87 protein-coding genes and 1 pseudogene (1 of these 88 running past the window's edge) are annotated in these 115,343 nt (G+C 40.2%); 31 read left to right on the forward strand and 57 right to left on the reverse strand.

What is annotated here, in order from left to right; all coding sequences use genetic code 11:
- Positions 1–329: 329 nt before the first annotated feature.
- The 13 genes and pseudogenes from BM107_RS14815 to sucD form a co-directional block, all read right to left on the reverse strand.
- Positions 330–1,406: an agmatine deiminase family protein gene (locus BM107_RS14815; RefSeq protein ID WP_090984671.1), complete on the reverse strand. Its 1,077-nt coding sequence runs from the start codon at positions 1,404–1,406 to the stop codon at positions 330–332.
- Between the two features lie 227 nt (positions 1,407–1,633).
- Positions 1,634–2,509, reverse strand: coding sequence for a carbon-nitrogen hydrolase (locus BM107_RS14820; protein ID WP_090984675.1), 876 nt, complete (start codon positions 2,507–2,509; stop codon positions 1,634–1,636).
- Positions 2,510–2,815: 306 nt separating this feature from the next.
- Positions 2,816–3,958 carry an efflux RND transporter periplasmic adaptor subunit gene (locus BM107_RS14825; RefSeq protein WP_090984677.1) on the reverse strand — a complete coding sequence of 381 codons (1,143 nt, stop codon included), beginning with the start codon at positions 3,956–3,958 and terminating at the stop codon, positions 2,816–2,818.
- A gap of 6 nt (positions 3,959–3,964) precedes the next feature.
- Complete coding sequence (locus BM107_RS14830; protein ID WP_244278818.1) at positions 3,965–8,332, reverse strand: CusA/CzcA family heavy metal efflux RND transporter; 4,368 nt, start codon at positions 8,330–8,332, stop codon at positions 3,965–3,967.
- Positions 8,333–8,404: 72 nt separating this feature from the next.
- Entirely contained in the window at positions 8,405–8,785 is a 381-nt protein-coding gene (locus BM107_RS14835; protein WP_134204803.1) for a hypothetical protein, read from the reverse strand.
- A gap of 214 nt (positions 8,786–8,999) precedes the next feature.
- A complete protein-coding gene (locus tag BM107_RS14840; protein ID WP_090984682.1) occupies positions 9,000–10,964 on the reverse strand; it encodes an SPFH domain-containing protein in 1,965 nt (654 codons plus the stop codon).
- Between the two features lie 473 nt (positions 10,965–11,437).
- The gene (locus tag BM107_RS14845; RefSeq protein ID WP_090984684.1) at positions 11,438–11,659 is read right to left on the reverse strand and encodes a cysteine-rich CWC family protein; all 222 of its coding nucleotides are present in this window, start codon (positions 11,657–11,659) and stop codon (positions 11,438–11,440) included.
- Positions 11,660–11,854: 195 nt separating this feature from the next.
- On the reverse strand, positions 11,855–14,239 hold the full coding sequence (locus tag BM107_RS14850) for a ribonucleoside-diphosphate reductase subunit alpha (protein ID WP_090984686.1): 2,385 nt from the start codon (positions 14,237–14,239) through the stop codon (positions 11,855–11,857).
- Positions 14,240–14,399: 160 nt separating this feature from the next.
- Entirely contained in the window at positions 14,400–15,371 is a 972-nt protein-coding gene (locus BM107_RS14855; protein ID WP_090771670.1) for a ribonucleoside-diphosphate reductase small subunit, read from the reverse strand.
- 455 nt (positions 15,372–15,826) lie between these two features.
- Positions 15,827–16,207 carry a septal ring lytic transglycosylase RlpA family protein gene (locus BM107_RS14860; protein WP_090984688.1) on the reverse strand — a complete coding sequence of 127 codons (381 nt, stop codon included), beginning with the start codon at positions 16,205–16,207 and terminating at the stop codon, positions 15,827–15,829.
- Positions 16,208–16,351: 144 nt separating this feature from the next.
- Entirely contained in the window at positions 16,352–16,855 is a 504-nt protein-coding gene (locus BM107_RS14865) for a methionine-R-sulfoxide reductase (protein ID WP_090984690.1), read from the reverse strand.
- Between the two features lie 176 nt (positions 16,856–17,031).
- Positions 17,032–17,256 (reverse strand): annotated as a pseudogene (locus BM107_RS25320) (GxxExxY protein); the annotation flags it as partial.
- Positions 17,257–17,369: 113 nt separating this feature from the next.
- Positions 17,370–18,242, reverse strand: coding sequence for a succinate--CoA ligase subunit alpha (gene sucD / locus BM107_RS14875; RefSeq protein WP_090984694.1), 873 nt, complete (start codon positions 18,240–18,242; stop codon positions 17,370–17,372).
- Positions 18,243–19,356: 1,114 nt separating this feature from the next.
- Between sucD and BM107_RS14885 the strand changes: the two genes are divergently transcribed.
- Positions 19,357–19,788, forward strand: a complete 432-nt coding sequence (locus BM107_RS14885) for a cupin domain-containing protein (RefSeq protein WP_090984698.1) — start codon at positions 19,357–19,359, stop codon at positions 19,786–19,788.
- A 171-nt stretch (positions 19,789–19,959) separates the two neighbouring features.
- On the opposite strand, the gene rlmF is transcribed toward BM107_RS14885, so the two are convergent.
- From rlmF to truA, 12 genes are all read right to left on the reverse strand, one after another.
- The gene (gene rlmF / locus BM107_RS14890) at positions 19,960–20,928 is read right to left on the reverse strand and encodes a 23S rRNA (adenine(1618)-N(6))-methyltransferase RlmF (protein ID WP_090984700.1); all 969 of its coding nucleotides are present in this window, start codon (positions 20,926–20,928) and stop codon (positions 19,960–19,962) included.
- 947 nt (positions 20,929–21,875) lie between these two features.
- Entirely contained in the window at positions 21,876–23,144 is a 1,269-nt protein-coding gene (gene dctA, locus BM107_RS14900; RefSeq protein WP_090984704.1) for a C4-dicarboxylate transporter DctA, read from the reverse strand.
- A 170-nt stretch (positions 23,145–23,314) separates the two neighbouring features.
- Entirely contained in the window at positions 23,315–24,154 is an 840-nt protein-coding gene (locus BM107_RS14905) for a cyanophycinase (protein WP_090984706.1), read from the reverse strand.
- A complete protein-coding gene (locus BM107_RS14910; RefSeq protein WP_090984708.1) occupies positions 24,154–25,179 on the reverse strand; it encodes an isoaspartyl peptidase/L-asparaginase family protein in 1,026 nt (341 codons plus the stop codon). The genes BM107_RS14905 and BM107_RS14910 overlap by 1 nt, the downstream gene beginning before the upstream one ends.
- A 5-nt stretch (positions 25,180–25,184) precedes the next feature.
- Positions 25,185–26,276 carry a cyanophycinase gene (locus tag BM107_RS14915; RefSeq protein WP_159435249.1) on the reverse strand — a complete coding sequence of 364 codons (1,092 nt, stop codon included), beginning with the start codon at positions 26,274–26,276 and terminating at the stop codon, positions 25,185–25,187.
- A gap of 55 nt (positions 26,277–26,331) precedes the next feature.
- Positions 26,332–27,723 carry a RagB/SusD family nutrient uptake outer membrane protein gene (locus tag BM107_RS14920; protein WP_090984712.1) on the reverse strand — a complete coding sequence of 464 codons (1,392 nt, stop codon included), beginning with the start codon at positions 27,721–27,723 and terminating at the stop codon, positions 26,332–26,334.
- 11 nt (positions 27,724–27,734) lie between these two features.
- The gene (locus BM107_RS14925; RefSeq protein WP_090985021.1) at positions 27,735–31,058 is read right to left on the reverse strand and encodes a TonB-dependent receptor; all 3,324 of its coding nucleotides are present in this window, start codon (positions 31,056–31,058) and stop codon (positions 27,735–27,737) included.
- A gap of 157 nt (positions 31,059–31,215) precedes the next feature.
- On the reverse strand, positions 31,216–32,391 hold the full coding sequence (locus BM107_RS14930; protein ID WP_090984714.1) for a FecR family protein: 1,176 nt from the start codon (positions 32,389–32,391) through the stop codon (positions 31,216–31,218).
- Positions 32,392–32,487: 96 nt separating this feature from the next.
- Positions 32,488–33,072, reverse strand: a complete 585-nt coding sequence (locus BM107_RS14935; RefSeq protein WP_090984716.1) for an RNA polymerase sigma factor — start codon at positions 33,070–33,072, stop codon at positions 32,488–32,490.
- A 94-nt stretch (positions 33,073–33,166) separates the two neighbouring features.
- On the reverse strand, positions 33,167–35,011 hold the full coding sequence (locus tag BM107_RS14940) for a glycoside hydrolase family 2 protein (RefSeq protein WP_090984718.1): 1,845 nt from the start codon (positions 35,009–35,011) through the stop codon (positions 33,167–33,169).
- A gap of 110 nt (positions 35,012–35,121) precedes the next feature.
- The gene (locus BM107_RS14945; RefSeq protein ID WP_090984720.1) at positions 35,122–36,891 is read right to left on the reverse strand and encodes an ABC transporter ATP-binding protein; all 1,770 of its coding nucleotides are present in this window, start codon (positions 36,889–36,891) and stop codon (positions 35,122–35,124) included.
- A 128-nt stretch (positions 36,892–37,019) separates the two neighbouring features.
- Positions 37,020–37,772, reverse strand: a complete 753-nt coding sequence (gene truA, locus BM107_RS14950) for a tRNA pseudouridine(38-40) synthase TruA (protein ID WP_090985023.1) — start codon at positions 37,770–37,772, stop codon at positions 37,020–37,022.
- A gap of 202 nt (positions 37,773–37,974) precedes the next feature.
- Between truA and BM107_RS14955 the strand changes: the two genes are divergently transcribed.
- From BM107_RS14955 to BM107_RS14975, 5 genes are all read left to right on the forward strand, one after another.
- Complete coding sequence (locus BM107_RS14955) at positions 37,975–38,442, forward strand: DUF4293 domain-containing protein (protein WP_090984722.1); 468 nt, start codon at positions 37,975–37,977, stop codon at positions 38,440–38,442.
- 16 nt (positions 38,443–38,458) lie between these two features.
- Positions 38,459–39,019, forward strand: a complete 561-nt coding sequence (locus BM107_RS14960; protein WP_397239754.1) for a DUF4256 domain-containing protein — start codon at positions 38,459–38,461, stop codon at positions 39,017–39,019.
- Positions 39,020–39,026: 7 nt separating this feature from the next.
- Positions 39,027–39,488, forward strand: coding sequence for a glycosyl-4,4'-diaponeurosporenoate acyltransferase CrtO family protein (locus BM107_RS14965; RefSeq protein ID WP_090984726.1), 462 nt, complete (start codon positions 39,027–39,029; stop codon positions 39,486–39,488).
- 51 nt (positions 39,489–39,539) lie between these two features.
- The gene (locus BM107_RS14970) at positions 39,540–39,908 is read left to right on the forward strand and encodes a DUF2200 domain-containing protein (protein WP_090984728.1); all 369 of its coding nucleotides are present in this window, start codon (positions 39,540–39,542) and stop codon (positions 39,906–39,908) included.
- A 251-nt stretch (positions 39,909–40,159) separates the two neighbouring features.
- Positions 40,160–42,046 carry a DEAD/DEAH box helicase gene (locus BM107_RS14975; RefSeq protein ID WP_090984730.1) on the forward strand — a complete coding sequence of 629 codons (1,887 nt, stop codon included), beginning with the start codon at positions 40,160–40,162 and terminating at the stop codon, positions 42,044–42,046.
- A gap of 119 nt (positions 42,047–42,165) precedes the next feature.
- Here the strand turns inward: BM107_RS14975 and BM107_RS14980 are convergent, their stop codons facing one another.
- Positions 42,166–42,498, reverse strand: coding sequence for a hypothetical protein (locus BM107_RS14980; protein ID WP_134204800.1), 333 nt, complete (start codon positions 42,496–42,498; stop codon positions 42,166–42,168).
- A 211-nt stretch (positions 42,499–42,709) separates the two neighbouring features.
- Between BM107_RS14980 and BM107_RS14985 the strand changes: the two genes are divergently transcribed.
- From BM107_RS14985 to BM107_RS14995, 3 genes are all read left to right on the forward strand, one after another.
- Positions 42,710–44,554, forward strand: a complete 1,845-nt coding sequence (locus BM107_RS14985) for an alpha-L-fucosidase (protein WP_090984734.1) — start codon at positions 42,710–42,712, stop codon at positions 44,552–44,554.
- 263 nt (positions 44,555–44,817) lie between these two features.
- The gene (gene bshC / locus BM107_RS14990; protein ID WP_090984736.1) at positions 44,818–46,404 is read left to right on the forward strand and encodes a bacillithiol biosynthesis cysteine-adding enzyme BshC; all 1,587 of its coding nucleotides are present in this window, start codon (positions 44,818–44,820) and stop codon (positions 46,402–46,404) included.
- Positions 46,405–46,491: 87 nt separating this feature from the next.
- On the forward strand, positions 46,492–47,577 hold the full coding sequence (locus BM107_RS14995; protein ID WP_090984738.1) for an Ldh family oxidoreductase: 1,086 nt from the start codon (positions 46,492–46,494) through the stop codon (positions 47,575–47,577).
- 626 nt (positions 47,578–48,203) lie between these two features.
- On the opposite strand, the gene BM107_RS15000 is transcribed toward BM107_RS14995, so the two are convergent.
- The 10 genes from BM107_RS15000 to BM107_RS15045 all read right to left on the reverse strand — a co-directional run bounded on the left by BM107_RS15000 (position 48,204) and on the right by BM107_RS15045 (position 63,386).
- On the reverse strand, positions 48,204–50,876 hold the full coding sequence (locus tag BM107_RS15000; protein ID WP_139222295.1) for a glycoside hydrolase family 3 C-terminal domain-containing protein: 2,673 nt from the start codon (positions 50,874–50,876) through the stop codon (positions 48,204–48,206).
- On the reverse strand, positions 50,876–52,303 hold the full coding sequence (locus BM107_RS15005) for an alpha-L-fucosidase (RefSeq protein ID WP_090984740.1): 1,428 nt from the start codon (positions 52,301–52,303) through the stop codon (positions 50,876–50,878). Before BM107_RS15005 ends, BM107_RS15000 begins: the two co-directional genes overlap by 1 nt.
- A gap of 72 nt (positions 52,304–52,375) precedes the next feature.
- Positions 52,376–53,959, reverse strand: a complete 1,584-nt coding sequence (locus BM107_RS15010; RefSeq protein ID WP_090984742.1) for a SusD/RagB family nutrient-binding outer membrane lipoprotein — start codon at positions 53,957–53,959, stop codon at positions 52,376–52,378.
- A gap of 25 nt (positions 53,960–53,984) precedes the next feature.
- Positions 53,985–57,311, reverse strand: a complete 3,327-nt coding sequence (locus BM107_RS15015; protein WP_090984744.1) for a SusC/RagA family TonB-linked outer membrane protein — start codon at positions 57,309–57,311, stop codon at positions 53,985–53,987.
- Positions 57,312–57,432: 121 nt separating this feature from the next.
- Positions 57,433–58,623, reverse strand: a complete 1,191-nt coding sequence (locus tag BM107_RS15020) for an ROK family protein (protein ID WP_090984746.1) — start codon at positions 58,621–58,623, stop codon at positions 57,433–57,435.
- Between the two features lie 148 nt (positions 58,624–58,771).
- Positions 58,772–59,965 (reverse strand): signal peptidase I, encoded by a 1,194-nt coding sequence (gene lepB, locus BM107_RS15025; protein ID WP_090984748.1) that lies wholly within the window; start codon positions 59,963–59,965, stop codon positions 58,772–58,774.
- 137 nt (positions 59,966–60,102) lie between these two features.
- Positions 60,103–60,837 carry a 4-hydroxy-tetrahydrodipicolinate reductase gene (gene dapB, locus BM107_RS15030; RefSeq protein WP_090984750.1) on the reverse strand — a complete coding sequence of 245 codons (735 nt, stop codon included), beginning with the start codon at positions 60,835–60,837 and terminating at the stop codon, positions 60,103–60,105.
- Between the two features lie 116 nt (positions 60,838–60,953).
- Positions 60,954–61,667: a DUF5683 domain-containing protein gene (locus BM107_RS15035; RefSeq protein WP_090984752.1), complete on the reverse strand. Its 714-nt coding sequence runs from the start codon at positions 61,665–61,667 to the stop codon at positions 60,954–60,956.
- Complete coding sequence (locus BM107_RS15040) at positions 61,667–62,575, reverse strand: ParB/RepB/Spo0J family partition protein (protein ID WP_090984754.1); 909 nt, start codon at positions 62,573–62,575, stop codon at positions 61,667–61,669. Before BM107_RS15040 ends, BM107_RS15035 begins: the two co-directional genes overlap by 1 nt.
- A gap of 7 nt (positions 62,576–62,582) precedes the next feature.
- Positions 62,583–63,386, reverse strand: coding sequence for a ParA family protein (locus tag BM107_RS15045; RefSeq protein WP_090984756.1), 804 nt, complete (start codon positions 63,384–63,386; stop codon positions 62,583–62,585).
- A 181-nt stretch (positions 63,387–63,567) separates the two neighbouring features.
- Between BM107_RS15045 and BM107_RS15050 the strand changes: the two genes are divergently transcribed.
- Both BM107_RS15050 and BM107_RS15065 read left to right on the forward strand, forming a co-directional pair.
- Entirely contained in the window at positions 63,568–64,089 is a 522-nt protein-coding gene (locus tag BM107_RS15050; RefSeq protein ID WP_090984758.1) for an NADPH-dependent FMN reductase, read from the forward strand.
- 1,397 nt (positions 64,090–65,486) lie between these two features.
- Positions 65,487–67,238 carry a HAMP domain-containing sensor histidine kinase gene (locus BM107_RS15065; RefSeq protein ID WP_090984764.1) on the forward strand — a complete coding sequence of 584 codons (1,752 nt, stop codon included), beginning with the start codon at positions 65,487–65,489 and terminating at the stop codon, positions 67,236–67,238.
- A gap of 627 nt (positions 67,239–67,865) precedes the next feature.
- On the opposite strand, the gene BM107_RS15075 is transcribed toward BM107_RS15065, so the two are convergent.
- From BM107_RS15075 to BM107_RS15090, 4 genes are all read right to left on the reverse strand, one after another.
- Entirely contained in the window at positions 67,866–68,342 is a 477-nt protein-coding gene (locus tag BM107_RS15075; RefSeq protein WP_208864389.1) for an acyl-CoA thioesterase, read from the reverse strand.
- Positions 68,343–68,993: 651 nt separating this feature from the next.
- The gene (locus BM107_RS15080; protein WP_244278820.1) at positions 68,994–71,138 is read right to left on the reverse strand and encodes a glycoside hydrolase family 97 protein; all 2,145 of its coding nucleotides are present in this window, start codon (positions 71,136–71,138) and stop codon (positions 68,994–68,996) included.
- Between the two features lie 138 nt (positions 71,139–71,276).
- Entirely contained in the window at positions 71,277–72,527 is a 1,251-nt protein-coding gene (locus BM107_RS15085) for a DUF2130 domain-containing protein (RefSeq protein ID WP_090984770.1), read from the reverse strand.
- A gap of 92 nt (positions 72,528–72,619) precedes the next feature.
- Entirely contained in the window at positions 72,620–73,000 is a 381-nt protein-coding gene (locus BM107_RS15090; RefSeq protein WP_090984772.1) for an OsmC family protein, read from the reverse strand.
- A 442-nt stretch (positions 73,001–73,442) separates the two neighbouring features.
- Between BM107_RS15090 and BM107_RS15095 the strand changes: the two genes are divergently transcribed.
- The 9 genes from BM107_RS15095 to BM107_RS15135 all read left to right on the forward strand — a co-directional run bounded on the left by BM107_RS15095 (position 73,443) and on the right by BM107_RS15135 (position 79,414).
- Positions 73,443–73,808 (forward strand): YtxH domain-containing protein, encoded by a 366-nt coding sequence (locus BM107_RS15095; RefSeq protein ID WP_090984776.1) that lies wholly within the window; start codon positions 73,443–73,445, stop codon positions 73,806–73,808.
- A 476-nt stretch (positions 73,809–74,284) separates the two neighbouring features.
- Positions 74,285–74,779, forward strand: coding sequence for a hypothetical protein (locus tag BM107_RS15100; RefSeq protein WP_090984777.1), 495 nt, complete (start codon positions 74,285–74,287; stop codon positions 74,777–74,779).
- Positions 74,780–74,790: 11 nt separating this feature from the next.
- Positions 74,791–75,456 carry a hypothetical protein gene (locus BM107_RS15105; protein ID WP_090984778.1) on the forward strand — a complete coding sequence of 222 codons (666 nt, stop codon included), beginning with the start codon at positions 74,791–74,793 and terminating at the stop codon, positions 75,454–75,456.
- Entirely contained in the window at positions 75,437–76,249 is an 813-nt protein-coding gene (locus BM107_RS15110) for a sensor histidine kinase (RefSeq protein ID WP_090984780.1), read from the forward strand. Before BM107_RS15105 ends, BM107_RS15110 begins: the two co-directional genes overlap by 20 nt.
- Before the next feature lie 109 nt (positions 76,250–76,358).
- Positions 76,359–77,012: a response regulator transcription factor gene (locus tag BM107_RS15115; RefSeq protein ID WP_090984782.1), complete on the forward strand. Its 654-nt coding sequence runs from the start codon at positions 76,359–76,361 to the stop codon at positions 77,010–77,012.
- A gap of 256 nt (positions 77,013–77,268) precedes the next feature.
- Positions 77,269–77,574 carry a hypothetical protein gene (locus tag BM107_RS15120; RefSeq protein ID WP_090984785.1) on the forward strand — a complete coding sequence of 102 codons (306 nt, stop codon included), beginning with the start codon at positions 77,269–77,271 and terminating at the stop codon, positions 77,572–77,574.
- 55 nt (positions 77,575–77,629) lie between these two features.
- Positions 77,630–78,181: a hypothetical protein gene (locus tag BM107_RS15125; protein WP_090984787.1), complete on the forward strand. Its 552-nt coding sequence runs from the start codon at positions 77,630–77,632 to the stop codon at positions 78,179–78,181.
- Between the two features lie 7 nt (positions 78,182–78,188).
- Positions 78,189–79,010: a hypothetical protein gene (locus BM107_RS15130; protein ID WP_090984789.1), complete on the forward strand. Its 822-nt coding sequence runs from the start codon at positions 78,189–78,191 to the stop codon at positions 79,008–79,010.
- On the forward strand, positions 78,995–79,414 hold the full coding sequence (locus BM107_RS15135; protein WP_090984791.1) for a thiol-disulfide oxidoreductase DCC family protein: 420 nt from the start codon (positions 78,995–78,997) through the stop codon (positions 79,412–79,414). Before BM107_RS15130 ends, BM107_RS15135 begins: the two co-directional genes overlap by 16 nt.
- Positions 79,415–79,487: 73 nt before the next feature.
- On the opposite strand, the gene obgE is transcribed toward BM107_RS15135, so the two are convergent.
- The 4 genes from obgE to treZ all read right to left on the reverse strand — a co-directional run bounded on the left by obgE (position 79,488) and on the right by treZ (position 87,542).
- Positions 79,488–80,483 carry a GTPase ObgE gene (obgE, locus tag BM107_RS15140; protein ID WP_090984793.1) on the reverse strand — a complete coding sequence of 332 codons (996 nt, stop codon included), beginning with the start codon at positions 80,481–80,483 and terminating at the stop codon, positions 79,488–79,490.
- A 188-nt stretch (positions 80,484–80,671) separates the two neighbouring features.
- A complete protein-coding gene (locus BM107_RS15145) occupies positions 80,672–81,247 on the reverse strand; it encodes an adenylate kinase (RefSeq protein ID WP_090984795.1) in 576 nt (191 codons plus the stop codon).
- Between the two features lie 390 nt (positions 81,248–81,637).
- The gene (gene treY / locus BM107_RS15150) at positions 81,638–85,690 is read right to left on the reverse strand and encodes a malto-oligosyltrehalose synthase (RefSeq protein WP_090984798.1); all 4,053 of its coding nucleotides are present in this window, start codon (positions 85,688–85,690) and stop codon (positions 81,638–81,640) included.
- Positions 85,683–87,542 (reverse strand): malto-oligosyltrehalose trehalohydrolase, encoded by a 1,860-nt coding sequence (gene treZ, locus BM107_RS15155; RefSeq protein WP_090984801.1) that lies wholly within the window; start codon positions 87,540–87,542, stop codon positions 85,683–85,685. Before treZ ends, treY begins: the two co-directional genes overlap by 8 nt.
- Positions 87,543–87,676: 134 nt before the next feature.
- Here treZ and BM107_RS15160 point away from each other — a divergent pair, with 134 nt between their 5' ends.
- Complete coding sequence (locus BM107_RS15160; RefSeq protein WP_090985028.1) at positions 87,677–88,684, forward strand: SDR family oxidoreductase; 1,008 nt, start codon at positions 87,677–87,679, stop codon at positions 88,682–88,684.
- A gap of 259 nt (positions 88,685–88,943) precedes the next feature.
- Here BM107_RS15160 and BM107_RS15165 read toward each other — a convergent pair whose 3' ends face one another.
- From BM107_RS15165 to BM107_RS15180, 4 genes are all read right to left on the reverse strand, one after another.
- A complete protein-coding gene (locus tag BM107_RS15165) occupies positions 88,944–89,738 on the reverse strand; it encodes an SDR family NAD(P)-dependent oxidoreductase (protein WP_090984802.1) in 795 nt (264 codons plus the stop codon).
- A gap of 47 nt (positions 89,739–89,785) precedes the next feature.
- Entirely contained in the window at positions 89,786–89,977 is a 192-nt protein-coding gene (locus BM107_RS24515) for a hypothetical protein (RefSeq protein ID WP_134204792.1), read from the reverse strand.
- Positions 89,978–90,284: 307 nt separating this feature from the next.
- Entirely contained in the window at positions 90,285–92,477 is a 2,193-nt protein-coding gene (locus BM107_RS15175) for a catalase (RefSeq protein ID WP_090984806.1), read from the reverse strand.
- A gap of 15 nt (positions 92,478–92,492) precedes the next feature.
- A complete protein-coding gene (locus BM107_RS15180) occupies positions 92,493–93,047 on the reverse strand; it encodes a YciE/YciF ferroxidase family protein (protein ID WP_090984808.1) in 555 nt (184 codons plus the stop codon).
- A 225-nt stretch (positions 93,048–93,272) separates the two neighbouring features.
- On the opposite strand from BM107_RS15180, the gene BM107_RS15185 reads away from it, so the two are divergent.
- The 4 genes from BM107_RS15185 (at position 93,273) to BM107_RS15200 (ending at position 95,840) form a co-directional block, all read left to right on the forward strand.
- Positions 93,273–93,761 (forward strand): CinA family protein, encoded by a 489-nt coding sequence (locus BM107_RS15185; RefSeq protein ID WP_090984809.1) that lies wholly within the window; start codon positions 93,273–93,275, stop codon positions 93,759–93,761.
- 10 nt (positions 93,762–93,771) lie between these two features.
- Complete coding sequence (locus BM107_RS15190) at positions 93,772–94,449, forward strand: DUF6766 family protein (protein ID WP_090984811.1); 678 nt, start codon at positions 93,772–93,774, stop codon at positions 94,447–94,449.
- Positions 94,450–94,563: 114 nt separating this feature from the next.
- Complete coding sequence (locus tag BM107_RS15195) at positions 94,564–95,121, forward strand: YciE/YciF ferroxidase family protein (protein WP_090984813.1); 558 nt, start codon at positions 94,564–94,566, stop codon at positions 95,119–95,121.
- 245 nt (positions 95,122–95,366) lie between these two features.
- The gene (locus tag BM107_RS15200) at positions 95,367–95,840 is read left to right on the forward strand and encodes an ankyrin repeat domain-containing protein (protein WP_090984815.1); all 474 of its coding nucleotides are present in this window, start codon (positions 95,367–95,369) and stop codon (positions 95,838–95,840) included.
- Here the strand turns inward: BM107_RS15200 and BM107_RS15205 are convergent.
- Entirely contained in the window at positions 95,837–96,445 is a 609-nt protein-coding gene (locus BM107_RS15205; RefSeq protein ID WP_090984817.1) for a hypothetical protein, read from the reverse strand. The two genes, BM107_RS15200 and BM107_RS15205, sit on opposite strands and share 4 nt — an antisense overlap.
- A gap of 178 nt (positions 96,446–96,623) precedes the next feature.
- On the opposite strand from BM107_RS15205, the gene BM107_RS15210 reads away from it, so the two are divergent.
- The 3 genes from BM107_RS15210 to BM107_RS15220 all read left to right on the forward strand — a co-directional run bounded on the left by BM107_RS15210 (position 96,624) and on the right by BM107_RS15220 (position 99,322).
- On the forward strand, positions 96,624–98,192 hold the full coding sequence (locus BM107_RS15210) for an FAD-dependent oxidoreductase (RefSeq protein WP_090984819.1): 1,569 nt from the start codon (positions 96,624–96,626) through the stop codon (positions 98,190–98,192).
- A 70-nt stretch (positions 98,193–98,262) separates the two neighbouring features.
- Positions 98,263–98,544, forward strand: a complete 282-nt coding sequence (locus tag BM107_RS15215; protein ID WP_139222296.1) for a hypothetical protein — start codon at positions 98,263–98,265, stop codon at positions 98,542–98,544.
- A 52-nt stretch (positions 98,545–98,596) separates the two neighbouring features.
- Positions 98,597–99,322 (forward strand): DUF72 domain-containing protein, encoded by a 726-nt coding sequence (locus BM107_RS15220; RefSeq protein WP_090984823.1) that lies wholly within the window; start codon positions 98,597–98,599, stop codon positions 99,320–99,322.
- Between the two features lie 204 nt (positions 99,323–99,526).
- Here BM107_RS15220 and BM107_RS15225 read toward each other — a convergent pair whose 3' ends face one another.
- The 3 genes from BM107_RS15225 to BM107_RS15235 all read right to left on the reverse strand — a co-directional run bounded on the left by BM107_RS15225 (position 99,527) and on the right by BM107_RS15235 (position 104,751).
- Positions 99,527–99,889, reverse strand: a complete 363-nt coding sequence (locus tag BM107_RS15225) for a response regulator (protein WP_090984825.1) — start codon at positions 99,887–99,889, stop codon at positions 99,527–99,529.
- Positions 99,882–101,435 carry a PAS domain-containing sensor histidine kinase gene (locus BM107_RS15230; protein WP_244278821.1) on the reverse strand — a complete coding sequence of 518 codons (1,554 nt, stop codon included), beginning with the start codon at positions 101,433–101,435 and terminating at the stop codon, positions 99,882–99,884. The genes BM107_RS15225 and BM107_RS15230 overlap by 8 nt, the downstream gene beginning before the upstream one ends.
- Positions 101,436–101,823: 388 nt before the next feature.
- The gene (locus tag BM107_RS15235; RefSeq protein ID WP_208864390.1) at positions 101,824–104,751 is read right to left on the reverse strand and encodes an ATP-binding protein; all 2,928 of its coding nucleotides are present in this window, start codon (positions 104,749–104,751) and stop codon (positions 101,824–101,826) included.
- Positions 104,752–104,979: 228 nt separating this feature from the next.
- Here BM107_RS15235 and BM107_RS15240 point away from each other — a divergent pair, with 228 nt between their 5' ends.
- From BM107_RS15240 to BM107_RS15250, 3 genes are all read left to right on the forward strand, one after another.
- Positions 104,980–106,302 carry a paraquat-inducible protein A gene (locus BM107_RS15240; RefSeq protein ID WP_244278822.1) on the forward strand — a complete coding sequence of 441 codons (1,323 nt, stop codon included), beginning with the start codon at positions 104,980–104,982 and terminating at the stop codon, positions 106,300–106,302.
- Between the two features lie 11 nt (positions 106,303–106,313).
- Complete coding sequence (locus tag BM107_RS15245; protein WP_244278823.1) at positions 106,314–107,663, forward strand: paraquat-inducible protein A; 1,350 nt, start codon at positions 106,314–106,316, stop codon at positions 107,661–107,663.
- A 157-nt stretch (positions 107,664–107,820) separates the two neighbouring features.
- Complete coding sequence (locus BM107_RS15250; protein ID WP_090984827.1) at positions 107,821–109,863, forward strand: PAS domain-containing sensor histidine kinase; 2,043 nt, start codon at positions 107,821–107,823, stop codon at positions 109,861–109,863.
- A gap of 134 nt (positions 109,864–109,997) precedes the next feature.
- Here the strand turns inward: BM107_RS15250 and BM107_RS15255 are convergent, their stop codons facing one another.
- From BM107_RS15255 to BM107_RS15275, 5 genes are all read right to left on the reverse strand, one after another.
- Positions 109,998–111,776: a glycoside hydrolase family 9 protein gene (locus BM107_RS15255; protein WP_208864391.1), complete on the reverse strand. Its 1,779-nt coding sequence runs from the start codon at positions 111,774–111,776 to the stop codon at positions 109,998–110,000.
- Positions 111,760–112,308 (reverse strand): carbohydrate binding domain-containing protein, encoded by a 549-nt coding sequence (locus BM107_RS15260; RefSeq protein ID WP_090984831.1) that lies wholly within the window; start codon positions 112,306–112,308, stop codon positions 111,760–111,762. Before BM107_RS15260 ends, BM107_RS15255 begins: the two co-directional genes overlap by 17 nt.
- A 199-nt stretch (positions 112,309–112,507) precedes the next feature.
- Complete coding sequence (locus BM107_RS15265; RefSeq protein ID WP_090984833.1) at positions 112,508–113,620, reverse strand: IPT/TIG domain-containing protein; 1,113 nt, start codon at positions 113,618–113,620, stop codon at positions 112,508–112,510.
- 6 nt (positions 113,621–113,626) lie between these two features.
- The gene (locus tag BM107_RS15270) at positions 113,627–115,204 is read right to left on the reverse strand and encodes a RagB/SusD family nutrient uptake outer membrane protein (RefSeq protein WP_090985037.1); all 1,578 of its coding nucleotides are present in this window, start codon (positions 115,202–115,204) and stop codon (positions 113,627–113,629) included.
- Positions 115,205–115,226: 22 nt separating this feature from the next.
- On the reverse strand, positions 115,227–115,343 hold the end of the coding sequence (locus BM107_RS15275; protein ID WP_208864392.1) for a TonB-dependent receptor. The gene runs 3,357 nt beyond the window's last position; 117 of the gene's 3,474 nt are visible here — the last part of the coding sequence; its start codon lies off the right edge, out of view; its stop codon occupies positions 115,227–115,229.

Consider the following 115,343-nt stretch of genomic DNA (forward strand, 5'->3'; position numbering starts at 1 on the left):
TCATGCATTTCCGTATAGCTAGGCCATAGCACCGTATCACCGTTCTACTTAAAACCGGCCTAATAAATTTTTCGGACTGCACTGTTCTAGCCATAACACTGGCTTTGAAAGAAAAATTTTCAGCCGGCATTTTTTGTTACTTTTTGATGCCAAAAAGTAAGAGCCCTTCGGCGGCGGTGAGCCGAGGCAAGAATTGTGCGAAGGAAAAAACGTCAATCATATTGATTTTTATATCATAAATTATCCCTCAGGATGACAATCGGATTGGATATAAATTGTTAACTGCTGAATTGCTAAAGACTGGAAACTTAAAACTGCAAACTCAAAACTTAAACCGCCGGTTCCTGCTGACTCAAACAGTGAAAACTTCCCAATCCCCAAATAATATCGACTGAGTTAATACCAATCACCTTGCGATCGGGGAAACAGCCCTGGATAATATCTAAAGCTTTTTGGTCGTTCACATCATCAAAAACAGGCACAATTACAGCCGCATTAGCAATGTAAAAATTAGCATAAGACGCTGGCAAACGGGTATCATCATAGATAACCGGCGAAGGCATAGGTAACTCCACAATATTCAATGAGCGGCCATCCTTTAATTTCATCGCCTTTAACGCGTCTAAATTTTCCTGTAATAAAATATAGTTTTCATCCAAGGGATTACTTTCTACAACAGTTAAAACGGTATCCTCGTTTACAAAACGGGTAATATCATCAATATGGCCATCAGTATCATCCCCCACAATGCCATCGCCGAGCCATAATACCTGATCCTGACCGTAATATTCAAGCAGGTACTTTTCAATCTGTTCTTTGGTTAAATGTGCGTTTCTGTTCTCGTTCAACAGACATGCAGTAGTGGTTAAAACTGTACCGGCGCCATTAAACTCTACCGAACCACCTTCCATTACAATATCAGGATTGAATAATGGTAAATTAAAATGTTTTGCAATTTTAGTAGGCACAACATCATCCAAATCAAACGGTGGATACTTACCGCCCCAGGCATTGTAACCCCAATCTACTACTGCTTTTTCATTTCCTTTAACCACAAATGCAGGCCCATGATCGCGACACCAGGCATCATTGGTTTCGTTGAAATAAAATTCAATCTGCGTTAAATCGGCATCTGCTTTTTGAAGTTCGGCAACGGCAAAAGCTTTCATTTCTTCATCTTTTACATTGATCCGTACCTTTTCACCTTCGGCAACAGTTTTAATAAACTGACAGTAAGGTTCATAAATAGTTTCAATCTTACCAGGCCAACTGGCCTCTTTGTGCGGCCAACTTAACCAGGTAGCCTCATGTCTAGCCCACTCAGCAGGGAAAGCATAACCTTGCTGCTTAGGTGAATAATCGAATTGATTGATATTTAAATCTTTTCTTGGCGGAAAGTTTGACATCTAATTTTAATTTATAAAATGAATGGTTCGTGAGGACACGAACCATGGATTTGGATGTTCGTCATCTCGATTGGAGCGCAGCGCAATGGAGAGATCTATTGATAAAAATTGAAGATTAGATTTCTCGTCTCCGTTTCACTCGCTCGAAATGACGATTTTGGACGTTTATTAAAATAAACAATCCTCCATAGTTGTTCGCTTTAAGCTTTGGTCTTTAACCTTTCCGCTTAGTCCCCATCAATATACCTTTTCGTAATCGGCTGGTAAGAATCAATTCTTCTGTCTCTTAAAAATGGCCAGTGCTTGCGCATAAAATCACTTTCATCGAGGTTCAGCTCCACAACTTCGGTTTCTTCCTGATCATGTGATGCTAAATAAAGCAACCGACCCTGTGCATTGGTTGCAAAACTGCCGCCCCAGAATTTCATGGCACCATCTTGTTCAAAGCCAACACGGTTTACACTCACCACCGGAACGCCATTGGCCACAGCATGGGAACGTTGAATGGTTTGCCAGGCATTGTATTGATCCTGGTTGGTTTCCTCATCCTGATCGGTAGCCCATCCAATTGCTGTTGGATAAAACATGATATCGGCCCCCATTAATGCGGTAATGCGTGATGCTTCAGGATACCATTGATCCCAACAGATTAGAATGCCGATCTTCGCAAATTTGGTTTGGAAAACCTTATACCCCAAATCACCTGGGGTAAAGTAAAATTTTTCGTAGTAAGCCGGATCATCAGGAATGTGCATTTTGCGATACTTACCTAAATATGATCCATCGGCATCTAAAACAGCAGTGGTATTGTGGTACAGACCTTCAGCGCGTTTTTCAAACAACGAAGCAATAATTACTACACCCAATTCTTTAGCAATTACCTGTAAAGCATCGGTTGACGGACCTGGAATAGCTTCTGCAAGATTGAAATTATCGTAATCTTCAACATCACAGAAGTATAAGGATGTAAAAAGTTCCTGCAAACATACAATCTGTGCTCCTTTTGCAGCGGCTTCCCTTACTTTCGTAATCGCTTTATCTAAATTTTCCTGCTTATCTTTAGTACAACTCATCTGCACTAAGCCAACTTTTACTTTCTTCATGTTTTCTGAAATGAGAGAATGAGAGAATGATTAATTGAGAGAATGTTATTGTAATTTTAAACTACATTCACTCCTTCAAAAATTCAATCATGCTAAATTAACATGCAAAGTTACTATTTGTTTAAGAGTAGAACGGCATAAAATTGTAAATATTGGGATAAATCGGCTTCAATCATTTATGTTAAGATGAGGCATTTTGTTTTTAAAATTCAATGCCCAAAAAGCAAAAAAATATGCTGCAAGTGCTTCATTTATTTTTTTGAGGCATTGTGCAGCATACTTAAATATTTGGTATTCAGACCGAAGTTATTCGCCCTCTTCTCCTCCGTTTTTCATTTTCATTAAAAGTGCATAAGCATTTTTTGTCACCACAGTGCCCAGCTGTTTATTGGTTTTAATTTCTATAAACCCATCCACTGTTGTTCCAATTTCTACAGGAACCATTTTGTACAGCCTAGTACCAACTTCCTCAAAAATGTAATATTTATTTTCCCATTTAACTATGGCATCTTCCGGCACGGCATCAACGGTTTCGTTGCCAACAGAAATGGCCGCATTTAGAAATGAGCCTGGTAATAGTTTATGATCTGAATTTTGAATATCACAGTGTACGGTTGTGGTCCGGTCGTCTTCAATATTAGGCGTAATCAGATGTATTTTAGCGATATATTTCTTTTCGGGGTTTGTTGTCGTATTGCAGATCACTTCTTGTCCTTTTTTTAAACTGGCCGCATCTTTTTCAAATACAGTAAGGTTTGCGTGTAATTCTCCCGGACCAATTAATTCAAATAAAATATCGGCTGCATTAACAAATTTGCCCGTGTTTACATTAACCTTAGTAACGTATCCACTAATGGGCGAATAAATTTTAATATTACGGGTGATCGAATTTTCATTTAAAATTTCAGGATTAATGCCAATTAGCCTCAGTTTTTGAGCAAGTGCTTTTACCAAAACTTTTTGGTTATTATAATCGCTTTCAGTTTGCTGAAAGATTTTATCACTCGTTGCCTTGGTTTGATTTAGTCCCTTTTGCCTGGTATAATCTGCCGCCAAAAACTTCAGTCTGTTTTGAGAAGTTAAGTAATCTTGCTGGAGTTGGATGTACTGCTGATCTTCGACGGTAGCCAACACTGCTCCTTTGGTAACAAACATTCCGGGCATCATAATCATTTTCTTAATATAGCCGCCCATAGGCACACTTACGGAATAGGTATTTTCTGGTGGCACATCTACAACACCATTAACATTAATGGTACTATGCATCGTTTTTTGTGTGATTTTGCCGGTTAAAATCCCCGCATTTTTAACTTGTGCGTCGGTAAGTTGTACCTCGTCTGTGTTTGCTGCTACAGGTTTTTCTGCCTGTACGGTTTCTTTTTTATCCGCACTGCTGCAAGCCATTAGAAGTGACATGCAAACCAATCCTGCTAATATTTGAGTTCTCATTTTATCTTATTTATCTGTGGCTGTAATACGTTCAATTTCAAACGCAGCTTCGTTAAATTGCTGCACTTTATCATAATATTCTGCTTTGACCTGTATAAACTGGTTAACCAGGATCACCCAATCCAGATAGGCAATCTCGCCGGCATTGAGTTTATCAGATGCCGTTCTAAAAATATCACCAGCATTCCTTAAAGCGATTTTATGGTAAGAGCCGATCAGTTTTTTAAGCCTGTTATACCGTTCAACCGAGTTTATTAAATTATTATCCAAAGTTTTTTTTGTTAAGGCCAATTCTTTTTCACGCTGTTGGATGAGGATGCCATTGGCTTTGATGCGGGAATTTTGCGCACCGAAAAAGATTGGAATTCCAATGCCAACACTAATTGAAGAAAACCTTTTACTTTTGTCGAAATATTGCTCTGCCCCAATACTGTTGGTTTGCCAACCAATAATACTCGAGTTATTATAACCAAAACTTAAAGAAGGCAGCAGTTTACTTTTTTCGAGGGCCTTCTGTTGCCTGGCCAACACCAACTGTTCCTCTCCCAATTTTAGTAAAGGATGGCTGATCTCTTCCTGTTTCAATAAAGGCCTTGTGGCGTAAAGCAAGCTATCAGCCTCCGGCTGCAGGTTTTCATTGCTGTTTAACAAAAACTTAAACCTGTTTTGCACCAGTGCATAATCTGTTTTAAGCAACTCAAGTTGATTGTTGATTTGCTGCTTTTGATTTTCTGCAGTACGAAGTTCAAGCAAATCCACATCGCCTGATTTAAAACGCTGGGTAGATTTATCCAGAAATGCACCATAAACGCTATCGGCCCAAAGCAATAATTTCTCTTTTTCACTTAATAACAAAAGGCTGTAGTAGGCGGATTTCACTTCGGTTTTCAAGTCGAGCTGGCGCGCATCAACTTCAATCTCACTGATGCGCAAATTTGTTTTATGGGTAGCAAATTGCCTTGCATAAACAGTCGGGAAATCGAGTGTTTGTACAACAGAAAATTTATTGTCATTCTCCAGACTGTTGAATTTGCCATAATCGAAACCAATTGCTGTTTTTGGTGCGTCAAAGCTACTTTTGGCAATTTGCTGATAATACTGAACGTTGGTTTTGGCAACCTGCAACGAAATGTTGTTTTTAACGGCCGTATCTAACGCCGCTTTTAAGCCGATGGACTTCTGCGCATTCGTATTTAAGGCTCCAAAAAGTATGATGAGTACAGTTAACGCAAGTTTATTTTTAGGTTTGAAATAAGAAAAGCCCTTTTCAAATAATATGTATAACATGGGCAAAACAAATAATGTTAATAACGTAGAAATTAATAAACCACCAATAACCACTGTAGCCAATGGTTTTTGAACTGCACCGCCTGCACCGGTACTGATGGCCATGGGAATAAAACCAAGTGATGGGACCAATGCCGTCATTAAAACGGCACGAAGTTTTGATTTTGTAGCATGGATGACAATTCTTTTTACATCTGTCCAACCCTCTCTTTTTAACCGGTTAAATTCTGAAACCAGGAGAATTCCGTTTAATACGGCTACACCGAAAAGGGCGATGAAACCTACACCGGCCGAAATACTAAAAGGCAAGTCCCTGATCCATAAAGCAAATATGCCACCTGTTGCGGAAAGTGGAATAGCGGTATAAATTAAAAGTCCTTGTTTAACAGAACTGAAAGCAAAATACAGGAGCAAGAAAATTAGCAATAAGGCGATCGGTACTACAATTGCCAATCGTGATTTCGCTGCCGTCATATTTTCAAAAGAGCCGCCATAAGAAATGGTATAACCTTTAGGTAAGTTAAGTTTTGCAGCTGCTTTCTGCTGTAGTTCCTCTACAATCGACTGCACATCCCTATCCTTCACATTAAACCCAACAATGATCCTGCGTTTGGTATCTTCTCTTTGAATCTGGTTAACTCCTTCCACTTCTTCAATATTAGCAACCATACTTAAAGGCACCTGATTACCGGATTTGGTTAAAACCATCAGGTTTTCTACATCTTTAATATTTTTCCGGGCTGCTTCGTCAAGGCGTACCACCATATCAAAACGTTTTTCCCCTTCATAAACCTGACCTGCTACCTGACCTGCAAAAGCAGTATTAACCACCCGGTTTACATCGCCTACGTTTATGCCATATTTAGCCATTCCGACGCGGTTGTATTTTATTACTACCTGAGGCATTCCCGTAACCTGCTCCTCGTAAACATTGATAACTCCTTTAACGGTACCGATTATGGTTCCTAAACGTTTGGCATAACCAGCCAGCGAATCCAGGTCTTCACCGAATATTTTACAAACTACATCCTGCCTTGCTCCGGTCATCAGTTCGTTAAACCGCATTTGTACCGGAAATTGGAAACCCACGGTAATACCAGGAATTACTTCAACCGCTTTGGTCATTTTGGCACTTAATTCCGGAAATGATTTAGCAGAAGTCCATTCTTTTTTGGGTTTTAAGATTACCATCATATCCCCTGCTTCAAAGGGCATGGGATCTGTTGGTACCTCGGCACTTCCTATTTTGGTTACGATCTTTTGCACCTCAGGAAACTTATCCAACAGAATTTTCGATGCTTTTTGTGTCGTTTCAATCGTATTATTCAGGTTACTACCGGTGAGCAAACGGGTTTCAACGGCAAAATCGCCTTCTTCCAGCTGTGGAATAAATTCCCCACCGAGGGTACCCATTATAAAAATAGAAATAGCGAACAAGGAAAGTGTAACGACGAGAATGGTTTTTGGAAAACGGAGTACCTTGCTCAAGATGGGTTGGTATTTTCTCTCTATCCAGGCCATCAGCTTATCGGTTAAATTTTTCTTGTGGCTGATGGTTTTATTCAGGCATAAAGCCGACATCATCGGTACATAAGTGATGGACAAGAGAAATGCGCCAAGAATAGCAAAAGCAATGGTCCAGGCCATGGGTTTAAACATTTTACCTTCAATGCCTTCCAGCGATAAAATAGGCAGATAAACAATCAGTATGATAATCTGGCTAAATACTGCCGATTTAATCATTGATCCGGTTGATTTTTCCACCTCATTATCCATCTGGTTTTGGTCTATTTTACCGATAGCCCTAAAGTGTTTACTGTGCGAAAAGCGGTGAAGAATGGCCTCTACCACAATTACAGAACCATCTACAATTAAACCGAAATCTATCGCTCCAAGCGACATCAGGTTTCCGCCAACTCCAAACTTATTCATCAATATGATCGCAAAAAGCATAGATAGCGGGATCACAGAGGATACGATCAGGCCTGCACGAAGATTCCCTAAGAAAAACACCAGTACAAAAATCACAATCAGCGCACCTTCCATTAAGTTGGTCTCTACGGTACTAATGGCATTGTCAACCATTTTTGTTCTATCCAGAAAAGGCTCGATCACCACGCCATCGGGAACCATTTTTTGAATTTTCGCAATTTTATCTTTAACCCGTTTTACTACCACAGAAGAATTTTCACCTTTTAACATCATCACCACAGCACCTGCAACTTCACCCTGGGCATTATAAGTCATCGCGCCATAACGTATGGCCGAGCCATACTGAACCTTGGCAACCTGGCCCATTAAAACAGGCATTCCGTTATCAAGCGTTTTTACCACAATCTTTTCAATATCGGCCAGATTGGTTGTTAATCCTTCGCTTCGGATATACAAAACAGTTGGTCCCTTTTCAATGTATGCCCCGCCTGTATTTTCATTGTTTTTTTCGAGGGCATCGAATATTTCGGCAATGGTTAATCGATAGGCTTTAAGTTGGTCTTGCCGCACCGCAACTTCGTATTGTTTCAGCCTGCCGCCAAAACTAGATACTTCCGCGACTCCGGGCGTACCTAAAAGTTGCCTTCTTACTATCCAATCCTGAATGGTACGCAATTCCTGTTCATTAAATTTGCCTTCGTAACCTTTTTTTGGCCGAACTACATATTGATATATTTCGCCTAGGCCTGTTGAAACAGGAGCCATTGCCGGCGAGCCTATGCCCTGTGGAATTTCTTGCTGCACCTGCTGTAAGCGTTCGGCAATTTGCTGCCTTGCCCAGTAAACATCGGTTTCTTCAGTGAAAACGATGGTAACCAAAGAAAGTCCGAAACGTGAAAAACTCCTGATCTGTTTAAGTCCTGAAATACTGCTACAGGCTTGCTCAATGGGAAATGTAATGAGGCGCTCAATATCCGGTGCGCCCAATGATGGAGAAACGGTAATAACCTGCACCTGGTTATCGGTAATATCAGGAAGTGCATCTATCGGTAATTTAGTAACCTCGTAAGTACCCCAACCAATCAGTGAGCATACGAACAAAGCAATAATCAGTTTATTCCGGATGGAAAAACCGATGATTTTATTTAACATCATAACTTAAATTAAAATAACAGACATATCCAGAAGCCATGGGAAATGGTTCTGAAAAAATTTGAACAATAAATTTTAAGCTATGGCAATGGGTGGGCGAAACAGGCTTCCGAAAGCAGGATTACTATAGGAATTGGTGTAACTGAAAGTTTTCCTGGTATGTATATTCAGGCATACTGCTTTTAGTAAAATAAATTTTTCTGCCGGAACACCGATTGAAATGATATGATGACCATCAATTTTTTTGAAAGGAAGTTTCATATCCTCTTCATCATCATGATCATCCAGGTCATGCCCGAAGTAATGCATTTCAAGAAAGTCCATAAAACTGATTTCAGCATTGAGCTGATGGTGTTGTAAAAAGTGAAGAACAAGTTGAGGTGCCTTTATTACTTCGCGAACGGAGGTATTAAAAACGAGTACCGGGAAAAGTAGCAGAAGGACAACTTTATTCACCTTGCAAAGGTAGCAAAGCTTTCAAAATAATTCAAACCTGCGCGTTTATAATATCTGTTACTTACCGGAAAAGAATGATAACTAAAGCTGGTATTCAAAAATGTGTCAAAAATCGAAAAATGTTAGCAGAATAGAGCCAGTACAGCTCAGAAACCGATATCAAAAAAAGCAGATGAACATTTTTAGTACTGTTCACCTGCTTTCTTAAAATTGTTTAGGGATTGATATTATCCTTTTTCGGTTTCGCGTTGGTTTCTACAATTTCGGCAACTGCAACCACTTCCTTACGTTTTTCAGGATCCATTAACTCCATTAGTTTTAACCCTAATAAACCATCCATTGCTGAACCGCCCGCACTGGCATTTCCACCAATCAATACATCCGGGATAAGTTTCACATTGCCTTTGGATAACTCTTCAGTAATTTTGTAACGGGTAAAGTTTTCGCCTCCCAAAGCTTTAACAGCAAGTTCGTAAGCTTCTGCTGTAGATTTACCTACCGCTAAAATTTTACCTGCTTCAGCGCTACCGGTTAACGAAATCTGTTCTGCTTCTGCTGATGCCCGTAACTTAATTGCTTCAGAATCGGCTTGTGCACGTGCTTTCGTAGCCTCAGCTTCAGCATGAGCACGCATTTTGGTAGCCTCAGCCTCTGCTCCTACCGCTAGTTTTACTCCCGCTGCATCACCTTCCGATTTTTTCACTGTTGCACTTGCGGTACGCTCAGCAATCTCCACACTTTGCTGTGCCTTCACAATATCTTTTTGCATATCGGCAATGGCAGTTTCTTTCTCCATTCCCTGGCGGGTTTCCTGTGCTTGTTTTTGAGTTTCGTATGTGACTTTTTGCTCCTCCGCAATTTTACGGTCGGTTAGAGTTTTCATTAGCGATTCTGGTGGAACAATATCACCAATCAACGTATCAACCGCATTTACGTTATATTCATCAAGTACCTTACGGATATGCTCTTTTGCCGATTCCTGACGTTCTTTACGGGTACTTAAGAAGGCAATTACATCGCTGCCCTGCGCCGAGTTACGGAAATAGTTACCGATGGTAGGCTCCAAAACCTGCGAAACCAGATTCACCATGTTTCCAAAACGGGCAATCACTTTTGGCGCTTCGGTAGTGGGTACATGGATAATCTGTGCCACATCCAGGTTAAACGGGAAACCATCTTTGGAGCGCACAGTTATAGTTGATAGATTTTTATCCAGGTTATGTGCTTCACTACGTGCCGATGCCCAGTTGAGTACCAGATTGGTTGTAGGAACCAGCTCTACCTTCATAATGTATTTGTTAATCGGATATTTTCCTGGTCCAAGCGGTTCCAGCCAAACGCCTTTGGATCCTTTAGCCACAATATTACCATGTTTAAAATCAGCACCGGTTAAATCATCACCTTCTTTACCAATAAACGAAATCACCACGCCTACATAACCTATGGCAATCTCAGTCATGGGAATTTCTTCTAACTGGATAGCCCAGGGGTTTAAGTTGTAAGAACCTGCCAGAATTACCTGCGGTTGCAAACCGCGATTACCACCATGCCTTATAAAGGCATCAAAATCCTGAAAATTATTGTGGCCTTCTACCAGTTTACCTGCAATCTGGTTAGCTTCGATCGGCAAACCATCCAGCGTAGTTACAATTCCCACCATACTTTCCTGAATGCGGACCATATCGGTAACCGAAACCTGAAACAACATGGTATTGATCCGGTACGAACCGGAAGTAATGTAAGCGGTTTGCCTCCCCCGCTGACCACCGTTTTCGAGGAACTTTACGGCATCCTGAAAATTATCAGATTCTACTTTTTGCCCCAGGATATTGCCTGTTGGGATTTCGGCCCCGTCTTTAGCCATAATAAGTCCGATTTTCCCTTCAGGGATGATGGTAAATTGCTCCATGCTTACACTGTACTGCCAAAACCACATCCCGAAATATAAGCCCGGCGCCAAAGTTTTTCCCTGGAAACCTGCCTCGCCTCTAATCGCGATAATACGTCCATCCGGTAATTCCCTTGCCGACCCAAAGAGTACAAATTTTTTGGTAATCAGCCCGATCCTGTCTTCAGGTACGATGACCATACCGAATAGGAAACGTAAAATATATTTGTATAAAACAATGCACAACAGTGCCACTAAAACCCACCAGTAATTAGAAATGAGCGCTTCCATAATCTTTTATATTTTTCTTTTTTTTAAGCCTGATAAACCATTTATCAGGCGCGATATGGATATCAAATGATGTGCTTTATTATCATTTTCAGCACTTAATTTGAAACTATTTTTTATTGATTTTAAGGCCTCAAAAACGACTCAGGATCAATTGAGTGCAAAATGTCATCTGCAGATGACATTTCCTGGAATAAGCTGACCGAACGCTTATAATGAGCAAAATTCAGGCATTTTGATTTGTACAAATAGCCTCAGAAATTTTAAATGTATAAATTACAATTAATGCGAAAAAGATGTCCTTTTTTTAGACCTAAGGAACCGACCTAATCGCAGGACAATGCTCATAAAGCTGGACAATGGAAACAATATGGATATTAGTTAACCGAACGCGTTTTTGGAACAACGTTATCAATGCGTTGGTGTTTAGCCAAAGACCAGGTATATAAACTGGAAAGCAACAATTAATTAAAAACTTATACCCCTATTGCTTCTCTGTATTCCTGTTGCAGTTCGAACAGGCATTTGGCACAAAGGCAGCCATCGTAGAGTTCGGAGATATACTGTACTTCGTTAATGCTGAGTTGCACCACACTGCACTGGCATTTAGTATAGGAATTTGCCTTGCATTCAATAGCGCTTCCGCATCTTTCGCAGGGAATGATTTCGTGTTTGCTATGAGTAGAGGTATAAGGCATGAGGTATAAGGTTTAAGTAAAACCTATTGTAATACAAAAATATAAACAAAAAATAAGGTTTTGAGCGTTTGCCCAAAACCTTATCTATTTTATTGCTTTATGATGAGAAGGGGTCGACTATTGCATTAAGATTGCTTCGTGCATCACAATGACGGCGCTAGCGACCTTAAACCTTCTGCCTTCTAACCCGCTACCTTAACCTGAGCAGCTAATACAACCTTCTTCCATGGTACAAACCGGGCCAGTGATGATTTCTTCTGCTACCTGATCTTGTGGAATTTCAGCAGGGATAACAGCTTCAATCGCTTTGCCGCCCTGGTTCTCTACGGTAAACTTAACCGCCTGAGAAGCTGCTTGTGTGCGCAAGTAGTACATACCGGTTTTCAAGCCTTTCTCCCATGCATAGAAGTGCATTGAAGTTAGTTTTGATGTGTTTGGTGCGTTTACGAACAGGTTTAATGATTGCGATTGGCAGATATAGGCACCACGGTCAGCAGCCATATCGATGATATTACGCATCTTGATTTCCCAAACGGTTTTATACAGTTCTTTAATGTAATCAGGAATTTCAGGAATAGCCTGGATTGATCCGTTGGCCAATATGATTTTGTTTTTCATATCATTGTTCCATAGACCTAAAGCGACTAAATCTTTCAATAAGTGTTTATTTACCACCACAAACTCTCCGCTTAATACACGGCGGGTGTAAATATTAGAAGTATAAGGCTCGAAACACTCATTGTTACCTAAAATCTGCGAGGTAGATGCAGTTGGCATCGGAGCAACCAATAATGAGTTGTACACACCATCTTTAACTACTTTTTCGCGCAATGTATCCCAATCCCAACGGCCGCTATCTGGCTTTACGTTCCACAGATCGAACTGGAATTTACCTTCAGATAATGGCGAACCTTTAAACGTTTGGTAAGGACCATGTTTTACTGCCAAATCGTGCGAAGCCGACATCGAAGCAAAATAAATGGTTTCGAAGATATCTTTGTTTAAACGTTTAGCCTCATCGCTTTCGAAAGGTAAACGCAACAGGATAAAGGCATCAGCCAGACCTTGCACACCTAAACCAACCGGACGATGGCGCATGTTGGAGTTTTCGGCTTCCTGAACAGGATAATAGTTGTGATCGATGATCTTATTCAGGTTTAAAGTAGCCTGATAAGTTACATCATATAATTTTTGGTGATCAAAAGCACCGTTGATTACAAAACGAGGCAATGCCAATGAAGCTAAGTTACAAACCGCAACCTCATCTTTAGAAGTATACTCGATAATTTCGGTACACAGGTTAGAACTTTTAATGGTACCTAAGTTCTGTTGGTTAGATTTGCTGTTCGCGGCATCTTTAAACAACATATAAGGTGTACCGGTTTCGATCTGCGAATCTAAGATAGCAAACCAAAGTTCCTGTGCTTTAATGGTTTTACGGCCACGCCCCTCGGTTTCATATTTAGTATACAATTCTTCAAATTCCTTACCGAAACAATCTGCCAAACCTGGTGCTTCGTGCGGACAGAATAAGGTCCAGTTGCCATTATCCTTAACACGTTGCATAAACAAGTCGTTGATCCACAAGGCATAGAACAAATCGCGTGCACGCATTTCTTCTTTACCGTGGTTTTTACGTAAATCTAAAAATTCGAAAACATCTGCATGCCAAGGCTCCAGATAAATAGCAAAAGCACCTTTACGTTTACCTCCACCCTGATCTACATAACGGGCGGTATCGTTAAATACACGTAACATTGGAATGATTCCGTTACTGGTACCATTTGTACCGCCAATGTATGAACCGGTAGCACGGATGTTGTGGATGCTTAAGCCGATACCACCTGCACTTTGCGAAATTTTAGCAGTTTGCTTTAAGGTATCGTAGATGCCTTCGATGCTGTCATCCTGCATGGTTAACAGGAAACATGAAGACATTTGAGGTTTTGGTGTAGCCGCATTGAACAACGTTGGTGTTGCATGTGTAAACCAACGCTCGCTCATTAAATTATAGGTTTTAATGGCGCTTTCGATATCTTCTTTGTGGATACCAACCGAAACACGCATAAACAAATGCTGAGGGCGCTCCACAATCTGACCGTTAACTTTTAACAGGTACGATTTTTCCAGAGTTTTAAAACCAAAATAATCGAAACCGAAATCGCGGTCGTAAATGATCGAACTATCTAAAATATCCTTGTTTTTTTCAATGATCTCATAAATATCGTCAGCGATAAGAGGAGCCTCTTTCTGCGCTTTCGGGTCGAAATATTCGTACAACATCTTCATCGTACCCGAGAATGACTTGGTGGTGTTTTTATGTAAGTTGGAAACCGCAATGCGCGAGGCCAGCAAAGCATAGTCAGGGTGTTTTGTGGTTAACGAGGCAGCAGTTTCTGCAGCAAGGTTGTCCAACTCCGACGTGGTTACCCCATCGTATAAACCTTCAATTACCTTTTTGGCAACGTCAATCGGATCAACAAGATCTGAATTTAAACCATAGCAAAGTTTTTGAATACGCGCTGTGATTTTGTCAAATTGCACCGGTTCTTTCCGGCCATCTCTTTTTAGTACGAACATATTTTATGAGATTTAAATTTTGTATTAGGTAGCGTGTATCAAGTATCAAGACTTGATGATCGCTTTATATTTTTGTAATTTAATTAATTGGTATTAAGTAATGAGCCTCAGGTATCGAGATTACAACAACCTTCCACCCTCAACCGTCTAACCTTTAACCTTAGAAGTCTTCATCTAAAGAAAACGCCTGTGCTTTGTTATCTGCAGCAGTTAATACACCGCTTTTCTGATAATCGCCAACACGTTTTTCGAAGAAGTTGGTTTTACCCTGCAACGAAATCATTTCCATAAAATCGAAAGGATTGGTTGCATTGTATATTTTTTTGTAACCTAATTCCTGTAACCATCTGTCGGCCACAAACTCGATATACTGGCTCATTAATTTTGCATTCATGCCAATCAGGGCAACCGGCAATGCATCGGTAATAAATTCTTTTTCAATCTCAACTGCATCGCTGATAATGCCATGCACTTGTTCTTCACTCAATTTATTGCTCAACATGCTGTACAACAAGCAGGCAAATTCGCAGTGAGAACCTTCATCTCTTGAAATCAACTCGTTACTGAATGTTAAGCCCGGCATTAAACCACGTTTCTTCAACCAGAAAATTGAACAGAAACTACCGCTGAAGAAAATACCTTCAACCGCAGCAAAAGCTACTAAACGCTCAGCAAAGGTTCCGTTATCAATCCAACGTAAAGCCCATTCGGCCTTTCTTTTTACTGCCGGAACAGTATCAATAGCATGGAACAAACGATCCTTTTCTTCCGGATCTTTAATGTAGGTATCGATTAATAAAGCGTAGGTTTCTGAATGGATATTTTCCATCATAATCTGGAAGCCATAAAAACAGCGCGCTTCCGGAATCTGAACTTCGCTCATGAAATTTACTGCAAGATTTTCGTTTACAATACCGTCACTGGCTGCAAAAAAGGCTAAAATATGAGATATGAAATGCCTTTCACCGTCGTTAAGGTTCTCCCAATGCTTCAGGTCATCAGAAAGGTCGATTTCTTCGGCAGTCCAGAAACTGGCTTCCGTTCTTTTATACATCTCCCAAACTTTCGGATACTTAATCGGCAAAAGCACAAACCTGTCTTTGTTTTCTTGTAGTAATAATTCCTGTTCCATACGCTGATGTTTTTAAATCTTATTTTTTTTCAGAGCCGACGAAGACATGCATCCATCAATTTTAATATGATGATTGTAATGTCTTGATCAAAACGCTGCTGTGAAAGTGTTAACCCTATTGCCTGGCAAACAACTGAGTTTTTAGTTGCGAAAATTTAGAATGGTAATCTGAGAGATCTACTTATAATTAACTAAAAACTAAGCTTTTATATTTGTTTCCAAACGCAAGAAGTTAAAGAACTTTGTTATAACAAATATATATACGGAGGCTATTTTTTGTGAACCAAAGTTGTTAACACACCACCCAATTGCTGGGGAAAAACGATCAGCCTAATATCATTTTCAAGCAAAAAAAAAGCTAATTGTTTCTTTTCAAGGCTTTAACAAACAAAAATGAGTGTTAATAACTTAAATTTTAGGAGTATTTTGAGCTGTAAATAGAGCTAAAACGAGTATTATTCAACCGTATAACTGAGTTCTACTTTACCTATGCCTTTACGATAAATACCGATCTGTTTTGCAGCACGTTCAGACAAATCTATAGCCAATCTTTTGGAGAAAGGGCCACGGTCATTTACCTTAACTACCACAGATTTTCCGTTATCCGGATTGGTTACTTTAACCATGGTGCCGAATGGCAGGGTACGATGTGCAGCTGTGAGTTTTTTCGACCGGTACTTGGCGCCGCTGGTGGTTCGGTGCCCTTCGAATTTTCTGTGGTAATAAGTCGCGAGAACTGTTTTTTTGATACGATCCGGTTCATTTGATGAACCAGAATTTTGTGCTTTACCTTGTAAAAACAGGAAACAAAAACTTAATAACAGCAGATACTTCATAGGCTAAATTTTCTTTATCGAGCCAGCAAATATAAGCATTTAGTTTATAATCAATAATTTGTGGAAAAACAGTCCATTTTTGTGCATTAAAAAAGGCGTAAAGCTTATCGCCTTACGCCTCTACCTAACCCATCTACATCCACCTTATTTTTGATCCGGCACAAAGTTCATGGAAATCGAATTTACGCAATGACGGGTGTCTTTATTGGTAAATCCCTCGCCCAAAAACACGTGACCCAGATGCGCACCACAATTGGCGCAAACAATTTCTGTACGTGAGCCGTCGGCATCCGGAATACGCTTAACAGCGCCTTTAATTTCATCATCAAAAGCAGGCCAGCCACAATGGGCATCGAACTTACTTTCTGAGCGGTATAGCGGGGCGTTACAACGTTTACACGTATAAGTTCCTTTATCTGTAGTATGTTCATATTTACCTGTACCAGGATATTCGGTACCCTTATGTACGATTACCCTTTCTTCTTCGGGCGTTAATGGATTCCAGTTCATCTTTTTCTTGGGTATAATTTGTGTCGCTTCTTTTGCCTGTTTTGTTTCTTTCTTATCCTGCTTTTGTGCACAGGCAGATAGCCCTGTAGTTAAAACAACAGCAGAAAGCAAAAATAGTTTATTTAACATCGTTTTCATACCTCAATATACGCTATAGATATTGTTTTGGTTTGCTGGTTTAAGGGTTTGTATTAGTGTTTACAAAGGAATGATAAATGTATCCTGGAGTTTTCTGTTATATGATTGCTTTCAAAAACCTAAAAAGAGCGTCTTCACTTTTTGCCACGGAAACACAGCTCACACGGAGGCATTTTTCATAAAACAACTCGTCGGATCTCCAAAGTTGGTTTACCGAAATTTAAAATCAAACCAACGGTACAGCCGGAGTACTTTAAATAATTAATAGTTTGGGCCAAATCTTCATTAGCAATTCCACTTTTAGATTTGACTTCTAATATAACAGAATCAAAAACAACGAAATCAGCGTAGAAATTATGTGGCAGCAAAATATCTTTATAATAAACAGGGTATTGCTTTTCACGTTCATAATGATAGCAACCCTGTGGCTACTTTGTTTCCGGGCAATCTAACCAAATAAAAAAGCGCTCCGAACCTAATCGAAACGCTTTTCTTTATGTAAATTTTAAAAATCTTACTTTGCCAATTCTTCTGCCATCGCAGCACCGATTTCAGCAGGACTTTCTACTACACGGATACCACACTCGCGCATGATTTTCATTTTTGCAGCTGCAGTATCATCGGCACCGCCAACAATAGCACCAGCGTGACCCATTCTACGTCCCGGAGGCGCAGTCTGACCAGCAATAAAACCAACAACAGGTTTAGTTCCGTTTTCTTTGATCCAACGTGCAGCTTCAGCTTCCATTCCACCGCCAATTTCACCAATCATGATGATACCGTGCGTTTCAGGATCGTTCATTAATAATTTTACGGCTTCTACGGTTGGGGTTCCGATAATCGGATCACCACCAATACCAATCGCCGTAGTAATACCTAAACCAGCTTTAACCACCTGATCTACTGCTTCATAAGTTAAAGTTCCTGATTTAGAAACCACACCTACATGACCTTTTTTGAAGATAAAACCTGGCATGATACCAATTTTAGCTTCATCAGCAGTAATTACACCAGGGCAGTTAGGACCGATAAGCGTCACATCACGATCTGCAATATATTCTTTAACCTGAATCATATCCTTTGTCGGGATACCTTCAGTAATACAAACAATAACTTTAATACCACCTTCGGCAGCCTCCATAATGGCATCAGCAGCAAAAGCCGGCGGTACAAAAATGATCGATACATTTGCACCTGTTTGATCAACGGCATCTTTAACAGTATTAAAAACAGGCTTTTCTAAATGTAATTGCCCACCTTTGCCAGGTGTTACACCACCAACTACGTTTGTACCATAGGCCAGCATCTGCTCAGCGTGGTAAGTTCCTTCGTTTCCGGTAAAACCCTGAACGATAACCTTAGAATCTTTATTTACTAAAACGCTCATGTATCAATATTTTTTTGTGCAAAGCTAATATTATTGAACTGGAATTCAAATCTAAAACCATATTATTTAGTCCGTTTTTTCAGTAAAATGTAAGGAAATGGTTTTAAGCTGAAAGGGGAAAGATTAAAGCTAAAAGCCTAAAGCAAATCAACGATTGTCTTACTGTCATAAAAAAGATGCTATCGGGTTATTAACATCAACCGTAGCTTCCTATTTCTTCTATCGGAGTTACGGTGTGGGGCAAGGTTAGAGACCGAAGAACCACAAATCGCTTATTTAGAAAAAATATTGGTTCTTTTGATGAGGAAATGAGCAGTCCCGTTCTTTTGGAGGGCTTCAGCTCCGCTCCCGTTCCTGCTCGGATGAAAATCCTACAGTGTGGACACAATTAATTATGATATTTTTCTTCCGCTCTATGCCACGGTGGCATGGTACTTTGGAGCGCCAAAGTACCCAAAGCGCTTCGTCAATCCAGCAATGAGCCTTTTGCACAATTCCATGCGCATCAAAAAAACAGCGGCACTTCGTTTTGTGTTCAATCTTTTTTTAAAAATTAAATCATCGTTATGAACACAAAACCACTGCGTTTAGGTTTGTTGGTGCAAGTTCATCTAGACTGCTACTGTTTTTTTGATTCCCCCGGCTCTTGGGATTGACAGCGTCCTTAGCTAAAATCAGTGCGTTATTAAAGTTGATTAGCAAAATGCCCATACCATTTCTAAAAAAGATGTGTCCACACGATAGAATGAAAAATCGGGAGCATCCACTAAGATCCCTTAGGTTTAATAACAAAGGCCAGGTGCTTTTTGGCAACAGATCCCTAAGCAGCCCCCTCGGCAATAAACCTGACAGCAGCGAACACGTAGTGCAACGGAGTAAAGCGGATGGCAGGGCTAAAGACCGCCAAGAATTACAGCGCGTCCGTTTCCAAATTAAAAAAATATGCTTAGGGTAAGGGACGATGAACAGCCCACAAAACCGGGGCCACTCCAATCACGTTTAGTAACAAGTTTAAGTGATATTGGCTACAATAGGACAAAACATTTAAATTTACCTTAAAGACCAAAAACTTAAAGCGGGGAAAGATAAGCTTAAGCCAATAACCTACATAAAAATGAGCCACAAGAGTTACCGGACATTAGCCGTACTATTTTTTATCCTCTTTGTTTCAATTGCCGCGAAGGCTCAAACAACTGATACCAGTAAATACATTTTACAAAATGATACTGAGGTAGCTAAGGAAGAAACAGGAACCCATAATGGCGGAGGTAAAACCATAGGCTTTAACTTTTTCTCCAATGCAAAAAACCTGAAAACAGCCTTTAGGAAAAGAATTTTGAAACCGGGCTCATCGATTGGTTACCACCTGCAAAAGGAGGATGAAATTTATTATGTGATCAGTGGAAAAGGAACCATGCAAATGAACGGAAAAACTTTTGCCGTTAAACCTGGCGATGCCATTTTAACCCGTCCGGGCAGTTCGCACGGGATTACGCCAGATCCAGGCAACAACCTAACCATTTTGATTGTTTATGAAAAAAAATGATTGGCAGTTTTCAGTTGGCAGTTTACAGTTGGCAGTTGGCAATTTTCAGTAAGCAGTTAATGAAAGTAATTGCAAAAAAAATGCCGAATGATGATATCCACTCGGCATTACTGTATCATCTGATTGGATTATGCAGCCAAAACTAACAACACCAAACTGCGGACTCCAGACTCAGACCTTCCATCCTTTTACCCATTCATCCTGTGCTCTTTCATCCTGAAAAGTCCAGGCTACAAAGCGGCTTATTTTCTGGCCCTGACTCATGATAACGGTACGCACTTCAAAAGCATTTGCTTTAACCAAAGCGTTATAAATACTTTTTAGGTTTGCGCTTTTTGAAACGAGTGAACTGAACCATAACACCTGGTTTTTAATCTGCGCACTCTGGATAATCATCTGCTCCACAAAGGCACGTTCGCCTCCAGGACACCAAAGCTCGGCCTTATTGCCTCCAAAGTTTAATACATGTTTTACTTCTTTTTCATTTCCGCCCAGGTTGCGCCATTTTTGGCGGGTACCCTGTTCAGCTTCTTTTAAGGAAGAATGGAAAGGTGGATTACAAACCACGGCATCAAAACGCTCAGTTCTACCTACAATCCCCCTGAAAATACCCATTTTAGATGATTGCTGGCGGATTTCTATTGCACCCTGCAATGGTTTGTTGGCTTCGATAACGCGTTTTGCCGATTCAACTGAAAGTGGATCAATCTCCGACCCTACAAAACTCCATCCATACTCCTGATGACCGATAATCGGGTAAATGCAGTTAGCGCCTACACCAATGTCCAACACGTTGATTTTAGGTCCTTTGGGATTTTTACCTTTATTGCTTGATCCCAGCAGGTCGGCAATGTAATGAATGTAGTCTGCCCTGCCGGGAATAGGCGGACAAAGAAAATCCTGTGGAATATCCCATTGCTGAATATCGTAGAAATATTTTAACAGTGCCCTATTTAGTGCTTTTACGGCATTTTGATCAGCAAAATCGATTGAATCGTCGTTATGTTCGTTTTTAAAAACAAAACGTCTTAATTCTTTTGAAGCGGCAGTAAGTTGTTTGAAATTGTAACGCGAACGGTGTTTGTTGCGTGGATGTAACTCGCTTTTTTCTTTGCGGTTACTTTGTTCTTCTTGAGCCAATGTATTATGGATTAACTAAACAAGCTGTGTTGCCTGTTTCTGCTGCAAAGATACGGAAAAAGGTTGAGGGCGGGAAGGTTAAAGGCTAGAAGGCTTGAAAAACAATCGAATTAGCCTGGAGTTGGGCGTTTTTGGTTGGACTTAGCAGGCAAATCAGACACATAAGAAGGTTGAAGGCGGGAAGGTGAAAGATTGGAAGACTTGAAAAATAATCGAAATGGTTTGGAGTTGGGCGTTTTTAGTTGGGAGTAACAACTGCAGAAATAAAGCGATTGCCACTTTGATCCGATAGCTGTTGAATTTGTTTCAATAAATAAAAAGGTTGAAGGCGAGAAGGTTTTACGGATTGTCGTATGCTGAATTTATTTCAGCACCTCTCTGTCTATTAAGACCCTGAAATGAATTCAGGGTGACGACCATTTCAAATTAGGACCTGGTTTAGGTTCCAAAAGGGTACACCTATCGAACTCAGCTTAAAAATCACTTTTTTTGGAGCGCAAGACCTGTAGCTACAATTAAAGTCGGTTCCCGTGTTTCGCTATATCCCTAGCTGCGCTTCGGGGATACCGCTGCGCCCGGGGCTATATCGAACTGTTAATGCAAGTCACAAAGTACAAAATGGCTAACAATTTGCAAATCGTTGCTTGGTTTCTTAAAAGCCCCACCTTCAATAAACCTTATTGAAGCGGCTATCCTTTTTGGTGCAGAAACAAAAAATGTGCCTGCAAACCCTCACAAAAAGATAATAGCGGAAAGAAGGACTGATCTAACCGAAAGGCAACAAACCCTCATTTACAGAAAACCTGATTCGTCAGTATTTCTCTAATAGTAAAGATCCTGAAATAAATCCAAACCATCGGATCAGGGGGACGCCTCGAGGGAGAACTCCAAACTAACCGTTTGCTTTCGACTTCCTGATCGCCTTACGCCAAACGCTCAACTCCAACCTAACCTTCCTCACCCTTTTCTATAGTTACAGGTTGAATGGCCTTCAGATATTTTTCTTCATCAAACTGGTTTTCACTTTTGGCAATCACAATAGTGGCCACGCCGTTTCCGATTACGTTGGTAATGGCCCTGGCCTCGCTCATAAAACGATCTACACCAATTAAAATAGAAATGTGCTCAATCGGCATTATTTTTAAGGCCGTAAGGGTTGATACCAATACAATAAAACCACTTCCGGTTACACCTGCTGCCCCTTTTGAAGTGACCATAAGAACCCCTAAAACAGTAATCTGCTGACCTAATGTTAAATCGACATGAAAAACCTGGCAGAGAAATATCACTGCCATGGCCAGGTAAATGGCTGTACCATCGAGATTAAAAGAATAACCCGTTGGAATAACCAAACCCACCACCGATTTATCACAGCCAATGCTTTCCATTTTCTGCATCATACTGGGCAAAGCTGATTCTGAAGAGGAGGTACCCAATACGATTAATATCTCCTGGCGGATGTATTTAAGGTATTGCCAAAGACTGAATTTATAATAGCGGCAAATGGCATTTAACACAATAAAAATAAATAAAATGCAGGTTAAATAAACTGAGCCCATCAACTTTGCCATTCCGAAGATACTTTCCAGACCATGCGTACCAATGCTAAAAGCCATCCCACCAAAAGCTCCGATTGGCGCTAACCGCATAATCAGCTTCATAATTTTGAAGAGTACTTTCGATATTTTATCGAAGGCGTTTAAAACACTTGTTCCTTCTCCGCCCAATTTATTCAGACCATAACCAAAAAGAATGGCAAACAGCAAAATCTGTAAAATATTTCCTTCTGCAAAAGCAGCCATTACATTATGTGGAATGATGTGAAGGAAAAATTCTCCCCAATTCATCTCTTTCGCCTGCTCGGCATATCCTGCGATTTTTGTAGCATCACCAGTTTTGGCTACCATTCCTGCACCCGGTTTTAAGATATTCGCCACCAGCAAACCAATGGCAATGGCAACAGTGCTTACAATTTCGAAATATAACAATGCCTTACCACCAACCCGGCCAACCTTTTTCATATCGCCCATGTGTGCGATACCCAACACAATAGTAAAAAATATAATCGGGGCAATTAACATGCTAATGAGGTTGATAAACCCCTCACTAATCATTTTGGCTGTTGGTGCGAAGCCAGGAAAGTAAGTACCCACGCAGATCCCTATGAAAATAGCGACCAAAACCTGAACTGTTAAATTGGAGAAAATCTTTTTCATTTCTGATTTAGGAAAAATGAAAGATAAGTTAATTTTCCTTTTGTTAAACAGTTTGTTAATATTTGAATTAAAAATAAAAGACTACCTTAATTTCTCAAGATAGGCTTTCCCTGAAAGCGATGGAATCGCCATGTTATTTGCGCACTCGTAAAAAAGCGAGCGCAAACGCATTAAGGCTTAATATCAATTACATCACCTGCGGTAAAAATACCAAAATCGGCCTGTTTAAATTTTAGCAAACCTTTACCCGTTTTTGTAAGTGATTTTGGATTGGCCAGACGAACGACCTGACTTTCGCCTGCAATTGTTGCCTTATTGCCGTGAACGACGATTGCAGTGCTTTCATCAATACCTATGCAAACCATATTGGGATGCGCTGCCAAAGCAGAAATTAACCGGTTATAACGGTTACGTTTTAAAAAATGCTGATCGATGATAGTATTTTGCAACAAACCCATTCCTTCAGCAAATTCGATATTTTTATCCCATAGTTTATTGAAGGTTTCTTTATAAACGGTATCTAAAAGTTGTTTGCCGGTAATCATATACTTACTCATTACCGCAGCGCCAGCACTTGTTCCGGCAATAGTAGCTCCGTTTTGATAAGCCTTATGAATAGCAGTGTAAACCGGGGTATTCAGCACCGATTTCATAAAACGGTTCTGGTCTCCGCCTAAAATGTAAATCAGTTTTGCCCCGGCTAGCGAATCAATCCAGTTTTTATCATTCACATCATGTTTGTTGAAGTTAAAATTCCTGATCGCCCTGTTGTCAAGCTTCTTTAGCTGAGTAGAAAGGGTTCCGAAGCCTACATCAGGCACCTCGCTAGCCATTGGCAACACAATAATATAATCGTTCGCTTTTAGTGAAGCAGTATTCAGCATTTCTTGCATCAACGCATCGGACCGATCGCCACCTCCGATGATAAATAGTTTACCTTCAGGCTTTCCCTGGGCAGGCGCCATTAATGAAAGGCTGACCAGACATGTCATCAAAAATAGTTTCTTCATTATTTGTAAATATTTACCTCAATTTTTCCATCTCCGGTGATGGTGCCTCTGTACATGCCTTCAGTATTAAAAGGCATGGCTACATTACCTTTTTTATCTAATGCGATCAAACCGCCGTCGCCGCCCATTTTACCTACTTTATCCAATACAATTTTCGAAGCTTCTGCTACCGAAATACCTTTGTATTCCATTAAATCGGAAATGGTTTTGGCTACCACATTGCGGATGTAAAATTCGCCCCAGCCGGTACACGAAATACCTGCTGTTTCATTGTTACAATAAGTTCCTGCACCAATAATCGGCGCATCACCTACCCTTCCGTATTTTTTGTTGGTCATACCACCTGTTGATGTTCCTGCCGCCAGGTTGCCTGCCTGATCTAAAGCCACACAGCCTACAGTGCCGAATTTATAATCGTGGTTTTTGATGCCAAGCAATCCTGATTTTTTACTGCCATGATCTAAAACTGCTTTAGTAGAATCCTCTTTAATGGCTTCCTGCAAACCGTTCCAACGTTCCTTTGTCCAGAAATACTTAGGATTTACAATTTCCAGTCCGGCATCTTTTGCAAACTGATCGGCCCCCGAACCCACCATCATCACATGTTCTGATTTTTCCATTACCGCCCTTGCTGCTGAAATGGGGTTTTTAACGGTTGTGACACCAGCAACGGCTCCTGCCATCAAGGTTTTTCCGTCCATAATGGCGGCGTCCAGTTCATTTCGGCCATCATGAGTAAAAACTGCACCCTTACCGGCATTAAAATGCGGATCGTTTTCCAAAACATGGATGGTTGCCTCAACTGCGTCGAGACTTGATTTACCTGCTTTAATTTCTGCATAACCGGCCTGCAAAGCCTTTGTTAAAGCGGCTACATAGGCAGCTTCTTTCTCTGGGGTCATGTTTTTCTTTAAAATGGTACCTGCACCACCGTGAATCACCATTACATATTTTTTCTGTTGTGCATTAACATTCAATGCCCATACAGTACATAACAATACTGTAAATAATTTCAATGCTTTCATTTTATCTATTGATCTTTTTTATTTAAAACTCCGTTATCTATCCACCAGGCGTACCATTTGCCACCGCTGGCTTCATTTACTTTAAAGGTAGCAACATTAAAACTTCCACCACCATTAACCGAGGCAGCAATTTCATAAACAGAAAAAGCTTTTCCGCCATTGTTCCAGTTTACACTTAGGTTTGCCTCAAACCGCTCCGGCTGTTTAGTCGCATCAGGAACAATAAAATATGCATAACTATAAGCCCTTGTGGCCGAATAATCACCAAAAACCTGTGCTTTTCCATTTTGATCAATACAAACAGCTGTGCGCTCATCAACAGCAATACATTTAGCCTGAACCGAAAAGTCCTTATTAATCCTTCCTAGAAATACCAGAGACCTTCCCTCACGATCGCGGGTTAAATAGTGCTGGTCGGTAATTACATTTTGTAAATAAGGTGCTTTCAGAAAATCGTTATTGTACAAGGTAACATTAGCATGGTACGGATTTGTCAATGCCTGCGCAGAAGTTAGCCCTCCGGTTTCGCCACTGTAATAAAAACCGCCCAAAATAGCACAACCTGCACTGGTACCACCAACTGGTGCTTTTTTATCGTTTAGCAGAAAATTTAAGGCCTGTTCGGTTTTGGTGCCTTTCCAATATTTCATATAGTCAGACTGGTCGCCACCGGCAATGAAAACCATCTCTGCATTGCGGATCATGTAAGCAACGGTATCGTTGTTCGCCAGTTCTCTCGTATTAATAAGCAGCGTCTCTACAGAATTGACACTTCCCAAACCATTGATGTACCGGTTGTAAGCGTCTGTTCCTGTAGCACGTAAAACCACCACATCGCCTCCACCGTTTCTTTCCATCATCCATTTAAAAGCGGCATCCACATCAGTTCCGCCACCCATTAAAACCATACCGCCATTTGTTGATCTGACCACATTGGCACTATCACCAACAATTCCGATTGATGCTGGCCTACGCTTTACAGCAGGTGTACCGCCACCACCTCCACCAGTTGGTGGTACAGGGCTATCGGTTGATTTGCTACAGCCCATTACGGAAATACATAAGGCCATAAACAGAATGAAAAATGAATGTTTCATATCTATAATAGATAATCCCGGCAAATTACCATGCATTTACCGGGATATGTTTTTATTAGTAACCAGGATTTTGAACGGCATTTTTATTTACCGAAATCTCTAAAGCCGGCAATGGCAAAGCATATTGTGCCTGTGTTACAGGTAGCATCACAGCACCTGAAGCATTTACGGCATCTGCCGCAAGCCTTTCTACAGATAAATTCCTTCTTTTCAAGTCGAAGAAACGGTGACCTTCAAAAGCCAGTTCTTTATATCTTTCATCAAGAATTGCTGTGATCAAAGTTGCTTTATCGGCAAAAGTAGCATTGGTATAGCCATTAATACGGGCTGCACGCAAAGCATTTAAATCGCCAGCGGCATCACCAGTTGATTCGGCTTCTGCTTCTGCTTTAATCAGGTACATTTCACCCGTGCGGAACAATTTGATATCGGTTAAGCCTGGTGCGGTAGAAGTTCCGCCAATGTATTTATTTACCAGGTACTGCGATTTTGTACCCGTACGCGTAGCATCAAACTTAATGTAAGCCGGGTAACGCAGGTCGTTAACCTTATCAAAAGTATTGATCAGTTTAAAAGCTGGCGCATATAGCACGATTCCACCGGTTTGGCGAAAAAAGAAATCGCCCATACGCGAATCGGTTGTACCAACACGTTTGGCTTTCCAGATTACTTCATTATCGTTTGCATCGGTCCAAATACCGGGAAACTGTGCCTTGGTGGCCAAAGGATAAGCCGCAATGGCCTCATTGGCATAGGTAATGGCTTCTCCCCAGTTTTTCTCATACAATGCCAACCTAGCCTGAATGGCCGAAACAGCAGCTTTTGTAATACGGGTTTTATCTGTAAAAGTTGTTGGGATTAACGGTTTAGCGGCTACTAAATCGGCTTTTGCATTGGCCACTACTGTTTCAAAATTATCTCTGGCAGGATATATAATGGCAGAAACTTTCATATACTTAACACCCAAAGCGCCTGGCTGGTACGAAGAGGCATAATTACGCAAAAGTTCGAAATGGAAGTAAGCGCGTAAGGCCAATAATTCTCCACGGTAGCGTGCACCGGTTGCGGCGTCAGCACCTGTAAGTTTTAAAGCATCTAAACCTGCCAGGGTTCTGTTTACACGGTCGATGGCAGTATAGTAGCTTGCATAATTAGACGTTACCGAGCCATTTGCAGCAGTATAAATCCACCTAAAGGCATCGCTATTGCCTACTGTATTTTCGGTTGGATAGGTAGCTTCATCCGAAACGGTAGCAACCACGTTCATTGTAGATCCATCTACCAGGGCGTAACCACCCAACAAACCTAAATTAATGTCGCTGATATTCCTGAATGCCTTATCGGGCGAAATGGTATCGGTTGGCACCAGATCCAGTTTGGTACAGGAAGCAGTAAGGATGAGTAGTGAAAATATAAGCGTGTATTTCTGATATATCTTATTGATCATTGCTGTAAATATTAAAAGTTAACATTAAGACCTGCAGTATAAGTTCTGGTATTCGGATACTGGAAACGGCCATAAACAGCATTGTTTTCCGGATCTAAACCTCTCCATTTTGTCCAGGTAAATAAGTTTTGTCCTTGAACGAAGATTTTAACACCTCTGATGATTTTGGTTTTTTCCAATAAACTTTTTGGTAAGGAATAACCCACATTTACATTTCTCAATCTAAGGAATGAAGCATCCTGAATATCTTTTGAGGTGAAGTTTCTTGGAAGATCGAATTTTTGTAAAATCGCGTCATTTCCTGTATCTCCAGGAACCTGCCACCTGTTTTCGAGCATCCTAACCGATTGGTTACTGGTGGCGTATCGCTGGTTTTCATTATAAAAATCTTCGTTGTTCCATCGCATTACGTTTGATACGAAAGAAAACAACGCTGATGCAGTAATGCCTTTGTAGCTTAATGAAGTATTAAAGCCTCCCGTAAATGTTGGGTATAAACTTCCGGAATTGGTATTGCTTTGTGTGTTTACATTATAGGCTGTTGTGATCGATCCATCAAGGTTATAATATTGAGGTTCTCCTGTTTGTGGATTTACACCTGCCCAATCTGGCGCGTAATAGGTACCATAAGGTAAACCAACCTGTAAAATGCGGGTATCGCCATCAGGATAGAAATCGGTAATATCGGTTACATGAAGAATTTTGTTTTTGTTATAACCTGCGTTAATACCCAACGACCACGTAAAATCTTTAGTTCTGATTACATCACCATTCACCTCAAATTCGATACCTCTGTTCCTCATTTTACCAGAACTTAGGCTCAACAAAGGGAAACCAGAAACAGGTGATGGCGGTTGGTCAATAAACATATTGGTGGTTAATTTATAGTAATAATCGGCGGTAATGCGTAACCTGTTTTTAAAAATGGCCAGATCGAAACCAATGTTCGATTCTTTTACATATTCCCAGTCGTAATCTGCATTACCCGCAGTTGATGGCCTGATGGCTGCAGCACCACCATACGAAGTACCCACAGTATAGGTTGGCAGATAGGTAAAATCGCCACCAAAAGGACTTGCTGTTATACCATAACTACCACGAACACGTAAATCGCTGATTAGGTCGGAATTTTTAAGAAAATCTTCTGCCTTTGCATTCCAGTTTAAGCCAAAGGAGTAAAAGCCATGCCATTTATTTTCAGGTGCAACCCTGGTAGAGCCATCATAACGATAACTTGCCGTAGCCGTGTATTTATCATTGTAAGTATATCTGGCTACGCCCATGATAGATGCCAGGGCATTTTTAGTTTTTCCACCAGTGGTACTTGGCAAAAATGTCGCGCTGCCATTTGTTGCACCTGCCGGTGTTTCCGGTAAACGACCATCGATACCGTAAGCACTAAAACCAAATGAATTGTAATTATTGTAAACGTATTCATAAAAAGCAGAAGCTTCAAAGTCATGAAGGTCATTGAATTTCTTCGCGTAAGTTAAACCTGTAGTTGAAATAATATTAAAGTTTCTTCTGCTCGCATCAGTTAAACGACCTTTTCCACCTAATGTATTGGCTACACTTCTTGATCCATAATAAGAATCCGGATTAATGAATTGCTGGTCAGTTGACTGACGGTAATCAATACCCGCCCTGGTCGTTACTTTTAATTCAGGTAAAATCTGATAAGCAAAAGCGGTGCTGATGATGGATTTTAATTGTTCTGTTTTATCTGATGAATTCAGTAAACGCTCTAGAGCCTGACTTCCTTCACGCTGATCTAAGATGAAATATTGGGATCTGTTTCCCGGGTGTACCAAGGTACCGTCAGATGCATAGGGTTTTTCGTAAGGCAAAGCATAATAAACCGAAGCCATAGCCGTACCAGCGCCTGTTCCGCCCTCACCTTCAGTAAAGCTTGATTGCGAATAGCCAATAGACACATTGGTACTTCCGCTAAATTTACCATCATTAAAATCTAAATTACTTCTTAATGAGTAACGATCCAATCCGGTACGTTTCGCTACACCTTCCTGACTATAATAGTTTAATGAATTGTAAAAGCGAAGTTTATCATTTCCACCGCTAATGCTCACTTGTTGTTCCTGAAACTTACCGCGCTGGAAGAAAATATCTCTCCAATCGGTATTGATCTGCTTTAAACTGTCGATGATATAATCAGCACGTGCACGTGATGCTGCGGTTCCTGCAGCGTAAGTTGGGTTTTTAGGAGAGTATGTCCAGCCCGGGCCGAGATTACGACCGAAAGTTGCGCCAATTTCTTCTTCGAACTGTAAACGCTGAGCAGTATTCATCATCTCGAAATTTGGCCTGCTTAAATTAGAGAAACCATATTGTGAAGTATAATTAACCGCAATTTTACCTGCCTTACCTTTTTTGCTCGTAAGCACAATTACGCCATTCGATCCTCTTGAACCATATAGTGCTTTTGCGGATGCATCTTTCAACACCGTTGCCGATTCAATATCTTCCGGGTTAATGGTTTGGAAATAGCCGGCTTCGATCGGCACACCATCTAAAACGAATAATGGCGTGGATGAACCGTTCACGCTTCCAATACCGCGAATGACAACTGATGCACTTTGACCCGGCTGTCCGGTGGTGGAAATTACACTCATTCCAGGTACACGGCCTTGTAAAATCTGATCGACTGTTAATCCCGGAACTGTATTAATTTTATCAGCAGTAACCAAAGAACTCGCAGCAGCTGATTGTGTTTTAGTATAGTTGGTATAACCCGTCACCACCACATCACTTAAGGTGCCTGCGGATGGCGTTAATTTCAACGTCCCCATCTGTGATTTTGCCATTACTTCTTTATCCGTGTAACCAATGTATGAAATAACCAATACCGCATTTTCGCCTACATTTCTAATGATAAAATTTCCATCGCTATCGGTAACTGAAGCAGCCGGTTGCCCCTTAATCTTTACCGAAGCGCCAGGCATGGGGTTTCCATTCTCATCAACAATTTTACCTGTTACATCAATCGCTTTACTATTATTATTGTTGCTCTTGGCAAGGGGAATAATTAAAATGGTATTTTCTTTAATTTCCCAGCTAAAAGGCTGCGATTTTAAAACCTGTGCAAGTACCTCTTTGATTTCGGCGTGTTTAACATCAACTGTTACCGGTTTCGCCAGTTTTTCAATCAAATCTGCATCATACAGGAAAAAATAACCGCTTTGTTTCTTAATTTCTTTCAGAACATGTACAAGAGGCACGTTTTTTTGGTTTATGCTAATGTTCTGGGAAAATGCCGATGCACTAACCTGTAAGCATAAAACCGTTATTAAAACAACAAAAAGTTTCATTGTTCTCATACAGATTAGGTTAAAATAACTTGTAACCAGCCCTGCCGCCTTTAAGGCATTGGACCGATTACTTTGAGTGTAAAAGTTCATACATTCAGTTTGGTTTAAATTTAAATTGATTAGGTTATTTGTGGGTTAATTGAGAAAGCTGTTCTGGGATAGGCAATTATTTTTCTGGCAATACGGTTAACTTCTTTCCCTGGCCTATTTCGAACCTGATATTTCCGGTCTTCTCCAGCATTTTTAATACTTCAGATAGTTTGGCCTTACGTGGAACCATACCGTTATATTTTTTATTCGGGATACTACGATAATCGATTTGAACATCGTACCACCTTTCTAATTGCTTCAGAATGCTTTTCAGGTCGGCATTGTTAAATTGAAAAAGACCATTTTTCCATGCCGTCTCGTCGTCTGTATCTACATCAGTTGCCAGCCTGACACCGTTACCCGAAACCTCTGCAATGGCTTGCTCGCCAGGTTTCAAAATTTTTACGGACTGGCCATTGCTGATCCGAACACGGCCTTCGAGTAAAGTGGTTTTAATGGTATTGTTGTCTAAATAGCTATTGATATTAAAATGTGTACCCAATACTTCCACATCCTGCTGATGACTTTTGACATGGAAAGGTTGTGCCTTATTTTTAGCTACTTCGAAATAGGCCTCTCCCATAAGTTCTACACTACGTTCGTTCCCGCTAAATACTTCCGGATACCTTAAAGAGGATGCAGCATTTAGCCAAACTTTTGTGCCATCTGGCAAAATCACCTGGTATTGACCACCTTTAGGCGTTTGAATGGTATTGTAGGCAATGGTTGATCCTGATTTTAGATTGCTTTGGTTTAAAACGGCATATACCAATTGGCCTTCTTTTGTCTTTGAAATTTTTAGACCATCTTTCTCGCTAATATTAGCGGCAGTATGTTCATCTAAAACAACTTTTGAACCATCAGCGAGGGTTAAAACAGCTTTATCCTTACCTGGGAGGACATCCAGGGATTTTTGAGTTACGAATTCCGGCTTGAGCAATGGCCTGGTTTGATGAAAAAAAGCGAAGGTGAGTCCAAAAACAATCAGCAAAATAGCCGCTGCTGCGCCATACTGATATAAACGGATGGTTTTACGTTTTTGATCTACATTAATTTTAGCATTAATCGCCGAGAAATTATCAGTAGCCATTTTAGCTATTTCTTCGGCATCAAGCTGATCAAGAATATCAGCATTTTTGTCTAAATACTGATAGTATTTTTCTACAAAAATAATTTCATCTGCCGTAGCCGTACCCGACACATAACGCTGAATGATTTTTTGTAATTCTTTTTGAGGTTTGAAGGCGTTCATTTTTTCCGGCTTTATATAGATGTACCGGAAAGCACAAAATATCCCAAAAGAAATTTAAAATATTTCAAAGAAAATTAAAAAAGGAACTTAAACTTATCAGGAAATGGCAGCGATTACAGCCGAAACAAACAAAAAGAGATGTGTAAGCCTTAAACGCAGTGCTTGTGTGGCGACAGTCAACTGATTTTGAACAGTTTTTTGCGAAATATTAAGTTCAAAAGCAATTTTGGCTGTAGATAACCCGTCAAAATAATGCATTACAAATATTTTACGGCGTTTTTCAGGAAGTGCTTTGATGAACAAGGTTATCAGTTCGGCCACTTCTTTTTCTAATAGTATGCCATCGGTCTGTAAAGGAGAAATTAACTTATTTTCGAAAGATTCCCCAAAAAAGCTGTTTTTTGGACTTCTGGCAATATGTTTTAACACCTGAAACCGGACCGCCGTATGCAGATAAGCCACCGGATTTGCTAAATCGAGTTCAGCTTTTCTGTTCCACAGGTCGGTAAAAATATTCTGAATGATATCCTGGCATTTTTCTTTTTCTGGCAGGCGCTTGTAGGCTGCATTATAGAGTTCGATCCAATACAACGTATAAATTTTGCCAAATGCAACCTCATCTCCTTGCTTTAATAAGTCAAAAAGGTCATGGTCATGCTCATTATTTCTTTCGATATTCAATGATTAGGTGGGTTGCAAAACCAAACATAGTCATTTTTAAGGAATTATATCATGCTTCCAGACGGGAATTGAATATCCACAAACATGCAAAACATTATTTTCTTAGGCGATTATCTTTTTTAGCTGAACCAATGGTCCTGCCAGATTCGATAATTGCCTGGTTAATTTCCCTTACACGCTTGATATCCATTTTTTCCAGCTCACGATCATAGGTAAGTAAACCATTTATTTCGTGTTCAACGTCTGTAGTTTGGGTGTAAACGGCTGTGCTCAGGCCTTTATAAAGCATTAACTGCTCAACCTGCTGCATCAGCAGTACATAACGATCCGTAAGCGCACTAACAGTCGGTTCGTATCCGTATGCATTATTTTCGACCGGCCACATGTGCCCCCTCACAAAAAGTCCGACGCCACCATATTCTCCCAATGAAGCGGCGCGATTTTCATCTGGTTGTGATGCCCCGTTCGGGCCAATATAGATATGCGTATCTACAAAATCGCCATTTCCAGGGTCGCCCAGCGGTTTCTGATACCCAGGATTATTGTTAAACCCGGAATTGCCGTTAACCAGTCTGGATGGATCATATTTTTTTACCCAGGCGGTAATTTCCTTAACATCAAATGCACCCCAGTTTTCATTAAAGGGTACCCAACTGATAATTGATGGTGAATTGTAGAGATCATCCATTACCGCTTTAAGTTCTTTTCTGAAAACGCTTCGATTTTTCAATGTATCCTCGTTTTGGTACCACATGGCGGGCATGTCCTGCCATACCAGTATCCCCATTTTATCGGCCAGATAATAGAACCGTTTAGGTTCAGTTTTCATGTGTTTTCTGATGAGGTTAAAACCTGCATTCTTGGTAAACTCAAGATCAGATTTCAGCGCTTCTTCAGTTGGTGCGGTTAAAATCCCATCTGGCCAGTAGCCCTGATCTAGTAAACCCACCTGCATCTCAAACTTCCCGTTCAGCAGCGGCCTTACTACACCATTTACTTTACCCAGCCTAATATCACGCATCCCAAAGTAACTCATGATCTCGTCGGTTACTTTCCCGTTTTTATCTTTAAGCACAATTTTCAGGTCGTATAAAAAAGGATCATCCGGCGACCACAACCTAGGTTGATTTATCGGGAGAAATAACCGGGTTCCTGCTGCCCCCTTTATCTGCGAAACGGCTTTTTTTCCCTCAAATGCGGTAGCCTCAATCTGGCCATCAACTGCTATAACTGAAAGAATAAGCCGCTTATTTTCCACATCGGGCGTAATGCGGATCTGTTCGATATACGTATTGGCAACTGGCTCCAGCCACACACTCTGCCAGATACCTGAACTGAAAGTATAATCGCCGCGCGGACCGTTCTTGCCAGAAGGCGCTTTTCCATCATTGGGATCATAGGCTGCTACAATCAGTGTATTGGAGCCATTCTTTAAAAACGTGCTGATATCAAAACCAAAAGCATCATAAGCACCTGAATGGCGGCCGGCAAGTTTTCCGTTGACGAATATCGTTGCATTGTGATCCACACCATCAAAATGCACAATAACTCGTTTTCCTTTCCAGTTAGCAGGGATCTCAAACTCCCGTTTATACCACATATTAATTTCCTGCTTACGCTCAATGCCAGAGAGAAAGGATTCGGGACAGTAAGGCACCAGGATTTTTTCAGCTTTGCCAGAAAATCCTATGGCCTGCTTAGGCGCCTGGGCCGATGATGCATTCTTTCCGCCAATGTAATCCCAGCTGCCGTTTAGGTTGAGCCAATCTTTGCGCTGCAGCTGTGGACGTGGATAATCTGGGAAAGGCACTTTTGCCGTAGCAGCAGAAACCGTCCATTTGGTTGGGAGTTTAGCTTCCTGTGCCTGTAACGTTATTGAAAGTAGCAGCGTTAATGTGAAAAACAGGTATTGTCTAAAAATGGATATCAAATTTATCATCAGAACATCTTGAAATATCAGGGATATGTTAGCAAGCCATCGCTCGCTACTGCAAAGTAATGATAATGAGCTTGTAGGTCAAATTAATTTCAAGAAATGGATTGCAATTGTTACACTTTGGCAATCCCTTTTGAAGAGAACTGAAGATCGTAAAGCTTTTTATAATAACCGTTTAATTTTAACAACTGCTGATGCGTTCCTTTTTCTTTGATTTCTCCTTTATCAAGCACAATAATCTGATCGGCTTTTTGAATGGTTGAAAGGCGGTGGGCGATTACAATTGAGGTACGGCCCTCCATTAAATTATCAATGGCTTTCTGGATCAATAACTCGGTTTCAGTATCCACCGACGAAGTGGCCTCATCTAAAACCAGGATAGCCGGATTATGGACCAATGCACGGATAAAGGAAATTAACTGCGCCTGACCTGCAGAAAGTGTGGCGCCTCTTTCCATCACATTATATTGATACCCGCCAGGCAAACGTTCAATAAAATCGTGGGCACCTACTTTTTTGGCTGCATTTACCACGTCTTCTATCGTAATTTCAGGGTTGTTAAGCGTAATGTTATTCAAAATGGTGTCTGAAAACAAGAAAACATCCTGAAGAACCGTGGCAATGTGATTTCTGAGATAATCGAGTTCAAAATCTTCAATATGGATACCATCAACAGTGATATCTCCTTTTTTCACTTCGTAAAAGCGGTTCAGGATATTAATGGTAGAAGATTTACCGGCACCAGTCGCCCCAACCAGGGCAACAGTTTCACCAGCTTTAACCTCAAAACTGAGGTCTTTTAGTACATAGTTATCGTCATTGTACGCAAACCAGACCTTCTCAAACTTAATATTTCCTTCCAGTTTGCCAGGTTTTTGTTTACCGTTGTTAGGGGTAGTTTCGTCCGTATCTAAAACTTTAAAAACACGTTCTGCACCCACCATACCCATTTGCAGGGTATTAAATTTATCTGCCAGTTGGCGGATGGGCGTAAAAACCATACCGAGGTACATAATAAACTGTGTAATGGTACCGGGCGTAACATCCAGCGGTTTGGAAAGAATGCTTTTTGCACCATACCATACCAATAAACCCAATGACATGGCCGAAATCAGCTCAACTACAGGGAAGAATATAGAATAATACCAATTGCTACGGATATTGGCATCGCGATAACGTTTGTTGATGGCATAAAATTTTCGGTATTCCTGTTTCTCCCTCGCAAAATACTGCACAATAGAAACGCCGGTAATGTGCTCCTGCAAAAAGGTATTCAGGTTTGAAACCTCATTTCTAATTTCCTGAAAGGCAACCTTAATCGCTTTCTGAAATTTCCTTGTAGCCATAATCAGCAATGGAATGGGCAAAAGCACAACTAAACTTAATTCCCAATCGGTGTAAAACATCACGCCAACAATAACCACTACCTGCAAACTGTCGCCGATCATGGAAATTAAACCTTCCGAAAAGATATCAGCAATGGTTTCGAGGTCTGAAACCGTTCTGGTGATCAATTGACCTATTGGTGTTTTATCGAAAAACTTGAGCCGCAACCTGGTAATGTGGTTAAAAACACTGATCCGCAGATCGCGGATAACAGACTGCCCTAATGTATTGGTTAACAGCGTATGGTTATATTGGATCAAACTCTGCAAAACGAGCATAAAAACCATCAGCATGGTCATATTTACCAGGCCATCGTAATTTCCATTTAAAATATAATGATCAAGTGTGTATTTGATGAGAAACGGGCGTACGGGTGAAATGGCTGCCAGCAAAATGGTTAAAATAACCGACCACACAAAAACGGCACGGTAAGGCTTTACATATTTAAAAATACGTTTCAGTAATCCGGTGTTATATACGTCGCCTGTAACTGCCATGTTTAGGGTTTAGGGCGTAAGGCTTAGGGTATAAGGCCTGACACCTTTTTAATAATTTTAAATTATACTATCTTTTATCACTATTTCTATAACGGTCGCTGCACCTTCCGCCTTAAACTTTCGGCCTTCTACCGCAAATATGGATATTCTATTTTTACTAAATACAAACCACATGCAGGTACCGATTGCCCGGCCTTGCTACGGTTTTTACTTTCTATTATTGCCTTAAAAGCAGCTAAATTTATTTCTTTTTTACCAACCGACACCAAAGTACCCATAATGGCCCTCACCATGTTCCGCAAAAAACGATCTGCCTGTATGGTAAAAACCAGGCCACCTTCCTGTTCTTCAAATACCGCTTTAGTGATTTTACAATTGTTGGTAAAAGTTTGGGTATTTGATTTACTGAAACAGGAGAAATCGGTATAATTTAACAAAACAGCAGCAGCCTCATTCATGGTTTCCACGTCAAGCGGATCTTTTACCAACCATGACCTGTTAACCTTAAAAGGATCTTTTGCAAAGTGGATATAATATTGATAAGCACGTGCTGTCGCATCAAAGCGGGCATGGGCATCAGGATGTACGGGCATTATTTTTTTTGCAGCAATTTGATAGGGCAACATGGCATTGATGCCAGCAATGGCATTCAGTACCTTAAGTTCTTCTACATCTTCAACATCAAAATGTGCATAAAAATCTGTGGCATGCACTCCGGCATCGGTTCTTCCACAGCCCAATGTTTCGATAGGCTGCCGAAAAAAAACAGACATCGCCTTATCCAACAATTCCTGAACGGTGATCGCGTTAGGTTGCGTTTGCCAGCCATGGTATAAGCTGCCATCGTATGCCAATTGGATGAAATACCTTTTTTTACTCAAAACAATGCAAAAGTACAGTTTAACAGCCAAAGGGCAAAGCGCGAAGGCCAGAGTTTGGAGTTGGGCGTTTGGAGCTCAGCGAAAATTCCCGTCACAAACAGTCATTAATGCTTCTTATATACGAATCCCACTCCTATCCAGTAACTTTAATCTTCTTTCTTTTATCAAAAAAGGCTAGATTTGTTCTAATATATTTACATTCATGATACAAAGAATACAATCTATCTGGCTTTTTTTAGCCACTTTAACCCTTATTTTAATGCTTTTTTTACCAATCGCAACAAAAGTTGTCAGTGGTGATGAAAATCAGGTATTCACAAATGGCCTGCATTACTTTGTTAATGGAAAAAGCGGAAAGGTACTAAATGTTGACGTTTTCCTGCCCTTAATCATTACACACTCCGTACTGATATTGCTGTGCTTCATTAACATTTTCAGATTTAAAAAACGTACTCAGCAAAAACGGATTGCAGTATTTACCATTGCAGCTATTGCCGGGTTTGCTTTTTGGTGCAGCATTTATGTAAAAGAACTTCCTGGCGGCATAGAAGGTGCTAATTTTGGTGTTGGCGCTTACCTGCCAGCTGTAGCGATCCTCTTTATTGTACTGGCTATTTTTGGCATCAATAAAGATGAAAGGCTGATCCGTTCTGCTGAAAGATTAAGATAGTTTAATCGATTTCATGATGAAAAACCGAATGTTATCTACAGATCGAACCCGTGAATTGCTTAACTTATTAAAGCAACGTTTCGAAAAAAACATGAACCGGCACGAGGATATGGAATGGCAACACGTACTGAATAAATTGGAAGCCAATCCACAGAAACTTTGGGCGCTGAATGAAATGGAAGAAACCGGTGGAGAACCGGACGTAGTTGATCTTGACAACAAAAACGGCATTTATCTTTTTTTCGATTGTGCCGCTGAAAGTCCAAAAGGACGTAGAAGTGTGTGTTATGATGCCGAAGCGCTGGCATCAAGAAAAGAACATAAGCCAAAAGACAGCGCCATTAATCTTGCAAATGAATGGGGTGTTGAACTTTTAACCGAAACACAATATCATTATTTGCAGCAATTTGGCAAGTTTGACAGCAAAACCTCCAGCTGGATCAAAACACCTGATGATATTAGAAACCTGGGCGGCGCATTGTTTTGCGACTACCGCTATGGAAAAGTTTTCACTTATCATAATGGCGCAGAATCTTATTATGCAGCAAGGGCTTTCAGAGCTTGCTTAAGGGTTTGATTTTAAAATGATTATTAAATATCTATCTTTCAGTATTTCGATTGCCTTTATCTCATGGATTGTCGGCATGTTGATAAACGCTTTCATCAGAAAAACTGATTTTTACCACAATCACCTAAATCACCTTAATTTTATTAAAAGTGAAAAACTGAATAAAATTATTGGATTGCCTGTTTTTAAATGGATAGTGAAAAATACTTTTTTCAAATTTTTCAATCAAAAACTTAAACTTAAAGGCAAGATTGACGAGGCTGGTTTAATTAAATTACGTGCTGAGATGACGACATCGGAAACAGATCATTTAATTGCGTTTATTTTTGTAACTTGTTTTGCAATTGTTGCTTTTTACAATTTCAAATTTAAATCTGGCGGCATTATCATGTTTGTAAACATAATTATGAATCTGTATCCGTCTTTACTGCAGCAAGAGAACAAAAGGAGAATAGATCAATTTATCAATAAATTTTAGATTTATCTCCACTCCTTATAAATATTGTAAAAGGAAATTAAAAAGATTACAATGAAGGTAACCCCGGAGCATAATGAAAAAATAGCTAAAATGACTTTTTCATCTGTTTACCCGCATTATGTTACAAAAGTTGAGAAAAAAGGAAGAACAGTTGAAGAGCTGCACCAGGTAATTAACTGGTTAACAAGCTACAAAGAAGAACAAATCCAAAAACACATCCAACAGAAAACAACCTTTAAAGACTTTTTCGAACAAGCTAATATCAATCCGAAAGCGCATTTGATTACCGGTATGATTTGTGGTTACCGGATTGAAGAAATTGAGTATCCATTGACCAGACAAGTGCGTTACCTGGATAAATTGGTTGATGAATTGGCTAAAGGCAAAACGATGGAAAGAATTTTGAGGACTGATAACTAATTAAAATTGATCGGTACTGATCAAATCCTAATTTCGGCGACTAAAGAAATCAAGTTTTAATGCGGTAATCCGTTTAAAGGTTTTAAGCGACAATTTGCCCTTTGCCAGCCTGCCATTTTCTTTCTATTTTTTTAACCACCCTATTTCGTCCTTATTTCCAAACATTTAGCCTAAAAAACTATTTACTTGATTCTCTGTGAAATACAAAATATTAACCGTACCTTTGCGGCTCAATTAAAATAAATAGACGAATGACAAACCCATTTCAATTATTGGGGATAAGTGATGACGTCGTTAATGCCGTAAAGGACCTTGGATTCGAAAATCCAACGCCGATTCAGGAGCAAAGTATTCCTGTACTGTTAGAAGGCACTAATGATTTTGTTGGTTTGGCCCAAACAGGAACAGGAAAAACAGCCGCATTTGGTTTGCCGCTGTTAGAACTAATCGATTTTAAAGTTAACAAACCACAGGCATTGATTTTATGCCCTACCCGTGAGTTATGCTTGCAAATCGCTAACGACCTTAAAAACTTTTCTAAAAACATTGCTAATGCCCACGTGGTTGCCGTTTACGGTGGCGCGAACATTATGCAACAACTACGCGAAATCCGTCAGGGAATTCAGATCGTAGTGGCCACGCCCGGCCGTATGTTGGATATCATTGGCCGTAAAGCCATCGATTTTTCAAATGTTAAATATGTGGTGCTTGATGAAGCTGACGAGATGTTGAACATGGGTTTCCAGGACGACATCAACGACATTTTATCAACCACTCCTGATGACAAAAAAACCTGGTTATTCTCGGCTACCATGCCGTCGGAAGTTCGCCGTATAGCTAAAAACTATATGGATAACCCTGTAGAACTAACCATGGGCACAAAAAACACTGGTAACGTTAACATCGAACACGAATATTACATCGTTCGTGCACGTGATAAATACGCTGCCTTAAAACGAATTGTAGATTTTAACCCTGATATTTTTGGCGTTGTTTTCTGCAAAACGAAATTAGATACCCAGGATATTGCAGAACATTTAATTAAAGACGGCTATAATGCTGATGCTTTACACGGCGATTTATCGCAACAACAACGTGATAAGGTAATGCAGCGTTTCCGTGAGCGTAACATGCAATTGTTAATTGCTACTGATGTGGCTGCACGCGGTATTGACGTAAACAATGTAACGCACGTAATCAACTATTCTTTACCTGATGAAATTGAAAGTTATACCCACCGTTCGGGCCGTACCGGCCGTGCAGGTAAAACCGGTATCTCCATCTGTATCATCAACTCTAAAGAACTGGGCAAAATCCGTCAGTTAGAGCGCATTATCGGTAAACAGTTTACCAAAGCCGAACTGCCTACAGGATTTGATGTTTGCGAAAAACAATTGTTCTCACTGGTACACAAAGTACACAATGTAGAGGTTAACAACGAACAGATCGATCAGTACATTCCTCGTATTATGGATGAATTTAAAGATCTATCTAAAGAGGATGTGATTAAACGTTTTGCTTCGCTGGAATTTAACCGTTTCTTAGATTATTATGCCAAAGCGCCTGATTTAAATGCTGCTGTAGGTGAAGATCGTGGTGAAAGAGGTGAGCGTGGCGAAAGACGCGGACGCGGTAGCGAAGGCTATACCCGTTTGTTTATTAATTTAGGTTCTGTAGATGAATTTACCCGGGGCGATATGTTATCTTTTATCTGTAACAACGGTAAAATTGGTGGCAAAAGCGTTGGTAAAATTGATTTAAAAGGTGTTTTCTCTTTCTTTGAAGTAGAAGATGCTGTTGCAGACAAAGTTTTTGAAGGCTTTAAATCAGTTGAATTTAACGGTCGCCAGGTACGTATCGAGAAAAGCGGAGATAGCGGTCGTGGTGAAGGTGCTGGCGAAAGGCGCGGTGGCGGTGAAAGACGTGGCGGTGGTTTCGGCGGCGAACGCAGAAGCGGCGGTGGTTATCGTGGTGGCGACAGAAGAAGTTCTGGCGGCAGCGGAAGACGTGAAGGTGGAAACAGCGGTGGCGGTTTCAGAGATTTCTCTGGTCGCAGCCGTGATGAAAAAGGTGGAAGCGGACGTAGAGAAGGCGGAAACCGTGAAGGTGGAAGTGGCGAACGCCGTAAAAAATGGTAAAACATAAACCAAATATTTATAGCCGTTCTGATTATTCAGAGCGGCTTTTTTTTAAAAATAAGAACTGGTTATTTATTACCGAAGTACTGTTCCTAACAAAGGTTAACTATTTATGCTTTTCAGCTCCAGGAAAAAGCAGTATAGGCTATGTGATTAGCATTCATAAATTCGCCAAACAGCGAATAGGCCTTATTACCACTAAACCGCTGCTTTAAAGCGAATAATAAACCAGACTTATCCCCTGGTGCTAAATTAAAGATTTGATAAAACTTATCTACCTCTTCTGGTTCAAGGGTATAGGTATATTCATAATCCGTATCTCCCCAGATGGCTTCAATTGATTTTCCAATATCATATCCATCAAAGTAAAGTTGATCACGATCAGTAAAATACAATTCCATCGATATTTTGATATCGGGTTTTTCCAGGTAAAATAAGGTAGCTTTTTCCAAGGTATTTAATCTGTTTTAGGCTAGTGATGCCGGAAGATAACATCCGGTACGAAATCTAACTGCAATTTATAAATTATACAACACCAAAAATAAGATAGTAGGATTAGCTCTTTTTCGTTTCAACATATCGCGGAATGTCATAAATGCGCATCTTTTAAACCAAATCACTTTCAGAATATTATCTTTAACGTTAGCTATACTAAACAACATTATGCGTTATTTAAGGTTTTTCTTTGTTTTATTCCCATTACTTATTGGCAATAAACTTTATGCCCAACCAAAGGTACCTGATCAAAAAATGCGGTGGTTTGCCGATGCTAAACTGGGCATTTTTATTCACTGGGGCATATACTCCGTAAATGGAATTTCCGAATCCTGGTCGTTTTTTAACAACTACATTAATCATAACGCTTACATGAAACAGCTTGATGGTTTTACTGCAGCTAAATACCAGCCCGCAACATGGGTAAATTTAATAAAAGAGAGTGGTGCCAGATATGCCGTAATTACAACAAAACATCATGACGGTGTTGCACTTTGGGACAGTAAAATGCCAGGTGCTACCACCACGGTAAAGCATAGTGCAGCCAAAAAAGATTTAATTACACCATTTGTAAGTGAACTTAAAAAATCAGGTCTTAAAACAGGTTTATATTTTTCATTACCAGATTGGAGCTATCCTGATTATGACGGTTTTACGCGTGACAGAAACCGTTACGAATATAAGCAAGACCCTGCCCGGTTTAAAAAATTCCAGAATTATTTTCATGGACAGCTCAATGAACTTTCCAGCCAATACAATCCGGATTTAGTTTGGTTTGATGGCGATTGGGAACATAGCGGCGAAGAATGGCAGGCTAAACAAATATTGGAAAATCTGCGTAAGGCGAATCCAAATGTTATTATCAATTCGCGTTTAAATGGCCACGGCGATTACGATACACCGGAGCAGGGTGTTCCGGTGTTAAAGCCTGCATCTCCAGAGTGGGAATTGTGTTACACCATGAACGATTCGTGGGGATACCAACCTTATGACAACCACTACAAATCGCCGAATATGATTATCCGTACACTTGTTGATTGCATTAGTATGGGTGGTAATTTGTTGCTTGATATCGGTCCGAAAGCGGATGGAACCATTGCGCCTGAACAGGTTAAAATTTTAAAAGGTTTAGCTCACTGGACACAAAAACATGCTGAAGCCATTTACGGTACGCAGGCTGGAATCCCAAGCGGCCACATTGTCGGAAAAACGAGTTTATCCAAAAACAAAGATGTGTTGTATCTGTATCTGGACTATAAAACAAAAAATGGCATTTTGCTATCAGGTATCAAATCGAAAATCAACAAAATTGAAATCGTTGGCAGCAAAGCGCAGATACATTCAATCAAATTAAATGAAACTGATTATTTACTTAATTTAAAAGAACCTGATTTCGACAGCGATGTAACCGTTATAAAAGTCTCCTTAGATGGCCCTATCGAACTTGCGGATAGTAAACAAGCCGCCCTTTCGCTGGCAGACCTGTATGCCGCGCCCAAAGAAAATGAGTTAACCAGCTTAAGCCTGAATAAACTGGCCGGTAATTTAAACGCCGGCATTAATATATTTCAAAATAGCAGCTTACCTGCCGACGGTTTAGACTTTGACCCAGGCATTAAAAATGCGGATCAAAAAGTTAGTAACTGGGTAATCAAAAATGCCGAGGCCCTTTACAAAACCGGAAAAGGAATCCCTGGCGGGCATTACCAGGGCAACACCGCACTTTCTGCCGATAAACAAACGCTTTATTTATTTGTAGAAGGCACACCAACTGGTCCCATTGCCATTAAAGGCTTAAAAAACGACATCAGCAGGATCAGGATTGTAGGTGAAGGCACTATGCTTCCGCACGAAATTTATAACAAACTATATTGGAGCAAGATACCTGGTATGGTTTACATTCCACTACCTGAAGATAAGCTGGATCCTGAATTAACCGTAATTGCTGTACTTTTAGATCGTCCGGTTGACCTGTACCGTGAAAAAGTTGGTGCGATTGAAAGCAATCTTTAATAGAGAATCGTCCTCTCCACTGAAGCGCAATCCCGAAAATTAAGTCGGGAGAGCGATTTTTCAACATAGCTAAAATATTTCTTCGCTACGGTTGAAAGGACGAATCCACGAAAAACAAATCATTATTTTTTTTATTTTTCCGTAACTGAGCCAGAACTATGATTATCCTGATTACTGTGACACCCTGGCAAAAATTATTTAACAATTGTAAAATAGTGGCGCGACTTTATAATTATCCTTAAATTGCATTACTTTCGCAAATCATGCAGGCAAAATATATTTCCTATCAGGAAACCGGATCATTTTCAAAACTGGTTTTAGATTATATTAACGACGAAGAACAGCTGAAATCTTTTTACAGTTACCGCCCGGATATGGAGGGTTTAGCCCATGCAATTGAACACAGAAATTTCCATGGAAACCGGACTACTTTAGTTCAGGTTCTGCAAGATCAATACCGGCATTTAAAGCCCAATAAATCGGTTACCAAAAATATAGAGCTTTTAGCGCTTGATAATACCTTTACGGTAACGACCGGTCACCAGTTAAATTTATTTACCGGTCCGCTTTATTTTATTTACAAAATCGTAACGGCCATCAACTTAGCTATTGAGCTGAAAATGGCCCATCCCGAAAAAAACTTTGTCCCGGTTTATTGGATGGCTACCGAGGATCATGATTTTGATGAGATCAATCACGTTAATGTGGATGAGAAACATATCAGCTGGATCCAGAAAACCAATGGTGCTACCGGAAGATTAAGTACCAAAACAGTTGCCGCAGCAGTAACCGCATATAAAGGATACCTTGGTATCTCAAAAAATGGAAAACGGATTGCCAAACTGGTAGAACAGGCTTATTTGCAACATGATAATTTAGCCGATGCTACCCGGTTTTTAGTGAATAACTTATTCGAGAAATATGGCCTGGTGATTGTAAATGCAGATGACGCTCAATTAAAAAAGCAGTTTGCGAATATTATTACCGAAGATATTATTCAGCATAATAGTGCGAAAAATATAGATAACAGCTCTAAAAATCTCGAAGAACTGGGTTATAAAACACAGGTTAACGGTCGGGACATTAATTTCTTTTACCTGATTGATAACCTCCGCGAACGCCTAATTTTTGAAGATGGTAAATATATTGTCAACCATACCGAAATCAGCTTTACCGAAGCTGAATTAAAAGACGAAATCGAATCTCATCCTGAACGGTTTAGCCCTAATGTGGTGATGCGCCCCATGTACCAGGAAGTGATTTTACCTAATATTGCCTATATTGGAGGGGGTGCTGAAGTATCTTACTGGATGCAGCTGAAAGCAAATTTCGACTATTATCAGGTAGATTTCCCGGTATTATTGCTACGCAATTCTGCTTTACTGATCGACAAACGCAGTGCTGAAAACCTGTACAGACTGGGGTTCTCATTAGAAGATATTTTCCTTCCCGCAGAAGAACTGAAGAACATCTGGGTAAAGCGGAATACAACTGCCGAGCTCAGTTTAGCCGATGAAACCCGCGCAATTAACAGCATTTTCGACCAAATTAAGTTAAATGCCTATAAAATAGATAAAACCCTCTCTGTTTCTGCAGATACGGCAAAACAAAGAGCCAACCGTTTGTTAGCAAACCTGGAAAAGAAACTATTCAGGGCAGAAAAAAGAAAACATGAAACAGCTTTGCAGCAGATTGATAACGTAAAGAAGAGACTATTCCCAAACGGCACATTGCAGGAAAGGATTTTGAATATTGCACCCATGTATGTTAATTATGGAGAAGATTTTCTATCATCTTGCGTAGAGAATTTTGAGCCATTAGGCGGTGACTTTACGGTTTTGTTGCCATAATTTATTTTTTAGATCCGTCATGCTGAACTTGTTTCAGCATCTATTGAGACCCTGAAATAAATTCAGGGTGACGACAAATATTACTAAATGAACTTCATCACTTTTACTGAAACCAACCTACGAACCTTTACCTATCATGTTTTCAAAAAAATGGGCTGTTCAGATGAACATGCAGGTTTAGCAACCGATGTTTTAGTCCGCTCAGATTTACGCGGAATTGACTCGCATGGCGTTGCGCGCTTAAGTGGCTACGTACGCCTGTGGGAAAAGAAACGAATTAATGCTACTCCAAACATTAAAATTGTTCATGAAACCCCTACTACTGTAACAATAGATGGCGACGCCGGGCTAGGATTGGTGGTGGCGCCCTTTGCCATGCAGGTTGCTATCGAAAAAGCAGAAAAGTATGGTAGCGGCTGGGTATCAGTTAAAAATTCCAATCACTTCGGCATAGCAGGTTACCATGCCTTAATGGCGGTAGAAAAAGACATGATCGGTATCAGCATGACTAATGCAAGCCCTTTGGTTGCACCTACTTATGCCAACGAACGTTTACTGGGTACTAATCCCATGTGTTATGCTTTCCCCGCAGGTAAATACCCACCAGTAGTGGTAGATATGGCGACTGCAGCTGCAGCTAACGGTAAACTGGAAATTGCACAGCGCGCCAACAAAAGTATCCCGGATGGTTGGGTTCAGGATAAAAATGGGGAAAACTCTACCGACCCTAACGAATTAAAAAACGGTGGTTCGCTTCTTCCTTTAGGGAGCGATAAAGACCACGGAAGCCATAAAGGTTATGGATTGAGTGCAACGGTCGATATTTTATCGGCGGTATTATCCGGGGCAAATTATGGTCCATGGGTACCTCCTTTTGTAGCATTCCTGGAACCCTCTGCGAATCCGGTTGGTGAAGGACTTGGCCACTTTTTAGGTGCTATGCGTGTAGATGGTTTCAGACCAGCTGCAGACTTTAAAAATCACCTGGATAATTGGATAGAACGCTTTAAAAGTGCAAAAACAGTAGATCCCAACAAACAGGTTATTATACCAGGAGAGCCTGAGCACGAATTTGAACAAGAAAGAAAAATCAGCGGCATTCCGATCATTGACGTAGTGGTAAAAGACCTGAATGAGTTAGCTATAAAATTGGGTTTAGCAGAATTGAAATAATTGATTTTTGTTTAACCGCAAGGGACTTTTTGCGATCGTTGAGTTAGAAACTCAATCTTATTCAACATCCGTAGGAGACGCTACGCTTAACTCTACGAACAGAAGCACAGAAGCACTCCAGAAGCACTCAAAAAATAGTCATCTCGACTGAAGTGCAGCGCAGTGGAGAGATCTTCATTAGCACACGATCTGTTTAGCGTTCCATGGGGCTATACGGATTGAATAATAGAAAAGAGTCCGTATCAAAATAATAAATCTGGAAATAGTAAAAGAATTAAATTGGGCGTTGTCGTCATGCTCAGCTTGACTGGGCATCTTAATGCTTTGATAGGGATCAATTTAATTGCCTTTTTATCGTATTAAGGTTCCCGTTTTCACAGGAATGACGAACTGTCAAAATATAATGCCGGCAAACGAATCTCCAAAATCAATGCCGGAACAGCCTTGGTTCGTAATCATAAAGATTAAAACTGCAGCAATATCCACCAACCTTAGAGGTACTATGCTTAACTCTACGGATAGGATCCGGTTAAAAATCTGCGCATAAAAAAGCCGCAGATTTAACCAGAATCTGCAGCAACTATTTCCTTGATATGGTTTATGCCTTAACCATCAGCCTAGCTTCTTTATGGCTTAACGCTCAAATTATCTTTTAAATAAAGTGCTTTACTTGATGATCCGATCATTATTCTATATTCCCCAGGCGCTACTTCCCATTCATTTTTTATATTAAGTGTTTGAAGTACAGCTTTATCCAGCTTAAATGAAATATACTTGCTTTCGCCAACTTTTAAATGCACTCTTTTGAAACCTCTTAAAGCCAGAACGGGCTGGGCTAATTTGCTGATCAGCGGCCTCATATAAAGTTGTACCACTTCTTCACCATCGTAATTACCTGTATTTTTTAACTCGAAACTTACGGTAGCAGTTTCATTTTTAGCTATACTTTTACGGTCGAACTTTAAATTTTGATAAGAAAAGCTGGTATAACTCAGTCCATATCCAAATGGGAAGAGCGGCTCGCCACTTAAATTATTATAATCATCGCCTCTACCGGTAGGCTTGTGATTATAAACCAATGGCAATTGCGATTCATCAACCGGGTAAGTAATTGGAAGTTTACCAGATGGACTTACCTTGCCGAGCAATACCGCTGCAATGGCGCTGCCGCCAGCCTCGCCAGGATACCAAACATTTAAAACTGCGCTTACTTTATTTAACCAGGACTGCATATTAATGGCGCTTCCACCAGTTAATACCACGATAACAGGTTTTCCTGTTTTTACGATTTCTTCCAACAATAATTCCTGGTTGCCGGGCAGATTGAGCATTGCCCGATCTAAAAACTCGCCTTCTTTTATTCCGGCCACAAATACGATTACATCACTATTTTTTGCCGCAGCCACAGCAGCTGCTATTTCATTTGATTTTTTGATATTGTAATCCCAAATCAGTTTGATTTTACCATTGCCTTTAGGTTCAAAAAATTCGATCCGGATGGCATATTCTTTATTTTTTTCGAAATGAAAAGGAATTGTCTTCGTACTAAAGGACTTTTTGTCCCAGTTGTCGATCAATAATTGATTATCAAGATATAACCGGTAACCATCATTACCTTCCAATCCGATATTAATATCTGCATTTTGTGGCACTTTAATTTTACCATCCCACCTTACCGAATAATCATCCAGTTGGAGCTGTTGATCAGGTGGGTATAATGTCCAACTGAAATTAACTACCTTATCATTAATTTCTTTAACTGCTTTTCCAGAGAGCAGAAGTCCTTTGTAATAAGTCCCTGTTAATCCTGTTTTCCCATTCGTGGAAAGAAACTGGCTATCAACTGGAAGATAAGAATGTAGTTCTCTGCTGCTGCCTTTTAAATAATTAACCTGAACATCATTAGATACTGCGCTTTTCAGGCCATCCAGTATATTGATCTTATGGTTTCCTGTGCCGCTGTAGCCACCCAATCTGGCTTCGATCGCATCCTCCCCAAGGAGCAGAATTCGCTTTGCACTTCTTAATGGAAGCGTGTTATCATCATTTTTTAAAAGCACGAAAGATTTTAAAGCGGCTTCTTCAGCTAACTGATGATTACTTTGATCGCTCAACATCTTTTCAGCAATGCTTTCATCTACGTAAGGCTGTTCAAAAAGCCCCAGTTCGAATTTGGCCTTCAACACCCTTGTTAAGGCATCATCTATTCTCGATTTGGGAATACTGCCATCTAAAAACGCGGGTAAAAAAAGTTTGTAATGGTTATAATCTACCTGAAAAATTACATCAAGGCCTGCATTAATAGATTGTGCCGTGGCATCTTTATAATCTTTGGCCGTAAAATGCAATACATTGGCACCTCCAACGGCACCTGCATCAGAAATAACGAACCCTTTAAAGCCCCATTCCGATTTTAGCTTATTAGTGAGCAACCACTTATTGGAAGTTGCAGACCTACCGAAAACGCTGTTGTAAGAGGTCATTAATGAACGGATGCCTACATTTTTAACGCCGTCTTTAAATGCCGGAAAGTGTATTTCTTCCAGAAAATGTTTGTCCATTTCTATTGGATAACTATCACGGCCACCATCTCCTACATTAGCAATAAAATGCTTTGGCGTAACAATAATATTCTGTTTTTCTATGGCGTTCATAAAAGCATGACCAAGAGCGGTGGTTAGATAAGAGTCTTCTCCATAGGTTTCTTCAACCCTGCCCCACCTTACATCTGTAGCCATGTTGATTACGGGTGCCAAAAGATCTCTCAAGCCACGCGTCCTGGCTTCACTACCAATAGCTGTACCGATCCGGCCCACCAAACCAGTATCAAAAGTTGCAGCCAAACCAATTGATTGGGGAAAAGCAGTAGCGCCCTGCCTGACCAAACCATGCAAAGCCTCATCGAACGGGATAATTGGAATGCCCAAACGCGTTTCTTCAACAAAAAATTTTTGTATCTTATTAATTTTTTTTGCCAGGGATAGTCCGTCTTCAGCGGTATTGTAAGTTAACATCTGTTGCGCATTGCCGGTTCCCTGCGCAGCCGCACTTACCTGTAAACCAAAAATACCATGCCTAAATTTATCTTTATTCTGTTCGGTTACATCGCCAGGAATCATAAATAACTGCCAAAATTTTTCTTCAGGAGTCATTCTCGAAATCAGGTCCTTTACCCTTAAATCGACGCTTAACTTTGGATTTTTATAGGGAAAAAATTGGCTTTTCTTCACCTGGGCAAAAAGGCTGCTGCATAAAAACAATGCAGGCCACAAGCATAAGTATCTTCTTTGCTTCAACATTACTGGTTGGTTTCAGGCGTAAAAGAGAAAGTTAATGCAATTTTCTCATCAGTGTTTGGAAGATCAAAATGTACTCTGCCATCTATGAACTTCCATTTTACTTTTTGCTTATTGCTTAATAAGGTAATGGTTGTCCCTTTTTTGGGGATGCTACCCTTCCAGGAAATTTCTTTAGGTGCAGTACCATTCAATAGCGTGATGCCATAGATGGTTTTGCCATCTTTACTTTGGGTAAACCAGTTTTGCCCGTCATGGTAGTTTTTGGTACTCCGTGTTCCATAAATGGCTGTACCATTTTTTGAAGTCCACATCCCAATTTCTTCTAATTTTTTAATCACATCGTCAGGCAACGTCCCATCGGCCTTAGGTCCAACGCCCAAAAGCAAACTTCCGCCTTTAGCCACTATTTCTACCAGTTTATGAACCACTTCTCTTGCAGATTTATACTGATCGTTAGGTACAAAACCCCAGGCTCCGCCTAATGTCATGCAGCTTTCCCATGGATAATCCAATTGTTTTTCAGGGATTTTCTGCTCAGGCGTCTGGTAGTTTTCAAACTGACCATGTACTGTTCTGTCAACCACAATCAAACCAGGTTGCACTTTTCTGGCATCAGCTGCAATTTTAGGCATATCAATATCCTGGCTCCATTCCGGAATCGGCGCACCCCATGAAAGTACCTCATCATTTACGCTGGACCGAGGGCGAACCCACCCGCCATCTAACCATAAAATATCGATACTTCCGTAATTGTTCATTAATTCGTTGATCTGGTTCTGCGTATAGCTTTTGAACATGTTCCAACGCCATGGATTCTTTCTGATATCGTAATTGTTATTTCTATTTGCTGTAGCGTATTTATCCCACCAATAATATTGAGAATGCCAGTCGGGTTTTGAAAAATAAGCACCGATCATGAAATTCTGCTTACGGAAAGCGTCGAATACATATTTGGCCACGTCTTTTTTAGGATTATTGGCAAATGGACCTTTTGCAATGCTGTAATCGCTTTCCTTAGTATCGAACATCGCGAAGCCATCATGATGTTTGGTGGTAAAAACCAGGTACTTCATTCCCGCATCTTTACCTGCCTTTGCCCACTGCTCGGGGTTAAATGCTGTTGGATTAAACTTCTCACTTAATCCCCAATACCATTTTTTATAATCATCGTATTTCATGGTACTGTCTCTTTCAATCCAGTCTTCCGAACAGATTGACCAGGATTCGATAATTCCCGGAACTGCATATATGCCCCAATGGATAATCATGCCAAACTTTTTGTCTTGCCAGTGTTCCAGTTTCTTTTTTACTAAGGAGTCAAATGGTGCCTCATATTGTGTGGACTGGGGCATGATGTCATTCTGTTGGCTAAAAGAATTATTAGTATAAAATATAAAACAGAAAAAAAGGATAGATTTGAATTTCATGAGGATATGATTATATAGTTGACAAAAAAGGGCAGGAAATTTCCTACCCTTTTTAAAAAGAATAATTATTTTTTAGTTGATATCCCAAAATAACTTGGTAGTTAATTTATCTTTCGACGCAACAGCGCTGTAGTTTGCAGCATTAAAAGAAATTTCCTGTGCAGGGTATACCCACCTGAATGGAGGCTGTTTTTGTTGACTTGAATTATCAACCTGATAGGTTAAAACTGGTAAATCTAACCTTCTCAACTCCGCCCATCCTTCAATAGGTTCGATTACATTGTAATGCAGCCATTTTTGATCTGCGATTAAGCCTAACTTTAATGCATTAGAACCTGCCCAGGCAATAGCTGGCTGTGCTATGTAAAGGTTTATTTCAGTATCACTAGTTGGAGCCAAAGTTCCTGCAGTGTTATCATTGCTTAACGTTCTAACCCAGTAATAGAAATTAATTGATTGCTTAATGCCTGCTTCATAAGTTGATTTTGCCAAAGCATCATTATTTGATTTTAAATAATATTCTGAAAGTAAAAAGTTTACTTCTGCCGCAGTAATTAATACACCTGGAAAAAATTGATTTCGACTAACAGTAGAACGGTTATAAATTGAGATTGTACCTCCATTAATTAATGTAGTTTGTGCCGTGGCGTCTAATGACTGATCTAAGCCGTTATATACTCCAGCTGCATTTAAACCTGGCTCAAACAATGCTCTTAAACGTGGATCGGCGTTGGTTTTCATGTGGTCAATCATTCTTTTTCCGGCAATATTTCCATTCCAATCTTCTAAACCGGTTTGAAAACCCTTTGCATTAATATCGCTGGCGAGATCTTTAACTTTTAAGAGAATATTATCATCATTTACTAGCGATAGCGGATATTTCGTAGGATTTGCAAGGATAGAAGCAATTTCCGAATTAGAACGGGCTGAAAGGCTACCTACTGCAGAAATCCGGGTTAATATCCGAAGGCGTAACGAATTACAGTACTTTTGCCATAAAACAATATTTCCTTTATTAATTAGATCTTGTGTTTTAAAAGCTGCTAACGGGGCTCCTGAAACTGAGATAGTTGATAAATCATCGGAGAATTTCTTCAAATCATCTAGCATAGTTAAGTAAATACTTTCTGCACTTTGATATTTGGCATAGGATGTACTGTAATCACCACCGTTAGAGCTAAGCTTTCCCGCATCTGCCCATGGAATATCACCATGCAAATCCAAAACTTTTTGAGTATGATCATAAAAGTAAATTGCTGCTGTTATCATAAAGATACGATTGTCTGCTTGTTCAGCAGGTGTTGACGCATTGTAAATTTTTTGAAGTTCTCTATATTGAGCCAAAAAATTATAATAATTTGACCACCTATCATTCACGCCACCAGAAGGCGGAACATACTGACCAATTGCATTCGCCCAACCCACCGCTTGGGTATACTGATTAACCGAGGTTCGCTGTACCACAAAATAATTCCAGTAACTAGGCACCACATATTCACGGTTGGTATAAATTAATCCGGCAAATTGCTTGGCTACTGTTGATGTTGTTACCTTTGACGGATCTCTGTAAGCGTCTCCAAATTCGGATTTTTTACATGATGTGATAACTAAGGCTGAGCATAAAGTTATCGCAATATTTGATAATATCTTTTTCATTTTAATTTCTTTAAAATACCATTGATTAAAATCCTGCTCTTACCATAAATCCAAAAGTTCTTGTTGCTGGATTGGAACCGGCATTTGTAATGGTTTGTGTCCACCTTGAACCTGAGGTTAATTGCTCTGGATCCAAATCCTTAATTGTTCTGTATAAATAAAATAAGTTTCTTCCAAAAGCAGATACCTGCAAGTTTTTGGCGCCTATTTTTTTAGCTACGGTAACCGGAATTTTATAGCCAAAGGTTATTTCACGCATTTTGATGTAGTTATTTTTAATTACATAAAGTTCGTAGCGTGATGAACTATATTGTGGACCTCCCCAATTGTACGTATTCCAGTAATAATAAGACTGGGAAATTACATTGGTGTTTGCCTGACCATTTTCTAATACACCCTGCATAAGCATACCATCATGATATACTTTTTCTCCATTTGGGCCTTGAGTTCCTGTGGTTTGAATTCCAATACCTGCTGCATTTCGGTAGTAAGTTAAACCACCACTTTCGGTATCCATATAATTTAAGCTTTCTTTAAGCAAACCACGGCTAATCATCCAGTTAATACCAGTCGGCATTACATGGCCACCATACCGGAAGTCCATCACAATATCCATAGAGAAATTTTTATAGGCAAAGCTGTTGATAAAACCACCTATCACTTTTGGCATTGCATTGCCCGCTTTAATCATATTATTTGCATCAATTTTGTATAAGCCATCACTGTTGATAATTGCATTTCCATTTGCATCTCTTGCAATAGGATGTACGTATATATCACCCATAGGCTGTCCTACAATTGATTTTAACTGAGCTGCATTACCATCGTAATCTGCATGAATTAGTTCGGTTGCACCATTGGCTAATTTCTCTACAACATTTTTGTTGTTAGAAAAATTAATGGTAGAATTCCAACTAAAATTAGTCGTTCTTATTGGTGTAGCACTCAATGCAACTTCTAAACCTTTATTTCTCAGGGTACCAACATTGGCTAAAATAGATGTTGCTCCCGATGATGAAGGGATCGTTAATGGTAAAATTTGGTCGTTAATCTGTGCGTTATAATATGACATATCCAAACGTAGGCGGTCTTTTAAGAAACGCATTTCCAATCCAAACTCAAGTTCTTTTTTACGTTCAGGCTTAATGAGTTCATTCCCAAATGAGGTGGGAATGGTAGTATAAAGCACTGAATTTGAACCACCTTGTGTACCCAAAGTATTTTGTGTGTAAGCAACGTTAGCCAAATAGATTGAGGGATAATTACCCACGATACCCCAGGAGGCTCTCAATTTACCATAGCTGATTGCTTCAGGCAATTTAAATGCTTCTGAAAACACGAAACCAGAGTTTACAGAAGGATAAACAAAACTATTCTCGTTAGGATTCATAGTAGAGGTTCTATCTCTGCGTACTGTCCCTTCAACAAATAGATAATCTCTAAAACTAGCATTCAATGTTCCTAAAAGAGCATCCTTAACCAATGTTCTACGATAGTTTAAACCATTATTAAAAGTCGCCATGTTATTCGATGCACTTAAATCATACCAGTTTTCGACACTTAAACCTCCATTAGTTTCGCGTTGTACTGAGTTATAGGTTTCACGTGTGGCTGTGTAACCGCCCATCGCAGTAATACCTATATCTTTAGTAATTTTCTTTGAATAAGTAAGCAATGCATCTCCATAAAGGATTTTGCTATTGTAATTCATTAAACCGAAAAATCCTGAATTCGGATTAAAGGCAATTGGAACTTCATTTGGTTTTGAAGTTTCAGTTTTTTGTGAAGTGATATCCGATGAAACACGTGCTCTTAGTTTTAAATTATCAGTAATACTCAAAGTATTGGTTAAACTACCGATAATACGATCACTGAACTCATTTTCATTATTTTCTCTGACATTCCAAATATAATCGGCAACATCAGCTTTAAACCCTGGATAGATGATGTTTTCTGATGGAGTTAAACTCTGATTGGTACCAGTTACAAACTTATAGCCTCTACTGGTTTTATATCTGGCATTGTACCATTCCGGATTATCAAACCGACCGATCATCCCTGTAAAGTTATTAATCATTCGGTCTACCATAAATGGCCTGTTATGTGTGTATTGATTGATGTAATTAACAATCAGATCAGTTGTAAATCTTTTTCCTAACTTAAACGATGTATTTAAATTGGCAATATTCTTTTCGTTTTTTGTACCGTAACTCACGCCTTGATTATCTTGACGTGTTAGCGATAGGCGAATGTTTGAGTTATCCGTCGTATTCGATATGGCTACATTTACATTGGAATTATTTGCAGTTTGAAAAAATTTAGCGTAGTTATCAATCTGAGCTTCATAAGGTCTAATTTGTCCGTCCCAAGTAAGCGTAGGTTTTCCGTCAAATAAGGGACCAAAATTGATGCTAAAGGCACCAACACCTCTAGTTTCTTTACTACCATTTCCATCCAAATCCTGGTAGATAAACCCATCTGCTGCCTGGCCAGCGTTTGAGTAAAAAGGGTCAATACCAGGACCACGAACATTCTGATATCTGGGCAAATAAGCTACTTTATCATGAGTGTAATTAGCATTAAAATCAACACTAAATCCTTTAGCACCTTTGCCACTCTTAGTGGTAATTAACACAACACCGTTCACAGCTTCTGAACCATAAAGAGCTGCAGCAGAGGCTCCCTTTAAAATAGATATGCTTTCAATATCTTCATTATTAATATCCAATAAACCGTTTCCTCTCATACGCTGGTCTCCCCAATAATCATTATTAGCATATTCACCATCACGGATAGGTACACCATCTAAAACAATTAGGGGCTGCGTTTTATTAGTAATTGAATTTACGCCTCGAATATTAATATTTACACCACTAGTTGCCCCACCAGGTGCTGATGCAATTCTAACTCCAGGTGCTTTACCGTACATTGCGCTTGCAAAGTTTGTTGCTCCCGCCTGGGTAATTTCCTTTGAAGAAATTGTGCTAACTGCATATCCAAGAGATTTAGCTTCTCTTTTAACACCTAGTGCAGTTACTACAACCTCACTTAATGCATTTGCGTCTTCTATCAATGTTATGCTGAATGAATTCTGCCCATTGACTGTTACTTCATTTCTACGGAAACCTACAGCAGTAAACACGAGTATATCATTCTGCTGTACATTTATTGAAAATTTTCCAGAAGCATCTGTTTGTGTTACTTTGGATGTTCCTTTAATAGAAACGCTTACGCCAGGAAGGGGTCCTGATGCGTCTTTTACCGTACCGGTAACATTTTTCTGTGCAAAAGCACTTATTGTTATAAAACATAACAATAATATACTCAAACACCTTAAGTACATTTTTTTCATAATTTTTAGTTTAGTTTTAGATTAGTTTAAATAATTGTTGACTTTACAGTGAGCCTCTTTATTTCTTCATATCGAATTGGTTTTGGTTAAATATTGATCTTCTATTTGTTAGCTATCCAATTTAATGGAACTGGTTATATTCGATTACCAAACTTCCAGCGGCCAATAATTCGGCTTCATCTGTTAGGGTAGAGAGTTTTATTTCGGTTTGTTCGGCTATCCGGGGAATACAAAATTCATGAATGGCTTGTTGTATCGGCGGCAAAAGCATTTTACCCGCCTTTGCGCCCCGCCCGCTTAAAACAATACATTCAGGATTTAACAGATGTATTAAAGTGGCTACTCCTTTACCCAATTGAAAAATCGCTTTTGCCAAAACAGATATGGCTACCGGATCTTGTTCACGTACAGCATGTAAGAAATGATCTGCAGGATGTTTACTTTTATCATTGAACAATGCCATCATACTCGATTCTGCACCTGCAGCTATGGCCTCTTCTGCTCGTTTAGCCATTACTAATAGAGAGGTATCAACCTCTAAACAGCCTCTTCTGCCGCAAGAACACAAATTGTCGCTGTCAGAAAGCGGAATATGACTAAATTCACCGGCATTGCCGCCACTACCCCGGTATAATTTGCCATTTACGATGATTCCCAAACCTGTTCCCCAGCCAATATTGACAACCATCACATCTTTTAAATCAACGGCTTCTCCGAAATTTAATTCGGCCAGTGCAATCAAACTGGAATCATTGTCGATATGTACCGGTAAATTGATTTTCGAAGAAAGGTATTTTTGTAAAGTTGTTCCCTTTTTAACTTTAAGAAAAGAGTGGTTAACGCCCTCATCAGCATTGACAAAACCTGGCATACCTATCCCAACTCCTAGAATGTCTGTTCTGTTGATTTTAGATTGATCGATACTGCTATTGATGAAATCAATAAGGTCTCCAATATTACACTCATTTGATGACAGCTCAAATTCTAAAGTCTGAATAGGTGTAACCATTTTTCTCGAAAGGTTATAAATGGTTAGCCTGGATGTAAGCTGATCCATTGCAATGGCAACAATATATTTCTTCAGATTCGGATTAATCAGGAACATTGCCGGCCTTCTGCCACCTGTTGATGGCGCAAAACCCTCTTCTGTAATATAACCTTCAGCTATTAAACCATTAACAACGGCGGTAACCAAAGGCAAACTCTTTTGCGTTAGCTTACTCAGATCTGTAAGCGAAAGCGATTTTTTATAATACAAATGCTTGATAACACCAGCCCTAAGCAGCTGATTTTTAGCGACAATTACAGACATGATATTTGATTACAATTCAAACTTAAAAAATATTTTTAAAACATTAGTATACTTTTTAATTTTTTTTAAAAGTTAATTATAAATGCTTTGTAAATGAAAAGGGCGAATAATCTTTGATTATCCGCCCTCTTTAAAGAATTATATTCTATTAATGGATCCCCATAAACAGCCTGCTCCACCTTATTTTATGTAAAAAAGATGCGGTGCTATCCCAGCTCATCCAAACAAATAAAGCCTTACCCACAATATGATCTTCAGGCACAAATCCCCAGTAACGCGAATCGGCTGAATTATGGCGATTATCCCCCATCATCCAGTAGTAGTCCATTTTAAAAGTATAAGTTGTGGCTACTTGATCATTTATATACCAAACCCCGGCCTTTTGTTCAACTTTGTTTCCTTCGTAAGTTCTGATTGCCCTGTAATATAATGGCATGGTATTGCTATCTATTTTAACAGTCCAACCCTTTGAAGGGATTTTAATCGGTCCGAAGTTATCCCTGTTCCATACCCTGTTTGGATCGTTTGGAAAAACGCCGCCCGGAACGGCTCCGGCAGGGTCAGGACTCAATGTCACTGATTTTACAAAGTCAAAAGTTTTTAGCTTTTCAGCAATTTCGGGTGTAGCATCTACGATGTAAGTATTCGCAGCTACTGCAGGTACACTTCCCAGGTTTAAATTAAACTCATCAAGGGCTGCGTAATTAAAGTCCATGGTTTTAAACTCAATACGATACGGCATCATCCCCGTACTTTTTAAAGGTTCATCTTTACCATTTACATTAGCAATGCCATTACGCATCGAAATGACATCACCCGGAATACCAATACATCTTTTAATAAAATTCTCGCGCTTATCTACCGGACGGTCTACAATGGTATAGGTACTCCTCACCTGTTCCCGGCCCATGCTCCGTACCAAAGCATAATAACTTTCTGCCTGGTTTTCTACAGCAACGGTATCTCCTTCAGGAAAGTTAAATACCACGACATCGTTTCTTTTAATTTTAGACAAACCTGGCAAACGGTGATATTTCCACTGAACACCATCCCAGTAAGCTTTGGTAGATGTGGTTAAAGGCATGGTGTGGTGAGCAAAAGGAAAAGCAACCGGCGTCATGGGAATACGTGCGCCATAATTAACCTTGCTTACAAAAAGGAAATCGCCAATCAGTAAGGATCGCTCCATCGAACCGGATGGAATGGTATAGGCTTCGATAAAAAACACACGGATGATCGTTGCGGCCACGACGGCAAATACAATTGCATCAACCCATTCGCGGGTTTTCGTTTTTTTCTTCTTTGGGGCATCTTTTTTTCGTTGCCAGAATTTATAATTCATATGTCTTATTTTTGGTTTAGCGATTTATCAAATCGGCCACCGGTTATCTGTAATCCTTTACTGTCGTTTCACAGTTTTATTTCCTGATTGGTTAATCTGTGAACCGGAAACTTTAACTGCTAACTGAAAACTTTTGCTTATTCAAAAATATCAGTAATGCTGAAAAATCCTTTTTTATCTTTCAACCACTCTGCCGCTACAACTGCACCTAAAGCAAAACCAGCTCTGTTATGCGCGGTATGTTTAATTTCTATTTCATCTACCTCGCTACTGTAAATCACCGTATGCGTACCTGGTATGTTTTCGATTCTATGCGATTCGATCAGCAGTTGTTCGGCTTTCGGAAATAATTCAACATCAGTTCCTACTACCTCATTTAACCACTCCTGTTTCCTATCCAGGTTATCCACGATTCCTTCTGCCAGGGTAATGGCTGTGCCACTTGGTGCATCAAGCTTTTGTGTATGGTGAATTTCTTCTACCTGCACATCATAAGCGGGATAATTATTCATCAACCTGGCCAAAGTTTGATTAAGTTTAAAAAACAAATTCACGCCAATACTGAAGTTAGACCCATAAAGCAAAGTATTGTTACTTTTATCGCAATCATCTTTTACTTCCTGCAATTTCCCATACCAACCCGTTGTTCCTACAACCACGGGTACATTTGCATCAAAGCAAGCGTCAATATTTTTTAAAACCGAATCAGGCGTGCTGAAGTCGATAGCCACATCAGCTGTTTTCAAATTTTGTCTGGTTAAATCTTCCTGATTATCAATCGTTATTTTGAGAATAATTTCATGGCCACGTTCTACTGCAAATTTTTCGATAATCTGCCCCATTTTGCCATATCCTAAAAGCGCAATTTTCATTTCGTTATGTTTGTTTTTTCAGTTATCATTTTAGTAGGCAACCCTAACCGTCCAGGTCGCAATTATCGCGATCTTAATATTTGTTCTTTTATTGCTATCCATGATCGCTTACGGCATTAGAACGTCAAAGATAATTTTAGCGCCGGCGTCAAATTGAAACCGTACATAGAATCGGCACCCATTACAGCCGGCATTACCCTGAAAGAAAGATTGTCATCAATATTAAAGAAATGCAGGCGGGCTGCAACATAGGCATCTATAATGTTGGCTGCATACAGCAAGCCGTAAGAAAAATACACAATCTGCGAATTCCGCTTGTATAAACTTTTCCCATCCAGAATACCTTGATTGCTGTATTGTGTCAAATCTAATTTTTTGCCAGGATGATCCTCACGGTATTGTGCTTCTGCCAAAAAACGTTTATAATTTTTCCGGCTGTCCATTAGCGATAAAGTAAGTGCAGTGGCACCGCCGTAAATAGCCGCGATTTTACCACCTGTGTAAAGCTTTTGAAAAAACTGGCTTTTTCCGGCCCTGGTACCATAACCATCATTAAGCAATTGAATATTATACAATTGCCCCCAGCCGGGTATAATCATCGATCTGAAAACAGCTTTCCTACCGGCAACTTTACCTGGGTTAACATACCTGGCTTTCATCGAATCCTTTCTGGTTATCGGTTTTTTAGCCACGGTATCTAAAGATTTGGATAATTTGATCTTTGAGGTATCAGCGGGTTTTATCAAAGTATCCTTAACCTGCGCAGCGGCAAAGTTCACCAGAAAAAATGCAAATGTAGCAACCAGTATAAAAAGCTTAGTCTTTTGCATTACCAGTCTAATAATTCCAGAATCCGGTTTAAGTCTTCATCGCTCATAAACGGAATTTCTATTGCGCCCTTACCGTTCTGACTTACCTTCAACTTTACACGGGTAGCGAATTTAGATGCCAGATCATCCTGTAATTTCTGATATTGAAAGGAAACCGCTTTTTCCTTTGGCTTTTCGCTGGCTTTTAAAGGAATATGCTGCAAATTACGCACGAGTTCTTCCACTTTACGTACGGATAAGCCTTTTTCTAAAATTTCCTGGTGGATGAACAATTGTTTGTCTACCCCGTCAACATTAATCAATGCTCTTGCATGTCCCATGCTAATTCGCTGATCGCGGATGGACGCCTGAATTGCAGGCGGAAGTTTTAACAACCGCAGGTAATTGGTAACCGTAGTACGGTTTTTACCCACCCGTTCGCCTAATTGCTCTTGTTTTAAACCCACTTCATCAATCATCCTCTGAAAACTTAGTGCAACTTCAATGGCATTTAAATTTTCGCGCTGAATATTTTCGATCAGGGCCATTTCCAACATCTGTTGGTCGTTGGCACTGCGGATGTAGGCAGGCACTTGCGTTAAACCAGCCAGCTTCGAAGCCCTGAACCTGCGTTCACCTGAAATGAGCTGGTATTTATTAGCCGACAGTTTTCTAACCGTAATGGGCTGTATCAAACCCTGCACCTTTATCGAATCGGCAAGTTCATTTAAAGCTACCTGATCAAATTCGGTACGGGGCTGGTAAGGATTGGTTTCAACTTCAGTTAAACTTACGTGACTGATATTGCCAATCTGCTCGGTTTCGCTCACCGCATTTACCTGTTGTTTAGGCGGATGAGTAGATTCGCTATCATCTAAAAGCGCACTTAACCCTCTTCCTAAACCTGTTTTTCGCTGAAAAGATGTCATCTATAATTTATAAAGTTGCTGTTCCAATGTTTTCTTCTTCCTTTAAAAGGCCGTTTTTCTTTACAATCTCACGGGCCAGGTTCAGATAGTTGATGGCACCTTTGCAATTCGCATCGTGCATAATCACCGAAACACCATAACTTGGTGCCTCACTTAAACGGGTATTACGTTGAATGATGGTATCGAAAACCAATTCGTTAAAATGCGTTTTCACCTCTTCTACCACCTGGTTTGATAAGCGCAAACGAACATCATACATGGTTAATAAAATACCTTCGATTTCCAGGTCAGGGTTTAAGCGGTTCTGAACAATTTTGATGGTATTTAACAATTTGCCCAAACCTTCCAGTGCGAAATACTCGCACTGCACCGGAATAATAACCGAATCGGCAGCAGTTAACGCATTAATGGTAATTAAACCTAAAGATGGCGAACAATCGATGATGATAAAATCATACTGATCTTTAACTTTCTCCAAAACCGCTTTCATTTTATACTCACGGTTGTTGAGGTTGATCATCTCGATTTCTGCACCCACCAGGTCGATGTGTGCCGGCAATAAATCTAAATTTGGGGTATCCGTTTTCTGGATGGCCTGGAGCGGATCAATATCGTTAATGATACACTCATAAACACTATCTTTGATATTCCGTGGATCAAAACCGATACCTGAAGTTGAATTGGCCTGAGGATCAGCATCTACCAGTAAAGTTTTGTATTCCAGTACGGCTAAACTAGCAGCCAGGTTTATAGATGAAGTTGTTTTACCAACGCCACCTTTTTGATTTGCTAATGCAATAATTTTGCTCATCTATGTATCAGAAATTTACTTAACGTTTATTTGGGCTGTGTTATTTATGCGTTTAAATTGGCAAAAAAGTTCTATTTTTGCGTTATTTACGGCCTTTTTCACAATCAGCTAAGATACAAACTATATGGCAATTTTAGCAAGAAGCATATTTGGGTTTTACACATCTTATTAACAATTATCCATGATCACGATTATAGCTACAACCAACAGGCCTAATAGCAATACGCTAAAAGTTGCTAAATATTACCAAAAGCAATTAAAAGAAAAAGGAGTCGATGCCAATCTGTTCAGTCTGGAACACCTGCCTGCAGATGTTTTGAACACGGATATGTATGGCAAACGATCGGAAGCTTTCCAGGAAATCCAGAACATGATCAACAGCACCGGAAAGTTTTTGTTCATTATGCCGGAGTATAATGGAAGCTACCCAGGCGTACTAAAAGTATTAATCGATGCCTGTAATTTCCCGGATAGTTTTTACGATAAAAAAGCAGCTCTGGTTGGCATTTCTTCCGGTAAATACGGTAATATCCGTGGTGTAGATCATTTTACAGGCGTTTGTCATTACATCCACCTCAATATTTTACCCTTAAGGTTGCATATTCCGAATATCAAAACCGAATTAGATGAAGCAGGCAACCTCCATCAGCCTGATACGGTAAAATTTACCAATGAGCAGATCGAGAAATTTATTAAGTTCTAGTGCTTTCGAAAAAATAATCTAATTTTTTTTCAATTTGGAAAGCAAAACCTGTATTCCATGGCCATGTTTGCCCCTGCTCTCCGCTTTACTCCGTTGCATTCCGTGTTCGCTGCGATCAGGTTTAGGCACAAAAAACAGTGCTGGTAAACCCATGTAGATTTTAAAGGCATAGTAGATTATGCGTTTGGCAACCCCAAATCTTCTTATTTGCCCTGCCACCCAACACGATCCGATAACCATCGGATGATCGGAATAGCCTGGAGCGCAGCGAGGACTATAAGCGAAAGCGGGACTAGAGTAACCCAAGTGCTTCGAAAACTGCTTTCCTTAAAAAGACCCGCATTTAAAGATTTTCTGGCTTTTGGAAAGCAAAACCTGTATTACATATCAAAGTTTGTTCCTGCTCTTCGCTTTACTCCGTTGCACTTCGTGTTCGCTGCGATCAGGTTTAGGCACAAAAAACAGTGCTGATAAACCCATGTAGATTTTAAAGGCATAGTAGATTATACTTTGGCAAACTCAAAATCTCCTTATCGTATGTGCCACCTAAACACGATCCGATAACCATCGAATGAGCGGAATAGCCTGGAGCGCAGCGAGGACTATAAGCGAAATTGGGGCTACAGTAACCTAAATACTCCGAAAACTGCTTTCCTTGAAAGGCCCCACATTTAAAGATTTTCTGGCTTTTGGAAAGCAAAACCTGTATTCCATATCAAAGTTTGTTCCTGCTCTTCGCTTTACTCCGTTGCACTCCGTGTTCGCTGCGATCAGGTTTAGGCACACAGGACAATGCTGTAAACTCCTAAAACAATCCTAAACACATAACATTTGCACCCTGCAACCCTAAATTTTAGTATCGGCTGCCGCCACCTAAACCCAATGGAAGCGAGCACGAAGTAAAGCGGACAGTGGGACTACAATAACCTAAACGCTTCCAAACCTGCTTTCCTAAAAACAACACGCATTTATATACTTCTGTGTCTTTTGAAAAAATAATTCCATGCTTTCCGCTTTGGAAAATAATGTTTGCATCTGCTTTTCATTGCATTATGTTTTATCTGCGATCAGGTTTAGCCCTACAAAACAGCGACGTAAACTTTCAGCAGCAACAGTTCATATTGACAAAAACCCTTCCAAAATGAAAAGGTTTCTTCTGTTCATTGAAACTAAAAAACAACATAAATAATTATAAAACAACAGCTTAAACAAAAAATCATCCTACTGGCATTACTATTGGCTATGAGCTAAACGGCTGCAGATGATCTAACCTTTGTTATTTAATTTAGTTCATTAGTAAACAGATTTAATTATAAGCTACTTTTACCACGAAAAGAGAGGAATGCTTTGTAACCTTTGCAAAAAACTTTTCGCTCTTTGCGGTTAATTTAATCACCATGAAAATAAAAACCAAACTCCGCCTCGGATTCGGCTTTCTCTTTATCATCGTTTTATCGTTCGGATTAATTGCGCTCTTTTTTTTAAATGAGCTTTCCGATAAATCAAAGGTAATACTTAAAGACAATTACAAATCTTTGAAATACGTTGCCGCCATGCGCAATGTAATCGACCAACATGCTTTTCCCTTAAGCCCTACGCAGCTGAATATATTTGCTGAAAACTTAAAAAATGAGGGTTTGAACATTACCGAACCCGGAGAAAAAGCAGCTTTCAGGAAACTAAAAGCAGCCTTTAATGCGCTAAAAGACTCAAAATCAGCAATCATTAAAGAAAGTAATATTAAAAATCTGCGTGTTGCACTTCAAAATATAGAACAGGTTAACATGAAAGCCATTTATGATAAAAATGAACTGGCGAACGAAACTTCATCGCGCGCAAATCTTTATATTATGATCGCCGCAACGCTGAGCTTTATCATCCTTTTTACCTTCATTGTTAACTTCCCTGGCTTTGTGGCCAATCCGCTCGCCGAATTTAGCGCTGCGATTAAACAGATCAGTCGTAAAAATTATAAACAGCGTTTGCATTTCGAAAACGGGGATGAGTTTACAGAACTTGCCCATTCCTTTAACAAAATGGTACTTAAATTAAATGAATGGGAAAACAGTAATTTATCCAAAATCAAATCTGAAAAATCGCGTATCGAAGCCATTATTGCACAAATGCAGGATGCCATTATTGGTTTAAATGAGAAAGGCGAAGTACTCTTTCTAAACCATCTGGCTGCAAAGCTGATGAGTTTGGATGAGGATAAGGTTATCGGTCAAAATGTAGCCGAACTGATGCAAAAAAATGAGTTGCTTAAACGGATTATTAAACCTGAAACCAATGATAATACCTTGAAAATTTATGCTGACGATAAAGAATCCTATTTTCTGCTGGAAAACCGTGAAATTATTATCCCAAATTATGAAGAGCAAGATGATAGTACCCTGATTGCCTCATCTAAATCGGCTGGCAGCGTTTACACCTTAAAAAACATTACACAGTTCAAAGAGCTTGATGAAGCCAAAACAAATTTTATAGCTACTGTTTCGCATGAATTAAAAACGCCGCTTTCATCAATCAAAATGAGCTTAAAACTGCTTAATGATGAGCGGGTGGGAATGATGAATGAAGAGCAGCACGAGTTGCTTCACCACATTAAAGAAGATAGCGACAGACTGCTAAAAATCACCAGTGAATTGCTGGATCTTTCGCAGGTAGAAACCGGCAATTTAAAACTCAATTTTGCCCTGACCAAACCTGAAGAAATTGTGAATTATGCCGTTGATGCAGTTAAATTCCAGGCAGAGCAGAAATCGATTCAATTGGTGCTTAACTGCGGCGAAAACTTACCAAATGTAAATGCCGATATCCAGAAAACGGCCTGGGTAATGGTCAACTTTTTATCTAATGCCTTGCGCTACAGTTCAGAAAGATCTAAAGTAATTATCGATGTTTTACAAAAAGGCAATTTTATCGAATTCGCTGTGCGCGATTTTGGAAAAGGCATTGACGAGAAATACCAACAACGATTATTCGACAGGTATTTCCAGGTGCCAACTGATGGCCAGAATAAATCGGGCTCCGGACTGGGCCTTGCTATTTCGAAAGATTTTATTGAAGCCGAAAACGGTAAAATATGGGTGGTAAGTGCCATTGGCGAGGGCAGTACGTTTTGTTTTAGTTTACCTGTTGCGGAATAACCTTTATTTCTTAACCGCAAAGTGCGCAAAGTTAGTTACCACATCATCCGATGATTTTATCTCAATCGCAAAGTGCACAATGTTCTTTACAACAGAGGACAATGAGTTTTTCACGGAGGTTCACAGAGAATCAGGTGTTGACATGACCGCAAACTCACTCCGTGTACTCGGTGCTTTTACTCTGTTTCTCTGTGGTCAAACCTAAAATAAAAATTCTAAAGGCGAAGGGCGCCAAGTTAGTTACCACATCATCCGATGATCTTATCTCAATCGCAACGTGCACAATATTCTTTACCACAGAGGGCAAAGAGTTTTTCACAGAGGTTCACAGAGAATCAGATATTGACATGACCGCAAAACTAACTCCGTGTACTCGGTGCCTTTCCTCTGTTTTCTCCGTGGTCAAACCTAAAATAAAAATACTAAAGGCGAAGGGCGCAAAGTTAGTTACCACATCATCCGATGATCTTATCTAAACCGCAACGTGTACAATGTTCTTTACCACAGAGTGCAAAGAGGTTCACAGAGAATCAGATATTAACATGACCGCAAAACTCACTCGTAATCAGTGACTTTCCTCTGTTTCGCTGTGGTTAATGATAAACGCCAACCGCTCAACACTCACCCCTACACAATATACGGTTCCATTTCCTTATCAATGCTTTTCCGTAATTCCATTAATTTTAGGGCATAACCATGCATGGCTATTTCTTTTTCGGTCTTAGGTTTAAAAGCCGGAATTGGCTTCGGCTGCCCATTGTCATCTACTGCAACAAAAACAATAATGCAGTGCGTATTTTTAACAAAATCGGTTTGCGCTACCGGTTTTGAATAAGCATCAACAGCTATATGCATACTGGTTTTACCGGTGTAAATAATGCGTGCTTCCATCTTCACTAAATGACCGATGTGAACAGGATGAAAAAACCGGATTCCACCCACGTAAACGGTTACACAATAGGTTTGGCTCCACTGCAGGGCACAGGCAAAAGCAGCCTGATCAATCCACTTCATCATCATCCCGCCATGTACCTTACCTCCATAGTTAACGTCAGACGGTTCGCTTAAAAATTGAAGTTCAATATGGTTTTTGATTTTGGGCATGAGGAGATTGTTTGTTTAATGCTTTGCTAAGATATTATAAAATAAACTATTTTTCTGCTGTTTCGTATTCGAATGTAGCTGTCAGTTGTTACCAACTGACAGCACTAATATTTAACCACAAATAAAAAGGATAAACACAGATAAGTATTCAGATCCGTGTTCATCTGTGTCTATCCGTGGCTAAAAACAGCAATAAAAAAGTCGTAGCGAGACGCTACAACTAATAAAAGCACTAATATCTAACCACAGATAAAAAGGATAAACACAGATAAGTGTTCAGATCCGTGTTGATCTGTGTCTATCCGTGGCTAAAAACAGCAACAAAAAGTCGTAGCGAGGCGCTACGACTAATAAAATAAAGTGTCAGTTGGTAACAACTGACAGCACTAATAAGATATTATAAAATAAACTATTTTTCTGCTGTTTCGTATTCGAATGTAGCTGTCAGTTGTTACCAACTGACAGCACTAGTATCTAACCACAAAAAAAAGGATCAACACAGATAAGTATTCATATCCGTGTTCATCTGTGTCTATCCGTGGCTAAAACCAGCAATAAAAAAGTCGTAGCGAGACGCTACGACTAATAAAATAAAGTGTCAGTTGGTAACAACTGACACCACACGATAACTGAAAACGAAAAATCGGCAGACTACTTTGCAATAATGCTAATCGCATATCCACCACCCGGAGCACAATACTGAGTCAATTTCGTTTTATTGGTAACTTCCATTTTTCGGATGGTATAAGCTTTGGGATTGATTTCATAATGGGCATCCTTTGCGTCAGCATAAATGGTTGCAGTATATTTTTTACCTGGATCTAAAAAGCTGAAGTCAATTTTGGAAGTGCGGGCTTCCTCATCATTGGTACGACCCACAAACCAATTATTTTTACCTTTTGCCTTACGTGCAAAAGTGATGTAATCGCCGGGTTCTGCTTCTAACACTTTGGTATCGTCCCAATCTACCGCTACATCTTTAATAAACTGGAAAGCATCCATATACTTGTTATAAGTTTCCGGTAAATCGGCAGCCATTTGCAGAGGGCTATACATGGTTACATAAAGTGCCAGTTGGCGCGCCAATGTACTGTGTACAAAAGAGGTATTTGCCGGATTATACGCACTTACCCTGGTTTCAAAAATACCAGGGGTGTAATCCATCGGGCCACCAATTAAACGGGTAAAAGGTAAAATAGTGGTATGATCAGCATTATTGCCTCCAAATGCTTCGTATTCGGTTCCTCTTGCCGATTCGTTTCCGATTAAATTCGGATAGGTACGTGCCAAACCTGTCGGACGAACCGCCTCATGCGCATTTACCATAATTTTATATTCGGCCGCTTTCTGAATGGCGTAGAGGTAATGATTGTTTAACCACTGGCCGTAGTGGTGCTCTCCTCTTGGGATGATGTTTCCCACATAACCACTTTTAACGGCATCGTAACCATTGGCTTTCATAAATTTATAAGCCGTATCCAGATGACGCTCATAATTACGGACCGACGAAGAAGTTTCATGATGCATAATCATTTTTACACCTTTACTTGCCGCATAACGATGCAGTTCTTTTACATCAAAATCAGGGTAAGGGGTAACAAAATCAAATACATAGTCTTTTGTTTTACCAAACCAATCTTCCCAACCTTCGTTCCATCCCTCAACTAAAACAGCATCTAAACCATTTTTAGCAGCAAAATCGATATATTCTTTCACATGCGCAGTGTTAGCGGCATGTTTTCCATTGGGCTTTGTTTTCGAATAATCGGTTACGCCCAATTGCACGCTCGTTAAATCGTTATATGCCCAGGTACTTTTCCCTGTAATCATTTCCCACCAAACACCAACGTATTTAATTGGTTTTATCCACGATACATCTTTGAATTTTGTGGGCTCGTTAAGGTTGTAGGTAAGCTTTGATGTTAAGATGTCACCAGCTTTATCACTAACAATAATGGTACGCCATGGTGATAAACAGGGTGCCTGCATATAACCCTTGTCGCCAACTGCATCTGGTGTTAACCAGGATTCTAAAACCATGTTTTTGTCATCCAGATTTAACGACATTAAAGAATAGTTAATGAGTGCTGCTTCATGTATATTGATGTATAAGCCATCTTTGCTTTTCATCATCAAAGGCGTTTGTAAGCCCGTTGGCGAAAAAGTAGTTTGAGAGGCATTTGGTGTTACAGCAGCTTTCATTTTTCCACGAACTTCCGACAAATTTGAAGTTACCGTGCTGTACTCCTGTGTATCATAATCTCCGGGAAGCCAAAAAGCCTTATGATCGCCAGCCAGGGCAAACTGCGTTTTTTCCTCTTTGATTACAAAATAATCGAGATTTTTCTGTTCTGGGAATTCATATCTAAAACCCAAACCATCATTAAACAAACGCAGGCGGACGATAATGTAACGGTTTGTTTCTTTCTGGGTTAAGGTTACTGCAAGTTCATTGTAGTGATTTACAATTTCTTTTACTTCGCCCCAAACCGGCTTCCAGGTTTCGTTGAATGTGCTGGTCTTGGTATCGGTAATGGAGAAACCGTTCATTAAAGATTTACCCTCTTTAAGTTCCAAACCTAACTTACTCGTTTTAATTACATCTTTTCCTTTGTACTTTAAGCTATAGGTAGGCACCCCTCCTTCAGTTAACGCAAAACCGGCCACCAGGTTCCCATCAGGCGATTGTAACGTCGTTCCGGAAACGTTCCCGAAAGCATTCCCGAAAAATAGCAAAGCGCATATTAAAGTAAGGATTTTAGAGCCGGTAAAAGATTGGTTAGTTTTCTTATTCATGTTGTCGTTTATTTATTATTATTTTATCATATCAGTAACCGCAGGTTTTGATTTCAGTTTGCAATTTACACCTGCCGAGGGGCAACCCGGCCCAGTCAAATAGATCCTGAAACAAGTTCAGGATGATGATACCACGGATTATTCCAAAAGCAAGGTATCATCATCATCAGTTAAGCTCAACTGCACACTATCGCTACCTGCAATTCCTTCTATTGAGCCACGGATATGGGTCGCATTCAGCAATACTTTTTCCAATTGCTTTTCACGTGCTTTCCATAAACGTTCCATCGCATCGCGCTCGCGCTGTATGGATAGTTTCATACTCATAAAACCTTCTCTAATGGCCTTCCACTGTTCCGAAAACTCTGCACCCATTAAATAATCGTATAACATGTGCATTTTTTCACCACGGTTTTCCTGCGATTTTACTGCACCTGCCAAACGCAAAATACCCTCACGCAAGACATAGGCCACGGCATTTACTTCTTCGAAAGAACAAATCCAAACCCCATCACGCTGCCCGAAACAATTCATGCCTTTTGGGTAACACTGACTCACAATTACGGCTACATCAATGCCCATGCTCCGCATGTCTTTTTTTAATTTTTCAATCCAGTCGCCACCGAAATCTTTGGTACGCTTGCTCTCGTAAATTATTTTGCCGCATTCCTGTCCGAATTGATTACGCACAACCTGCACACAATCTGCGCCTCGCACTCCCTTGCCTACTTCTTCAATCAGATCGAAAGGATAATTGGTACGCAGCAGTTCTTCCAAAATCAACTCCTGCACCTCGCCCTGCAATTGCATGCTCCCCTGTTCGGCTTTGCGTTTCATCTCTTCGGCCAACTTTTTCTGATCGTCTAGCTGCTTTTCCAGTTCCTTTAAACGCAGTTGATGTTCGGTATCTTTAATGCTATTTTTTTCTGCCTCCTGTTTACGGATTTGTTCTACAAGCTCACTCCGCTGTTCCTGCATTTTACGTTGAAAAGCAAGTTCCATTTCTTCTTCTTTCACCTTCAGGCTTTCCTCCCGGCGTAAAAAGTCGAGTTCTTTTTCGCGTGCCAGCTTTAGTTTTTCGGCATTCTCTTTTGCATTACTTTCCAGGATCTGCAGTTTGTTTTCAAAATCGGCTGAAATACTTTTACGCAGGTTTTCCTCCAGGTTATCTTTGAGCCTGGTTTTCTCCTCCGCAAGTTTAGCTTCGAAAGCTTTTAACTGCTGCTGTTTTTCTGATTCAAAAACCTGCAGTTTACGCTGATATTCTTCATCTTTCTGTCTGGCATAAGCGGCCGCCTTCTCTCTTAACTCTTTCTTATAATCTTCAGCCATAGCTTCTTCCATCGGAAAAACATGGGCACAATTGGGGCATTTTATTTCAGTCGGCATAAAATTATTTTTAACGCAGCAAATACTGGGGATTACAAAGATAATTAAAGCTTTTTATGATTGCATGAAGTAGTTTTGCACCATCAGTATAACTAAAGTACGCTTGATCTGATTTCATGACCAGCAGCCAGCATTTTACTCACCGGACATTTTGATGCAATTTCTTCCAGCCTCAATTTCTGCTCTTCGGTAAGCACACCCGTACAGGTAATTTCTTCCAGGAAGATCGTTTCGCCGTTTTCGGTATCTACATTAACTTCCACCTCAATTTTATCAATTGGCCATTTTTTTCTATCAGCATACATCCTTAAGGTAATGGCTACACAGGAGGCCAAAGAAGCCATTAATAATCCCTTAGGCGCAAAACCTTTGTGGGTACCACCCAATTCTATCGGTTCGTCCACGATAATGTCATGCGAACCGTTTGTAACCGAACAGGCGTAATGTTCTTTATTTATTGTTGCTTTTACCATTTCAATTCGTTTTAGTATGCCAAATATTGTGCTTTAACTTTAAACATATGTAAAAGTCTGGTCTTTTTTTAAAACAGGTACTGCAATTTCTATAACGCTGTAATCTTCGGCAATGTTATATTTCCAAATGCTATCCAGAATGCTTACGAAGTAACTAACAGGTATCTTACATATTATGGCGACAGACGCTTAAAATATGCCTGCTTTGAAGCCACTTCAGAAAATTTGAAATGAACTGTAAAACGCCTATTTCTTGTTTAAATAGTGACCCCACTGTTTTCTCCAGGTAAGCTTTACATTCCAATGGCAACAACTTATCTGAACATCTGCATCGATTCTTTGATCTCATCCTGGATAAAAAAGCGCACTGGTAACTGAATTCCAAATCAAAAAAACTCAAACATTATAACATACAAATTGTTGCTTAGAAAAACATTACCTTATGAAATACAGAAAGTTAATCGGAAGATATTTGAAGCACGAATCAGATAACAGTGCAAAAATAGCCCTGGCCTTAGTAGCTGGCTTGGCAGCTGGGGCAGTAATCAGTATTTTATTTGCCCCTGATAGCGGTGCGGGCACCCGGGGAAAAATTGCTGGTGGCGCTAAAAACCTTCGCTATGGTTTCCAAGACAAATATAATTTACTAAAAGAGAAAGTTTTTGGCGTAGAGGCTATTGAAGAAGATATTGTGCAGCATGAAGTACCCCATTTTAAGCACACGGTTACTAAAAAACGTAAATCAGATGTGAAAGAGATTCTTGAAAATGCACATGAAAATGGACAGGTTCAGGAAGGGCAGGGTTAAACAAGCAAAACCAGGTTTTTGGCATGGATTAAGTATTACATGCCTAGATTTTTAAAGTTAAAGATTTTGAACTGCTTAAATTGTTGCTTTCATTAATCTGGCGCAGATACATTTTCTGCACTTAACTTTTGCAATAGCATCAAAAAATCAATAGCAGAAATACCAATTTGATAGTCGGGAATATAAGAAAGTTAAAATTACTTTTGACTGGTTTGACTTGACCTGCATCCGAAATTGGCAATTCTACATCCCGGATAATAAAACAGCACCCATTGGCAATGTTGCCAATGGGTGCTGTTTTTATATAATATATTGTATTATCGATTGTAACCAAAACTGTTACTCCCTCCTAATTATGAAAATCGATATGCAAGCACATCTAATTAACCATACGAAAAAGTATTTTAACTTTACTTACGTGCATTTTTTAATATACTAAATTTGTATATATTTATAGTATTAAATCTATAAACGAAATGCTCACAAAAGAAAAACAAACCCAAAAATTTTACTGGTTAAAGTACGAAACCAGCGCTATCCAAACAATGATCCAGCATTCGCCGGGTATTGATCAATTTGTATTCTGTTATCTCTTTCCAGAAACAGATCAGCCGGATAAGCCGTTAAAGCTTATCGCTTATGGGTATATGGCCTCGAGTAACCAGTACAGCAGTTATTTTGATCACCTTGAAGTTTACAACTATAGTGCTTTGAGTTTAAGCGGACCGATTATGATGAGCAATAATATTATATCGCTCACCAATATCCTATCTCTGATCAACACACCGGATGAGAACGGTGATAAGCCAGATTATCTTGTATTTATTCCAAACGTTAACCGTGGAAATGTTTTTTACAGCATTAAGTCCTTTAAACGGGTTGATATAGGAGATGTAGAGCTATTCCGGGAAATCAACGCCAACCCAATTTTTACCAACCCATCACCACCGGCTACTATAAGCGACTTTTAACCTATTATCAGATGCTTAAGTTATTCCAATACATTATAGATTGGTCTGAAGTGTGGGCACTGTTTATCCCTTTATTTATATCATTAAATAAAAAACAACCAAGTCATCTTAAACTGGTTGTTTTTTATATATGGATGGCATTGGCTATAAATCTTTCGATTGATTTTATCTGGAAATTCAGAAACATACTACCCGTTGCCTTTAAGTCAAATAATTTTTTGTACAATATACATTCCATCGTTCGCTTTTATCTTTTTAGTGCTTTCTTTATCTGTTTAGATCAGCCTTTTATAGTTGCGCTTAAAAGAGCCATCCCTGTCTGTTTTACCTTATTTCTAATCGTTAATTTCATCTTTTTCGAAAACTTTTTTGATTACTGGAAACTGAGCAGCCGTTTACTCTCTACTGAAGCCATTTTACTCTTGTTTTATGTGATCCAATACTATTTATTCGAAATAAAAAAGAATGTTACCATCAAGGTTACCAATAGTAGTTTCTGGATCATTACAGGCCTGGGAATCTTTGTTGCATTAAATTTCTTCATTTTTCTGCTTTACAACGAACTCACTATACATTTTCAAAATTTTGCTATTAACCTGTGGAGCCTGCATAACATCTCATACATTATTTTTAATTTGTTTATAGCCAAAGGATTTTATGAATCAGGAAAACAATAAAATCATATTGATGTTAATGGCGGGTATTGCTGCAATGCTGATGTTATTTATAAGCTTGTTACTTATTTTCATCTTTATGCAGCGCAAAAAGATCCAGTACGGGCTTAATTTACAAGCATTACAAAATGACCAGAAAAATAAGCTGATAGAAGCGGCTGTAAGAAGTGAAGAAATAGAGCGCCACCGCATAGCCGAAGAACTACACGATGAAGTTGGGGCTATCCTCGGATCATCAAGCCTTCATTTTTATGGGATTAATATTAATGATTGTGACGATATTAGCAAGGAAATGTACCATAAAGGTAAAAGTTTACTGGATGAAGGCATTCATAAAATCAGGAGCATTTCTCACAATCTTCATTCCAGCATTTTGCAAGAACTCGGATTAAAAGAGGCTATTTCTCATTTTTGTGGAAACATCAGCCATAATAATATCATTAAAATCGATTTAAATTTAACCGACAAATATAGTACAAAGGCAAGCCATAAAAATATCAGTATTTACAGAATAATACAAGAACTGGTTCATAACATCATTAAACATGCCAGGGCTAAGCACATCCACATACAGTCATACCATATCGGCAATAACCTGGTATTTCATATATCACACAATGGCGATGGACTTACACATCAACAATATCAGGGATTACGTTTTATTAAAAATGGATTAGGGCTTAAAAATATCCAGAACAGAATAATCCTGCTCAAGGCAGAACTTCAATTTTCACATCATCTTGACGATTATCTGATCGAAATTAAAATACCTGTCGACCAAATAGATCAACCCTGATTAAAATCTGGATTTAAATTAATAATACAAATACGTAGTATTAAAGATCATTAAATATCTTCATTTCTTATCTAAGATTGTTAATTTTATGTGTAATTTATAAATAGAGATGCTAAAAATCAGAATAGCAATAGCAGATGATTACAGTATTTTTAGAGACGGATTAAAGGTTGGCTTTAACCGCGATAAAAATCTGGAAGTATTATTTGAGGCTTCAGATGGACAGGAACTTATGCAAAAACTCGAGCAATTACAGCCCGATGTGATTGTAATGGATATCAAAATGCCTTTAGTAGATGGTATAGAAGCTATGAAATTGATCCGTAAAAAATATGCTAATGATATTAAGATACTTGTTTTAACAATGTATGATGACGTCAAATTCATTATACACCTGATGGAGAACGGCGCCAATGGCTACCTACTGAAAAATGCAGACCCAAAAGAAATTAGAAAAGCCATTTATTCAATATATGAAAGTGACTATTATTTTAATGATCTTGTAACGAAGGCACTTCTTAAAAAACTTACTCTTAAAGGTCCGATCAAACCTTCGCTGAACCAGACAATAGCATTCTCTGAACGTGAATTGGATGTATTAAAGATGATCTGCAATGAGAAAACAGCTGCCGAAATCGGCAATGAGCTTTTTCTAAGTCCGCGGTCAGTTGAAGGCATTAGAATGCGTATAATCGAGAAAACCGGTGTTCGCAACACCGCAGGCCTGGTGATGTTTGCCATTAAAAACGGTGTAGTAGAATAACTCTTCTCTTTTGTTGCCAGCCACTTCGGCTATCCAAATCCAACATAACACACTGTATTTCAAATACTTTTTCTGCATTTTTGATGTTAAAATCATGCCTTTGACTTTCCAAAACTGCGTATAAATACGCTACTTTTCAAATAGGTATTTTCACACTACTGCGGAAACGTTGGTGTGCCGACATTTATATTGTGCAAACGAAGCTTCAAAACCAAGGCACACTAATCATTAATTATTTACCTCAAAAAGAAACAAAATGGCAAAGTCAAGCTTAACCAAGGCAGAATTAGCAGTTCTAGATGCCTTAATCGCCGACTTGAAAGGCGACAATGAAATTGTTGAATCAAATTCAGCAGCACCACTTTTTATTGCTGCAATTGCACGTACTGCTGTAAAGGCAGTTAAAGTAACTGTGAAAGCTACACCAGTAGTTACACAGGTTGCAGAAGCAATTGGAGCTGCAAGTTCTTTGAACGAAGAAGAAATCAGCAGTCTAGCTAAAGAAGCCGATAACGGTTTATCGTTAGAAAAACTGATCGAACTTCGCAAAAAATTCAATTAACAATCAGGGGAGGGCATGCATACGTGCTCTCCTTTTTTCTAACCTATTTGATGTTATGACACAGAAATTAGATCCTACAGTTATTTATGAAATGACAATAACTGCTTTCCTGGCCTGCTGGTTTATAGCAACCGTATTATGCCAATTCAAGGAAACGAAGATATCCTGGTTCATCAGGTATAAAATAGATCTTTTCAATCTCATCCCATTATGGACATTTTTTGCCCCCCACCCCGGCAAAAGAGATTACCACCTCTTATTTAGAGACAAGGTGACAGAAGCTGATTACAGCGAATGGCAGGAATTGGAAATTACCGAAGAACGTACGTTTTGGTCATGGTTGTGGAACCCTGAAAAAAGGGACAAAAAAATTTTATCTGACGTTGTACAGAGCCTTGTAGCCAGTATCCCCTCCTACCGCGAGCGAACAGGCAACCTTAATTTACTTATGTTTTCTACCCCTTATATCATCGTGTTACATGCGGTTAGTCAATATAAAAAAAAATCGCAAAACTGCTACCGTCAGTTTATGCTGGCCGAGTCATCGGGTTATCAAAAAGAAACGGAACCGGGATTAATTTTATTATCGGTTTTTCACCAAATATAAACTTATCATGATTTTATTTAACGATATATCGCAAACCGTACTCCTTATATTAAGTGTGGGCTTATTGATTTCTACACTCGAGTACCTCAAAAAAGTGCAGATCTTTTCTCCAAACGGACTGCTATCCTGGAATGTAATGCAGTTAAAATGGACCAAACACGATCAAAGATCGTTTTTAAAACCTTTTTTTAAATTGTTTAGTGCATCAGGCCTTACTGTCCTTTTCTCCATCAGGTGCCTACTAATCATTGGATTGTTTTTCTTTCCGCTACAAAGCCCAATCGGTTGGGCATTGATCAGTTTATTGGGTGCAAGTTTATTGATTTCATCGTTAGCCACCTATTATGGTAGCGATGGCTCCGACCAGATGAGCATGCTCATTATTATTACCTTGATTGTGTGCAATTTGCCGGTTTTAGCCAGCAGTAAATTAAGAGAAATTGGATTGTGGTTTATTGCCCTACAAGCTTGTCTATCTTACGCGGTGGCTGGTATTGCCAAACTCGTATCTGCTGAGTGGCGCTCGGGAACGGCTATAAAGGATGTTTTCTCTACTAAAACCTATGGCTCAAAAAAAGCGACAGGCTTTCTAAAAAAATATCCCGTAGCAAATCGCTTTTTATGCTGGAACGTAATCATTATGGAAAGCATATTTCCACTCTGTTTATTTTTACCCTGGGAGTTTGCCCTTATATTCCTGATATGGGGATTTATATTTCATTTTTTTACTGCGGTAATTATGGGACTAAATTCATTTTTTTGGGCTTTCATGGCTACCTACCCGGCAATCTATTTTGTTAATCACCAAATGTCATGGCATCTTTTTTAAATACGCAGAAAGACATTATCCTGTTTGACGGTGTTTGTAATTTCTGCAACAGTTATATCAATTACACCATCAGGCATGACCGGCTAAACAGGTTTCTTTTCGCTCCATTAGCCGGTGAGACTGCATTGAAACTTAGCCAGCAACACGTGGTTAATTTTAACAAATTTGATAGCATTATCGTCATCAGCGGCAACCGGTTTTTTAGCAAATCTGAGGCGGTTTTACACATCTTGAAAAACCTGGGCACCTGGTGGTCGCCAATCATAAATGTGGCTTATCTGGTACCAGGTTGTATACGAAACCGGGTGTATCAAAAATTCGCTCGTAACCGTTATGCTTTATTCGGTCAAGCCGATCATTGTATGGTACCTACAGCGGACGTGAGAAGCAGGTTTTTGATTTAATAACTTGTAGCACCCGCAAAGTAAAAAATGTTAGCTTAAAGCTATTGAATTAGAAAGACAATTTTGACGGTAATTACCCTTCAATTGCTTTCCAAAGCATATCTTTGAGTTCTAAAATATTTTTTTCGGCTACTGATGAGATAAATATGGAAGGAATATTAGGCAAATCCTGTTTCATTTCTTCCATCAGTTCTTCATCAAGCATATCTGATTTGGTAATGGCTAAAACGTGGGGTTTTTGCATTAATTCAGGATTATAGGATTCTAACTCGCTTTTAAGGATAGCGTATTCTTCCTTAATTGAGCGGCTGGTATCAGCCGGAACCATAAACAACAACACCGAATTACGCTCGATATGACGCAAGAAGCGGTACCCCAAACCCTTACCTTTTGATGCACCTTCGATAATACCGGGAATATCGGCCATTACAAAAGATTTCCCACCTCTGTAACTTACTATACCCAGATTAGGTACGATGGTGGTAAAAGGATAGTCGGCTATTTCTGGTTTAGCCGCAGAAACCACAGAAAGTAGCGTAGATTTGCCTGCATTCGGGAAACCGACAAGCCCCACATCGGCTAAAACTTTTAACTCTAAAATGTTCCATACCTCCTGGCCCTGCTCGCCCGGTTGCGCAAAACGAGGTGTTTGCTGAACAGCATTTTTAAAATGTGCATTGCCCAACCCCCCACGGCCGCCGGCTGTTAAAATCCGGGTTTCACCATCTTTGGTAATTTCGAAAAGTACCTCTCCGGTTTCCGCATCTTTGGCAATGGTACCCAAGGGAACCTCTAATATTTCATCCTTACCCTGTTTCCCAGATTTATGCGAACTACCGCCCGCTCCGCCATCTTCAGCGATAATATGTTTGCGATATTTAAGGTGTAATAATGTCCAGATATGGATACTGCCTTTAACGATAATGTGGCCACCACGACCGCCATCACCACCATCAGGACCACCCATTGACGTTAAAATATCACGATGTAAATGTGCCGAACCTGCACCGCCCTTACCAGAACGGCAACAAATTTTTACATAATCTACGAAATTTGAACCCTGTGACATATTTTATTCTTGTAATGTTAACTACGGAAAGTTTATATAACAATTCCATTAAAATTAAAGAGTTATAACGTTTTTAACATTATAACTCTCTGTATGTTTTATGATGATATCAGGTATTGCAATTAACCTTGATACATTTTATCTGGCACCAATTAACTGATATTTAATACCTGATGCTTAATGATCAGTTAAACTTTATACTGATCAATTACTGCGCAAAGATCTTTATAAATGGTTTCAATTTCACCAATCCCGTTTACTTTATTCAGTTTTCCCTGTGCTTCGTAATAAGGTAATACATGAATGGTTTTATCAAAGTATTCCGAAATCCTTTTTTTCAGTTTTTCTGCATCGTCATCCGGACGGCCGCTAATTTTATGGCGCTCAGCAATACGTTTGGTAAGTTCGTTTTGGTCAACATCTAAAGCAATAACACCAGCAATTTTACTGCCTTTGCGCTCTAAAAATAAATCAAGTTCCTTTGCCTGCGGAACGGTGCGTGGAAATCCATCAAATACAAATCCTTTGGCATCAGGATTTTTATCTACCTCTTCTTCAAGCATGGCAATGGTAATGGCGTCAGGAACCAGTTCCCCGTCAGCCAACAGTTGACTCACTTTTTTTCCCAGTTCGGTTTCTCCTTTAACATGTGCCCTAAAAAGATCGCCTGTTGAAACGTGTACCAGCTGATATTTTGCAATCAGCTTTTCAGATTGGGTGCCTTTACCCGCCCCTGGAGGGCCAAAGAGAACTAAATTAAGCATTCAGGTTGTTTAGGTTGTCTTCAAAAAATTAAAAAGCCTTATTCCTACGGCTCGGTCAGCAGTAATGTTTAAACCTCTGATTAAGAGGATTAGACATTGCTTACTTTCAAGGCTGCAAATATATAATTATTAATTTAGATGCCATTTAAAATTGATAATATATTTAAAAAACGGCCATTCTAATGACATTTATCTTATTCTAAGAAGAAACTTATGCTATTTTTATATTTGGCAGAATATTCGTCAAATGCCAGGTCTCATTATCCAAAGATTTTTTAAATTTTCACCAATTTTCTTTTGAAACTTCATATCTGCACCCTTTTTGCACTAATAATACGATACATTATTTTTATCTTCCTGAAATTAAACTGATATGCATTTTCGGGATGCCTAACGCCCGTAAAATTCCGTTTCTGCTTTCAACCAGTTTATTGTTTCTTCCGTTATAAAATTGTTATCTGCCCTCCATGCCCAGTTTCCTGATGCCTTGCCGGGTATGTTCATCCGCGCCGTTTCGTCTAATTGTAAAATATCCTGCATAGGGATGATGGCCATTTTGGCAATTGAGGCATAACATAGCCTGATCAATATGGCATTAACATTATTTTCGTTAACCGCTGTTCCGACATATCTGGATAAGCGCTGTTTAAGGTCTGTATCGGTTTCGTTTTTAAACCAGCCCAAAGTGGTATTATTATCATGTGTTCCGGTATAAGCAATGTAATTTTCTGAGCCAAACCGATGTGGAATATGTACCGATCCGGCGATATCTTCGCCAAATGCAAATTGCAATACCTTCATGCCAGGCAATTGAAATTGTTTTCTCAAATGTTCCACATCTTCTGAAATTTCACCGAGATCCTCGGCAATAAAAGAAAGTTTACCTAATTTTCTTTCTATTGTTTTAAAAAATGAGTCACCAACCCCCGTTTTCCATACGCCATCAACGGCGTCTTCACTACCAGCCACAACCTCCCAATAAGTAGAAAAGGCCCTAAAATGATCTAAACGGAGGAGGTTAAACAATTGCTGATTTTTCCTTAACCGGTTTTCCCACCAGGTAAAATCTTCGGCTTTCATCTTTTCCCAATTGTATATAGGCATACCCCAAAGCTGGCCCTTTTCGTTAAAATAATCGGGAGGAACACCAGCCACCACAGTCATACTGCCGTTTTTATCCAGCAGGAAATTTTCTCGCTGCGCCCATACTTCAACCGAATCATAATCAAGATAGAATGGAAGATCGCCGATCAGGCTTACACCTTTTGCATTTGCGTATTCCTTTAAACAGTACCACTGGCGATAAAAAATAAACTGCTTCCACTTTATTTCTTCGATTTCGTCCTGATTGCTTTTTTCGAAATCAGCGATGGTTTTTGGATCTTTTAACTTATACTTTTCTGACCAGTTAAACCATTCCTTCCCCTTAAAATGCTGCTTTATGCAAGTATAAACAGCGAAATCAACTAACCAGCTTTGTTCGGTTTTGCAAAACAGGTCGAATTCATTTACCAGATCTTCATCCCCTTTAGTTTTAAACCGTTGGTAAGCCCTATCTAACACCTGCTGTTTTATTTTTTCAGTTTTTTCAAAATCAATTTTTCCTGTTTCTGGTAATACGTAATCATTCAGGTCACTTTCGCTTAAAAGCGCTTGTTCAACTAAGCTTTCGGGACTGATAAGCATCGTATTTCCGGCCATTGAAGAACTGCTTGAATAGGGAGAATAGCCGGTTTCTTTTTTGGTTGGGTTAAGCGGTAAAACCTGCCAGTAGCGTTGTCGTGATGCTGCAAGAAAATCTACAAACTGATGTGCACCGGGACCTAAATCGCCAATACCAAAACGGGATGGCAAAGCACTGATGTGCATCAGCACACCTGCAGCACGCTGATTATTTTCAGGAATTAACTTTATCAACGCCAATTGAACCTGGTTAAACAACTGGCTGACCTGAATACCCTGATGTAACGGATCTTTATATTCTTTTTTTCCTGTAATCAGGTTTTGCCAACCCAATGGTGCCCCGTTTGGCAGCAATACCGCTGTATCTTCCCAGTCAAAACTATCGGCTGCCACATTTTGATCACTACAACACTTAGCAAAACCTAAAGGAACTACCGTAATTAGCCATTGCGCTTTATATTGTCTGGCAAACGCACAAATATGTTGACTATACTTACCCTGAACCTCCAAAGGAATATAAGCTCCATGTTCAAAAACATCGGCCTCGGCTTTTCTGATCTCCAGCAAAGTTTTGGTTAGCCACATTTTTATCTTTCCTGAAAATCTTTCTTTCAAAAGGTTTTTAAAATTCACAGGATGATCAAACTCTGCCAGCACACTGGCCCTGGTTTCATAGTCAACAGGTCTTCTGTTATCAGGGTCTACCAGACTTAAATCCCATAATTCCGTTCCCTGGTAAACATCAGGGATACCCGGGCAGGTAAATTTCAATGTGAGTTGCACTAAGCTGTTGACAACTGCAAAATCAGCGATTCGTTTTATAAAATTTCTGATTGAACCATTACTCTCCTGCGGTTCAGTTAATATCAGCTGCGAAAATTCAGTGAGTTTATCTTCATAATTTTCATCCGGATTTGCCCAGTCTGACCGCTTTTTCGATTCTCTTAATGCTTTTACAATAAATTCGGCCAAACGGTTTTCGATGTCAGGGTCATCATCTTCATGAAAGGGCAAAGCACCAATAATGGTCTGCAGGACTAAATAAATATCATTATCATGTAACTGTTCAAAAGCGGCATGCTCTTTTTTTAAGGCAGCAAAAGTTTTTTTCAACTGTTGCACCAACAGGGTCCACTCACCATGCAGATCGGTAAGCACATTTAATCTTGCCCTTACATCCTCCCCTTTTTTGGTGTCGTGGGTGGAACTTCCATTCATGGCAAATGGCCACTCCTGCTGTCGTTTATGCATTTCATCATGAAATTCATTCACCGTCATTCCAAAAGCATCCGGTGCGTCACCCACTTCTGCATGGCCTATAAACCGGTTGTAGGTAAACATGGCGGTGTCTTCTACCCCCTTCGCCATAAGCGGCCCGGTGAACTGCATGCAACGCTGGAAAAAATGACTCAGTTTTTGGTTGTAAGCCGTGTTTTTCTTTCCCGGGATTTCTAAAAATACCTGGTGCAAAAATTCTCCTGCTTTAGCCAGTTTTTTGTGCTCAAGAATGGGCTTAAGCAAGTTTTGAACACAATGTGCTTCAGCCTGCGCCAATGGGAAGCGATAATTATAATACCGGTACACCGGCATGGCAATCAGCATTTCGGCAAGCGCCCTTTTAAGATCGGCATTCTTAATGGTTGAAAAATCTCCCAGTTCAAGTGCCAGGAAACTTTCAAATAAATTATCCAGTTCGCCTTGCATGTGCTTAAACAAGATATTGCTTTTTTTCTCATAAATCAACTTAGCGGGATCGAGCTTTTTGCCTGTCACCTCCTGATAAAGCTTATTAAAAGGCTTTTCTGCCGCTTTATTGGTTAAAAGGTTATTTACCGTTGCCAAAAAATCGTAACCAGTTGTTCCCTGCACTTTCCATGTTTGTGGTAACACTTCTCCATGTTCGAGAATTTTCTCTACCACGATGTAGATGTCTTTACCTACCGCTTTCCGGAGCCGCTGAACATATTCTTCCGGATTGTACAGTCCATCAATATGATCGATCCTTAAGCCTTGAAAAATACCTTTACCTATTAGTTCAAAAATATAACGGTGATAAAGATCGAATGCTTCCTGACGCTGCATATTCAGACAGATTAAGGCATTGACAGTAAAAAACCTGCGATAGTTGATCTTATCGTTGGTTTCCTGCCAATTACATAACCGGTAATGCTGGTTTTGAACAATTTTAGTTAACGCTTCGGCATCGTTATTAATTTTTCTGAGGACTTGCGTTGAAAGCGTTTTTGCAGTTTCTGCATTAACCGGCCAATTGGATTCACCGTAATTCAGGTAGTATTTGTCCTTAATGGCCATCAACTTTAATTTCTGTGTCGCAATCGCTTCTTCAATATCTTCACCAAGAAAAGGGACCATCAAACGCCCATCTCCTTTTTGTAAATCAATGTCAAAAAAGCTTGCAAAATCTGAGTCTTTTCCTTTTTGCAACACGTCCATTAACCAGGCGTTATCCGGATGGTAAGCCATATGGTTGGGCACAATATCCTGAAGCCAGCTGATGCCGGCGGCCTTTAACTTTTTTGAAATCCTGATCAACTCTGCCTCTGTACCGATCTCTGGATTTATCTTCAGTGGATTTACCACATCATAGCCGTGCGTACTTCCTGGCATAGCCTCAAAAATTGGAGAAGCGTACAAAGTCCCGACCCCTAATGCTGTTAGATAGGGAATAATTTGATCAAGCGATTTGAGGTTAAAGTTTTTATGAAACTGGATCCGATAGGTAGAAGTTGGTTTATGCATCTGCTTTGTAAAGAATAAGAATCGATTCGGGAAATAAATTAAGCTGGCCTTCAGCCATTATAGGGTTTGATTCGGGGTTTGGGCCGTTCCACTGTGTTAATGAAGAATCTAATAACACCGAGGCATGTTGAAATGCGGGGTCAATGGATAAGGATTGCATCTGTTTGGAAAAATTTAAGCCGACCAAAATTTCTCCGTTAGCTTTCCAGCGCTTTAATAAGAGACAGTTTTTTTCTGGAAAGCTTTCTGTCTGTACATTTTCCCGGTCAAGGTTGGCAAGTACAGGATTTTGTTTCCGCAAGGCAATTAAAGTTTGATAATAATGGAGCATGGTCTTGTGTCCCGGTTCTCCAATTTTCGCCCAATTGAGCTTGGAGCGTTCAAAAGTAGCTTCTGCCTGTGGATCGGGTGTTTCACCATAGGTATGGAAAGCAGCAAATTCTCCCTTTCTTCCTTTTCTTACCGCTTCAATCAGTTCTTCATCGCTATGGCTTACAAAAAACTGGAAAGGATTGGTTTCTGCCCATTCTTCGCCCATAAATACCAATGGTAAAAACGGACTGCAAAAAACTGCTCCTGCCATTACCTTTAACATTTCAAAACTAACCAGGTTGCTACTTCTCTCGCCCAGCATACGGTTGCCCACCTGATCATGGTTTTGCGAAAACACAATAAACTTAGCACCAGAGGATTGTTGCAATGGCATTCCAAAATTTCTTTGCCGATGTGGCGAGTACTGGCCGGTATACACATAAGCATCCTTGTAGGATTTGGCCAGATCTGATACGCCATTGAAATCAGAATAATAGCCTTCTCTGGCTTGCCCGGTACAAACCCGAAGCGCGTGGTGAAATTCATCCACCCATTGGGCATCCATACCATAACCATATTCGCTTTGAGACCGGATATAGCGTTCGTCATTTAAATCAAGTTCAACAATTAATTGGTAAGGTCTGCCGCTAATTTCAGAAAGTTTATCGGTATGCGCTTTAATTTCTGATAGGATGTGTGCAGGACTAAAATCTTTAATAGCGTGTACGGCATCCAGCCTCAGGGCGTCGATATGAAAATCCCTGAACCACATCAAGGCATTTTCGATAAAAAAACTTCGCACGGCATCACAGCCTGCATCATCAAAATTAATAGCCTTGCCCCATGGGGTATGGTATTTATCAGTAAAATATTCACCAAAATCGGAAAAATAATTCCCTTCAGGCCCTACATGGTTATAAACGACATCCAAAATAACGGCCAAGCCTTTAGCATGGCAGGCATTAACCAGGTGCTGTAACGATGACGGCCCGCCATAAGTATTTTGCACGGCAAATGGAAATACGCCATCGTATCCCCAGTTTCTGCTGCCCGAAAATTGTGCTACCGGCATAATTTCTATCGCTGTAATACCAAGTTCGATGAGATAATCAAGTTTGGCTTCGATCGCATCGAAATCTCCATTTGACGTAAAGGTACCGGTGTGAAGTTCATAGATTACCAGATCGTTTAAAGCTACTCCCTTCCAGTCGGCATCCGTCCAGCTAAAAGCATTTACATCAAATGCGGTTGATGGTCCGCTTGGTCCTTCTTTCTGAAATAAAGAAGCTGGGTCTGCGCGTTCAAGGGGCTCTCCACCGGTTAAAGGCGTGATTTTAAAGCGATATTTATCGTGCTTACTAATCTGGTCTGTTTGCAAATGCCAATAACCATAGCCTTCATCAAACAGCGATAAAGTTAGTTCTCGCGCCTCTGTTAAAATAGAAACCTGTGCTGCCAACGGGGCCCAAAGCCAAATTTCGGCTACCCCGTATTCATTAAAATTTAATCCTATTTTTCTCTTTCGTATATCTATTTCCATTGAAGCACTTTAGCAAAAAACACGCAGAATGGCCTAAAAGTTTTGGACATAACAGGCTCGTTTATCAATGTTCAAAAAAGCCAAACCTTCTAAAATTTTATCTGGTTATATCTATACCTATTAAAAACATCATTATGGACGGAAAAAAAATTTTTACACGACGTGAGGCGCTCGGAGGCCTAGGCATCGGGTTGGCCAGTATGGCCATTGCCCCGACACTAACTGCAGCAACAGTAGACCAAACCTATTATTCGCCACTTGCCGCGCTCGAAGATCCTACAACCAAGTATCCGCGACCACCTTTTAACCATCAAAATCAGCCTTGGCCGGCCTTAGCCAGCAAAATGGAGCCAAGGCCAGATCATGGCGAAACCAGTTATAAAGGTTCGGGAAGACTGATGGGTAGAAAAGCACTGATTACCGGTGGCGATTCTGGCATGGGAAGAGCTGCAGCCATTGCCTATGCCAGGGAAGGCGCAGATGTGGCGATCAATTATCTGCCACAAGAGGAACCTGATGCCAGGGAAGTTGTTGAACTGATTAAAAAGGCTGGCCGTAAGGCCGTTGCCATTCCTGGCGACATCAGAGATGAAGCCTTTTGCAAAAAACTGGTCGATACCGCTGTAAGTCAGCTGGGCGGACTTGATATCCTGATTAGTAATGCCGCAAGGCAACAAAGCACACCTTCGCTTGCTGATTTAACCAGCGAACAGTTTGACTGGACCATAAAAACCAATATATATGCGCCATTCTGGATTATTAAAGCAGCCTTGCCACATCTAAAACCAGGCTCATCCATTATTGGAACCACTTCTGTACAGGCAACCGATCCATCACCTGATCTTTACGATTATGCACAAACAAAAGCCGCTACCACAAATTTCGTAAAATCCCTTGCCAAACAACTTGGGCCTAAAGGTATCCGGGTAAATGGCGTTGCACCTGGCCCGATATGGACGCCCTTACAAATGGGAGGTGGTTCAACCCCTGAAAAACTTAAAGAATTTGGTAAAGATACTGCGCTAGGCAGGCCCGGCCAACCTGCCGAACTGGCGTCGATTTATGTTCAGCTTGCTGCAAATGATGCCAGTTTTTCTACCGGACAGATATATGGTGCTGCAGGAGGAAATGGACAGCCTTAATGCTAGCTGACAGATAGTTAAGTATCGTAATTGCGAGAAGGCTTTTTCAGCCGACGAAGCAATCTTTCTGGCACAAGACTGCCTACGTGAAAGATTGCTTTGTCGTTCCTCCTCGGCAATGACGATCGCACTGGTGGATTTGTCAATGGTAGCGTCACGGAGATTTTTTTTAAACACATTAAAAGATCTCTCCACTACGCGTTGCTTCGGTCGAGATGACGAAATCTATTTGAAATCTGATATTGATATGGGGATAATATTATGATTTATCCACCGGTTCCTGTTGCTTACCCGTCTGTTCTGCCAGCATACTATCGGGCGTTATATTTCCCATGGCTACCTGTAATTTGTTTTTAAACCCGGAGATTACCATATCTTTCCCCGCAACCATGGCCTCATAACCATCTTTAGCTACATCTGCCGGATCTGCAAGTTCTCCCTCCTGTACCGCTTTGGAATCCAGCATATTTGCTTTTCTAAAAAAATCGGTATCTGTAGGCCCAGGCAATAAAGAAGTGATGGTAACCGGTATATCTTTAATTTCCGCGCGGACAGCCTCATTAAAGGAATGCACAAACGCTTTTGTTCCATGGTAAACCGCCTGGTAAGGCCCTGGTACTTTCCCTGCAATGGAGGCAACATTTAAAATCTTTCCGCTTCCGCGTGCTACCATTTCGCGGACAAACAACTTGGTTAAAGTTACTAAGGAAGCAACGTTAAGCTGGATGATATCCAGTTCCTGATTAAGATCAGTATCGATAAATTTACCATAAACGCCTTGCCCGGCATCATTCACCAATACATCGATCTGTATATTTCTCGCTTTTATCTGTTCATAAAGATTAAAAGCTGCGTTTGGTTCAAAAAGGTCGGCAATAACTGTAATGACCTGAACCCCTTGTTCCTCAAGCACCAGCGCAGTTTTTTGCAGGCTAGCCTCGTCCCTGCCAACAATAACCAGGTTAAAGCGATCTTTTGCAAAAAGCTTTGCCAGTTCGTAACCAATGCCACTGCTTGCCCCGGTAATCAGAGCGAAATGTTTTGTATTTTCCATAGTAGGTATTTTTGGCTTAGTGAAGCCTGGTGTAAATAATAATCCGTTTAGTCAGTATTGCTTTCACTGGTTTGCTTGTCTGCATCCGAATCAGATTTTGTAGCTTTTTCGGCCAGTTTCTCTGCTGCATCATCTTCCTGATGGGCACTATCTGCATCGCTTCCCGCTAGCTGGGAGACTGGAATAACGCCTACTTTTTCCTCATTCTGCGTTTCGTGATCTGTTTTTTTGTTTTCCATAACCTTAAGCTTATTTATAATTGACAAGAGCAGACAGATGAATTTGCCTCGATAATATTCAAAAATATTTCTCCCTGTAAATGCCCCTCCATTATAGAACCGGTTGAAACCTTTAGCAGTTTGGTTTATTTTCAAAAAAAGAGGCTGCATCATAAAATACTGAGTTGTCATCCTGAGCTTGTCGAAGGACCTGTTTTAAATACCTACAAGGCGTTTCGACAGGCTCAACGTGACAAATTAAAGTGGATTACGATTTATGATACAACCTCAAATGATGTAGAGAATATTTTGCTATAATTAACTTAGCCTATGCCGGAATTTTTCTCGGCACCTCCCGATCCCAGAATCGGTGCAGGGCAATCATTTTAGCGAACAATTCGGCTGATGAAGAAAGATCATCCGAAACCAATATTCCTTCGCGCAGAACGGTTTCCTGCGAATATTCATCAGGAAGCTTCTTATAGAAATAGGTGGCCTCTAAAACCTGTATGGCTGTAGCATCGGCGGCTATTGCCTTGCAGTGTTTAAAAGCTTCGTTCAGAAAATGTACGGCATTGGCTTCCGCTTCCAATGTAGCAGAGCTATTTATTCCTCCCGGAAGATAAACGGCATCGTAAAGTACAGAAGCGGCCGTTAAGAAACTTTCATCCACATCAATCTGCTGATCTTCCTGCGAAAGAATAGTACCGAGCTTTGGTGCTATAATATGAACAATTGCGCCCTGGGCTACAAGTGCATCTTTTACCTTACTTAATGATTGGTCATCAACCCCATCCGCTGCAAGGATGGCAATTTTTCTGGTGGCAATAGAATCTTTAAGCGTACCCGCCATACTCAATGCCTCCGATTTTGCAAGTTCACCTTCTTTCTGTTCCGGGGTATAATCTGCCGGATCGGCGTCTGCAGGGATACTTCCATTAAGTTCTGCTAAAGGGATGGTTGGAACATGAAGCCCAAGCGAATAAGCTACGGCTGCTGCAAGCCCTTTATCCACATGGTTAAGTAAGCCAAGCATGCGTGTTCTGATATCAACCATTTTTACCTTACCCAGTTCAAAACTAAAAGCATCAATCAGGTGATTTTTTTCGGCTTCAGACTGGCTATTAAAGAATAATCTCGCCTGCGAAAAGTGATCGAAAAAGCTCCTGCTTCTTGCACGGATTTTCTTTGCATCAATGCGCTCGTTATAACTAACAAAACCACCCTCGGCAGCTTTGGCTTGCCGCGGATCATTTGTAGCTATTCCATTTGGGCCATAACTGGTTTTACCCCGGTTTATGGTTTGGCGCATATAACCGTCGCGCTGGTTATTATGTATAGGCACTACAGGCCTGTTAATTGGAATCTCATGAAAATTTGGTCCACCTAACCTGATCAGCTGTGTATCTGTATAAGAAAATAACCTTCCCTGCAACAGCGGGTCGTTAGTAAAATCAATTCCAGGAACCACATGCCCAACATGAAAAGCGACCTGTTCAGTTTCAGCGAAAAAATTATCCGGATTTCGGTTCAAGGTCATTTTCCCAATGCGTTGCACCGGAACCAACTCTTCGGGAATGATTTTGGTAGGATCTAATAAATCGAAGCCAAACTTAAATTCATCTTCCTCTGCCACAATCTGAACACCAAGTTCCCACTCCGGGAAAGCACCTGCTTCTATGGCATCCCAAAGATCTCTTCTATGAAAATCGGGATCCTTTCCGGAAATATTTTGTGCTTCATCCCAGGCTACCGAGTGTACACCCTGCAATGGTTTCCAGTGAAATTTAACAAAACTGGAAACCCCAGATGCATTAACTAAACGGAAGGTATGAACTCCAAAACCTTCCATCATGCGGTAACTTCTCGGAATGGCCCTGTCGCTCATCAACCACATGATCATATGTGCAGATTCTGGCATAAAGGAAATGAAATCCCAAAAAGTATCGTGTGCTGATGCAGCCTGAGGAATTTCATTGTCCGGCTCTGGCTTTACGGCATGTACTAAATCAGGGAATTTAACTGCATCCTGAATAAAAAAGACAGGCATATTGTTACCTACAAGGTCAAAATTGCCTTCTTGAGTATAAAATTTTACCGCGAAACCACGCACATCACGGGCAAGATCAGTAGAACCCCTTGATCCTGCTACGGTTGAAAACCGAACAAAAACAGGTGTTTCCTGTCCCGGATCGCAGAGAAAAGCTGCCCTTGTGATGTCAGACATATCCTCATATACCTTAAACACCCCGTGTGCTCCCGATCCCCTTGCATGTACAACACGTTCAGGGATCCGCTCATGGTCAAAATGGGTAATTTTTTCTCTTAATATAAAATCTTCCAACAATGTTGCGCCTCGATCGCCAGCCTTAAGCGAATTCTGATCGTCATTTATTTTAACTCCGTGATTCGTAGTCAGTTTTTCACCCCTGTCATCTGCAACAAAAGCCTCTAATTTCGCGGTTTTATCGTTGTCCTGTTTTATCGGGCTGGTATCTTTTACCGTTGTTTTTTTTGCCATTTTATTTCTCCTTTCTTAAGCCTCATCAGCTGCCTGGTAGTTAATTTCATTTTCAGCAATATCAGTAAGCTTGGTATCAGCAAGTTTTTCTTCAGCAAGTGTTTGTTCGAGTAAATCTGCAACCTCTGTTAAGCCCAATGTGGTGGCCAATTGGAAAAGCCCACCATAAGAAGCAATTTCATAATGTTCTACCTTCTGGCTGGCTAGTATGATGCCCACATCACGTGTTGCGGTTCCGGCTTCCGTTTCTTCAATGATACTTTCACCCTCTTTACTCAATCCTTCCATCGCATCACATTTTTTTGCAACGGGCTTCTCACCAAGCAGCTCAAATACCTGTTCAAGTCTGGCTACATGTCCTTTGGTTTCTGTAAGATGAGATTCAATTGCGCTTTTTAGCGCTGGTGCTGTCGCACTGGCAATCATTTTTGGCAAATTTTTAACCAAATGATTTTCGGCCCAATAAAGATCACAGATTCCATCTTTAAAGAGTTCTTTTAAGGCCGGAGAAGCCTCTACCGTGGCTTTAGCACTGAGTTTTGGTTTACTGCCGCTGTCTTGTTTTTTCATGGTATGTTTTGTTTAAGGATGTTTCTTTATTAACCATCATCTATAACAACCCTATATTTTGCTATATAGTTTCCGTAATTTATCCGTGTTTTAATACGCATTGGGTAAAAAAACGGATACTTAACGCAACCTTCTCTTCAAAACCATTTTTAAAAACGCCTTGTTAATTAGCGTATATATCCTTCAATCGGATTATAAAGAAGTACGAGCCAGATTTTAGCACATATGAAAAGCAATAAAATGGATGCTGTGGGCAAAATGCTCATTGGTAAAAAGTTAACAATTGCCTTTGCCGAAAGCGCAACCGCCGGCCGGCTTTCGGCAGAATTTTCAATGATCGACCATGCAGGAGAATTTCTTAAGGGCGGAATTGCCTGTTATGATGCCCAATTAAAGCAGGATCTTTTACAGGTTGATCATACGTTGATTAAAACCTATACACCTGAATCAATGGAGGTAACCCGGGCCATTAGTTTGGGCCTTTCACGGTTGATCCCAGCTGATATTCATATCGGTATTACCGGGCTTACCGCTCCGGGAGGAAGCGAAACTGAAGAAAAGCCCGTAGGTACTGTATTTATTTATGCGACCAGCAAAGGTGGGCTGGTCTTTTCAGAAAGACTTAATTTTACCGGAGAACGGGAAGAAATTGTTTCGGCAACGGTAGAGGCCTGTGCAGATTTACTGATAGATTACCTCAGCGCTATAGACTAATATCACGATCATGAAAGCTAATAGCGTATTTCCTAAAAAAACCTGGCTATATAAAAACGGACTATCTGTTGTATTCATCGGCCTTTTTGTATGCTCCCTTTTTGCCCAGGCCCTTACCGGCTGGAATGAACACAATAAAGAACTTAATGAACATGGAGCACACAGCCTTAATTTAAGCACCTACCTGCGTTCAGGCCATTTCATCTCTGCGACCTTTGAGAATTTCGAAAGTGAATTTTTACAGATGATGCTTTATGTTTTGTTAACAATAAAACTACGCCAGATCGGTTCTGCAGAATCAAAAAAAATTGACCAGAAAGAAGAAGTGGATCGGGAACCCGTTCCCTCCAAAGATGCACCATGGGCTGTACGCCAGGGCGGATGGATTTTAAAACTATATTCCCATTCTCTTTCCATTGCTTTTATTTTACTGTTTTTGCTTAGCTGGTATCTGCATTTTTACGGCAGCTGGCAAGACCACAACATAGAACAGGCACTAAAAGGAAAACCTGCGGATACGATGGGCGCTTACCTGGGGCAAACCACTTTCTGGTTTGAAACCTTTCAAAATTGGCAGAGCGAGTTCCTGTCTGTTGCCGCTATCGTTGTACTCACTATTTTTCTGAGGCAGAAAGGTTCGCCTGAATCAAAACCTGTTGATGCGCCACACATGGAAACAGGGAAATAAGCTGACGAAGTGGAGCCTAGAGTTTCGAACAAATCTTACAAACAATAAAAAAAGTCAAAACTATCATAAATTTCAACCTGTTCTATACATAAAGAACCTATAAAAAATATAATTATGGCAACTACAAAAAAAACCGAAAAGAAAACCGCAAAACCTACAGGTAAAACAGGAAAAATGGAGAATTCAGAATTCCACGAGTTTTTTATTGATGAGTTAAAAGATATTTATTGGGCAGAGAAACACCTTGCAAAAGCGCTTCCGAAAATGAAGAAAGCGGCTACAAGCCCGGAACTGGCAGCAGCTTTTGAAAAGCATACCGAAGAAACAGAGCAACACATAAGCACACTTGAAGAAGTATTTAGCCTTTTAGGCGAAAAAGCAACTGCGAAAAAATGCGATGCCATGGCTGGATTATTAGAAGAAGCTGACGGCATTATTGCTGATACAGATAAAGGTACCATGATTCGCGATGCCGGACTTATTCTCGCCGCTCAAAAAGTTGAACACTATGAAATTGCAACTTATGGAACCTTAAGGGTATTTGCAGAAAATATGGGCCACAATGATGTAGCCGAACTTCTTACGCAAACCCTCGAAAATGAAAAGGCAACAGATGTAGCTTTAACAGAACTGGCGGTTAACGCAGTTAATGAGGAAGCAGTAGCAGAATAAATAATTTAAAAAGGCTCTTCGGAGCCTTTTGTTTATTTTATGCTATTTTCCCGTCGTCCCACCGTGATCTGATAGTTATCGAATTTATTTCAAGGTCTTTTCTATGGAAAAAGTACTAAAAAGCAGCTATAGAACAAAAAACCGATTGAAATAATCGGTTAAAATTACCACCAACAAGGAAATATTCTTTATTACATCCAGAGTAATAAACCAAACCTTTTCATTACAGCCACAGTTATGTTTACATGGAAAATTTAGACCAATTAATGATACCCGCAGCCAGACAAGGAGAAACGGAAGTATTAAAAGAGCTTATTAGCAGGGGTGCAAATGTGAATTTCAGGGATGAAAAAGGCTACACCCCATTAATCATTGCCTGTTATAACAACCGTTTATCATGCGCGGAAATACTTTTAACAGCGGGAGCGGATATCAACGCTGCAGATTTTGGTGGCAATACCGCATTGATGGGGGTTTGCTTTAAGGGCTACCTCCCCATTGCCGAATTACTGATTGCTAAAGGGGCAAAACTAGATCTTCAGCATGGAAACGGCGGAACCGCATTAATGTTTGCAGCCATGTTTGGCAGGAATGACCTGCTGAAACTGTTACTTGAAAATGGTGCAGACACTTCCATTACCGATGTACGCGGACAGCGTGCTGCAGAACTTGCAGCCATGCAGGGCAATGAAGAAGGGCTTGCCATGCTGCAGCATTAAGGCTTACCATCAAGCAACCCTTTTACAAGCAATTTCCATTGTGGATAGGATAAGCCCAGCTTTGCACTAAAACCGACAACCAGGTTCCGGGCCCTATCAATTAAATTGCCATCACTAACATTAGCCTGCTCATTCCTGCCATGCTCCTCTGCCCAGACCGTAATCCGATCTCTTCGGATAATAAAGGTAGAAGTGGCATGGTCTTTTAAAAAATGAGCAACCTCCTTATCTTGGTTTAAAGGCGAAGGGCTAGGGCGCACACACATACTGATCATTTCCCGGTCACCTCCATGCTCACTTTTAATTTCTTCAACCATCACCCAATCAAAACCATCACCCGATAGTGGACCGGGACCCGGGATATCGATTCTGATAAAATCTCCCTTTTGTGCTGACCGCATGGCTTCCTTTCCGTCAGGCGTAAAAACCTTAAAGTCTGATAATCCGGAGAGTTTGCCCCATTCATTCACGGCCAGTAATCTTTTTTCAGCAGCTGCAAAAAAATCCTGAGCCTGAATAAGGGTGTTTAATTTACGTTCTTCAACTGCATCCATCTGGCTTCCCACAAATTGTTGCGGAACCAAATCATTCTTCGATTCTTCCATAGTCTTTTTATTTAAAAACCATGTGTTCCTCAGCTTAGTTTCGTTATTTATCAAACAGAATAAAAATCGACATCAAGTTTAGTGAAATAAACACCCTGATCTGCTCCGGGCAGTTAAAGCGAAATTCTAAAACCTTTACGTTTGATAACAGGTTCTTAATTTATCAACTGCTTTGAAAATGAGAAATAACGAAACAGAAATAAACAGGAGAGATGGGGCCAATGCCAGTATGTGGCAGGCGGCTTCAATAAACACTGTTGCAAAAGATCATGCTAATCAGGAAGAAATATACGATACGCTGATTATAGGTGGTGGAATTACAGGTATAACAACCGCATACCTATTGCAAAAACAGGGTAAGCATTGTGCGCTGGTTGAAGCAAAAAACCTCGGCTTCGGCACCACCGGCGGCACAACTGCCCACTTAAACACTTTTCTGGATACTACCTACCCGGAAATAGATAGCGACTTTAGCAAAGAAACGTCTGGCTTAGTAGCAGAGGGAACAAAGAAGATGATCAAAATGATCAGCACAAACATAGAGGAATTAAAAATTGATGCTGATTTTGAGTTTAAAATGGCTTATCTTTTTTCGCAGAACGAAAAAGAAACAAAAGAACTCCAATCTATCCTTGAGTCATCGCAGGCTGCTGGTGTGGCAGTAAGTGAAGCTGATGAAAATGGTGTTCCGATCCCTTACGATCACGTTTTGCGTTTTGAAAGCCAGGCCCAGTTTCACCCATTAAAATACATTACCGCACTGGCGAAGGAATTTGAAAAACTGGGCGGTAAAATTATCGAACAGATCTTTATCCACAGTACAGAGCTGCGTGAAGACATCCACTATGCAAAGAGTGATAAATTTATAATACAGGCAAAAAATATTGTTTATGCCACGCATATTCCGCCGGGTATAAATATCCTTTCATTACGCAATGCACCTTACCGTAGTTATGTGCTTGCCGTAAAGCTGAACAGCGGAGAATATCCTGATTGCCTGGCATACGATATGCAAGAGCCTTATCACTACTTCAGGAGCCATGAAATTGACGGACAACAATACCTGATTATTGGTGGCGCCGACCATAAAACCGGCCACGGAGATCCGTTAAAAGCTTTTGAAGATCTTCAGGATTATGCAAAAAAATACTTTGACATCGGCGAGATCAGTTACAAATGGTCATCACAGTATTATGTACCTGTTGATGGACTACCTTATGTTGGTCAACTGCCTGGGGGCGATAAAGGAATTTATGTTGCAACCGGTTTCAATGGAAATGGTATGATCCTGGGCAGTCTTTCGGCTGTACTGATCAGTGATCTTATTCTGGGAAAAGAAAATCCCTATGAAAAACTGTTCAATCCGTCGAGGTTGAAACCCATTGCCGGATTTGCCGAATTTGTAAAAGAAAATGCAGATGTAGCCTACCATTTTGTGGCAGACCGATTTGGCGCAGAAATCATTAAATCTACCAGCGAACTGGGCAAAAGTGAGGGCAAAATTGTAGAATTTGATGGAGAAAAACTGGCCTTATATAAGGATAATGCCGGAAAAATAACAGCCTTAAACCCTGTATGTACGCATGCGGGTTGTATTGTAAACTGGAATCCAACTGAAAAGACGTGGGACTGCCCATGCCATGGAGGACGTTTCTCTGTTGATGGACAAGTGCTTACCGGGCCGCCTCAAAAAGATCTCGGGTCCATCCCATTGGAAGAGCTGGAATCAGTAAGGGATAAGAAATAAATCAACCTGAACCCCAGGTCACAATTTACTTTTATTAATACATTAAGATACCAATATGAACGGAATACCTATGAAAAAGCCTAAAGGAGAGCTGCATACGTTAAAGACAAAGTTTGATGCTGGATTAATAGAATCATTATGGAGCGAAAATGGAGAACTGATGTATATCATTAAAGACGGACTCGACCTGAATGAATACGCTTTGCTTGCCAAACAGATTCTTGAAAGTGAGGGTGATATTGCACATGATTTTACCGGAAAGGTAACCAATGAATCGAAAAACGAATTTGCCCGGTTTGAGTATAGATCGGGATGGTTTTTGGATGGGCTGGCGGAAGGTGAAATAGAATAGCAATATGCTATAAGATAACCGTGATAAGTATTTTAGCATAAGATAGGATTAAATGAAATCAGGTAAGGCTTTTATCGGTACATCAGGATGGAAATATCGTCATTGGGTGGGTACTTTTTATCCGGCAAATCTTAAAAAGAAAGATCAATTGCAATATTTTACCGCATATTTTGATACTGTAGAACTGAACAATTCTTTTTACCGCCAGCCAACGCTACAGAATTTCGAAGCTTGGGAGGCACAAAGTCCCGCGCATTTTACTTATGCCGTTAAAGCTAACCGGTATTTTACCCATTTAAAAAAACTGAATGTATCGCGAAACGAAATCGTAGAATTTTTAGATGCGAGCCTCGGGCTAGGGAAGAAATTGGGGCCTATCCTTTTTCAACTCCCACCAAAATGGCAAATTAATACCGAGCGGCTGGAACGATTTTTAGAAATACTCCCATCAGGATATCGTTATACTTTTGAATTCAGAAATGAGACCTGGTACCATGAAGCGGTATTTTCGCTGTTAAAACAATACAATTGTGCCTTCTGTATTTACGATTTAGGCGGGCATCAATCGCCCATTGTTGCCACTGCTGATTTTGTATACATCAGGCTGCACGGACCCGGAGAAAAATACCAGGGTTCATACAGCCGATCTGCCTTAACAAAATGGGCTGAGCTGTGTAATGCCTGGTTGCAGGAAAATAAAGATGTATACCTCTATTTTGATAATGACCAAGAAGGTTATGCTGCTTTTAATGCAATTGAGCTTAAGAAAATGATATAAATAAGTGCTTTAGATGCTGAGTTTAACTTTTAGGTGAACTTAATGCAAATTCATCATGCTGAATTCATTTTACAAGTAGCGTTAGCATTTCAATTGCCTTGTAGCTACTTCGTGGTCAGCATCATCAGGAAGAAGCCCCTGAAATAAATCCGAGAGCTATCAGATCAGGGTGACGACGGTAAACAAAAACATGTGTCAACTCCTTTAATTAAGCAGGGCGTTAACGGACTCTAAAATATTGTTTAAATCAAAAGGTTTGGCTATAAATTGATTGGCGCCTGCATCACTTGCTACCTGTTCACCATCTCTGCTGGCAGAAATTACAATTACTTTTAATTGTTGATGTGCCGAGTGCTTTCTTAGGTGCTTCAGTACCTCTTGTCCCGAAAGTCTAGGCATCCATAAATCCAGGATCAGTAAATCCGGTTGTTCCTTATCAATAGCCGCCTGTACTTTTAAACTGTCATTCACCGAAATCACCGTATGTCCCACTTCATCCAAAATCATTTCCAATACATCAATAATCCCTTCATCATCATCACAGATCATGATTTTCTTTTTATCCATTCGTTTCCTTTCCTGCCTTAGGTAAAGTAAAACTGAATATAGAACCTTTGCCTATTTCACTTTCTACCCAAAGGGTTCCATTATGTCTTTTAATAATCTGATCGCAAATATAGAGTCCTATGCCCATCCCTGGAAACTTCTTCTGGATTTCTACACCCCGGTAAAACCTTTCAAAAACTTTTTTCCTGTCTTCAGCACTCATTCCCAAACCAAAATCCTTAACCGATACCTTTACATAATCACTTACGTTGGCAATATTGACTTCAATTTTTTCCGAATCGGGTGCATATTTAATGGCGTTTGATAATAAATTGCTCACCACTTGAGCAATGTGCGACTCATCTGCAAGCACCTTTGCACCAGTTTGGCCATTTAGTATGATCTGATGACCAGGAACTGTTGTACGCATACCATCAACAGCTTCAGCAATCATGTTATCGAAATCAAACTGCGCCATATGCAACTCCATATTACCACTCTGGATACGCGAAACATCAAGCAATTCGCTAATCAGCGAATTTAAGCGTTCTACATATACCGATACTTTGCCAAAAGTAGATAGAAATTTCTCACTCGCATCTTGAGGCATGGCGCGTTCTAACAACTGCACATAACCTTTTATTGTAGTAAGCGGGGTACGGAGTTCATGACTGGCAATGGATAAGAAGTCGTCTTTTCTAATTTCCACCTCACGCCTTTCCGTAATATCTTCAATAGCGAGCAGGATTTGGTCTTTAAATTGCCCTTCAAATTCTACGCGGTATGCATTCAAGAGCATTAATTTCTTTCCAATATGTGGAAAATCATGCTCAACTTCGAAATCCACAACAGGATTATTGGTTGGCAGAATTTTAACAAGCAGATCACGAAGCTTCGGAATATCCCACTGGTGGTTACCTAAATCATATAACTGACGGCCAACCGTTTCTTCCTTACTTACCTTAAATGTCCTCAAAAAGTGATTGTTGGCACTAAGTACATTGAAATTAGGATCAAGTACCAAAAGCCCCTCGCGAACCGTCTCTATAATACTGGACAGGAAGGCTTCGCTTTCCCGAAGTTCTTTTGTACGCTCCTTGATCCGGTTTTCCATCACCAATTTTTGCTGCCGCAAATCGTGCTCCGCATTCTTCCTTGAGGTTACATCGTTCTGCACCCCTATAAAATGGGTTACTTCACCATTGGCATTTTTTACTGGCGACATATAGAGTTCGTTCCAGAACAGATCGCCATTTTTTTTATAATTTCTGATTTCTACCCGGCATTCTACCCCTTCTGCAATGCTTTTACCTAAAATTGCCCGTTCTTCTTGGTTTCGGTCCTGAGCCTGCAAAAACCTGCAATTATGTCCAATAATCTCCTTTCTCGAATATCCCGTAATTTTTTCAAAGGCCTTATTGCAATAAATGATTGGATTGTCTTGCTGGGTATTATCGGTAATGATGATGCCAGAAATAGAGGCATCCAATGCCATAGTCATCAGTTGAAAATTAGATGCACCTGCATTTCCTGAAAGTTCAAATTTTCTATTGTTAGATGTTTCCAATTGATCTGTATAAAATTGTGTGTATCTGACTTGTATTTTGAGAAGTGTTTAACCACTTCTAATTTCGTTTTAATTAATAAAATTCCATCATATAACCCCTTAATTAGTAATTTGTTTTATTTCTTTACAACTAAAATCGGTTACATTGATGCGTGTTGGAAATCATCTATGTGGAAAAAAAAGACAACTATAAATATTACTTCTCAACCCAGGTTAATTTAAAATATTATGCTAAACTAGTCTTTTTTTCAAAACAATTAAGAAAAGACCAATGTTATAACCGCACATCTACCTAAAATAAATAACTGTTCAATCAGTTAGTTGATGCGGCTACTGGCAATCCGGTAGTCGCTTTTTTTTAGCTAAGCAGTGTCTGATGCGCTTTGCTTTAATCTGCCAGCGGCAAGAAAAAATAAAAGGTAGAACCTACCATAGGTTCGCTCTCTACCCCTATGGTACCACCATGGCGGTTCACGATTTCTGCACAAAGGTATAAGCCGACACCAAATCCCCTAAAACCTTTATTTGCAGATTCGGTACGGTAAAACCGCTTAAATACATGTATTTGGTCTTCCTTTTTTATCCCAATTCCGTAATCCCGTATACCTATTACTGCTTGTTTTTCGTTTTTATTTACAGCAATTTCAATCTTCGGTGCTTCCGGTGCATATTTTACGGCGTTTATCAACAGGTTTGTGATAACCTGGCCAATTTTTTCCCGATCACCTCTTACCTGGAGATTATCACCACCGGTGAAATGGAGGATATGCGAAGGAGATGTAAATTGTACTTCGGCTGCAATTTCCTTAGCCAGTTCATCAATATCAAATTGTTCCCAATTCAGGTGCAACATCCCTTCATCCAGTTTACTCACATCAAGGAAATCGTCAACCATCCTCGCCATTCTCGTGATCTGGTAACCGGCCCTTTCTGCTGCATTGGCTATCAAAGGTTCATTAATTGTTGCAGACTTTTTCCCTATGAGCTGAATATAACCAAAGAGTGCGGTCAACGGCGTTTTTAATTCGTGGGAAGCAACGGCCACAAAATCGCGCATACGCCGTTCATTGTAAAGCCTAACCCTGTTTATTTTAATCTGCGCACGTACTTTACTCAGTAACTCCTGTGCAGAAAAGGGCTTAACCAGATAATCATCTGCACCTGCTTCCAACCCATCAATCCTGGCTTCTTCGCCTGCCCTTGCCGAAAGAAAAATAAGTGGGATCCAATGTTTTTCTTCTCTTTCCCTGATTTTTTTAAGCAAAGCTTTTCCATCCATAACAGGCATCATGATGTCACTAAGGATAAGCTCGGGAGTGAAAGTGCTGAGTTTTTGCAGGGCATCTTCACCATTAACTGCTGTGTAAACGTTAAATTCAGGTTCAAGCAAACGTTTCAGATAGGCGCGCATATCGTTATTATCATCAACAATCAGCACCTTAGCTTCGGGCTGGTGTACGTGGTCAGCCTTAGTAGGTTTGTTCTCCTTTACTATTTCACTATACTCTTCACCTAATAAGCCTGAAGCCTCTTGAAGAAAAGATTCTCTCAAACCGATCATCAGTCCCTGAAAACCTTTTTGATGCACTTGTTCTGCAGGCAGATGAGAACTTCCTAAAGGGATACGCAAAGTAAAGGTTGATCCCGTTCCAAAAACACTCTCTACAGCTATATCTCCGCCGTGTAACCCAACAAGCTCACTAACCAATGAAAGTCCGATGCCAGTTCCCTCATGGGTTCTGCCAATCGCATTTTCCACCCGATGAAAGCGTTCAAACATATGCGGAAGTTCAGCCGCTGGTATACCTACCCCGGTATCTGAAACCTTTAAGATCACATGATCACCCTCTTTAATCAATTCGACGGTAATTTTTCCTTCAAGGGTATACTTAAAAGCATTGGAAAGCAAGTTGAGTACAATCTTTTCCCACATCTGGATATCGAGGAAAACTTCAAAAGAGTGTAAATCAGCTTTAACAACAAGCTCCATACCTGCTTTCTCAATAATAGAGCGGAAGCTACTGGCGAGGTCGGTAGTTACCCCTACAATATCAACCGGCTGAAAAGCAGCTTTTACCCTCCCGGCTTCCACCCTGCTAAAATCGAGCAGGTTGTTAACCAGTTTGAGCAGGCGCATGGAATTACGGTGCGTAGAAAGTACAATCTCGCCAATTTCAGGATCGGCCATAATGGTTTTGGCCTGGAGATCTTCCAGCTGCCCAAGCATTAACGTAAGAGGCGTACGAAACTCATGACTGACGTTACTAAAAAAAGCTGTTTTCGATCTATCTATTGCAGCCAGCGCTTCCGCCCGTTTCTGTTCCTGCTCGTAGGCATATACGTTAGAAACCGCACTACTAAAAGTATTGGCCAAAAGCGAGTAAAAGCCCAGGTATTCTTCATCAATGGCTCTTCTGGCACTCACGCCAGCAACAATGTAACCAAAGGGTTTTTCCTTACCCGAAATGAATACCGGCAAAATTACTGCTGTAGTTGGTGTTTCAGGATAGGGCTGGCAGGCAAAATTACCAAACCTCAAAATCAAATCGTCTAAAACCAAAGGCGCATCAACTGCTCTTGCTAACGGCCAGGCTTGTGCGTTTCCATCAAATAATATTTCAGGAATAGCCAATGCCGGGGCAAGCGCTGTGCCTGCACTATTGATCAAAGTGGCAGATACGCCATCATCTGCTATACTGTAAAACAAGATAAAAGGCAAATCGGCAACAAAATCCGGCTGCTTTTCCACAATCAGGCTGCCTATATCTTCAATGGACTTTGCCCTGGCTAAAACCGATGCCAGATCGCGGAGCACCTGCGTTCTGCGGCCATTGAGCATTTTATCGGTAGTTTCGGTAATGGGGTGAAATATTCCGCCCACCTCACCAGATTCATCCCGTATAGGTGCAAATGAAAAAGTCATGAACGCTTCTTCCAGGTAGCCGTACCGAAACAAAAACATCTGTTGATCGGTAATGTAAGTTCCTTCTCCCTGCTGTCCGCGCGTAAATTTATCGCCAACCACCTCCAGAGCAGATTCCCAGCAAATGCGAAAATTCATGCCCATTGATTGGGGATGCATGGTTCCACAGATGGGGCGGTAGGCATCGTTATAAATCTGTATCGTTTCTGGTCCCCAGGCAATAAGGATCGGAAAAGTGGAAGAAAGACACAAACTCACAGATGTCCGAAGACTTTGCGGCCACGTTTCAACCGGGCCTAATGGATTATCAGACCAATCCATTGAGCGGATTAATGCGCCCATTTCTCCACCGCCAGATAAAAACTGTTCGTTAGAGAAGCTTTGATTATCCATTATTTTATTTATTTATGGCGATAAAGATAATACAAATAGCATCAACAAAACCTTAATAATCGAATAACTTACTTATGTTACCCTGCAAAACTGAAATACATCCAATTAGCCTGTTATCCGATCTCTTTCTGCTGTAACAGAGGTATAAAACATTTTGCAAAAATTAATGTTTATCTGCAAATAGCTCAACCCTTTCGAGGAGATGTAATCACCATTATCACGCACATATTGGAAAAAATAATCAACAAACCTGCATCAGGAAAACTTATTTACCGGCTTTTGCTGATTCTCGCATTGGGCATACTGCTTGTAGCCGAAGGCTTTTTTGGTTTCAGGCTACACGAACTATCTGAAAAACAGGAACAGATTAAACACGATTACTCACGGGTAAACAACATCACTTATGGACTGTTTTCTGTGCAACAATGGAAAGATAAGGTAGCAGATATTGTTCACCACCAGGTTTCTGGCCTCAAAATAACCCGCAAACAAAAAAAGGTACTACAGGGCGAAGTTGAACAGGTACTCCTTGCACTTATTGATAAGGCAGAAGCCCTGGTAAACAAACCCAAAAAAACCATTAGCGGGAAGATCCAAAAGTTTGCCATCAAAAATTTTGTTAATTCGGATAGTATCCGCGCAGAAGTGCCAAACTTCGCCAAAAAAATAATTGCTGAAATTGATAATCCTAAAAATAAAAAGCAACTGGGCCGTATGGCCCTGGGCGAGTTTAATGAGATAGCCAAAGAAGAAAGTCAGGATACCGCGTTTATAGCCAATAACGCCATAATGAAAAAAATTTACAACCGTTATGGCGTATCTGATAATCAACAGTTAAACCAGAAGCTAACTAGTTCATTAAACAGCATCAGGCAGCAAACCTACTACTACTGTTTTGGGATGTTAGGCTGCGTAATCATCGTACTATCATTCTGGTGGCTACTGCGCAAACGTAGGGATTTGCATACCACGCTTTTCATTATGTCGTTACTTTTTGCCTTTATGCTTTTAGCAGTCGGCCTAACCGCCTCTATGATTGAAGTTGATGCCAGAATCAGGTCTTTAGATTTTGTTTTACTGGGAGAACATGTTGTTTTTAATGATCAGGTACTTTTTTTCCAGAGCAAAAGTATAATGGATGTCGTGCGGGTACTCATCAGCCAATCGGCAATAGATTCTGTACTGGTTGGCGTATTGATTCTGGCTTTTAGTATTTTGTTCCCCGTAGTTAAGCTCTCGTCAACAGGGATTCACCTGCTGGGCGGCAAAAAGTGGGCAGAAAATGGTATAGTTAAGTATTTTGCTTTTCAATCAGGAAAATGGAGCATGGCCGATGTAATTGTGATCGCTATTTTAATGGCATACATTGGGCTTAACGGATTACTTGAAAACCAGTTGAGGGCCCTGAATATCAATAATGATTCGCTTACTATCCTCACAACCAACAACACCGCGCTGCAACCTGGTTACATTGTTTTTATTTGTTTTGTACTTTATGGATTGATCCTTTCTACCATCCTTAAATCTATTACCCCGCACGAGGTGCATTAAATCTAAGATGAATGAGCGAATTGCAAAAAGATAATATGAATACAAATAAGCAGGTTAAGCCAGATCAATCCAGGTCGGCATCTTTTATCCTGATTGCCGCACTTTTGCTGCTTTTAATGGCTGCAGCGTATTGTGGCTACCATTTCCGCGAACTGGCTTATGAGCAAAAACACATTAAGGAAGATTACAGCCTTTCAAACAACATTACTTTCGGCATATTTTCGGTAGACCGCTGGGGAGATAAAATCTCAGCAGTGGTTGATCGGAAGGTAAAGGGCTTTAACCTTACCAAAAGCCAAAAGGTGGATATGCAACAGGAAGTTGAAAAACAATTACATGGCATGGTAAACAAAGCCGTTGCTGAAGTGACGAGACCGCAGAAAGGACTTGGTGCCAAACTTAAAAAACTGGCGTTTAATACATTTGTAGATGTTAAAGAAATCCATGCATTGGTGCCATCTTTCTCACGTACCATTGTAACCAAAATAACCAGCCCCAGAAGCTTGAAAAAATTAAAATCTGTAGCAACCGGAAAACTCGACGAACTGGAAGCGCAGACTTATGACCGAAGCGATCAAACCATCTCATCCGTAGAGCATAGCATTTTTAAAAAGTATAAAGTAGATAATGCCAACGCTTTTGACAAAGTTGTAAATGCCAAACTTAGCCACATTAAAGGTTTGAGCTATCAGTATGCAATCGGGATGACTGCTTGTATTGTAATTGCCCTAATGCTTTGGCTTTTATTACGCAAACGAGTGGATAGCGAAGTTACCCTTTTTGTGATATCATTGCTTTTCGCGTTCATTTTACTTGCAGTTGGTGTGTCATCACCCATTATAGAGGTAGACGCCAGAATTAAAACACTTGAGTTTGCTTTGTTAGGGGAAAAACTGGTTTTCAACAACCAGGTACTCTTTTTTCAAAGCCAGAGTATATTGGGTATTATTGGCACCCTGATAGAACAACCCAAACCAGATGCGGTACTGGTAGGCGTATTACTGATGCTTTTCGTGGTTATACTGCCCCTGCTACGCCTCATTGCACGTGGATTGCAGGTATCATGCAGTAAATTATTAGGCAATTCAAAATTCATCCGTTTTCTGGCATTTGACCTCGGCAAATGGGATATGGCAGATGTGATGGTAGTTGGGATAGCCATGACCTATATTGGTCTTAACGGGATTTTAAAAAGCCAGCTATCCGGGCTCAATATCGACACCGAAGCGCTAAAAGTGGTTACGGAGAATAATTCTGCGCTACAGTTAGGCTTTTTTGTATTTGTTGCCTATGTGGCTTATAACATGATTTTATCCGCTATACTGAAACGCATAGATGAACAAAATGGACCTTGTATTTAAATTGAAAGGTATAATTGTGGATTGGCAATAGCGTAAACACGAATGAAGTCCTGCTGTTTGGGTCAACAATTGCAAGGTCAACAGATCAAGATTTAAAAAATGTTATTACGTTGGTAAATAGCCAAAATGATTACATTTGTATTTAACGGGATATAACATGCTAACCATAACCAATACTTCCAGTTTCATAACCCTGGCGCCAATCCCCATCTTCGTTATTGATCCCGATTCACTGCAACTAGCATATGCAAATGCTCAATTTTTAGCGTTAGTAAATGGAAGTCTGGAAGAAATCCTGAAGATGAATCTTCATGACATTTTGGGCCAAAACCTGCCTCCAGACATTTCTGATTTCTTCTTGCAGTTAAAAAACAACTTTACAATACCCGTACAGATTCCTGACCTGGTAAGTAGCGTATCCCCATTTTCTAGCTATCTTTATTTTGCAAGCAAACTAGAACAGGCTGCTGATCATCAACCAAAAATTGTGGTTTGGCTGATCGCGAAACCAACGCTAGCCACAGAACAGCATCAGCCTGTAAATGACCACGAGCTATCGGCAAACCTGAAAGCTGTAAATGAAATACTGCCTGGTACGAACAAGGGCGTTAACCGCCGAAATATAGAATACATGCAAACAACAGGCGAAAGCCTGCAATTGGAAACCGAACATGTGCTGCTTGCGAAGGATGATGTTCAAACAAGTGAAGCGGATGGCGTAACTTCAACGGAAACCTGGACAAAATTGGAAGCAAGCCGAGAATGGTTTAAAAATATGGTTCGTTCCTCTCCTGTTCCGATGTTGATTACCAAAGGAGAAAACATGGTTTTTGACGTAATTAACGGCCCAATGCTTAATCTGATTGGTAAGGACTCATCGGTTTTAGGAAAACCCTGGTTCGAAGCTATCCCCGAATTGGTTGGACAACAGGTAGTAGATGAACTATTTTATGCTTACCGCACGGGACTCAACCATCATGTGCCCGGTGTTGGCATATCACTGATCAAAAATGGCAAGCCGACATTAGGCTATTACGATCTGACCTATACCCCCTTGAAAGTAAACGGAAAGGTAATCGGGCTGATGCAAACCGCCACGGACATTACCGAGCATGTAATTTCAAAGGAAAAACTTCAAAAGGCCTATGAACAGATCAGGTTATCTAAAGAAGCTGCTCAACTGGGCACTTTCGATATGGACATGGCTACGGGCCACATGCAATGGGACGATCGCTGCAGGCTATTATTCGGGATCAGCCATTCGAATGAGGTTGATTTTGAGCGGGATTTTTTACAGAACCTTCATCAAGATGATTTAGAAAGGATTAACGCCGTTTTAGCTTATGTTTTTGATAAACAAGCCAGCAACGGCATTTACGACGTAGAATATCGCACTATTGGATTTGAAGACAAACGCCTGAGGTGGATCAGGGCCAAAGGGCAGGTTTATTTTGATGCCAGCGATAAACCAATGCGATTTATAGGTTCGGTGCTGGATATTACTGAGCAAAAGGAGGATGAACAGCGTAAGAATGATTTTATCGGTATGGCGAGCCACGAGCTCAAAACACCACTCACCTCGATAAATGGCTACCTGCAACTGTTGCAATACCTCTCGCGCCAGCAAACTGAAGACAGAATGCTCGCTACAATTGACAAATCGCTAAACCAGGTGAAGCGGATGACCAGAATGATTGATGGATTTTTAAATGTTTCACGTCTGGAATCAGGAAAAATAGCCATTGATAAACAACAATTTGAAATTACAGATTTATTAAAAGAGGTTTGTGAAGAAACCTTAACACTAACCACGGGTTACGAAGTAAAGCTGCACCTTGCCGATGAGGTAATGGTTTATGCAGACCGCAATAAATTAAACCAGGTGCTTCAAAACCTGATCGGTAATGCCATTAAATATTCTGATCTGGGTAGCAAGGTTAATATACAATATTCCGTTGATCATGATCAAATTATAATAAGTGTCGTTGATCAAGGCATCGGCATTAAAGCTGAGCATCAACAAAAACTTTTCGACCGGTATTACAGGGTTGAAAGTGACAGTACGATCGCCGGCTTTGGGATAGGCTTATACCTGTGCGCAGAAATCGTAACCCGTCATCAGGGAAAAATTTGGGTAGAGAGTGAATTTGGGAAAGGTAGTACTTTTTCTTTCAGTATTCCGCTGAGCAATGCCAGCTAAATAAAACTTCAAATATTACCGCCAACTCAACTTGCTTCATTTTATTTTATGAGATATCGATATCTCGCCGCCTGTACGGGCTGGTCTGTCCGCACAGGCGGGGACTCCGGGCATGGGTTTACTTCTATTGACCCTTATTTTTTCCCCTTTTCAATACACTCCATTGCATTTGCTACATATACCAATGGTGCATTCCAGTTGATGGCAATTTCATTACTCGCATAAGAATTGACATCATCGAGGTATGACAATTCTGGTTCGGAATCGTATTTTAATCCATCCTGTTTTTCCCGGTTAGGCCCACCAACCAGTAAGCCTGGAATGGGTTCAGCAATACCATCTGCAAACGACAGGCGATGATGTGGGTGCATAGGTGATTTGTAACCTATGCCGGTTACAAAAGAATAGCCGGTTGCATTTTTACCTAAAACGTAATCGAGATTACTGACCGCAGCATCGAGATAAGCCTCATTTTTGGAAAATAAATAAGCGTTGATGAGTAATATACTTTGATTCATTGCTGAAGAATTACTTCCCCATGCGAAATCGTCAAGCGAAGCGCCAATCACCGTATGGTAGGCACCTGTTTTGAAGGCATTTAAGTAACGATCAGCAAGTGTCAATATTTTCTTCTTCAGAATGCTGGTTATACTTTTATAACTTTCAGGCAGCTGCCGCTCACATCTAATTAATGTATAATACCCCAATATGCCTACATTGCTCCAACTTGGCAAGCTCACCGGAGTATTCAAACGCGCAAAAAAGGCATTATAATAGGCCTGCTCTCCGGTTGAGGCCAGCAGTTCTGCAGAGGCCCAGATCCATTCATCTTCAAAGTTCTTATCGCCGTAGGCACCTGTGTTTACTTTAAGGTCTGATGTTTTGTTAAGCAGATCTTGATCGTAAACAACGTTAGGGTTATTTAGTGCCCAGCGCCAGGCATTTCTGGATGCCGAAAGGCAACTATCTGCCAATCCGGGATATTGCTCAGGAAAATGTTTAAAAATGCGATAAGCCTGTGCGGCCACTGCGGCTAAGTTTAATGTTGCGGCAGTACCCTTTGCCACCACATAACGTTTTGATAAGGCCTGATCTGGCATCACCATACCGTCGAAATTCAGATTAGTACATTTGTGATAGACCCCGCCATCGCCAGGATCCTGCATTTTAAGCATCCATCGTAAATTGTAAACAGCCTCTGTTAAGACGTCTGGAACTTTGTTTTTGGTATGTGGAATATGCACCTCCTGCCCCACGAAATATTCAGGAAAATCTTCATAAGCAGAAAGTAAGGTTGAGGTAGAAATACCACTATTTACCACATATTTATTATAATCTCCGGCATCATACCATCCTCCGGAAACATTAATCTTACTATCAGCCTTACGGTTTTTAGAAGCGGCCGATGGATGAATATAAACTGAAGTGTCGGGATGCCCGGCAGCACGATACCATTTCCCTGCATAGGTTACGTCCAGCGCAGTTGAAGCACGCTGATAATAGAATGCCTTTAATGCAGCCACTGCTAAATCATGGTTCACGTGATCTGTAATTTTAAAAACCGGAGATTCAGGAACGCCATCCACGTAGATAATGTAATCGCCTGATTGATCAAAAGCACTAAAATCGGCTAGTTTTGTTTTAATGTTCGAATATTGGGTAGTTTTTAGTTCCGATAATACACCGGTGTACACCACTTTCCGGTCTGGCATGGATAACAACTCAAACTTACTTTCTGAAACGGGATTAAGTATAACCGCACTTTTTTCAAGCTTTGGATAATAACCAGACTGGTTCAGCACAATTTTAGGAGTTGCCACTTGCTGCGCAAAAACTGCAGTTGTAAACAGTAACAAACCGATTAAAAACAACTTACACATCACACCATTCATCATACTACAAATATTTTTCAAACTCCGATTGGGTAATTGCTTTTAAACTTACTTCATCAACGAACATCGTACCCGTAACATAGCCTAAGGCAAATAACAATTTTATTTTAGTAATGCCTGGTGTAACAATATATGCTTTTTCATATAACTTCCAGTCTTCATCTCCGGTAACTGAGGCAATGTTGATTCCATCTCCTATTTTAGTTTCCTGTTTATCAAGCGTTTCGAAAAGAAATAAGGCACCATTCCAGGCATTTTTTCCGGTACTCACACCATCTACTTTAATCTTCGCGCTCATGAGTATATACTGGGTATTTTTAGGCAGCGATACAATCTGGTGCATACCGGTCCATTTAGAAGAATCTGAAGAAAATAAGGCAGCACTCATTTTGCCGGCGCTATACATATAAGGAGTCACTTTTGCCGAATAATCAACCCAGCCCTCTAATTCATTTTCAAAACCACCGTTAAGCACCAGGTTTTTTTGTGCAGAAACAGTGGCACTGGTTGCCAGCATGATGATGATGGCAATGATGTATTGTATTAATTTCATGATAAATTATTTTAAAATTATAAATCTGGAAGGGTTGTGTCCGCTACCATTGATAGATTTAGAATAAAAGGATCGTCATCTCGACTGAAGCGCAGCGAAATGGAGAGATCTTCCGTGACAGATTTCTCGGCTGCGTTGCACTACGCTCGAAATGACGATAACTCGAGGAAGCTACCTCACTAAGCTAATATCCCTTCAATTAGTAAACCCCAATATCATCCAGGTAGATGGTTTCTGGCGCATTGCCGCTCAACTCCTGAAAGCCGATCCAGTTTAAACTGGTAGGTTTGCCCGGTTGGCTGGCGCTTTGGAAACGATCTATTGGAACCACATAATTTGTCCACTTGCCCGCATGCAGCACCACACTTACATTACGGTTGTCAAAATCACCCAATGCAACTTTTACTACTTTCCCTTCAGTACCTGTTGTCCCATAAATAGAAAACTTAACATAGGTTTTATCAGTTAAATCAACAGGTGTGTTACTGCCAACCGCATATCCGGCATAACTTCCTGTATAGGTTAATTTAATAGAATGGTTACCTCTTTTTACCATTTCAGTACTATTCACATCTGCATTCGCACCTCCGAAATTGAAGTCGTAGCCCGCTGTGATCTGATCGTCATAAAATAAATGAGTAAATCCGAATGGCAACAATATCGGCACCACAACGCCATCGTAAGATACATACGGACCAGTACCTGTACCGCCAGGGGTAGTCACACTTACTGCACCTAGCGCACCTGTAGGGACAGTTACCTTCAATTCCGTGCTCGTTGATGAAACGACCCTGGCATCAGTTGTACCAAACTTAACGCCTGACACCTGATCAAAACGTAAGCCGGTAATGGTAATGACATCGCCAGCATTACCTGCAAACTGGCTCAAATCACTAATTACCGGAGCTGGTTGTTTAATACTAAAGTTAAAGGAAGTACTGCCGTATGGGTTAGTCAGTATTAATTTCCCTGTTTGATTGATCCATGTGGCGGTTGCCGGGATCATCACGATAATGCTATTATCACTAAAAAGCGCTGTATTAAGATAAGCTGATGCTCCATTGAATTCTACTTTATTAGTCGATTTCAGATTTACCCCCTCTATAACATAAGTAACACCGACATCGCCCGAAGTAACTGTTGAATCCATTGGTGTAAGTTGAGTATCGCCCGGCCTTACCAGGGTACGCACGCGGGTAATGCTTGGTGCACCCTGTCCTTCTTTTTCCTTTTTGCAGGAGGTGGCAAAAATCAGCATGCAAAAGATGCCAACAAGATAAAAGGCTATAATATTTTTATGTAACGTTTTCATATAAGCTTATTTAAAATTGTAAGGCACCGGAGCCAATAGTAATTTTGGATTTAGAATGGTTTCTGTTGTAGGATAAGGCAAACGGAAATTGGCATCAGTTGGCGTATACTTTTGTCCCCAGATAACAACAGGCGTGGTGTTACTGTAAATTCCCCTTTCCTGATTGGAAATAATTGCTATTGCTTTAGGGTGTGAGGTTACATTAAAACCATCTAACCGGCCCAGATCAAACCAGTAATCAGCCTCAAAAACGAATTCCATACGACGCTCCTGATAAATATCCTGTATAGTGATTGATGTTTTAGGAATGAGGCCGGCCCTTTTTCTGATTTTGTTGAAAGGTACAAGTGCCGCATCGTCAGATGTACGTTCAGCACCGGCAAGTACTGCCTCTGCCTCAATCAACAATACATCTGCATAACGCATTAAATAAGTATTATTACCTGTAGAAAATGCTGCGCCTTTACCACCATTATCTGCAGGCGTACCCACCACATATTTTTTAATAAATGCCGGCATGCCCTGAGCAACCGCTCCGACAGGTAAAGTGTAACCACCTTTGGCCTGGTTAATTTCAGGGTAAACATCTCCCTGCATCATCACCGTTGGCTTTCTTCTTAAATCGCCGGGCTCGAAAGCAGTAAGCAAATCGATAGAAGGCGTAACACTTCCATAACCGTCTCCGGTACCCGTAATTTCAGAGTTAAAGGCAAGGAAGGATTGTAGCGCATTACCATGACCATAGGAAGATCCGCCCAACCATTGTATCGCGGCGATACTCTCTTCGTTATTATTATTGGCAGTTTTGAACAAATCAGCATAGGTTTTGCCCGAAATATCTATTCCATACAATTTAAACTCGCCACTATTGATTACCTGCTCTGCTTTTAAACGGGCATTCGAATAGTCGCGCATGTATAAATAAACTTTAGCCAATAATGCAGATGCTGATCCGCTGGATACTTTACCCTGGGAAACAGAACCCGTCCTGATCATTTTATCGCAATTATCTTCCGCAAATTTGAGGTCGTTGATCATGAACTTGTAAACATCAGTTACCGGATTGGTATTAATCTGGTAATTGTTCACATAATCAAGGCTATTTTCAATAATCGGCACATTTCCCCATGTTCTTACCAGATAAAAATAAGCCATAGCACGCATAAATCTCGCTTCGCCAATGGCATTATTAACCACAGATGCTGGCACGCTGGCTGGCACTTTTGCTTTCAGATTATTAATCAACGCATTAGATTGGGCAACTACGCTGTATAGCGAATTCCAGGCTGATGCCAACTGGGTATTATCGCCTGTTACCGAAAAATTACCGAAGTTGATCACATCCGGAGAATAGGTGTGTGCATTACCGCTTAGCAATTCTGAAATACACCAGGAAGCTTTGGCATTCCAGTCGAACCATGGTGAGTTGTACAGCGCAATGGTACTGGCCTGCACCTGTTCGGTGTTTTGGTAAAAATTATCAGCGCTGAGTGAATCCTGTGGAGGAATATTAAAAAAGTCTTTTTTACAGCCTGCGCTAACAATGGCGATAAAAATAAAGCTGTATATTATATATGATTTCATTTTGTTCAATAATTGTAGGTCACTAAAATTGTGCATTTACCCCAAAAGTGATGGTCCTGGCAATTGGATATCTTCCAAGGTCTATATTGTTTAAAATGGCACTTTGGTTCATTGCGCCGATTTCCGGATCATAGCCCTT

Origin of the sequence: Pedobacter suwonensis (genome assembly GCF_900111825.1) — a bacterium.
In the GTDB taxonomy this organism is placed as follows: Bacteria; Bacteroidota; Bacteroidia; order Sphingobacteriales; family Sphingobacteriaceae; genus Pedobacter; species Pedobacter suwonensis.

Excerpts from the sequence above, each read along its gene's own strand:
- lepB (WP_090984748.1), bottom strand. The coding sequence starts at position 59,965 with ATGAATTATAAATTCTGGCAACGAAAAAAAGATGCCCCAAAGAAGAAA.
- BM107_RS15100 (WP_090984777.1), top strand. The coding sequence starts at position 74,285 with ATGCTCACAAAAGAAAAACAAACCCAAAAATTTTACTGGTTAAAGTAC.
- BM107_RS15130 (WP_090984789.1), top strand. The coding sequence starts at position 78,189 with ATGATTTTATTTAACGATATATCGCAAACCGTACTCCTTATATTAAGT.
- BM107_RS15105 (WP_090984778.1), top strand. The coding sequence starts at position 74,791 with ATGCTTAAGTTATTCCAATACATTATAGATTGGTCTGAAGTGTGGGCA.
- BM107_RS14945 (WP_090984720.1), bottom strand. The coding sequence starts at position 36,891 with ATGGCAGTTACAGGCGACGTATATAACACCGGATTACTGAAACGTATT.
- BM107_RS15235 (WP_208864390.1), bottom strand. The coding sequence starts at position 104,751 with ATGGATAATCAAAGCTTCTCTAACGAACAGTTTTTATCTGGCGGTGGA.
- BM107_RS15035 (WP_090984752.1), bottom strand. The coding sequence starts at position 61,667 with ATGCAAAAGACTAAGCTTTTTATACTGGTTGCTACATTTGCATTTTTT.
- bshC (WP_090984736.1), top strand. The coding sequence starts at position 44,818 with ATGCAGGCAAAATATATTTCCTATCAGGAAACCGGATCATTTTCAAAA.
- BM107_RS15165 (WP_090984802.1), bottom strand. The coding sequence starts at position 89,738 with ATGGAAAATACAAAACATTTCGCTCTGATTACCGGGGCAAGCAGTGGC.
- BM107_RS15010 (WP_090984742.1), bottom strand. The coding sequence starts at position 53,959 with ATGAAAAAGATATTATCAAATATTGCGATAACTTTATGCTCAGCCTTA.
- BM107_RS15185 (WP_090984809.1), top strand. The coding sequence starts at position 93,273 with ATGAAAAGCAATAAAATGGATGCTGTGGGCAAAATGCTCATTGGTAAA.
- BM107_RS15210 (WP_090984819.1), top strand. The coding sequence starts at position 96,624 with ATGAGAAATAACGAAACAGAAATAAACAGGAGAGATGGGGCCAATGCC.
- BM107_RS14970 (WP_090984728.1), top strand. The coding sequence starts at position 39,540 with ATGAAGGTAACCCCGGAGCATAATGAAAAAATAGCTAAAATGACTTTT.
- BM107_RS15015 (WP_090984744.1), bottom strand. The coding sequence starts at position 57,311 with ATGAAAAAAATGTACTTAAGGTGTTTGAGTATATTATTGTTATGTTTT.
- BM107_RS15225 (WP_090984825.1), bottom strand. The coding sequence starts at position 99,889 with ATGGATAAAAAGAAAATCATGATCTGTGATGATGATGAAGGGATTATT.
- BM107_RS14825 (WP_090984677.1), bottom strand. The coding sequence starts at position 3,958 with ATGAGAACTCAAATATTAGCAGGATTGGTTTGCATGTCACTTCTAATG.
- BM107_RS15050 (WP_090984758.1), top strand. The coding sequence starts at position 63,568 with ATGATCACGATTATAGCTACAACCAACAGGCCTAATAGCAATACGCTA.
- BM107_RS15270 (WP_090985037.1), bottom strand. The coding sequence starts at position 115,204 with ATGAAATCATATATAATATACAGCTTTATTTTTATCGCCATTGTTAGC.
- BM107_RS15095 (WP_090984776.1), top strand. The coding sequence starts at position 73,443 with ATGAAATACAGAAAGTTAATCGGAAGATATTTGAAGCACGAATCAGAT.
- BM107_RS15160 (WP_090985028.1), top strand. The coding sequence starts at position 87,677 with ATGGACGGAAAAAAAATTTTTACACGACGTGAGGCGCTCGGAGGCCTA.
- BM107_RS14840 (WP_090984682.1), bottom strand. The coding sequence starts at position 10,964 with ATGGAAGCGCTCATTTCTAATTACTGGTGGGTTTTAGTGGCACTGTTG.
- BM107_RS15125 (WP_090984787.1), top strand. The coding sequence starts at position 77,630 with ATGACACAGAAATTAGATCCTACAGTTATTTATGAAATGACAATAACT.
- sucD (WP_090984694.1), bottom strand. The coding sequence starts at position 18,242 with ATGAGCGTTTTAGTAAATAAAGATTCTAAGGTTATCGTTCAGGGTTTT.
- BM107_RS14925 (WP_090985021.1), bottom strand. The coding sequence starts at position 31,058 with ATGAGAACAATGAAACTTTTTGTTGTTTTAATAACGGTTTTATGCTTA.
- BM107_RS14850 (WP_090984686.1), bottom strand. The coding sequence starts at position 14,239 with ATGTTCGTACTAAAAAGAGATGGCCGGAAAGAACCGGTGCAATTTGAC.
- BM107_RS14975 (WP_090984730.1), top strand. The coding sequence starts at position 40,160 with ATGACAAACCCATTTCAATTATTGGGGATAAGTGATGACGTCGTTAAT.
- BM107_RS24515 (WP_134204792.1), bottom strand. The coding sequence starts at position 89,977 with ATGGAAAACAAAAAAACAGATCACGAAACGCAGAATGAGGAAAAAGTA.
- BM107_RS14865 (WP_090984690.1), bottom strand. The coding sequence starts at position 16,855 with ATGAAAACGATGTTAAATAAACTATTTTTGCTTTCTGCTGTTGTTTTA.
- BM107_RS15075 (WP_208864389.1), bottom strand. The coding sequence starts at position 68,342 with ATGCCCAAAATCAAAAACCATATTGAACTTCAATTTTTAAGCGAACCG.
- BM107_RS14855 (WP_090771670.1), bottom strand. The coding sequence starts at position 15,371 with ATGGAACAGGAATTATTACTACAAGAAAACAAAGACAGGTTTGTGCTT.
- BM107_RS15115 (WP_090984782.1), top strand. The coding sequence starts at position 76,359 with ATGCTAAAAATCAGAATAGCAATAGCAGATGATTACAGTATTTTTAGA.
- treY (WP_090984798.1), bottom strand. The coding sequence starts at position 85,690 with ATGCATAAACCAACTTCTACCTATCGGATCCAGTTTCATAAAAACTTT.
- BM107_RS14940 (WP_090984718.1), bottom strand. The coding sequence starts at position 35,011 with ATGATAAATTTGATATCCATTTTTAGACAATACCTGTTTTTCACATTA.
- BM107_RS14905 (WP_090984706.1), bottom strand. The coding sequence starts at position 24,154 with ATGAAGAAACTATTTTTGATGACATGTCTGGTCAGCCTTTCATTAATG.
- BM107_RS15195 (WP_090984813.1), top strand. The coding sequence starts at position 94,564 with ATGGCAACTACAAAAAAAACCGAAAAGAAAACCGCAAAACCTACAGGT.
- BM107_RS15000 (WP_139222295.1), bottom strand. The coding sequence starts at position 50,876 with ATGTTGAAGCAAAGAAGATACTTATGCTTGTGGCCTGCATTGTTTTTA.
- BM107_RS15005 (WP_090984740.1), bottom strand. The coding sequence starts at position 52,303 with ATGAAATTCAAATCTATCCTTTTTTTCTGTTTTATATTTTATACTAAT.
- BM107_RS15250 (WP_090984827.1), top strand. The coding sequence starts at position 107,821 with ATGCTAACCATAACCAATACTTCCAGTTTCATAACCCTGGCGCCAATC.
- BM107_RS15135 (WP_090984791.1), top strand. The coding sequence starts at position 78,995 with ATGGCATCTTTTTTAAATACGCAGAAAGACATTATCCTGTTTGACGGT.
- BM107_RS15220 (WP_090984823.1), top strand. The coding sequence starts at position 98,597 with ATGAAATCAGGTAAGGCTTTTATCGGTACATCAGGATGGAAATATCGT.
- BM107_RS15085 (WP_090984770.1), bottom strand. The coding sequence starts at position 72,527 with ATGCCGACTGAAATAAAATGCCCCAATTGTGCCCATGTTTTTCCGATG.
- BM107_RS14965 (WP_090984726.1), top strand. The coding sequence starts at position 39,027 with ATGATTATTAAATATCTATCTTTCAGTATTTCGATTGCCTTTATCTCA.
- BM107_RS15245 (WP_244278823.1), top strand. The coding sequence starts at position 106,314 with ATGAGCGAATTGCAAAAAGATAATATGAATACAAATAAGCAGGTTAAG.
- BM107_RS14955 (WP_090984722.1), top strand. The coding sequence starts at position 37,975 with ATGATACAAAGAATACAATCTATCTGGCTTTTTTTAGCCACTTTAACC.
- BM107_RS14830 (WP_244278818.1), bottom strand. The coding sequence starts at position 8,332 with ATGATGTTAAATAAAATCATCGGTTTTTCCATCCGGAATAAACTGATT.
- BM107_RS15110 (WP_090984780.1), top strand. The coding sequence starts at position 75,437 with ATGAATCAGGAAAACAATAAAATCATATTGATGTTAATGGCGGGTATT.
- BM107_RS14885 (WP_090984698.1), top strand. The coding sequence starts at position 19,357 with ATGAGCCACAAGAGTTACCGGACATTAGCCGTACTATTTTTTATCCTC.
- BM107_RS14820 (WP_090984675.1), bottom strand. The coding sequence starts at position 2,509 with ATGAAGAAAGTAAAAGTTGGCTTAGTGCAGATGAGTTGTACTAAAGAT.
- BM107_RS15090 (WP_090984772.1), bottom strand. The coding sequence starts at position 73,000 with ATGGTAAAAGCAACAATAAATAAAGAACATTACGCCTGTTCGGTTACA.
- BM107_RS15260 (WP_090984831.1), bottom strand. The coding sequence starts at position 112,308 with ATGAAATTAATACAATACATCATTGCCATCATCATCATGCTGGCAACC.
- dctA (WP_090984704.1), bottom strand. The coding sequence starts at position 23,144 with ATGAAAAAGATTTTCTCCAATTTAACAGTTCAGGTTTTGGTCGCTATT.
- BM107_RS15175 (WP_090984806.1), bottom strand. The coding sequence starts at position 92,477 with ATGGCAAAAAAAACAACGGTAAAAGATACCAGCCCGATAAAACAGGAC.
- BM107_RS14920 (WP_090984712.1), bottom strand. The coding sequence starts at position 27,723 with ATGATCAATAAGATATATCAGAAATACACGCTTATATTTTCACTACTC.
- BM107_RS14930 (WP_090984714.1), bottom strand. The coding sequence starts at position 32,391 with ATGAACGCCTTCAAACCTCAAAAAGAATTACAAAAAATCATTCAGCGT.
- BM107_RS15200 (WP_090984815.1), top strand. The coding sequence starts at position 95,367 with ATGGAAAATTTAGACCAATTAATGATACCCGCAGCCAGACAAGGAGAA.
- BM107_RS15065 (WP_090984764.1), top strand. The coding sequence starts at position 65,487 with ATGAAAATAAAAACCAAACTCCGCCTCGGATTCGGCTTTCTCTTTATC.
- BM107_RS14910 (WP_090984708.1), bottom strand. The coding sequence starts at position 25,179 with ATGAAAGCATTGAAATTATTTACAGTATTGTTATGTACTGTATGGGCA.
- BM107_RS15040 (WP_090984754.1), bottom strand. The coding sequence starts at position 62,575 with ATGACATCTTTTCAGCGAAAAACAGGTTTAGGAAGAGGGTTAAGTGCG.
- BM107_RS15045 (WP_090984756.1), bottom strand. The coding sequence starts at position 63,386 with ATGAGCAAAATTATTGCATTAGCAAATCAAAAAGGTGGCGTTGGTAAA.
- BM107_RS14960 (WP_397239754.1), top strand. The coding sequence starts at position 38,459 with ATGAAAAACCGAATGTTATCTACAGATCGAACCCGTGAATTGCTTAAC.
- BM107_RS14915 (WP_159435249.1), bottom strand. The coding sequence starts at position 26,276 with ATGAAACATTCATTTTTCATTCTGTTTATGGCCTTATGTATTTCCGTA.
- BM107_RS15265 (WP_090984833.1), bottom strand. The coding sequence starts at position 113,620 with ATGAAAACGTTACATAAAAATATTATAGCCTTTTATCTTGTTGGCATC.
- BM107_RS15215 (WP_139222296.1), top strand. The coding sequence starts at position 98,263 with ATGAAAAAGCCTAAAGGAGAGCTGCATACGTTAAAGACAAAGTTTGAT.
- obgE (WP_090984793.1), bottom strand. The coding sequence starts at position 80,483 with ATGTCACAGGGTTCAAATTTCGTAGATTATGTAAAAATTTGTTGCCGT.
- BM107_RS14985 (WP_090984734.1), top strand. The coding sequence starts at position 42,710 with ATGCGTTATTTAAGGTTTTTCTTTGTTTTATTCCCATTACTTATTGGC.
- BM107_RS15180 (WP_090984808.1), bottom strand. The coding sequence starts at position 93,047 with ATGAAAAAACAAGACAGCGGCAGTAAACCAAAACTCAGTGCTAAAGCC.
- BM107_RS14860 (WP_090984688.1), bottom strand. The coding sequence starts at position 16,207 with ATGAAGTATCTGCTGTTATTAAGTTTTTGTTTCCTGTTTTTACAAGGT.
- BM107_RS15020 (WP_090984746.1), bottom strand. The coding sequence starts at position 58,623 with ATGTCTGTAATTGTCGCTAAAAATCAGCTGCTTAGGGCTGGTGTTATC.
- BM107_RS15205 (WP_090984817.1), bottom strand. The coding sequence starts at position 96,445 with ATGGAAGAATCGAAGAATGATTTGGTTCCGCAACAATTTGTGGGAAGC.
- BM107_RS14995 (WP_090984738.1), top strand. The coding sequence starts at position 46,492 with ATGAACTTCATCACTTTTACTGAAACCAACCTACGAACCTTTACCTAT.
- BM107_RS15145 (WP_090984795.1), bottom strand. The coding sequence starts at position 81,247 with ATGCTTAATTTAGTTCTCTTTGGCCCTCCAGGGGCGGGTAAAGGCACC.
- BM107_RS15190 (WP_090984811.1), top strand. The coding sequence starts at position 93,772 with ATGAAAGCTAATAGCGTATTTCCTAAAAAAACCTGGCTATATAAAAAC.
- dapB (WP_090984750.1), bottom strand. The coding sequence starts at position 60,837 with ATGAAAATTGCGCTTTTAGGATATGGCAAAATGGGGCAGATTATCGAA.
- BM107_RS14815 (WP_090984671.1), bottom strand. The coding sequence starts at position 1,406 with ATGTCAAACTTTCCGCCAAGAAAAGATTTAAATATCAATCAATTCGAT.
- BM107_RS15080 (WP_244278820.1), bottom strand. The coding sequence starts at position 71,138 with ATGAATAAGAAAACTAACCAATCTTTTACCGGCTCTAAAATCCTTACT.
- BM107_RS14845 (WP_090984684.1), bottom strand. The coding sequence starts at position 11,659 with ATGCCTTATACCTCTACTCATAGCAAACACGAAATCATTCCCTGCGAA.
- treZ (WP_090984801.1), bottom strand. The coding sequence starts at position 87,542 with ATGGAAATAGATATACGAAAGAGAAAAATAGGATTAAATTTTAATGAA.
- BM107_RS15120 (WP_090984785.1), top strand. The coding sequence starts at position 77,269 with ATGGCAAAGTCAAGCTTAACCAAGGCAGAATTAGCAGTTCTAGATGCC.